Genomic DNA, 111748 nt, shown 5'->3' on the forward strand with positions numbered 1-111748 from the left:
GTCCCGCACCCGCCGGCGCACCCGACGCCGGCGACGGTCGCCGCCGCCCCGGCCGCACCGGTCGCCCCGCCTCTCGACGCGGTCGAGGCCGCCCACGCCGCGACGTTCGGCAGCGTCGACGAGGAGGGCACCGTCTCCGTGCGCGAGGCCGCCGGCGAGCGAGTCGTGGGCCAGTACCCCGGTGCGACCCCGGACGAGGCGCTGGCGCTGTACGTGCGGCGCTTCCTCGACCTGCAGGCCAAGGTCACCCTCTTCGAGGCGCGTCTCACGGCGACCGACCTCTCGGTCAAGGAGATCGACCAGACCCTCGCGCGGCTCACCGACGAGGTGGCCGAGCCGGCCGCCGTCGGCGACCTGGACGGGCTGCGCGCCCGGCTCGAGACGCTCCGGGCCACGGCGGCGGAGCGTCGCGCGGCGGCCGAGGTGGAGCGCGCGGCGGCCCGCGAGGCCGCYGTCGTCGCCCGCACCGAGATCGTCGAGCAGGCCGAGAAGATCGCGGCGACGGACCCCTCCCGGATCCAGTGGCGCCCGGCGGGCGAGCAGCTGCGCACCCTGCTGGACCAGTGGAAGGAGGCGCAGCGCTCCGGGCCGCGCCTCGACCGTCCCACGGAGGAGTCGCTGTGGAAGCGGTTCAGCCACGCCCGCACCACGTTCGACCGCGAGCGTCGGCACTTCTTCGCGGAGCTCGAGACGCGCAACGCCTCGGCCAAGCACGTGAAGGAGGACCTGGTCGCTCAGGCGGAGAAGCTACAGTCGAGCACCGACTGGGGTGCCACCGCGGGCGTGTTCCGCGACCTCATGACGCAGTGGAAGGCGGCGGGGCGTGCCAGCCGCGCCGACGACGACGCCCTGTGGGCCCGGTTCCGCGCCGCGCAGGACGCCTTCTTCGCCGCCCGTGACGCCCAGTCGGCCGCCACGGACGAGGAGTTCCGCGGCAACCTCGAGGTCAAGGAGGCCCTGCTGACCGAGGCGGAGGCCCTCCTGCCCGTCACGGACCTCGCGGCGGCCAAGGCGGCCCTCCACAAGATCCAGGACCGCTGGGAGGCCGCCGGCAAGGTGCCCCGTGGCGACGTCCAGCGCATCGAGGGTCGCCTGCGCGCCGTCGAGACGGCCGTGCGCGACACCGACCAGGCGCAGTGGCGGCGGACGAACCCCGAGACGCGTGCGCGTGCCGAGGGGGCCGCCGCCCAGCTCGAGCAGGCCATCGCCGGGCTCGAGGCGGACCTCGACCGCGCCAAGGCGGCGGGCGACACGCGCCGGATCGCCGACGCCCAGGCGGCGCTCGACGCCCGACGCGCATGGCTCGAGCAGGTCCAGCGCGCCGCGCAGGACGCCCGGGGCTGACCGACCAGCTCGCCTCACGCAGGCCCTCGCCCCGCGGGCGGGGGCCTGCGTCGTCTCGGTCGCGACGACCCGCGGGAGAGACGCGCGCCGCCACGCGCGGCCGTCCACCGAGCGCGACCACACGGCAGGAACACGAGCGCCCGCCGCGACCGGCACCATCCACAGATCGCGGCTACCCGGCCGGTGCCTGGCGCCGGCCGCCATGCTGACTCGGTGAGCACCGGCCTGGACGACTATCGCCCCCGCGACCTGCTGCTCCCTGCGACCGTGCGCCGCGACGACGTCGGCCCGGCCGCGTGGTTCGGGCTGCTGCGCGACGGCGTCGTCCGCATCGTCTGGGGCGAGGTCGCCATCGCCGCGGACCTCGCCGACACCCCGGACCTCCGGGCGGCCGCGCTGGCGCCACTCGTGCCCGCCCGCGGGGTGCTGGGCCGGCGGACGGCGGCCTGGGTGCACACGGGCTGGGCGCCGCCGACGCGCGTCGAGGTGCTGGTCCCGACCGGTGGCCGCCGGACGGATCCCCATCCCGAGCGGATCGCCGCGGAGGCCGTGCTGGCCCCGTCGGACGTGGTCCGCGTGGGCGGCCTGCGCGCGACGTCGGTCCTGCGCACGGGGATCGACGTCGCGAGGATGCTGCCGCGGGACGAGGCGGTCCCGCTGGTGCGGGCGCTGGAGCGGGTGGGGTTCGACGTGCGTAGTGCGCTGGAGCACCTGGCGAACCTCAAGGGCCAGCGCGGGATCCGGCGGGCGCACTCCACGCTGGGCGACCTACGAGGTCAGGCCCGAATGACCGGCTCCTCGGCGGCCTTGGCCCCCGTGATGCGGTAGACGTCGAACACGCCCTCGACCTTGCGGACCGCGGCCAGCACGGACGCGAGGTGGCTCGGCTCGGCCATCTCGAAGACGAACCGCGACAGCGCGACCCGGTCCCGCGACGTCGAGACCGACGCCGAGAGGATGTTGACGTGCGAGTCGGACAGCACGCGCGTGACGTCGGAGAGCAGCCGGCTGCGGTCCAGCGCCTCCACCTGGATCTGGACGAGGAACAGCGAGGAGCTGGTGTGGCTCCAGGCGACGTCGACCATGCGCTCGGGCTCCGCGCGCAGGCTCTGCACGTTGATGCAGTCGCTGCGGTGCACGCTGACGCCGGCGCCGCGGGTCACGAAGCCGACGATGTCGTCGCCCGGGACCGGCGTGCAGCACTTGGCCAGCTTGACCCAGATGTCGTCGACACCCTTGACCACGACGCCCGGGTCCCCCGTGCGCACGCGGCGCTGCGTCTGCCCCGGCCGGGCGACCTCGGCAAGGTCCTCCTCGGCCGCCGTCTCGCCGCCCATGGACTGCACGAGCCGCTGCACCACGGTCGCGGCGGAGACCTGACCCTCGCCGATCGCCGCATACAGCGCGGAGACGTCGGCGTAGCGCATCTCGTTGGCCAGGGCGACCAGCGACTCGTGGCTCAGCAGGCGCTGGATCGGCAGGTTCTGCTTGCGCATCGCCTTGGCGATCGCGTCCTTGCCGTGCTCGATGGCCTCCTCGCGGCGCTCCTTGGAGAACCACTGGCGGATCTTGTTGCGCGCGCGGGGGCTCTTGACGAAGCCGAGCCAGTCGCGCGACGGGCCGGCTGTCTCGGACTTCGACGTGAAGACGTCGACGACGTCGCCGTTCTCGAGCGAGGAGTCCAGGGGGACCAGGCGGCCGTTCACGCGGGCGCCCATGGTCCGGTGCCCCACCTCGGTGTGCACGGCGTACGCGAAGTCGACGGGGGTCGAACCGGACGGGAGGCCGATGACGTCGCCCTTGGGCGTGAACACGTAGACCTCGGAGCCGGCGATCTCGAACCGCAGCGAGTCCAGGAACTCGCTCGGGTCGGCGGTCTCCTTCTGCCAGTCGACCAGCTGCCGGAGCCACTGCATGTCGTTGCCGGCGGTGTCCGGGTCGGCCGAGCTGCCGTTCTTCGCGCTCTCCTTGTACTTCCAGTGCGCCGCGACGCCGTACTCCGCGCGACGGTGCATGTCGTGCGTGCGGATCTGGATCTCGACGGGCTTGCCGCCCGGACCGATCACGGTGGTGTGCAGCGACTGGTAGAGGTTGAACTTGGGCATCGCGATGTAGTCCTTGAACCGGCCCGGGACCGGGTTCCACCGCGCGTGCAGCGCACCGAGCGCCGCGTAGCAGTCCCGCACCGAGTCGACCAGGACGCGCACCCCGACGAGGTCGTAGATGTCCGCGAAGTCGCGGCCGCGCACGATCATCTTCTGGTAGATCGAGTAGTAGTGCTTCGGCCGACCGGTGACGGTCGCCTTGATCTTCGCCTTGCCCAGGTCCGAGCCGACCTGCTCGCGCACGGTCGCCAGGTACTCCTCGCGGGCCGGCGCGCGCTCGGCCACCAGGTGCACGATCTCGTCGTAGACCTTGGGGTAGAGCGTCGCGAACGACAGGTCCTCGAGCTCCCACTTGATCGTGTTCATGCCGAGGCGGTGGGCCAGCGGAGCGTAGATCTCGAGGGTCTCGCGGGCCTTCTTCTCGGCCGACGCCGCGGCGACGAACTTCCAGGTCCGGGCGTTGTGCAGCCGGTCGGCCAGCTTGATCACCAGCACCCGGATGTCGCGCGACATCGCGACGACCATCTTGCGCACGGTCTCGGCCTGCGCCGCGTCGCCGTAGGTGACCTTGTCCAGCTTGGTCACGCCGTCGACCAGCATCGCGATCTCGGGACCGAACTCGCGCCGCAGCTGGTCGAGCGAGTAGTCGGTGTCCTCGACCGTGTCGTGCAGCAGCGCCGCGGCCAGCGTCGACGGCGTCATGCCCAGCTCGGCCAGGATCGTCGCGACCGCCACCGGGTGCGTGATGTACGGGTCACCGCTCTTGCGCAGCTGGCCGCGGTGCGCCTTCTCCGCGACGACGTACGCCTGCTCGACGACCGCGAGGTCGGCCTTGGGGTGGTTGGTGCGCGCGGCCTGCAGCACCGGCTCGATCGCCGGGAACGCGGCACCGCTGCGCGCCCCGAACCGGCCCAGGCGCGAACGCATGCGGCTCGACGGGGAGTCGCTCTGCGCCGCCGGGACACCGGTCTCGGGCGTGCGGACGTCCTCGCTCATCACACCCCCTCCCACGGTCGAGGCGACAGTCTACGACCGCGCGGCGGGTGGGACGGTCACGGGCCACTACGGCCGGCGCGGCCGCGGTCCGGCGCCCGACCTGGTCAGGGCACCGCGACGAGGACGTCGACCGCGTGGCCGGCGAGCAGGTCGCGGCCGCGGAGCGCCTCGAGCTCGACGAGGAACGAGAGCCCGACGATCTCGGCGCCGCACCGCTGCAGCAGCGCCACGGTGGCCGCCGCGGTGCCGCCCGTGGCCAGCACGTCGTCGATCACGAGGACGCGCGCGCCGACCGGGACGGTGGACGGGTGGATCTCGATCGTGGCCGTGCCGTACTCGAGCTCGTAGGACTCCGAGGCGGTCGGGCCGGGCAGCTTGCCCGCCTTGCGCACCGGCAGCACCCCGGCGCCGAGCGCCACCGCGACGGGCGCGGCGAGGAGAAACCCGCGGGCCTCCATGCCGGCGACGAGGTCGACCGGCCCCTCGACGCGCGCGGCGATCTCCGCGATGACGTCGGCGAACGCCGCCGCATCGGCCAGCAGCGGGGTGATGTCCCGGAAGAGCACCCCCGGCTGCGGGTAGTCGGGCACCAGGCGCACCAGCTCGTCGATGCGCCGCAGCACGTCGGCACGCGAGGCGGGGACCCCCGAAGAAGTCCCCGCCGCGCCGAGCTGTTCGGTCACTTCTTGCGCTTCGGCTGCGCCGCGACGCCCTGGTGCGCGCCGGGCTTGAGGGCGCCGACCGTGACGTGCACAGGCCCGACCTGGTCGGCCTCGGCGTCGCCGCCGGCCACGCGCGCCGCCCGGGCCGCCAGCACCTTGCGGGTGTGCTCGCGGATCGGACCCTCCTGCTGGCGCAGCACGACCTCGAACGGGGTGGCCAGGAAGATCGACGAGAACGTGCCGATGAGCATGCCGACGAACAGCGCGAGAGCGATGTCCCGCAGCGTGCCCGGGCCCAGGACGAACGCGCCGACGAAGAGGATGGCGCTCACGGGCAGCAGGGCGACGACGGACGTGTTGATCGACCGCACGAGCGTCTGGTTGACCGCGAGGTTGGCCTTCTCGGCGTAGGTGAACCGCGACTGGTCGAGGGTGTCCGCGGTGTTCTCGCGCACCTTGTCGAACACGACGACCGTGTCGTAGATCGAGTAGCCGAGGATCGTCAGGAAGCCGATCACCGTCGCCGGCGTGACCTCCCAGCCGACCGCCGCGTAGACGCCCACCGTGATGATGAGGTCGTGGAAGAGCGCGAGCAGCGCGGCGACCGCCATCCGCCAGTTGCGGAAGTAGATCGTCATGACGATCGTCACGAAGACGAGGAACACCAGGATGCCGGTGATGGCCTTCTTGGAGATGTCCGCGCCCCACGACGGCCCGATGAACGAGCTGGTGACGTTGGTCGCCTCCGGCACGTCGAACGCCGTGGCGAGCGCCGTCTTGACCTCTTCGACCTGGTCGTTGGTCAGCGTCGAGGTCTGGACGCGGAGACCGTCGGCGCCGATCGTGGTGACCTTCGGCTGCTCGTCGGGCGCGATGTCGAGCACGGTGTCGATGGCGAGCTGCTGGTTCTCGTCGGCCACGCCCGAGACGACGAACTCCGAGCCGCCCCGGAACTCGATGCCCGGGTTGAGGCCGGGCTTGATGAGGAAGATGGCCGACAGGATCACGAGGATGGTCGAGATCGTGAACCAGATCTTGCGCCGACCGACGATGTCGTACGACCGCCGGCCCGTGTACAGGTCGTTGCCCCACTGGGCGAATCCGGCGGCCATCAGTGCTCGTTCCCCTCGGTGCGCCCGGACTCGGGCTCGGACTCGGTGACGGGTGCGTCGACGGGAGCGTCGGTCGCGGCCGCCTTCTGCTGCTCCGCCGCCTTCGCCGCGGCACGCCGCTCCGCGATCGTCAGACCGCTCGTGCCACCGCCGACGGCGACCGGCACGCGGGGCGTGGGCTCCGCGTCGACCGGCGCGTCCTCGACGACCGCGTCCTCGACGGCCGGGCCGTCGGAGGTCCGCGGACCCGTGACGACGCGACCGCGACCGACGTAGCGCGAGCCCTCGACACCGAGGCGCCGCGGGTCGAGGCCGGAGAACCGGTGCCCCTGGCCGAAGAACTTCGTGCGGGCCAGCAGCTGCATCACCGGGTGCGTGAACATGAAGACGACGAGCACGTCGATGAGCGTGGTGAGACCGAGGGTGAACGCGAACCCGCGCACCCCGCCGACCGCCAGCAGGTAGAGCACGATCGCCGCGAGGAAGTTCACGGCGTCGGACGCCAGGATGGTGCGGCGCGCGCGCTCCCAGCCCCGGTCGACCGCGGCGACCAGCGTGCGGCCCTCCCGCAGCTCGTCACGGATGCGCTCGAAGTACACGATGAACGAGTCCGCGGTGATACCGATGGCGACGATCAGACCTGCCACACCGGGCAGCGAGAGCCGGTAGCCCTGCGTCCACGAGAGCAGCGTGATGATGCCGTAGGTGACCGTCGCGGCGATCAGGAGGGACGCGACCGTCACGAACCCGAGGGCCCGGTACTGCAGCATCGAGTACAGGACGACGAGCACGAGACCGATGAGGCCGGCGATCAGGCCCTTCTCGAGCTGCTCGGACCCGAGGGTCGCGGAGATCTGCTCCTCGCTCTGCACCGTGAACGTCAGCGGCAGCGAGCCGAAGTTGAGCTGGTTGGCGAGGTTCGCCGCGCTCTCGCGCGTGAACGTGCCGGAGATCTCCGCCTTGCCGTCGGAGATGATCACGCCGCTGGCCAGGCTGGGCGCCGAGATCACGAGCCCGTCGAGGACCATGGCGAACTGGTTCTGCGGCGGCGTGGCCGACAGGCCCTGGAGACGCGTGGTGACGTCCGTGAACTGCGTCGTGCCCTTGGAGTCGAACGTGATGTTGACGACCCACTCGTTGCTGGTGCCGCCGTTGGGCAGCTGCTTCAGACCCGAGCTCGCGCCCGAGATCCGCGCACCCTCGATCTCGACCGGACCAAGGATGTACTTCGCGCTGCCGTCCTGGCTGCACGTGACGAAGGCCTTGTCCGGGTCACCGTTCACGCCGCCGGTGAGGTTGGCGGAGTCGGTGCAGTCGAGGGCGTCGAAGTCCGCCTGGACCTTCGGCGTGATGTAGTACGCCGCGTCGCTGGGGCTGTCGGGCGACGCCTTGGTGGGCTCGTCCGACGGCTCCGCCGCCGCGCTGGGCGTCGGGGTCGGTGCCGGCGCCGCACCGTCCGTGCCCGCCGCCGAGGCCGTGGGGGTCGGGGTCGCGGTGGAGGTGTCCGTCGGCGTCGGGTTCCCGATGGCCAGCACCGGACGGAACGCCATCTGCGCCGACGTCCGGACCAGCTCGAGTGTCTCCTCGCTCGGGTGCCCGGGCAGGGCCACGACGATGTTGCCGCCGCTCTGGCTCGTGATCTCCGCCTCCGCGACACCCGAGGAGTCCACGCGCTGCCGGATCACGTCGATGGCCTGCGCGATGGTCTCGGAGTCAGGCGTCTTGCCGGTCTCCTCGAGCACCGGCTTCAGGATGATCTGCGTGCCACCCTCGAGGTCGAGCGCCAGGTTCGGGGTCCAGGACGCGGTCGACCACTTGACGCCCGCGGCGATGGCGCCGAAGAGCGCGAGGATGATGATGCCGAGCACGACCAGGGTGCGGACGGGCCTCTGGCGGCGTGTAGGAGGAGCCAACGGAGTTTCTTCTCTCGTGCGCGCACCGGCCGCAGCGGCGGCCGGTGGGGTCCAGGTCCGGGCATCGTCACCCGGGCCAAACGGGTCTACTTGCTGTCCGGCTCCCCGTCCTTGCGGGCGGGCGGCAGCGAGGACAGGTCGTCCGGGACGTCGATCACGTCGTCGTTCGCGCTGCTGATGCGGTCGGCGTCGGACACGGCGTCGTCATACGACTCGTCCTCGACGTCACCGTCGTCCACGTCGTCGACCTCGTCGACGGTGGGCTCGATCTTCTTGGCGATCGCGGCACGGATCCAGCGCGTCTGGCTGCCCGGCCCCGACTCCAGCGTGATGACGTCGTCCTCGACGGCCACAACGGTGCCCAGCAGACCCGACGCCGTCATGACCTCGTCACCGGCGACGAGGTTGTTGCGGAACTCCGCGGCCGTGCGCTGCTGCTTGCGCGTGCGGTTCGACATGAGCCACAGGGCGCCGAGGGCGACGGCAAGGATGACGAGGAAGGAAGGATCCACGGCTGACAGGCTCCGATCGGGTGGTGTGTCCGCCGCAGTCTAGGCGCAGCGGCTCGCCGCTCCAACGCACGGACCCCGAGAAGGGTTCCGGGATCTGCGCCGCGGAGGACCGGCTCAGCCGAACAGTGTGCCCGATCCGTGGGGCATCTCGAGACCGAGGTGGGCCCACGCCGCCGGCAGCGCGACGCGGCCGCGCGCCGTCCGGCCGATCAGCCCCTCGCGGACGAGGAACGGCTCGGCCACGGTCTCGACCGTCTCGGCCTCCTCCGCCACGGCCACCGCGAGCGTCGTCAGCCCGACCGGCCCGCCCCCGAACCGGGTGCAGAGGGCCGTCAGGACCGCACGGTCGAGCCGGTCGAGGCCCAGCTCGTCCACCTCGTAGACCTCGAGCGCCGCGCGCGCGGCGGCCAGGCCCAGGGTCCCGTCGCCGCGCACCTCCGCCCAGTCCCGCACGCGCCTGAGCAGCCGGTTCGCGATGCGCGGCGTACCGCGGGAGCGCGAGGCGATCTCGGCCGCGGCCGTGTGGTCGAGCGGGACGCCGAGCAGCCCGGCGGACCGGACCAGCACGCGCTCGAGCTCGTCGGCCGAGTAGAAGTCGAGGTGGGCCGTGAAGCCGAACCGGTCGCGCAGCGGCGCGGGAAGCAGGCCGGCCCGCGTGGTCGCCCCGACCACGGTGAACGGCGGCAGGGTGAGCGGGATCGCGCTGGCACCCGCGCCCTTGCCGACGATCACGTCGACGCGGAAGTCCTCCATCGCCATGTACAGCAGCTCTTCCGCCGGCCGCGCGAGCCGGTGGATCTCGTCGAGGAACAGCACCTCGCCCTCCTCGAGCGAGGACAGGACGGCGGCGAGATCGCCCGCATGCTGGATGGCCGGTCCACTGGTGACACGCAGGGGCGCGCCCATCTCCGCCGCGATGATCATGGCGAGCGTGGTCTTGCCGAGGCCCGGAGGGCCCGAGAGCAGCACGTGGTCGGGCGCCCGCCCCCGGCCGCGTGCCGCGTCCAGGACGAGCGACAGCTGGTCGCGCACCACGCGCTGCCCGACGAACTCGTCCAGCCGCCGGGGGCGCAGCGCCGCCTCGGCCGCTCGCTCGATGTCGTCGGCACCGGGCTGGACCAGCGACTCGGCAGCGAACCGCTCGGTCACCAGCTCCTCGTAGTCGTCAGCCACGCGGGCCGCCCAGCGTCCGCAACGCCGCGCGCAGCACGCCGGCCACCTCGTCGGCGGCCACCGGACCCTCGGTGCCCTCGAGCACGGTGGTGACCGCATCTCCGGCGGCCCGGGCGTTCCAGCCGAGGCCGACCAGGGCCTCGACCACCTGGTCGCGCCGGTCGCCGCCGAAGACCGCGACGGCGGGCGTGGCCGACGCCGTCGCCGGGACACCGATCCGGTCCTTGAGCTCCAGCACGATCCGCTGGGCACCCTTCAGGCCGATGCCGGGCACGCGCTGGAGTGCCTTGAGGTCCTCGTCGAGCACCGCGCGCCGCAGCCCGTCCGGGGCGTGCACCGCGAGCATGGCGAGCGCGAGCCGCGGACCGACCCCGCTCACGGTCTGCACGATCTCGAACACCTCGCGCTCGTCGGCGTCGGCGAACCCGAACAGCGTGAGCGCGTCCTCCCGGACCAGCAGCGACGTCGCCAGCTGAGCGGTCGACCCGACCCGCAGGCCCGCGAGGGTCGCCGGCGTGGCGTGCACGAGCAGGCCTACTCCCCCGACCTCGACCACCGCCGCGTCGAGCCGGACTGCCTGCACCGTGCCGTGGACGGACGCGATCACCGGCCACCCCCATCAGTCGATCCGAATCTGCTGACGGACACCCTGCCACACGCAGGCGAACAGGTGTACGAAGACACGCGGTCAGCCGCGGCGGCGCGCCGCCTGCTCGGCCGTGGCCCACGCGCGCTGCGCGGCGGTGAGCGACCCGGGCGCGCGCTGGGGTGCGCCGAGCGCGCCCGCGGGGCGCCAGAGGTGGCAGACGGCGAGGGCCAGGGCGTCGGCGGCGTCGGCGGGCCGGGGCAGCTCCTCGAGCCGCAGGAGGCGCTGCACCATCGTCTGGACCTGCGCCTTGTCGGCGCGCCCGTTGCCGGTGACCGCGGCCTTGACCTCGCTCGGGGTGTGCAGCGCGACCGGGATCCGACGACGCGCCGCGGCGACCATCGCGATGCCGGCCACCTGGGCCGTGCCCATGACGGTCCGCAGGTTCTGCTGCGCGAACACGCGCTCCACCGCGACCGCGTCCGGCGCGTGCTCCTCGAGCCACTCCTCGATCTGCCGCTCGATGTGCAGGAGGCGCTGGTCGACGTCCCACAGCGAGTCCGAGGTGGCGACGCCGACCGCGACCATGGCGAGGCGCCGCGACGGGAGGCCGTCGACGACGCCGAGGCCGCACCGGGTCAGGCCGGGGTCGACTCCGAGGACGCGCACGCCGTCATGGTCGCAGCCGGGCAGCGCCGATCCGGGGAGGCCACGCCAGGGACGACGAAGGGGCCCGGCCGCCGCGGCGACCGGGCCCCTCCGGACGGCTCAGTCGTCCTCGAGCTCCGCCATGACCTCGTCGGAGGCGTCGAAGTTGGCGTAGACGTTCTGCACGTCGTCGGAGTCCTCGAGCGCGTCGATCAGGCGCAGGATCTTGCGCGCGCCCTCGGCGTCGACCTCGATCTGGGTGGCGGGCCAGAACACGACGTCCGCCGAGTCGTACTCGATTCCGGCGTTCTGCAGGGCCGTGCGGACCGGCACGAGGTCGGTGGCCTCGGAGAGCACCTCGAAGGCCTCGCCGATGTCGTTGACCTCCTCGCCGCCGGCGTCCAGGACCGCCTCGACCACGGCGTCCTCGTCGGTGCCCTCCTTGGGCACGATGACGACGCCCTTGCGGGAGAACAGGTAGGAGACCGAGCCCGGGTCGGCCATCTGGCCGCCGTTGCGCGTGAACGCGACGCGCACGTCCGACGCCGCGCGGTTGCGGTTGTCCGTGAGGCACTCGACCAGCACCGCGACGCCGCCGGAGCCGTAGCCCTCGTACATGATCGTCGTGTAGTCGGCGCCGCCGGCCTCCTGGCCGGAGCCCCGCTTCACGGCGCGGTTGATGTTGTCGATGGGGACCGAGTTCTTCTTGGCCTTCTGGACCGCGTCGAACAGCGTGGGGTTGCCCGCGAGGTCACCGCCGCCGGTGCGCGCGGCCACCTCGATGTTCTTGATGAGCTTGGCGAAGAGCTTGCTCCGCTTCGCGTCGACCACGGCCTTCTTGTGCTTGGTGGTGGCCCACTTGGAGTGACCCGACATCGCTTCGCTACCCCTTCGTCTCCCGCGCGCCCCTGCGGCCGGCTCCGCCGGTCCTCACAGGGTGTCGCGGACGATCTCTACGAACAGTTGGTGCACCCGGGTGTCTCCGGTGACCTCCGGGTGGAAGGAGGTCACGAGCAACGGCCCCTGGCGCACCGCGACGATCCTACCGGCGGCGGGACCGGTCTCCACCCGGCCCAGCACGGTGGCGGCCGGACCGACCTCCTCGACCCAGGGTGCGCGGATGAACACGGCGTGCACCTGACCCTCGACGCCGGTGATCGCCAGGTCCGTCTCGAACGACTCCACCTGGCGCCCGAACGCGTTGCGCCGCACGGTGACGTCCACCCCGCCGAGCGTCTGCTGGCCCTCGATGCCGCCGAGCACCCGGTCGGCCAGCAGGATCATCCCGGCGCACGACCCGTAGGCCGGCATCCCGGCGCGCAGCCGCTCCTGGATCGGCTCGAACAGGTCGAACGCCCGCAGGAGCTTGTCGATCGTCGTCGACTCCCCGCCGGGGATCACGAGCGCGTCGACCGCGTCCAGCTCGCGCCGGCGGCGGACCGGCACGGCCTGCGCGCCCACGGACGTGAGGGCGTGCACGTGCTCGCGCACGTCTCCCTGCAGGGCGAGGACTCCGACGGTCACGGTCACGACGGGCGAGTCTAGGCGGCGCTCGGGGCTTCGGGGCGACGCTCCCGGCTGTCGGATCCCCACGCGCGAGACGCTCGGAGGGCCGTGAGCCCCGGAGCACCAGGGGGGCGACAGGAGGTCTGCCCGGCGTCGTCGTAGGCTCGCGGCTCGTGACCTTCGACCAGCTCGACGCCCGCGCCGCTGCCCTCGACGCCGCGCACGCCGCCACCGACCTGCGGGACCGGTTCCTGCTGCCCGACGGCATCGTCTACCTCGACGGCAACTCGCTCGGCGCCCTGCCCGTCGGCGTCCCCGAGGCGGTCGAGGCGGCCGTGCGGGAGCAGTGGGGCCACGACCTCATCGCGTCGTGGAACACGCACGGGTGGTGGGACGCCCCGACGCGGGTGGGCGACCAGATCGGGCGGCTGCTCGGTGCGGCGCCCGGGCAGGTCGTGGTCGGCGACTCCACGAGCGTGCGGCTGCACCAGTCGCTGCACGCCGCCGCCGCGCTGCGCCCCGGCCGCTCGGTCGTGCTCACCGAACCGGGGTCCTTCCCCACCGACCAGTACGTCATCGCCGGCGTCGCGGCCCAGGTGGGATGGCGCGTCGAGCACGCCGCACCGGCCGACCTGGTCGGCCGGCTCGGCCCGGACGTCGCGGTCGTCGTCCTGTCCCACGTCGACTACCGCACCGGTGCCCTGCTCGACCTGCCGGGGATCACGGCGGCCGCGCGCGAGGCGGGCGCGCTGGTCGTCTGGGACCTCTGCCACTCGGCGGGCGCGGTCCCCGTCGGGCTCGACGAGCACGGCGTCGACCTCGCGGTCGGCTGCGGCTACAAGTACCTCAACGGCGGACCCGGCGCGCCGGCGTACGGGTACGTCGCCGCGCGCCACCAGGACGCGTTCGTCAACGTCGTCCCGGGCTGGCACGGGCACGCGCGGCCGTTCGCGATGTCCGACGACTACGTCGGCGCGCCCGGCATCGCGCGGGCGCGAATCGGCACGCCGCCCCTGCTCTCGCTGCTGGCACTGGAGGCCGCGCTGCGGGCGTTCGACGGCGTCGGGATCGACGACGTCCGCCGACGCTCCGTGAGCCTCACCCGGTTCCTGCGGGACGCGATCGCGGAGGTCCTGCCGGGTGCGCAGTTCGCCTCGCCGGAGGCCGACGCGCACCGCGGCTCGCAGGTCGCGCTCCGGCACCCGGACGCCTACGGGATCGTCCAGGCGCTGGCCGCCCGCGGCGTGGTCGGGGACTTCCGGATGCCCGACATCGTCCGCCTTGGCGTCGCCGCGCCCTACCTGACCCACGCGGACCTGGTCACGGCCGTGCGCGCGCTGCGCGCCGTGCTGGACCGGGACGAGCACCTCGACCCGGCGTGGACCACGCGCAACGCGGTCACCTGACCTGGTCGCTACTCGCGCGCGAGCCCCAGGTGCCGGGTCACGCCGTCCCAGGCGGGCAGCAGGCCGCGCACCAGGGAGACGAGGGACTCCGGGAAGACCTCGATCTCGACGCGGTCGAGGTCGTCGAGGGACCACCAGCGCAGCTCGTCGATGACGTCGCGCTCGAGCTCGGTCCACCCTGCCTGGTCGACCGCGTCGAACGCCGCGGCGGGGACCCGCGCGAGGAAGAGGACCTCGTCCTGCCGGCAGTGCTCGAAGAAGAAGTCGAAGATCGCCGACCGTGTGAAGACCGGGCCCACCAGCTGGTCGGCCGCGAGCACGATGCCGGTCTCCTCCCGGACCTCGCGGAGCGCCGCGGACAGCGCGTCCTCGCCGTCGTCGATCCCGCCCCCGACCGTGAACCACCAGCTGCGCTCGGGCTGGTCGACGTCGTGCCCGCGGATCAGCAGCACGCGGTCGGACTCGTCGAGCAGGATCACGCGCGCGGCCTCGCGGAACAGCAGCCCGTCGTCGCCGCGCCGCCACTCGGACCCGAGGCCGTGCACCGGTCCCCCGCCGTCGGCGCTGGACCGACCGGAGACGGCGGAGGCCGCGGACGGGTCGTCCGCGGCCTCCGGCGTGGGGTGGTCCTGGGTCACCAGCCGCGCTCGGCCAGGCGGTGGGGCTCCGGCACGTCCTCGACGTTGATGCCGACCATGGCCTCGCCAAGACCGCGCGAGACCTTGGCGATGACGTCCGGGTCGTCGAAGAACGTGGTCGCCTTGACGATCGCGGCGGCGCGCTCGGCCGGGTTGCCCGACTTGAAGATGCCGGAGCCGACGAACACGCCCTCGGCGCCCAGCTGCATCATCATCGCGGCGTCGGCCGGCGTGGCGATGCCGCCCGCGGTGAAGAGCACGACGGGCAGCTTGCCCAGCTGGGCGACCTCCTTGACCAGGTCGTACGGCGCCTGCAGCTCCTTGGCGGCGACGAACAGCTCATCCTCCGGCAGCGAGGTCAGGCGGCGGATCTGGTCGCGCAGCGTGCGCATGTGGGTGGTCGCGTTGGAGACGTCGCCCGTGCCGGCCTCGCCCTTCGAGCGGATCATCGCCGCGCCCTCGGTGATGCGGCGCAGCGCCTCGCCCAGGTTGGTGGCGCCGCAGACGAAGGGAACCGTGAAGCCCCACTTGTCGATGTGGTGCGCGTAGTCGGCGGGCGTCAGCACCTCGGACTCGTCGATGTAGTCGACGCCGAGCGACTGGAGCACCTGCGCCTCGACGAAGTGGCCGATGCGCGCCTTCGCCATGACGGGGATGGAGACGGCCTCGATGATGCCGTCGATGAGGTCGGGGTCGCTCATGCGCGCGACGCCGCCCTGGGCGCGGATGTCGGCGGGGACCCGCTCGAGGGCCATCACGGCGACGGCTCCGGCGTCCTCGGCGATCTTCGCCTGGTCCGCGGTGACGACGTCCATGATGACGCCGCCCTTGAGCATCTCGGCCATCCCCCGCTTCACGCGGGCGGTGCCGATGACGCCGGCGTGCGTCGCGGTGGTGGGCTGGCTGTTCTCGCTGGTCACGTCGAGCCTCACAGATCGTGGTGCGGTCGGGGGTGGGCCACCACGCGGGAAGGCGGCGGCCTGATCGGTCAATCGTAGTCCGTTCGCGTGGTGCTCCCGGGCGCGTCTCAGCGGGGTGGCGGGGTCTCCACGGGACCGCTGCGGGTGCCGGGCCGACCCAGGTTCTCGGGCCAGGCGTCGTCGAGCTCCAGGCTCTGCGGCTCGGGGGCGTGACCGGCGAGCCGCAGCAGCCGCACGAGCGGTCCGCCGCGGGCCCGGCGGGTCTGGACGACGGCCTCGTTGAAGAACCGGCGGGCCAGCTGGACCCGGTACCAGGACGAGGCGAGCAGGTCGATGAGCTCGTCGCCCGCGGGGTCGGCGCGCAGGGAGGCGACCTCGTCGGGGTCGTCGAGCGCCTCCCGCAGGGTCGCCGACAGCTCGCTCTCGATGCCCCCGCGGTCCACGGCGAGCAGCGCGGCGCCGCCCGGAGGGGCGTCGTCGGGACCCACGAGCGCCAGGAGGTCGGCCGGCAGCTCGCTCGTCCCCGTGGACAGCGCAGCCCAGGCGGCCTCGCCGACGAGCACGGAGCTGACCGGGTCGAGCAGCCCCGACGTGGCCAGCTCGGCCGCGACGGTCGCGCGACGGACCAGCTGCGCGTCGAGCACGGCGCGGGACGAGTTGACCTTGCGGTGCAGGCGGTCCAGGCGCGACGCGGCGACCCACAGCCACCACAGGACGAGCGCCAGGACGAGCGTCACGTAGACGGTGATCTCCGACCACCTCATCGGGACTCACCCCGCCCTCGGCGCAGCTCGAGCAGGCGCGCGCCGCGGACCGACGAGGGATCCTCGCCGACGGGGGCGTGCCGACCCTCGACGACCATCTCGTACACCGCGAGCACCTGGTCCGTGACGGTCGACCAGTCGTACTGGCGCACCACGTCGAGCGCGTGCGCGGACACCTCGGCGCGCAGCTCGGGGTCGCGCAGCACCCGCACGAGGGTCTGCGCGAGGTCGTCGCTGTCGCCGGTGCGGAACAGCACGCCCGCAGCCCCGTCGTCGAGCACGCGGGAGAACGCCCCGAGGTCGCTGGCGACGACGGTCGCACCCGCGCTCATGGCCTCGACCAGCACGATCCCGAAGCTCTCGCCGCCCGTCTGCGGACCGCAGTAGACGTCGACGGACGCCAGCAGGCTCGCCTTCTCGTCGTCGGAGATCCCGCCCAGGAACTCGACGGACGCCGCCGCCTCCTCGCCCAGCAGCTCGCGCACCTCGTCCGGGCCCGTCTCGCCGCGACCGGCGACCAGGAAGCGGGCGCCGGGGATCTGCGCGAGGACGGCCGGCACGGCATCGAGCAGCACGGGCAGCCCCTTGCGTGCCTCGTCGAGCCGCCCGAGGAAGGCGATGGTGGGGCGCTCGGGCGTGCCGGTCCACCGCTCGTCGGGCTGGGCCGCCGCGAAGGCGTCGACGTACACGCCGTTCGGGATGACGACGGCGTCGCCACCCATGTGCTCGACCAATGTGCGGCGCGCGTCCTCGGAGACCGCGATCCGCGCGGAGATCTTCTCGAGGGACTGACGGACCAGCGGGTAGGCCATCTGCAGCGGGCGCGACCGGATCAGGGCCGTGTGGAACGTCGCCACGATCGGGCCGTCGGCGATCCACAGCGCGAGCATGCCGAGGCTGGGCGTCACGGGCTCGTGCAGGTGCAGGACGTCGAACTCCCCCGCGGCGAGCCACCGGCGCACCCGGTTGGCGGTGACCGGCCCGAACGTCATGCGCGCGACGGCCCCGTTGTAGCGGACCGGGATCGCCCGGCCGGCGGCCGTCATGTACGGCGGGATCGGCGTGTCGTCGTCGGCGGGCACCAGCACCGAGACCTCGTGCCCACGGGCGATGAGCGCCTCGGCGAGGTCACGGACGTGGAACTGGACCCCGCCCGGCACGTCGTACGAGTACGGGCAGACGATGCCGACGCGCAGGGCGCGTTCCGCGCGGCGCGGGCTCATCCGGCGCTCGCGATCGTCGCCGCGTACCGCACCGGGTCGAGGTCCTCGACGAAGACCTTCTGCAGCATGTGCCAGTCCTGCGGGCGCTGCCGGACGCCGGCGGCGAACTGGTCGACCCAGGCCTGCGTCATGGCGCGCACCTGGTCGGCGCGCGGCACGTCCGGGGGAACCTCGATCGCCTTGTTGAACTGGATGACGATCCCCCACGGAGATCCCGCCGCCCGGCGCTGCGCTCCCCGGAGGCGCTCGTAGTAGATGACGGTGGTCACCAGGGGCGCGCCGGTGGAGATGGACAGCGCGGCGGGGCCGGCGGCGAACCGGGCCCGCTCGCCCAGGAAGTCCACCTCGACACCCTTGGCCGTGAGGTCGCGGTCGGCGAGCAGCGGAAGGAGCCCGGCCCCGGCGCGCGCCGCCCGCACGAGGCCGCGGAACACGTCGCCGTCGCCCGTGAGCGCGAAGATCGTCATCCCGATGCCCTCGCGGAACGCGACGAACTCCTGGAAGAGCTCCTCGGGCTCGAGGCGCTCGGCGACCGTGGTGACCGGGGCGATCGCGCGCGTCGCCCAGGCGCCGGCGAGGTCCCAGTTGCCGGTGTGCCCGAGCGCCAGGACGACCGCCTGGTCGGCGTCGGTGTGCACGCGCAGGTTCTCGACGCCCACGGCGCGCACCCGCGCGTCGACCTGGTCCTGCGGGAGGGTCGCGAGGGCGAACGCCTCGCCGAAGTAGCGCATGTACGACCGCATCCCGGCGCGGCTCAGCCGGCGCAGCGCCCGCGCGTCGAGCTCGGGGCGCACGCGCAGCAGGTTCTTCTCCAGCTGCCGCACGCCGCCGCCGTGCCGCAACCAGGCGAGGTCGGCGGCGGCGTCGCAGAGCGTGCGCAGCACCGGGCCGGGGAGCTTGCCGGCGTTCCTCCACGCCACGGCGTAGGCCCGCGCGACGTCCACCTTCACTCGGACACCTGCATCGCCTGGCGGTGCACCTTGCTCATCCGCTGCACGATCGTGACGGTCGACGCCAGCGCCAGCAGCCCGAGCACGACCGTGAGCACCACCGCGGGGGCGCCGACGCCGACCGCGAAGGTGGCCACGAGCACGAGGGCGAGCCGGTCGGCACGCTCGGCGATACCGCCGGACGCGGTCATCCCGAGCCCTTCGGCGCGGGCGCGGGCGTAGGGCACGATCGATCCCAGCACCAGGCAGGCGAGCGCGAGCACCGCGGACAGCCGGTCGTCGCCGCCGGCCGTGAACCAGAGCACGAGCCCGGCGAAGATCGCGCCGTCGCCGAAGCGGTCCAGCGTGGAGTCGAGGAACGCTCCCCACGGCCCGGACCGCCCGGCCTGCCGCGCCATGACCCCGTCGAGCGAGTCGGTGAGCACGAAGATCGCGATGATCAGGGTGCCGGCCAGGAAGTGACCGGTCGGGAACGCCCAGAGCGCCGTGACGACGACGACGAGCGTGCCGCCGATCGTCACCGCGTCCGGCGAGACGCCCGCGCGCAGGAGCACCCGCGCGACGGGCGTGAAGAAGCGCGTCATGGCACCGCGCAGTCCGTTCAGCACGTGCGGATCATCCCAACGTCTCGGTGGGCCAGGCGGCGGAGAGCCGCGCCCGCGTGTCGCTCAGCAGCTCGGGCAGCGCGCGGCTGCGGCCGACGATGGGCAGGAAGTTCGAGTCCCCGCCCCACCGCGGCACCACGTGCTGGTGCAGGTGTGCCGCGATGCCCGCGCCGGCGACGTCGCCCTGGTTCATGCCGAGGTTAAAGCCCTGCGGCGCCGAGACCTCCCGGACCACCCGCATGGCCGTCCGGGTCAGCGCGGCCACCTCGGCCACCTCCGCGTCGGTCAGGTCCGTGTAGTCGGCGACGTGCCGGTAGGGGCAGACCAGCAGGTGCCCCGAGTTGTACGGGTAGATGTTGAGCACGACGTACGCCACCTCGCCGCGCGCGACGACCAGCCCGACCTCGTCGCTCAGCGTCGGGATGCGGCAGAACGGGCAGCCCTCGCCTGCCTCGCGGTCCACGGGCTTGTCCTGCCCGCCGAGGTACGCCATGCGGTGCGGCGTCCAGAGGCGCTGGAACCCGTCGGGCACCCCGGCGAGGTCGCCGGCGTCCTCGATGCCGCCGATGCCGTCGCCCACCGTCAGACCTGCACGCGGTCGCGCACCGCCGACACGATCCGCTCGATCGCCTCCGCGACCGGCACGCCGTTGTCCTGGCGCCCGTCGCGGTAGCGGAACGACACGGCTCCGGCCTCGGCGTCCTCACCGCCGGCGATGAGCACGAACGGGATCTTCTGCGTGCTGGCGTTGCGGATCTTCTTGCCGAAGCGGTCGTCGGAACGGTCGACCTCGGCCCGGATCCCCTGCGCCCGGAGCTGTCGCACGACGTCGTCGAGGTAGGGCTCGAACGGCTCGGCCACGGGGACGGCGAGCACCTGGACCGGCGCGAGCCAGGCCGGGAACGCGCCGCCGTAGTGCTCGGTCAGCACGGCGAAGAACCGCTCGACCGACCCGAACAGCGCACGGTGGATCATCACGGGCCGCTGGCGGCTGCCGTCGGAGGCGGTGTACTCGAGCTCGAAGCGCTCGGGCAGGTTGAAGTCCAGCTGGATGGTCGACATCTGCCATGTGCGCCCGAGCGCGTCCTTGACCTGCACCGAGATCTTCGGTCCGTAGAACGCCGCGCCGCCCGGGTCGGGCACCAGGTCGAGCCCGGAGGCCTCCGCGACCGCGCGCAGGGTCTCCGTGGCCTCGTCCCAGACCTCGTCCGAACCCACGAACTTCTCGGGGTTCTTGGTCGACAGCTCCAGGTAGTAGTCGTCGAGCCCGTAGTCCTTGAGCAGGTCCAGGACGAACGTCAGCGTCGTGGTGAGCTCGTCCGCCATCTGCTCGCGGGTGCAGTAGATGTGGGCGTCGTCCTGGGTGAAGCCGCGGGCGCGGGTCATGCCGTGCACGACGCCCGACTTCTCGTACCGGTACACGGTGCCGAACTCGAACAGCCGCAGCGGCAGCTCGCGGTAGGACCGGCCGCGGGCCGCGAAGATCAGGTTGTGCATGGGGCAGTTCATCGGCTTGAGGTAGTACTGCTGCCCTGCCTTGCGGACGTGCCCCTCGGCGTCGCGCTCCTCGTCGAGGGTCATCGGGGGGTACATGCCCTCCGCGTACCAGTCGAGGTGCCCCGAGATCTCGTACAGCTTGCTCTTGGTGATGTGCGGGGTGTTCACGAACTCGTACCCGCCCTGGATGTGCCGCAGCCGGCTGTAGTGCTCCATCTCCATACGGACGACGCCGCCCTTGGGGTGGAACACGGCCAGGCCGGAGCCGATCTCGTCCGGGAAGGAGAACAGGTCCAGCTCGGTGCCCAGACGGCGGTGGTCCCGGCGCTCGGCCTCGGCGATGCGCTCGAGGTAGGCGCGCAGCTCGTCCTTGGTGGGCCATGCGGTGCCGTACACGCGCTGCAGCTGCGGGTTCTTCTCGGACCCGCGCCAGTAGGCGGCGGCCGATCGGGTCAGCTGGAAGGCGTTGCCCAGCAGCCGGGTGCTCGGGATGTGCGGCCCCCGGCACAGGTCCTGCCAGACGACCTGCTCGCTCTCCCGGCCGGCCCCGCGCACGTTCTGGTAGATGCTCAGGCCGCCGAGCCCCACCTCGACGGACGCGCCGTCGGCCGCGGTCGGGTCGCCCTTGAGGCCGATGAGCTCGAGCTTGTACGGCTCGTCGCGCATCTCCTTGCGGGCCTCGTCCTCGGTCACGTCCCACCGTCGGAAGGTCTGGCCCTCCTTGACGATCCGGCCCATGACCTTCTCGATCGCCTTGAGGTCCTCCGGGGTGAACGGGGTCTCCACGTCGAAGTCGTAGTAGAACCCGTCGGTGATCGGCGGCCCGATGCCCAGCTTCGCGGTCGGGTTGACCTCCTGCACCGCCTGCGCGAGCACGTGCGCCGCCGAGTGCCGGAGCACGCCGAGGCCGTCGGGCTCGTCGATGGTCACGGCCTCGACGACTGCACCGCCGTCGAGCGGCAGGTGCAGGTCGCGCAGCTCACCGTCCACGCGGGCGACGACGACGTCGCGCCGGGAGGAGTACAGGTCGGTACCCGTCGTCCCCGGCTCCACCGTGGTCGCGATCCCGTCGACGGTGAGGGTGATGAGCTCGGGCACCGGTACAGCCTCCTTCGTGGCCGCTCGCCCTGGCGGCGAGCCCCTCGATGCTACCGGCGGGGCCGCCACCCACCCGACGTCATATACACGTCAGGAGGGGCCGGCCCGCTGGGCCGACCCCTCCTGGTCGAGTGGGCGATACCGGACTCGAACCGATGACCTCCTCGGTGTGAACGAGGCGCTCTACCAACTGAGCCAATCGCCCGTCTACCGCGGTTCCGTCCCTCGCGACACGCCGGGTGCCGCGAATGACGTGCACCCGCGGGTGACATCGAAGAGGATGCTACCCGGCCGGGCACGAGATTCCGAAACCGGCTACCTGCAGGTCATCGCGACGGAGTCAAGGGCTACGCCGTCGCCAAGATGGGTGCTGTCACCTGCCGTCCCCGTTCGGGGGCGCGTCCCTCCGGGTGAACTCGCGGTGCCTACCGGTCCAATCGGGCATGTGGCCTGCCATGATGAGACCTCCAGCCCTTGCGAACAGGAGGACCCGATGACGAGCTCGACTTACGACGTCGTCGAGGTCGTCGCCATGCAGCTCATCGGTTCTGACGCGAGCGTCATCCCCGTGAGCGCCGAGTTCTCCTTCCGGACCACCGACCCTTACACGGTGCGCGCGGTTTTCACCGGCCCGCACACCATGTCGACGTGGCTGATCGGCCGCGAGCTCCTCGCCCTGGGGATGCACGCGACGGCCGACGCGCCCGCCGGGACCGGTGACGTGCAGGTGTGGCGTGACGAAGACCCCGACTACACGCTCGTGTCGCTCAGTGGAGTCGAGGGCAGCGCGCTCCTCGCCGCCCCCACCGAGCCCATCGAGAGGTTCCTCGCCGGGACCGAGGCACTCGTGCCGCTGGGCACCGAGAGCGACCGTATGGAAGGCGAGATCACGGCGCTCATCGCCGCTCTCCTGACCGCCTGACCCATCACTCTCCACGACCGGTTCCGCCTGTGGCGGGGCCGGTCGTCGCGTGTCCGGGCGCTCCGCGTCCTCAGGGATCCAGGTCGTCGGCCAGGCGCGCCTGGAACAGCCGCTGCGCCTCCAGGGAGATCGGTCCGGCCGCCACCGCGGACCCGTCGAGGCTGACCACGGGCGAGACGTTGCGGATGGAGCCGCTCATCATGAGGTGCGTCGTGCCGTCGCCGACCTGGTCGAGGACGTCGTAGCGGAGCTCCCCCACGGCCCCCTCCCGGACCGGCAGTCCCGCGTCGGCGGCCCACTCGAGCAGCAGCTCACGCGTGATGCCGGCGAGGCAGCCGCTGGACAGCGGGGGCGTCACCAGCTCGCCGCCGCGCTCGACGAAGACGTTCGACGCCGTGCCCTCGCAGAGGTCGCCGACCGTGTTCGCGAGCACCGCCTCGTCGGCGCCCAGGCGGTAGGCCTCGGAGACCGCGACCACGTTCTCCGCGTAGGAGGTGGTCTTCAGGCCGGCGACGGACGACCGCTCGTTGCGGACCCACGGCACGCGCACCACGCGGGAGACCTCCGACCGCGCACCCGGTCCGGCCAGCACGAGGACGGTCTGGCGCTGGTCCTCGGGCGCGAAGCGGTTCGAGCCCAGCGGCCCGGGACCGCCGGTCAGCGTGATGCGCAGGCGACCTGTCTCCGGACCAGCCGCCGCCAGCACGGCCGCGACCCCCTCGCGGACGGCGCCCTCGTCGGGCTCCGCCAAGCCGATGCCCAGCGCGGACCGCTTCAGGCGGCGCACGTGACGGGTCAGCGCGAACGCCGTCCCGTCGTAGACCGCGCACGTCTCGAAGACCCCGTCGCCGACGGTCAGCCCGTGGTCGACGCCGGACAGCAGGAGGTCCTCCGGGCCGTAGAGACGACCGTTCGACCAGATCACGACACCCATCGGATCAGTCTGTCATCGGCCCGGCACCGTCGCCGGAGGCGAGGCCGACGAGTCGCGAGGCCTTCAGCTCGGTCTCCGCCCACTCCGCGTCCGGGTCGCTCCCCCACGTGATCCCCGCGCCGGTGCCGAAGCGCAGGACGTCGTCGGCCCACCAGAACGTCCGGATGCCGACCGCCAGCTCGGCCCGCACCGCGCCGTCGGCGCCGACCTCGATCCACCCCACGGCGCCGCAGTAGGGGCCCCGCGGGACGGTCTCGAGAGCGGCGATGATGTCGAGCGCCGACGACTTGGGCGCTCCCGACACCGAGCCCGGCGGGTACGTCGCGTCGAGCAGCCGCGCCCAGAGGTCCTCGGCCCGGGCCACGTCGTCGTCGAGCACGCCCTGCACCGTGCTCACCAGGTGGACCAGGCCGGGGTGACGTTCCTCACCCAGGAGCGTCGTGACCTCGACCGTGCCCGGCGCGCAGACCCGCTGGAGGTCGTTGCGCACGAGGTCGGTGATCATCACGTTCTCGGCGCGGTCCTTGTCGGTCAGCAGGTCCGCCGTCACGGCGGTCCCCTTGATGGGTCCGGACGACACGACGCCGCCCTCGACGCGCAGGAACAGCTCCGGCGACGCCGTCACCACCCACACCTGTCCGGGCACGTGCACGCCGCCCGAGAACGGCGCGGGGTTGCCGGCGTCGAGCACCGCGCCGAGCGCGCGGGCGTCGGGCTCCGCGTGCGGCGGCGCAGGCAGCGGCGCGCTCAGCACCCGGCAGAGATTCGCCTGGTAGACGTCCCCTTCTTGGATGTGCGCGCGCACCGCGCGGACGGCCTCGACGTACTCGGCGCGGTTCAGTGAGGTCGACCAGGCCGCCGCGTCCGGGCCGGACCACGGGCCCTCGTCGTCCTGCGTGGCGCGACGCGTCTGCGCGAACCGCCACGCCCGGACGGAGCCCTCGAAGTCGCCGACGACGGCCCACCAGCCCGGCTCCGTGAGCCGCTCGGGCTGCGCGCGCACGTCCACGACCTCGACCACGCCGCTCGCCTCGACGCCCGCGAACCACGCGACGCCGGGGGGACGGACGATCGGCTCGGGCACCTGCACACGCTACCGACCAGGGGCCGAGCAGCCCGCGATCCGCACGATCACCCGCCTGCCCGGAGCCAGTTGGACTCTCGCGGAGATCGTCAGTTAGAGTTCGGGACGCACACGGAACACCGGTGAAAACCGGGAGGACGTGCTGTGCGGACGTGGCTCAGTGGTAGAGCATCACCTTGCCAAGGTGAGGGTCGCGGGTTCGAATCCCGTCGTCCGCTCGGAGGCAGACACTCCTGATCGGCTGACCGCAGCCGCTGAGGACTGCGGTCTCAGGGTGGAGTGGCCGAGAGGCGAGGCAGCGGCCTGCAAAGCCGTATACGTGGGTTCGAATCCCATCTCCACCTCGTATCACCTGATGAAGTATCCGGATTGATCCCCGGGCGATTGGCGCAGCGGTAGCGCGCTTCCCTGACACGGAAGAGGTCACTGGTTCGATCCCAGTATCGCCCACCAGCATCACTGCAGGGCAGAGGGCCGTTTCTGAATCATCGGAAACGGCCCTCGGTCGCGCGTACGCCAACTGCTTACGCCAACCAGGTCTCCAGTTGGCGTACGGAGGGACCCGATAGACACTGGCGGACACAGCGGGACGCCGCTGGTCATTGGCCCGTTCCCTGGCTCGATCTCCACGATCGGACCTTGCGCCGGAGGCGTCAGAGCCCGCGAGGTGCTCCTCACACCGCTCGGGTCACATCCGGCACGCCATCGTGAGCCGGCGGGTCATTCCTTCGTGGCACCCGCTGTCAGCCCGGTCACGAGGAAGCGCTGTGAGAACAAGAAGACCACCAGAACCGGACCCACGGAGATGAGCGTCGCGAGCGCCAACTGGGGAAGGCTGATCGTCAACGAGGCGACATTGGTCGGGTTGAAGACGGGCGTGTTCGAGATCAGCTCCGTCAAGCCCACCTGTATGGGCATCTTTCGCGACCCGGGCTGCGTGACGAACGGGAGGAAATAGTTGTTCCAGTTGCCGACAAAGTTGAAGAAGCCGACGAGCGCGATCACGGGGGCCGCCAGGGGCACGGCGATCTTTGTGAAGACCCGGAACTCGCCCGCGCCATCGATGCGGGCGGCATCGAGCAGATCGCGCGACATCGTCGTGGAAAAATAGATGTAAGCCAAATAGACCCCGAACGGGAAGAAGGCGAAGGGGAGGATCACGGCGAGCGGCGTACCAACCAGATGAACCCTGGTGAGTTCGAGGAAGATCGGCAACGCAAGTGCCGTGTTCGGGATGAGCATCACCATGAGAGTCGTGATGAGCACGAGCCGACGAAGCTTGAAGGTGGTCATCGCGAGGGCATAGCCCGCGGGAATCGTCACGATGATCGTGACCACCAGGGCGACCCCGGTGTACAGCACCGAATTGCCGAGCCAGGTCCAGATGATGCCGTGCTGGAAGCTGACCAGATTGTTCCAGTTCTCAGCGAGTTGATCGAAAGACCCGAAACTGAACGGCAGCTCGCCGTTGGCACCATTGAGCTGGGCCTGGGACTTCGTCGGCGCAAGCAACAGCCACGCTAGGGGCAGCACGAAGAACACGGTGAAGAACACAAGAACGGCAATGACGAGAACACGCCGGAGCCACCGCGCGGGAGTCTGCGCCGAGGGAACGACCCGGAGATCAGTCGCGGTCAAAGAGTCCTCCTCTGAAGACGAAGATGGCCGCAAGGCCCGCCGCGACGACCAGGAGGAGGATCGAAATCGCCGCCGACCCGTTGTAGTCCGACTGGGTACCGAAAGCGAATTGATAGGCAAGCTGATTGATCGAATAGTCCTTCGGGACAACTCCCCGACTCGCCTGGCTGAGGACCCTGGGCTCGACGAACAACTGGCTTCCGGCCGCGATCGAGACGATGACCATGTAGACGATCCACTTCCGCATGAGCGGGATCTGGATATACCACGCCGTCTTCAGGGGCCCGGCACCGTCGATGCGGGCGGCCTCCATCACATCGGTTGAGATCGTGTTGAGCGCGCCGTACATGATGATGATCCATCCACCGGCACCGACCCAGAATGCGATGATCGTGAAGATCACCGGAAGGTTGGACTGGGCGACCGTTGTGATGAAGCTATCGAATCCGAATTGCTGCAGCAAAACAGCAATAGGGCTCACGCTCGGGTCGAGCAGGAAGAGCCAGAGCAGGACGCTCGCTGACCCTGCCAACGCTCCGGGGATGTAGAACAGGAATCGGGTCGACGAGGACACCCACCTGACGCGCGCGGCGTGGACGATGAGCGCCAGCACGACGACGAGCACAAGGAGGCTCACCAGCCAGATGGCGACGAAGAGCGCAACGTGCTGCACGGCCGGGAAGAATCGGAAATCGCCGAACACTTTGACAAAATTGTCGAATGCGACGAACTGTCCGCGCTTGGTGAAAGCGAGGTACAGCGCGTACAGCATCGGCACGATACCGAAGGCCAGAAGCAGCAGCACGTAGCCACTCGAGAATGCGTAGCCAATGTAGGCCTGGGAGCCGGTTCGGCTCGGCGGGCGCCGGGCGGTCCCCCGCCGCCGCCCCTGTGGAGGGGAGGCAGCGAGAGGCGCTATATCGGTGCTAGAGATGGTTCTTGTCATTCTTTACTTGACCGTGTAGCCGTTGACCTTGGCGTCGTTCTCGTATCGCGTCTTCCACTCGTCTGCGACCGAGTCGATGGTGTTGCCGGCGGCCAGAGCCGGAGCCACGATCTCAGCCCAAGCGGGCTCAGAGCTGAAGGAGAGCGTCGCACCCCATCCGGCCCAGATGTGGCTAGCTGCGCCAGTGACGACGTCCTTGAACGTGTCCGAGTCGGCCCAGTAACCGCTGTCGACCTGTCCGTCCAACCACTCGCTCGCCGTTGACTCGTACGCCGGCAGGCCGGTGATCAACTTGACAGACTGAGGACCGCTCGTCGCGTACTGCAGGAACTTGCCCACTGCTTCGAGGTTTGCCGAGTGGCTCGAGCCGTACCAGAAGCCACCACCCACGTTGCCGGTATTGACGTCTTCGCCAGCCCAGTGCAACGGAGCGCCAGCAGCCCACGTGCCCGGCTCTGCGGCGAGGCTGTCAGGGTTCTGGATGACCGCTCCGATGAACCAGGTCGGTCCGGGGATGCCGAGCGTCGTGTCCTTGTGGTTCGCCGCCCAGTCGGGTGTGAACAGTCCATCGAGCGTCAGAGTGCCGTTCGCGAACATGTGGTCCAGGAGGGCGATCATGCGGGTCGTGTGGTCATCCGAGAAGTCGGCCGTGAAGTTGTTGTCACTGTCGACCGTGTAGATCGGCGCCTGAGCCGCCCACATGTCCGTCAGCACCGCGGTGAACGGGTCACCGATCGAGCCGAGGACGTATCCAGGGTGGTCGGCTGCAAGCTTGTCGCTGAGCGCCTGGTAGTCCTCCCAGGTCTCGGGGACGTCGTAGCCGAACTCGTCGAACAGGGCCTTGTTGTACCAGAACACCACGGGCGCGAGGTTGTCGCGGGCACCGTAGATGTGGCCGTCGACCGTCACCGGGTCCAGCGCGTGCGCGGTGTAGCCGTCGAGCCAGCCGTCCTCGGTGACGCCCGTGTCGAGCGCCGCGGCGAAAGCCTGAACGCCGTTCTGCTCCTTCGCGGCCCAGCTGGCGTCGTTCACCTGCCCCGACCACACGACGTCGGGCCAGCCTTCACCGGCTGCGTCGGCGAGCGCGACCTTGGTCTGGAACGAGTTGGTACCGCCGGAGTTGCCGTCGTACGTCTCGATCTTCACCTTGATGTCGGGGTTGTCCTTCTGGAATGCCTCGGCGATAGCCGAGCGGTCAGCGTCCACCCAGATGGTGATCGGACTGTCCTTGACCTGCTCGGGGGCGGGGAATCCGAAACTGGAGTCGGTACCACCACCTCCGCTGGAGCAACCGGCCGCCATCAGCGCGAGGCTCGCGGCTGCTGCGGTCAGCACCAACAGACGGGGGAATCGGGTGAGGCGGCGTTGCTGTGCTGACATTGTCGCGTCCTCTTCTGGTCGACGTCGTTGACGACTTCACCACCCACTTTGGCGGTGCTTTTGCCATTCGATCATACATGTGACGTATGCGCAATGAGTGCCCCTGGTTGGCGGGCCTCTCCCGTGGCGGACCTGCCACGGGCCGCGACCAGCCTGGCGCTGACCGACCTGACGCTCACCCCAACGTGATGGTGATCGGGGCGCTCTGCCCCGATCAACGCAGTGCCCGCGCGTGGCCGGCGCCGCCTCGTCAGCCGACTCCGGCCGCGACGCCGGAAGGATCTGGTCGTGCTCAGAGGGGGTCCGCTCGTGGAACGCGGCCGGGCACGTCGAGGGAGTACCGGCTCGCTCGCCGCGGATCCGACCTGATGCGGTAGGCGGCTCTGGCCAGTCACGTCTGGAGCCGGCACCACGTTGGAGGTCGCTAGCTCATCGTCCGAGCCAGCCACCGTCGACCGGGATGGTGATCCCGTCGACGTAGTCCGAGGCGGACGACGCGAGAAAGACGACCGCCCCGCACAGGTCGGTGGCTCTGCCCCACCGGCCGGCGGGGATCCGCTCGAGGATCGCCCGGGAGCGCTCGGGGTCGTCCTGCAGGGCCCGGGTGTTGTCGGTCGCGATGTAGCCGGGTGCGATCGCGTTGACGTTGACCCCATGCGATGCCCACTCGTTCGCGAGGGCCTTGGTGAGCCCGGCGACGGCGGACTTCGATGCGGTGTACCCGGGGACGTTGATCCCGCCCTGGTAGCTCAGCAGGCTCGCGGTGAAGACGATCTTCCCTGAGCCGCGCTCCAGCATCGGCCGCGCGACGAGCTGAGTCAGCACGAAGTGGCTCGTGAGGTTGACCTCCAGGACGCGGTCCCACCAGTCGAGGGGGTGCTGCGCGGCCGGCATCCGGGCGATCGTGCCGGCGTTGTTGACGAGGATGTCGGGCGCTCGCTCGGCGAGCTCTCCGCCGAGAGTGGTGACCGCCTCACGATCGCCGAAGTCCACCGCGTAGCTCTGGAACGAGCGCCCGTGCGACTCGACGACCCGCGCCACGGCACTGCCTTCGCGTTCGAGCGTGGCGCTCACGCCGATCACGTCGGCACCCGCGGCGGCGAGCGCCTCGGCGAGGGCGAAGCCGATGCCGCGCTTGGCGCCGGTGACGACGGCGAGCCGCCCGGTCAGGTCGAACGGGTTCACTTCGCACTCTCCGTAGCGGCGACATCGACCAGGATCTTCATGGCGAGTCCCCGCTCGAGGTCGTCGAAAGCGGCTCGCACAGCGGTGAGGGGCACGACCTGTGAGATGAGCAGCTCGCTCGGCACGACACCGTCGGCCAGCAAGGAGCTCGCCGTCTCGAAGTCGGACCGCTCGTAGACGCGGGCACCCAGGACCCGGAGCTCGCGCCAGAAGATCTGCATGAGATCGACCTCCCTGCGGGCTCCGTGGATCGCGACGACGACGATCGTCCCTCGAACCTTGGCCAGCCCGGTGGCGGCAGCGACCGCAGCCGCAGCGCCGGAGACCTCGAAGACCACATCGGCACCTGCACCGTCGGTCCATGCGGCGACCCAGGCGGCCTGATCGGTCGAGCCGGGGTCGACGGCCACGTGACCGAGCTGTTCGATCTGCGCGCGACGGTGGGGATCGGGCTCGACGATCGCGACGATCGCGCCGGCGTGCCGCGCGACGGTCGCGATCAGTACCCCGATCGGCCCGCCCCCGAGCACGACCACATGGTCGCCGGGCGCAACCTCACCGCGGCGGACGTCGTGGACGGCGACGGCAGTGGGCTCGACCAGCGCCGCGACGTCCAAGGCCAGGCCCGCGGGGAGTGCGACGAGAGTGTGGGCCGGCACGTTCCACAGCGTCTGCAGCGCACCCGGGGAGTCGATCCCGATGAACTCCAGGTTCTGGCAGATGTGCTGATGACCGGCCAGGCACGCCGGGCAGGTCCCGTCCCAGGCAAGCGGCATGACCGTCACGGCATCACCCGCCGACCAGCCGGCGACGCCCTCGCCCACCCTCTCGATCGTCCCGCTCATCTCGTGACCGAAGATCAGCGGCGTGGTGACGCGGGCGTCCATGGCCCCGTGGACGACGTGCAGGTCCGTACCGCACAAACCGACGAAGGCCACGCGGACCTGCACGTGACCGCTGGGCGGGGGCACAGGCTCGGACGCGAGGACCTCGACCGTCCCGTTCCCTGTATATGCAGCACTGCGCACAGCGCATCTCCTTCGGTGTCGGCCGGCGACCCTCGTTGGTCACGATCCGGTTTCGGACTGTACCGGAGGATTGAGTACACGTCACATGTATGATCTACTCTGGCGTCGCTCGGCTCACCACGAAGGAGTGAACATGCAGCGATGTGCCTTCGTCGTCGACGTGGTCCCCGAGAAGCGCGACAGGTACGTCCGGCTGCACACCGACGTCTGGCCGGGCGTCGAGGCCCTGCTCTCGGCGCACCACGTGACCAACTACTCGATCCTTCTGATCGAGGACACGCTGTTCGGGTACTACGAGTACATCGGTGACGACCACGACGCGGACCTGGCGGTCCTGGACGCCGATCCCGTCACCCGGGAGTGGCTCGCGCTCACCGGCCCCTGCCAGACACCGTTCGGACATCTCGCCGCACCGACGGACGGATGGCGCCGGCTCGAGGAGCTCTGGCACCTTCCGTGAGGCACCTTCTCGATTCCCACCTGCACATGTGGGAGCGGGCCAAGCACCCGCAACCCTGGCTCGACGCACAGCCGATGTCGGCGATCGATCGTGACTTTCCACCAGACGCGGCCGTCGCGGAGCTGGCACTCCACGGTGTCGACGGCTGCGTGGTGGTGCAGGCCGTCAACGACCTCTCGGAGACGGTCGACCTCCTCGCGGTGGCTCACGCCACGCCGGAGATCCGCGGTGTGGTGGGTTGGCTGGATCTCACGGGGGACGTACCGGAGCAGCTCCGGACGCTTCGCCGGTTGCCGGGCGGCGACCGGCTGGTCGGCGTTCGGCACGTCACCTTTGTCGAAGAGGACCCACACTGGCTCGCCCGGGACGACGTCCGGCGGGGGCTGTCGGATCTCGGCGACGCCGGCTTGGTGTTCGACGTGCTGATCGCCCATCACCAGCTCCCCCTGGCCGCCGACGTCGCCCGCAGCCTCCCTGGAACGTCCTTCGTCCTCGACCACGGGGGCAAGGTCCCGATGCGCAGTACCGAGCTGGCGACGTGGGCCCGGGACCTCGCCGAGCTCGCGGGCTGCCCGAACGTGGCCACGAAGGTCTCCGGACTAGTCACCGAGGACGACTGGCACGGCTGGTCGACCCCGCGGTTGCGCCCGGTGTTCGAGCATGTGCTCGCGACGTTCGGGTCGCAGCGGCTGCTTTTCGGCTCCGACTGGCCGGTCGTCGAGCTCGCCGGCGGGTACGGCCGTTGGCTCAGGGCCTACCTCGAGCTCACGGACGACCTGTCGCAGACCGAGCGCGACGCGATCGACGGTGTCAACGCGACCCGCGTCTACGGGCTGTGATGACGGCCCATCCCGCCCGCCCGCTCGGCGGCACCGGTCTTCACATCTCCGAGATCGGCTTCGGCGCGTCGCCGCTGGGCAACCTGCACCGTCCGATGACCGACGACGACGCCTCCCGCGCAGTCGAGCGTGCGTGGGAACGGGGGGTGCGGTACTTCGACACCGCGCGGGCAGTGCTCGCGTCGACCGGGTAGGTGGCGGAAAGCTGCCTAGGTGTGCTCGAGGATGTCCAACCCCTCACGCTGCTTGACGGTCATCGGGCCGGTCGGCGGAAACCAGGCCAGGTCCAGCCCACGCGGCGCCGAGAATCGGCCGGGTCATCGACCTGGGCGGCGTCCAGCGCGGTTCCGGCGCCGATGAGGAGGCCGCCGTGCCGGGACATGGTCCGCGGGAGGGCGAGCGTGGTCGGCGTGCGACGTGTCAACTCGGCGACGGGAAGGCCGCCCGTCACGAGCGCCTCGGCCAGAGGGGTCGCACACCGTAAGTCGTCCGCGACGACGACGGGACGAGCCAGTGGCCGTGAGAGAGCCAACGACGCCTATCGACCGCTCTGACGACGGTCGTCCGATCGCGACTCTGGCACGAGTCGCAGGCCGGCGCGGTCGGGGCGGACGTGCGGCCCGTCCGTCTGGGCCCACCCGTCCAGCGGCACGGCCCGGGCGATCCGCGTCTCATCGATCGTCGTGCCGTGACCGGGCTTGTCCCCGAGCACGATGCCACCATCGGCGATCTCATAGTCCACCGTCATGCCGAGCGGGGCTCCAAGGTCCTGCAACTCTGCCGAGAGGTGGTTCGGAACGGCCGCGGCGGCATGGAAGACGGGGTTCGCCGTCGACCCGACAGGACTGATGGGCAGGTCGCGGCTGTGCGCGACTGCCGCGACACGCAGGAAGTGGGTGATCCCCCACATGCTGCCGACCTGGACGATGTCGACGGCCCCAGCGTCCAGAAGCGGCTTGAACTGCTCCAGACCGGTGAGGTTCTCGCCGGTGGCGACCCCCGCGCGAACAGCGCGACTGACCATTGCCATGCCGTCGGCGTCCCACCGCCGCAACGGCTCCTCGACCCAGGACAGGTCGACCTTCTCCTCGACGGCGTGGATGTATCGGATCGCCTGCTTGCGGTTCCAGGACTCGTTGGCATCCAGCATGATGCCCGGTCGGGGCGTGTTGGCCGAGAAGATGTCACGCACGCGCGCCAACCGGACGAGGTCGCTGTCCAGGTTCAGGCCGCCCTTCACCTTGACGCTCGTGAACCCGCGCGCCACCCACTCGCCGTACAGGTCGTTGAGCTCGTCGTCGGGGATCGCGATCTCCAGCGCCGAGGCATACGCGGGCACGAACCGGTCGCGCGCCCCAAGGGTGCGCCACAGGGGCTCGTCGGCGATCTTCGCCTTCAAGTCCCAGAGCGCCATGTCCAGTGCGCCGATGCCGCCGAACGTCGCCCCGACGTGTCCGCCCTTGAAGACACGGGCCAGCATGCGGTCGTACAGCGCGACCACCGCGCGCGGGTCCTCGCCCTCGATCGCAGGAAAGACGCGGTCGATGTCCACGTGCGACCCGACGCCGATCCCCTCGACGCCCTCGTCCGTCTCGAGGACGACGATCGGCACCTCGGTGATGCCGTCCCGGACGAAGCCGTTGACATCGCCGACGGGGCGCCCCCAGTCCTGGAGTGTCGTCACGGTCCGGTACGCGGTGATTCTCATTCGCTCACATGTCCTCTTCGGCGCGCGGTCGGCCGCAGTGCCGCCACGAAAAGAACATACATCACACGTCTGCACAGTGCGCACATCCGCATATACTCCCGCCATGACCGTTCCTGACCCGGCCGCAGAGGGCCCGCGCATCCCGTCCATCCAGGATCGGATGCCTGCGCAACGCCTGGGCGTGGCGGTCGTGGAGGCGCTGGTCAACGTGATCGTCACGGGGCAGCTCGCGCCCGGCGACACGCTGCCGCCGGAGGTCCCGCTCGCCAAGCAGTTCGGGGTCAGCCGGACGGTGCTGCGCGAGTCGGTCAAGCGACTGGAGGAGAAGGGGCTGGTGTCGGTCGGTCAGGGTCGTGGGACCACGGTGCAGCCGACCCGGTCGTGGAACATGATGGACCGCGTCGTCCTGACGGCTCTCATCGCGCACGACGAGACGCTCGGAGTCCTCGACGAGCTCAGCGACGTCCGTGCCCGCCTCGAGGCCGCCATGGCCGCCGACACCGCCCGCGTCCGCTCGTCGGAGGAGCTCGAGACGCTGCGACAGGCCCTGGAGTCCATGCGCGCCTCGCTCGACGACCCCAGCGCCTTCGGTGCGTCCGACGTGCGCTTCCACGACATCGTCATGGAGATCTCCGGCAACCGGCTCGCCGAGAGCATCGCCCGGTCGCTGTTCGAGCGTGCGCGCGACAGCGCGCGGTACCACGGCATGACACCGCCGTCGTTCCACGAGCGGACGCTGCGCGAGCACGAAGCCGTGTTCGCGACGATCGAGGCCCGCACCCCCGAGGACGCTGAGCACGCGATGTACTCGCACATCATCGACGCCTGGCAACGCCGCCGGCTGCCGGACCACTCGGGCACCAAGTCGCGCCGCATGTAGGCGCCCCGGGGATCACGTCGACGGAGATGGATCCGGGATCTCGGGTGGCCAGGGTTTCGACACGGTTCGCCGGGCGACGACGTTGGCGCGGCACCCACGCTCAACGCCCGAGGCGTCCGCGGCCGGAGTCAGGTAGACCGAGGCGGTTCACGTGTAGGCGCGATCTCGGAGGCCCGCCCCGGTGCGTGCGTCGAAGCTCTGCGAATCCCGACGCATGCACAGAGCGCGGAAGCGAGCGCTGACCGCATCCGGGAGCTCGGAATACCCCGAGGCGCGCAGGCCACTCTCGATGAGCGCCGTCGACGGCGCCCAGATCGGGCCGCGCCGGTAGCCATCGTCCTCGTCGTGCCGAGAGTCGACCCGTTCGGTCGCCGAGCCGAACTCTGGCAGGTGACCCTCGAGGCGGGAGGCCAGCGCGTCGCGGACGTCGGCGGGCAACCGCTGGCCGAGAACGATTGGCAGGAGGTTGGGCAGGCTGGATGCGGTGCTCGGTCGTCCCGGCAATGACCCGACCGCGACGAACTCCTTGCCGTTCCACAGATCGCGGGAGCGCCTCCAGGACGGTGTCGTGCGCGGATTGCCACCGATCGGCGTTCCGAGCGGGTCGTGGATCACGGTGAACGCGTTGGTCGGCGGCGGCGGTCAGGGTCGTGAACCACCGCTGGCCGTTCTGCGGATGGTCTGGTCGCTGACGGCGGCGAGGATCGCTCGTTCGTGCGCGGCGGCGAGCGTGAGCGATGTCGTCGTCGACGACCGGTTCACGGAGCGTCACTCCCCGGGCGCCCGCCGGAGCGTCGGGCGCCCGGGGTCGACGCTCAGCCGATCGCCCGGGTGACGAGCTCCGTGATGTGCTTCTCCGCCGTGGGGGTCAGCCGGGCGAGGGCGAACTCCGTCGGCCACATCGAGCCGTCGTCGAGGGCCGCTACGTCGCTGAAGCCGAGCGTCGCGTACCGGTTCTTGAACTTGGCCGCCGGCTTGAAGAACAGCAGGACCTTGCCGTCCTTGGCGTACGCCGGCATGCCGTACCAGGTCTTCGGCTCGAGCTCCGGCGCAGCGTCCGTGACGAGGACGTGCAGCCGCTCGGCCATGGCCCGGTCCGCGTCCTCCATCTCGGCGACCTTCTCGAGCAGGTCGTTCAGCCCGTCGGCCTTCTTGCCCTTCGCGCGCACTTCCTGGGCGCGGTCCTTGATGGCGGCGCGCTCGGCGGAGGTGAAGCCTTCGGTGGTCTCGGTCGTGTTGGTCACGGTGGTTCCTTCCCTGGGGAGCTGTCATCGACCTGACGTTCGCCGTCGACGCGGTGTGACAGGGACGGGCTCACGAACCGATGGAGGTCACGAGGCAACCACCGGTGGACGTCGAGCGATCCGACGAGGGCTGCGGGAGGAGGCTGTCGTCGTCGGCGTCGTCGTGACCTCGACGGTCTACCTCGGTGAGTGCCCGCGCGGGCCGGCGTCGGCCAGCACCAGCGCGGCGGGCGGCGTATGCCTCGGCGTGAGGTTTCGCTCAGGCCAGTCGGAGCAACCCGGGCTGCGTTCGGTCGCCCTTCGATCGCCCACGGAACGATTGTCGCGCTGGACCGCCGTGGCTATCGTCGCGAGATGGGCGATCGGGACATCGTTGTCGACGGATTTCGGATCGAACCGCTCAGTCCCGTGACCTGGGACGCGTTCGCAGCCCTGGCGGAACGGCACAACGGCGTGTGGGGCGGCTGCTGGTGCACGTACTTCCACCTCTACCCCGACCCCGTCGAGGAGCGCCGCGCACTCGGCCACCGCGAGTTCAAGCGGCAGCTCGTCGAGGCCGGTCGCGCGCACGCGGCGTTGGTGTTCGACGGCGACGCCGCGGTGGCGTGGGCCCAGTACGGGACGGTCGACGAGCTGCAGAACATCCACCACCGCAAGGAGTGGGAGCAGGGTGTCCCGCGCAGGCCGGACTTCCGGATCACCTGCCTGTTCGTGGACCGCGACTACCGACGCAAGGGGATGGCTTCCGTCGCGGTCCGTGGTGCGCTCGCACTGATCTCCGCGGCAGGGGGTGGCCTGGTGGAGTCGTACCCGCACGACGTGCCGCCCGGCAAGAAGACCTCGGCGTCCTTCCTCTACAACGCGACGCGGACCATGTACGAAGAGCTCGGCTTCAGCTACCAGCGACCCAAGGGCAAGGGCAACTGCGTGATGACCACCCAGGTTCCGGCCGCCGAGCGCGCGTCGTCCTGACCGCCAGCACTGATCGTCGGGTCGAGCCTCGTACGAACGGGGACGGCTAGAACGCCGTGTACCCGCCGTCGGCGACGAGCACGGACCCGGTGATGAACGACGACGCGTCGCTCGCCAGGAAGACGACGGCCGGCGCCAGCTCCTCGACGCTGCCGTAGCGCTGCATCGGCGCGTCGTCGATCCAGTTCTGGCGGTATCTCGGGTCGTCGACCGGGGACATCTCGGTCTTGATGTAGCCGGGCGCCAGGGCGTTGACCCGGACGCCGAACGGCGCCCACTCCGCGGCGAGGCTGCGCGTCAGGTGGTGCACCGCTGCCTTCGACGCGTTGTAGGCGGGCTGCCACTGCGGTCGGTTGACGATCAGGCCGGACATCGAGCCGATGTTGATGATCACGCCCGCGCGCTGGTCGACGAACGTGCGGCCGAAGACCTGCGAGCACGTCCACACGGCGTCGAGGTTCACGGACATGACGTGCCGCCAGTCGTCGGGCGTCACGTCCAGTGCGGGCGCGTGGACGCACGTGCCGGCGTTGTTGACCAGGATGTCGACCCGCCCGAACCGGGCCAGCGTCTCGTCGCGCACCCGCTCGACGTTCGCCCGCTCCGTGATGTCCGCCGCGATGAACAGGCAGTCGACACCGCGTCGCTCGAGGTCGGCGACGACCGTGGCTGCCGCGTCGGCGTCGCGGCCGACGATCGCGATCGAGGCGCCGGCGTCGCCGAGTGCGCCCGCGAACCCCTCGCCCAGCCCGCGCGTCCCTCCGGTGACCACGGCGACGCGCCCCTCGAGGGAGAACTGATCCATGGTGCTCATGGGCTTCTGCTTCCTGTGGTCGGTGTCGTGCCCGCTCGCGCCGACCTGGCGCAGGTCGAGTCTGGTCCTACCGGGTGCCCGGTGGGCACCACAGCCTCATCGGAGCTGGCGAGCAAGCTGTTCTGGGCTCGTCGTGGGCAGCTCGCACACGAACCCCCGGCAGACGTAGGCCGTCGGAGCGCCGCCCACGAGCGGGCGGTCGCGCAGCAGCTCCCGGCCGTCGGGGATCCCGTCGGGCTCGCCGAGCGCAAGGACGAGACCCGGCGCGGTCGACCGCAAGGCGACCTCCCGGAGCACGGCCGTGCGCTGGTCGTCCCGGGGCCCGACGATCGCCACCTCCCGCGGCCCGTCGAGGGCCGCCTCCAGCACGGCGAGCGCCGCGCCTGCCGCCTGCGGGAACCGCGTCGCGAGGGCGAGCCCCGCGCGGCCGGCGCGCTCGGCGGCCTCGCGGTGGCGTAGGGAACCCGTCAGCGCGGCGTAGGTCAGCAACGCGCCCGCGGCGGCCGACTGTCCCGAGGGCGTCGGCCCGTCCGCCGGGTCCTGGGGTCGGCCCAGGCGACCGATCACGGCGTCCGTCTCGTCGTCCGCGGTGTCGTGGAAGCCGCCGTCCACGGCGGCGAAGTGCTTGAGCACGGTGTCGAGCAGACGTCCGGCGACCGCGGCCCCTTCGGCGTTCCCGGTGACTGCGGAGAGCGCCAGCAGGCCCTCGGACAGGTTCGCGTAGTCCTCCAGCACGCCGGGCGCGCGCCCCGGGACGCCGTCACGCGAGGCCCGGACCAGCCGCGTGGAGCCGTCGGGGTCCTCGCGCACGTGCGTCGCGACCACCGCGTCGGCGGCCGCGACGGCCGCCTCGAGCAGGTCCGGGCGGTCGAACAGCGCACCGGCCTCGGCCAGCGCGGCCACCGCCAGGCCGTTCCAGCCCGAGACCACCTTGTCGTCGCGCCCGGGTCGGGGCCGTCGCTCGCGCGCCGCGCGGAGCCGCGCCCGGACGTCGTCGAGGCGATCCGCGTCCTCGGGCTCGCGCCGACGCTGGAGCACCGACGTCCCGTGCTCGAACGTGCCCGCCGGGGTCACGCCGAGCACGTCCGCCGCCCAGCCGCCGTCCTCCGCACCCAGCACCTCGCGCAGCTGAGCCTGGCTCCAGACGTAGAACGCGCCCTCGCGCCCCTCGCTGTCCGCGTCGAGCGAGGAGGCGAGTCCCCCCTCGGGCGTCCGGAGCTCGTCGAGCATCCAGCGCGCCGTCTCGAGGGCGACGCGACGCATGCTCGGTGCCCCCGTCGCGCGCCAGGCGTGCGCGTACACCCGAAGGAGGAGCGCGTTGTCGTAGAGCATCTTCTCGAAGTGGGGCACCGTCCAGCTCGTGTCGACCGAGTACCGGGCGAAGCCGCCCGCGAGCTGGTCATACAGGCCGCCGCGCGCCATCGCGTCGAGCGTGCCCACGGCCATCGCGAGCGCACCCTCGTCGCCTGTCCGCGCGTGGTGGCGGAGCAACCACTCGAGCACGGTCGACGGCGGGAACTTCGGGGCGCCACCGAAGCCGCCGGCACGCGCGTCGTAGGTCGAGGCGATGCGGGCCAGCGCCTCGTCGGCGAGGTCACCGCCGCCCGCCACGCCCGCGGGTCCGGGGAGCCGGTCGGCGAGCGCCTCACTGATCGCGCCGGCGCTCGAGAGCACCTCGGCACGACGCTCCGTCCAGGCGGCGGCCACCGCGGCGAGCACCTCCGAGAAGGACGCGACCTGGTGCACGCGGCGCGGCGGGAAGTAGGTGCCGCAGAAGAACGGCTCCCCCGTCGGCGTCGTGAACACCGTCATCGGCCAGCCGCCCGAGCCTGTCATCGCCTGCGTCGCAGCCATGTAGACCGCATCGACGTCCGGCCGCTCCTCGCGGTCCACCTTGACGCAGACGAAGTGGTCGTTCATGAACGCGGCGACCTCGGCGTCCTCGAACGACTCGTGAGCCATCACGTGGCACCAGTGGCACGCCGCGTAGCCGACGGAGACCAGGACCGGCACGTCGCGAGACGCGGCCTCCTCGAACGCGGCACTCCCCCACTCGCGCCAGTCGACGGGGTTGTCGGCGTGCTGCGCGAGATAGGGACTGGTGGCGTCCGCCAGGCGGTTGGGCATGCCCCAGCGTCCGCCGCGCGGCCCGTGCGCGCGACCGATCGCCCCGGGTGGTCGTGGTGCGCGCCCTACCGGACCTCTCCGTCGCCTGCCGCGACACCCACCCCTTGCCGGTCCGCCCCGAGCGCGAGCTCGAGGTCGCTGGAGCGCGGCACCGACTCGCGGACGGTCTCGCCGAGCAGCTCCAGCTGGCGCTCGAGCACCGGCACGCGGTCCGGGGTGGCGACCTGGGCAAGGTCGCGCAGCGCGGCCGCGAGCCGCCGCGAGACCTGAGGTGAGGCGGCGCCGGCGAGGCGGATCTCGTCGAAGGCCAGGTGGACGTACGCGTCCCAGTCCATCACCGGTTCCTTCAGCCGCACCACACCCGCGCGGTCCCGGTAGAGGCCGTCCGACAGGGGGCGCCGGGCGATCTGCCGCAGGCAGTCGTGCAGCCGGTCGATGGCCTGGACAGCGGTGGTGGGGTCCTGCAGCGGAGAGTCCGCGAGCGAGCGCTGGGCGATGTCGACCAGGAGCCGCAACCCGTACGCCACGTCCTTGTCCAGCGTGCGCTCGAGGCCCAGCACCACGGCCTCGTCGACCTTGCGCTCGTCCAGGGCGACAGGGTCGCCGTGGACCTGGAACAGCGGGGCTCCGGCCGGGACGAACTCGCCGAGCGCCGGCAGCAGCTCGAGGACGCAGTCCGACCGCGTGGCCTCGTCCACGAGGTGCTGGTAGCCGATCACGGTCACCACCCCGGACCGCGGTGCGCGCAGGAGCCGCCGACCGTCCTCCTCGGGTTCGTCGCCGGGGTCGGCGTAGACCTCGTCCAGCAGCTTGCGGGTCTGCTTGCCGACGAGCTCGATGAGGCTGGAGACGCGGAGCGCCTGCCCGATGTGGTGCACGTAGATGATCAGCACCGCGATGCTGACGATGACCAGGACGAAGGCGGTCAGGACCGCGGTTCCCGGAACCTGCCCCGTGCCGTCCCCGTTCGACGTGACCTCGTGCAGCGCGACGATCGCGAACGCGAACGTCGCCACGAACAGCCCGATCGCGCTCTGGCTCGGCTTGTCACGCAGCAGCCGCTGCACGATCCGGGGCGAGAACTGCCCCATCGCGAGCTGGACCACGACCATCGTGATGGTCAGCACGAGCGCGGCCATGCTCACCATGGAGGCGGCGACCGTGGACAGGATGGCGATGGCCGCCTCGGGACCGCCGACGATCGCCGTCGGGATCAGCGAGTAGTCGAACTGCCGGTCGATCGTGATCGTCACCAACGCCAGCGCGACGCCTCCGAGGACGAACAGCACGGGCACGAGCCACAGGCTGTTCCGCACGCTCAGCCACGTCTTGTAGAGCCACATGCCTTTCCCCGCTCCCGAACGCGAGCAGCACGCGCCGATGTCGAGCAGTCTGGCGACGCACCCGATGGTGCGACGCCGCGTGGGCACGGCAGCTCGGGCAGTTCGACGACCGCTCGACCGCGCACCTCGACGTGCGCAGCCCCGCGACCTCGACATGGTCCGCGTCCGCGTGCTGACCACCGCGTCAGCCGGTCGGCGGACGACGCCCTGGCCTCCGGCACGAGCGCCGGGACCACCACTGCCCACGCGACGCTCGCTGCATGACGTCGTGGACCCATGGTGGGCGTCCGGTCGTGACGGCGCACCTCGGACGGGCGGACGCACGACGACGCACCGGACAGAGCCACACCCGCGGCGCCGGTTCCCGGGGGATCGGCGAGTCACCGTCGGGGTGGTCGAGGTCCTCCTCCTGACGGGCCCGCCAGCTCGTCGCGGCGGCGGGCGAGGTACGCCGTCTCGGCGCTGTTGCCGCCCACGGCGATGGCCCGGTCGTAGGCCTCCCGCGCCTCGTCCGTCCGGTCGAGGCGACGCAGCAGGTGGGCGCGCGTGGCGTGGAAGGCGCGGTAGCCGTCCAGGGGCAGCCCGTCGACCTCCGCCAGCGCGAGCTGCGGCCCGTCCACCTCGGCGACGGCGATCGCGCGGTTGAGCCGCACGATCGGCGACGGGTCGACGACGACCAGCTGGTCGTAGAGCGCGACGACCTGCGACCAGTCGGTGTCGCGGACGACACGCGCGTCGGTGTGCACGGCGTTGACCGCGGCGAGGAGCTGGTAGCGACCGGGCGCCTGCCCCGAGGCGAGGCGCGCGCGGACGAGGGCGTGACCCTCGGCGATCAGCTCCCGGTCCCACCCGCTGCGGTCCTGGTCCTCGAGGGTGACGAGGTCGCCGTCCGCCGACACCCGCTCGGCCCGTCGTGCGTCCGTCAGGAGCATGAGCGCCAGGAGCCCGGCGACCTCTCCGTCCGCCGGCATCAGGTCCCGCACCAGCCGGGTCAGCCGGATCGCCTCGGCGGTCAGGTCGGCCCGGACCGCCGGTCCGTCCGGCTCCGAGGACAGGTAGCCCTCGTTGAAGATCAGGAACAGGACCGTGAGCACGCCGGTGACCCGGGCCGGGAGATCCTCGCGGTACGGCACGCCGAAGGGGATCCTCGCCGCCTTGATCTTGGCCTTCGCGCGCGTGATGCGCCGGCTCATGGCCGTCTCCTGGACGAGGAACGCGCGAGCGATCTCGGCGACGGTGAGACCCCCGACCAGGCGCAGGGTCAGCGCGACCCGCGCCTCCATGGCGAGGGCGGGGTGGCAGCAGGTGAACACCAGCCGGAGCCGGTCGTCGTCGATCGCGCCGAGCGGCCCGGGGGTGTCGGACAGCATCGCCGCCTCCTTGTGCCACGACTCGCGCCTGACCTCGCGACGGAACCGGTCGATCGCCTTGCGGTGGGCGGTGGTGGTGAGCCACGCGCCGGGGTTCGGAGGGACGCCGTCGACGGGCCAGCGCTCGACGGCGGTCGCGAACGCCTCCGCGGCCATCTCCTCGGCGATGTCGAGGTCGCCGATGCGCCGCGCGACGGTCGCCACCACCCGGGCCCACTCCTCGCGGTGGACCCGCGTGATCAGCTCGTCGAGCCCGGTCATGCGCCGCCCAGGAACGGCCTGAGCTCGACCCGGCGGTTGCAGGCCGTCGACCCCTCGGCGGCGAGCCGCAGAGCCGCGTCGAGATGGGCCGCGTCGACGACCCAGAGGCCGGCCACATACTCCTTCGACTCGACGTAGGGGCCGTCGGTGAACACCGCCTCCCCGTCGCGACCGTCGACGACCGTGGCGGAGCCGGGGGACGCGAGGCCGCCCGCGAAGACCCAGTGGCCGTCGGCCTGGAGCCGGGCGTTGAAGACGTCGATCGCGGCCATCTCCTCCGCGGTGCCGGAGCCCGTCCGGTCGTCGAGCACGGACATCAGATAGAGCGCCATGGGACCAGTCTCCTGTCGTCGGTCGGCGGCCGCAGCGGGCCTCACCTCTGCTACGAACGGTGCAGTCCCGATCCGACCCCCCGTCCGAGACGATCTTCGTCCACCGAGAGGGTCCGCGCGGACCCTGGACACGGCCGCCCGGCGCGGCCAGGGTGGGGACTGCGGGTCGACGACCCGCCTGGTCAGAGCCGATTGGTGGAGAGGACCCCGTGGTCGAACCGGACGAGGTCGAGCTCGAAGAGGAGTCCGCGGGCAACCCGCGACTGGCCATCCTGCTCGCGATGGCGATGTTCGTGCTCGTCGTCGACACGTCGCTCATGAACGTGTCCATCTCGGCGGTGGTGGACGACCTGGGCACCACGGTCAGCGGGGTCCAGTCCGCCATCGCGCTCGAGGCGCTCGTCTCCGCGGCGTTCATCCTGATCGGCAGCAAGGTGGGCGACCTCTACGGGCGGAAGAGGGCCTACGTCATCGGTCTGCTCGCGTACGCCGTCGGCGCGACCGCGATGGCCCTGGCGCAGAGCCTGACCGCGATCATCGTCTTCTGGGCCGTGATCGGCGGCCTCGGCGCCTCCCTGCTGCTGCCGGCCATGCAGTCCCTGATCCACGGCAACTTCACCGGCCCCGCGCAGCGGAAGGCCTACGCCCTGGTCGGCGCCGCAGCGGCGATCGCGGCCGGCGTCGGCCCCCTCATCGGGGGCTTCATCACCACCTACCTGTCGTGGCGGATCGCGTTCCTGCTCGAGGTCGTCGTCATCGCCGTCGTGCTCTCCGGGATCGGCCTCGTCAAGGACGTGCCCTACACCGGACCCCGCAAGATCGACGGAGTCGGCGCGGTCCTGTCCGTCCTCGGGATGGGCGGCGTCGTGCTCGGCATCCTGGTCTGGCAGGAGGGCGGCGAGGCCGTCCTGGCGATCCTGGCCGTCGGCGTGGTCGCGCTCGGGTCGCTCGTGTACTGGCTCTCCCGGCGCAAGCGCCAGGACAAGCCGACGCTGCTGGACCCGGGCCTGTTCGAGTCCAAGGTCTTCCGGTTCGGCATCACCCAGCAGACCCTGCAGCAGATCGCGCTGGGCGGCACGATGATCGCGCTGCCGATCTACCTGCAGATCGTGCTGGAGTACAACGCCATGCAGGCCGGCCTGTCCCTCGCGCCGCTCTCGCTGAGCATGTTCGCCGTCGCAGTCGTCGCCGGGAAGAAGGCCGGCGCGCGCAACCCCAGCGGCATCATCCGGTGGGGCTTCGCACTGCTGGCCACGGGTGTCGCACTCATCCTGCCCATCGTGCCGCGGGCGGACTCGGGATGGTGGCTGGTGGTCCCCCTCGTCATCGCCGGGTCGGGCCTGGGTCTGCTGGTCTCCCAGCTGAACAACTACACGCTGGCCCCGATCTCGGAGGAACGCGTCAGCGAGGCCGCCGGCGTCAACTCCGCCGCGGGGTCGTTCGGGCTCTCGTTCGGCCTGGCGTTCGCGGGTGCGATCCTGCTCGCCGCGCTGTCCACGTTCTTCACGTCCATGGCGGCGGAGAGCACGGTGCTCGACGCGTCCGAGCAGGCCCAGGTCGCCTCGGTCCTCGAGGAGGACGCCGAGGTGGTCAGCAACACGGCCCTGGACGAGCTCCTTGCCGACGAGCCGCCGGCGACCCAGGCGGAGATCATCCGGATCAACACCGAAGCGCGGCCCCTCGCGCTCCAGGTCGCGCTCCTGATCCCGCTCCTCGCCGCCCTCAGCGGTCTGGTGATCTCGTTCCGCATGGCGCGTCTCCCGCACGCTCCACCGGTCGCCCCCGTCGAGGCGGCGGTGTGGGGCTAGACGTGGACGCGACCTGCTTCGAGCGCGTGCCCGCCGTCCACGCTCGACGGTCCCACGCGCGTCGATCGTGACGGCCGTCCCCGCCGCCGTCCCCTCGTCCGTCGAACGACGCCGGATCGTCGTGCTCGGCCTGAGCCGCGCGTTCGTCGCGACCGGCGTCCTGGTGGCGCTGTACTACCTCGCGCCTCTCGACCGGGCTCCGCGGGTGCCGCTGGCCGTGACGCTGGCGATCGCCCTCGTCGTCCTGCTCGGCGTCACCATCTGGTGGATCCGGGTGGTGATCCGTGCGCCGTACCCGGGGCTGCGCGCGGTCGAGGCCCTGGCCACCACGGTGCCGCTCTTCCTGCTCCTGTTCGCGGCGACGTACTACCTGCTCGGACGGACCGACCCCCAGAGCTTCAACACGGCCTCCCTCACCCGGACCGACACCCTGTACTTCACGATCACGGTCTTCAGCACGGTCGGGTTCGGCGACATCTCCGCGGCCAGCCAGAGCGCCCGCGTGCTTGTCTCGGCGCAGATGATCCTGGACGTGATCATCCTGGGGCTGGGGATCCAGGTCCTCCTGGGCGCGGTGCGCCAGGCCAGGCAGAGCCAAGCGTCCGGTCCGGCGGCGAGGCCGGACCAGGGCCACCCCTGACACCGGGGAGATCATCAGATCGGGATGATGCCGCCGCTCCCACGCTGCGGTGGACTGACGGTCAGACGGAGCACGGCCGGCCCGGCCGACCTGTTCTCGCCACGCTCGGCGCCTGCAGGCCGGAGGGGGCCGCAGGCGCCGAGACGGCGTGGCGGTCAGTCAGGCGTCGGGGACGTCCTCGCCCTCGGCCGGCTCGCTCGCGTGCTCGCGTGCGTCGTTGTCCGGAGCCGCGCCGGCGGGGGCGCCTTCCGCCGGCTCCGTCGCGTGCGCTCGCGTCTCGTCGTCGGGGACCGGCGCGGTGTCGGAACTCATCTGTGCTGCCTCCTTCGCGGGGCCCGCACCGTCGGCGCGCCCGTCCTCCGAACGTACGCCCGGCCGACGGTTCCGACCGGGTGGGGCAGTCTTCGCGTCAGAACACCGGCTTCCCGCCAGTGACGCCGAGGACGGTGCCCGAGACGTAGGAGGCGGTCGAGCTCGCCGCGAGGAAGACGAACGCGGGCGCCACCTCGGCGGGCTGCCCAGCCCGACCGAGCGGCGTGTCGGCGCCGAACTTCTCGACCTTGGCCTCCGGCTGCGTGGCCGGTTGCAGCGGGGTCCAGATGGGCCCCGGAGCGACGGCGTTCACGCGGATGCCGCGCGGACCGAGCTCCCCGGCCAGGTTCACCGTGAAGTTGTTGATCGCCGCCTTCGTCGAGGCGTAGTCGAGGAGGGACTCGGACGGCTGGTAGGCCTGGATCGAGGACACGTTGATGATCGAGCCGCCCTCGCCGAGGTGCTCGAGAGCGGCCTGCGTCACCCAGAACAGGGCGTAGAGGTTGGTCTTGAACGTGCGGTCGAGGTCCTCGGTGGTGATGTCCGCGACCGACTCGCGCCGCGCCCACTGGAACCCGGCGTTGTTCACGAGGATGTCGAGCCCACCCAGCTCCGTGGCGGCGCGCTCGACCGCGCCGCGCGCCTCGTCCTCGTTGCGCAGGTCCGCGGGCACGAGGATGCACCGCCGGCCGGCGCGCTGGACCCACTCGGCCGTCTCGTCGGCGTCGGTCTTCTCCTCCGGCAGGAAGACGATGGCGACGTCGGCGTCCTCGCGGGCGAAGGCGATCGCGACCGCCCGGCCGATGCCGGAGTCGCCGCCCGTGATCAGCGCCTTGAGGCCGCTCAATCGGCTCGAGCCCTGGTAGCTGGACTCACCGTGGTCGGGCGCCGGCGTCATGGGCCGGGTCAGCCCGGGGGGCTCCTGCTGCTGCGCCGGGAACTGCTGGTCCGAGTCGGTCATGGCGGGCTCCTTGCGGTCGGAGAGCTCCGTGGCCGCCGGTTTCTTCAGCGCATCGAGCCTCTCACCGAGCCGCGCGACCCACCAGCCGGGCCCTCAGCGTCGCTGGGCGTCGCGCAGGATGTCCCGCGCCGTCTGCGTCAGGTGCGCGCCGTTCTCCGCCGAGCGCTTCAGCAGCTCGTCGTACGCCGCGGCCATGTCGAGGGCCAGCTGGTACGCCAGGACCCCCTTGGCCTGCTCGACGACGACGCGCCCCTCGAGCGCGTCGGTGACGCGCTGGGCGAGATCGTCGTCGCCGAGCTGCAGCGGCTGGACGATCGCGAGCGTCGCGAAGTCGGCGAAGCTCTGGGCCAGCTGCATCGCGGCGGCGCTGAGATCCTGCTCCGCGGACGTGAAGAGGTTCAGCGCGCCGATGACGTGCTCGCGCCAGTGCATCGGGAAGGCGTGCACCGAGAGGAATCCCTCGTCGACGATCTTGCGCCCGACCTGCTCCCAGCGGGCCTCGATCTGCGCGGCGCCGACCGCGTGCACCGGCCGGCCCGTCCGTGCTGAGTCGACGCACGGTCCGGCCGCCTGCTGGGCCTGGTAGAGCTCCAGCTCGACGGCGCGGTGGGAGGTGGCGCTGAGCAGCTCGAAGTCACCGGTCCGCGTCCGGACGAGCAGGGCGGCCGCGTCCGCGGGAAGCAGCTCGGCGCAGTCCTGGACCAGCCGGGCGAGGAGCCCCGTGGTCTCGTGCTCCCCCACCAGCGCGCTCGCCACGTCCGCGAGGGCCTGGGCCGATGTGCGAGCGGTCATTGGTCACCGTTCCCCGAGCTGTCGTCCAACGCCTGGGTGCGAGAGTCACCGCGGGCCGTGTGTGTGAAGGTGAGCCGGAGGTCGACGACCTCCCTGGCGATCGCGTCCAACGTCGTCGACTCGGCGAACGCGTGGGCGCGCAGGAGGGCGAGCGCGTCATCGGGGCTGATCGCGAGCTGCGCCACGATCATCCCGGTCGCCTGGTGCACGCGCGCCCGGTCCGACCACGCCGCGAAGGGGGCGTCGCCGTTGGTCGAGTGCTCGTCCAGCAGGGCGGCGCCCACCGCGTCGGCAAGGAACTGCGCGTCGTCGAGGCTCTGCTCGAGGTCCCCGCTCGCCCGGTAGAGGGTCACCACGCCGATGGTCGGGCCGCCCGGGTGCATCGGGATCGCCCAGACGGTGAGCGGGCCCGCGATGTCGCCGGCGAGTTCGGTGAACATGGGGAACGGACCGCCGCTGTCTCCGTCGACTCGGGTCACCACGGGCCGGCCCTCCCGGAAGGCGTCCTGGCCCGGCCCCTCGCCGAGGACGTCCTGCAGGTCCTCGATGCGCGCCGACGTGCCGTTGGAGGTGCTCACCGTGAGTCGCTCGGGCCTCGTGGAGGCCAGCGTGATGGCACCGCCGTCGGCACCCAGGATGTCCACGCACGCGCGGCAGAGCCGCACCGGGAAGGGTTGCTCGGGTGGACTGCCCGCGAGGGAGCTGGCGAGGCGCGCGAGCATGGTGCTCCTGCTGCTCACGGGCTCTCAGCTCCCTCGGTCGGCCGCTCCGGTACTCCCGCCATCCTCCTCCTTCCCGACGACGAGCAGGGTCAGGCCCGCCAGCTGGTCGCGGCCGAGCACCGCCGCCCGCCCCGTTCGGATCTACGCTGTCAACGACAGAAGGTCGGCGGCCGGGCGGGACCGCTCTGAGCTCAGCAGGAGCCTCGGCGATCCCCCGGGCATCGACCGTGAGGGGTGACGATGAGCGCATCGACGACCCGCGCTGGTCGATTCCGCTTCACGCCGACCGTCCCGCGGTGGTGGTGGTCGGACGAGCTGTTCCGCATCCACGGCATGGAGCCCGGCGACGTCGTGCCCACGCGGGAGCTCTTCCTGGCCCACGTGCACTGCGACGACCGGCCCTCGGTCGCCGACACGCTCGAGCCGCACGGCGACGTCGAGGCGCGCAGCTGCGAGTACCGGCTCATCGATCTGTCCGGCGCCGAGCGCCTCGTCACGCTCGCCGTCGGCAACGAGGGTCCCGGGGGGGCGGTCGGGACCGCCGGGTTCGTGGTCGACGACACGTGCGCGCGAGACGTCGCCGTTGCGGCCCGCGTGAACGAGCAGCTCGCGGTCGCGCTCGACTCGCACGCCGCGATCGACCAGGCCAAGGGCGTCCTCATGCTCACCTACGGCATCGACGACGCCGCCGCCTTCTCGGTGCTCCGGTCGAGCTCCCAACGGCTGAACGTGCGCCTGCGCACGCTGGCATCCCGGGTGATGACGGCGGTCGAGGGCGGCCTGGACGACGCCGCGAGGCAACGGATCGACGCGGTGCTCTGCGCGCCCTCCGCACCCTCGGCCGAGCAGACGGCGCCGGTGGCCGTTGGCTCGGTGGCACTGCGCACGGAGACCGACGGAGGGGTGCCGACACTGCGGGTCGTGGGGTGCGTCGACCTCTCGACCAGGGACGACCTGGCAGCCGCCGTGGCGCTGCTCCTGCTGCGCGGTCGCTCGACCGGCGAGGTGCTCGTGGACCTCCGCGGCGTGCGCCGCGTCGGGTCCGTGCTCGGGGAGGTGGTGACCACCGCGTTGCGGCGCGGTGCGGACCAGGGAGTCGCGATGACGATCGTCGGCGGACCGCCCGAGCCCGGCGCGCAGGACGGCAGATCGGCAAGGCGGACCCTGGCCGCCGGCGCGTCGTCCTGACGACGACCGCGCCGCCGTGCGGGGCCCGTCGGCCACCCCTACGCTCGAAACGGTCCAGCAGCGGGCGCGTCCGGAGGACGTGGGCGTGCGCGGTCCGACCGTGCGAGGCCCGAGAGTGGGTGAGCACCATGCCGCAGCGTGACCCTGGCCCGAGCGTGAAGGACAAGCACCTCTACGAGGAGCTCCGCGACGAGGGCAACAGCAAGGAGAAGTCCGCGCGCATCGCCAACGCCGCCGCCGGTTCGAGCCGCAAGAAGGTCGCGTCGAAGGGCGGCCGCTCTGGCGCGTACGACGACTGGACGGTCGAGGACCTGCGGAAGCGGGCAGGACAGATCGGCATCGAGGGCAGGTCCTCGATGAACAAGGCGGCGCTCGTGCACGCGCTGCGGACCCACTGAGGGGTCCGCAGACCCACCGCGCCGGCTCTACTCGGGCTTGTACTTGAACGACAGCTGGATCCGCGTGCGGTAGAGCAGCTCTCCCGCCTCTCCGACGACGACGTCCTGCTTCGTCACCTCGGCCACCCGGAGGTCGTGCAACGAGCCGCCGGCCGTGGTGATCGCCTCGGCGGCTGCCGCCTCCCACGACGAGGTGCTCGTCCCGATGACGTCGATCACTCGGTACACGCTCATGGTGATGGCCTCTCCTGACTCGGTACGGACCACCCCATAGTGGACGCCCTCGCGCCCGGCCACCACCGCGGTCGCCGCTACGACCCGTCGTCACCAGGAGCCAGGAGCGCGCGGATCAGCGCGTGCACCGGTCCGGCCAGCTCCGCGGCATCGATCGACGCGAGGGGCTCGAGCGGCGTCCACGACCGCAGCACGGCGATGCCCAGGGCCGCCGAGAGCGCGAGCTGCGCGCGGACCAGGAGCTGCGCTCCCCCGGGCCCGTCGAGCCGGCCGCCGACGGCCTCCGCGAGGCCCCGGGCGTACGACTGGAGCGTGTCCAGCCGGATCTTCTCGGCGCGCTCGTCGCCGGACGTCCGCAGCAGCAGCACGAGCTGGTTGGGGTGCTCGGCGGTGTGGGGGGCCGCCAGCTGCTCGGCCATGGCGCCGGCCACCTCGTCGAGGGAACGCCGGCCGACCGCGCGGCCGAGCTCGGCCGAGACGCGCACCAGGCAGGCCTCGAACAGGCCCTCCTTGGAGTCGAAGTAGCGGTGGATCAGGGCGACGTTGACCCCGGCGTCGTCGGCGATCTCCCGCACGGTCGTCGCCGCGTACCCGTGCGCGGCGAAGCGACGACGGGCCGCGGTGAGCAGCAGCTGCCGCGTCGTCGCGGCGTCGCGGCGCCGTGCGGTGGGCGCTCCGACCGCGGGCACGACCGCGCCGGGAGCTGCTGGCTGCGTGGTGCCGGCGTCCATGGTGTCCTCTCGGTCGACGCCAGCGTAGCGCCGCGCGAGATCACGTAAACGCTTGTTGACTTCAGTTGTGCGAGGCACGCATAATCGCCGTAAACACTTGTGTACAACAACCACCCGAGGACTCCGTGTCGCACACCACCGCACCGACCGCCACCGCCGGCTCCGCCCCGGGCGCGCTCGACGCCCCCCGCCCGACCAGCCGGTTCCTGGTGCTCTACCTGTCCCTGGGCGGCCTCGCGTTCGCCGTCCTGCAGTCCCTCGTGGCCCCTGCCCTGCCGGTCCTCGCGGTCGACCTCGGCGTCTCGACCGCCGACGCGAGCTGGATCCTCACGGCCTACCTGCTGGCCGCGTCCGTGCTCACGCCGATCCTCGGCCGGCTGGGCGACATGGTCGGCAAGCGTCGGGTCCTCATCGGCGTGCTGAGCGCCCTCGCGGTGGGCACCCTGCTCGCGGCCCTGGCTCCGAACCTCGGCGTGCTCATCGTCGCCCGCATCCTGCAGGGCTCCGCCGGCGCGATCCTCCCCCTGTCGATCGGCATGGTGCGGGACGAGCTGCCGCGCGAGAAGGTCAGCGTCACCGTCGGCCTGCTGTCGGCGATCTTCGGTGTCGGCGCGGGGGTCGGGATCGTCGCCGCCGGCCCGATCGTCGACCACCTGTCGTGGCACTGGCTGTTCTGGCTGCCCCTGGTCCTCGTCGTCATCGCGCTGATCGGTGCGATCTTCGGGATGAAGGAGTCGCCGGTCCGGACCCCCGGCAAGCTCGACACGACCGGCGCCGGAATCCTCACCGTGGGCCTGGTGTCGCTGCTGCTCGCCATCAGCAAGGGTCAGGCGTGGGGCTGGTTCGAGACGAGGACCGTGGCGCTCTTCGTGCTCGGGCTGGTCGCGCTGGTCGCCTTCGTGCTGGTCGAGCTGCGGGTGCGCGAGCCCTTGATCGACATGCGGCTCATGGCCAACCGCGGCGTGTGGGCCACCGACCTCGTCGCGCTGACCCTCGGCTTCGCCATGTTCGGCACGTTCCTCCTGGTCCCCACCCTGCTCGAGCTGCCGGCCGCGACCGGTGTCGGGTTCGGCAAGTCCGTCTCCGAGGCCGGGCTCTTCATGCTCCCCACGGTGCTGATGATGGTCGTGTTCGGTCCGATCGCCGGCCTGCTGGACCGCCGGTTCGGGCCCAAGGTGCCCATGTTCGCCGGCACGTTCCTCGTCGTGTGCGCGTTCGCCCTGCCCGGCCTCATGCACGACCACCTCTGGCAGGTGCTCGCCTCGGGGCTGCTGACGGGCGCGGGCATCGGCCTGGCGTTCGCGGCGATGTCGAACGCGATCATCGAGAGCGTCCCGGCCGCGCAGACCGGCGAGGCGAGCAGCGTCAACGTGATCTCCCGGACGATCGGCAGCAGCATCGGCACCGCGGTGGTCGCCGCCGTCATCACGTCCCAGAGCACTCCGGAGGGCATGCCGACCGACGACGCGTTCACCTCCGGCTTCCTGGTGTGCGCGGCCGTCGCCGTCCTCGCCGTGCTCGCCTCGGTCGCGCTGCCCTCGGCTCGCCACCGCCGCGAGGCCGCGCTCGCGGCGGGCATCGACGACCTCCCGCCCGAGCCGGCTGAGCTCCACGTCCCGCACCCGCACCTGCCGGGCCACCACGGGAGCGACCGCACGCAGGCCTGACCCCGACCGCGGCCCGCCCGACCGGAGACCTCCGGTCAGGCGGGTCGCCGGTTGCGGCGGAAGTCGTCGGCGATCTGCTGCGCCTGCGCGCTGATGAGTCCGATGTAGTCGGCCCGCAGCAGCGTCACGCGGTCCTCGGGCGCACCGTCGGAGACAGCCCGCTCCCACAGACGTCGCGCAGCGGCGATGTCCGCGTCGGTCACCTCGACTCGCAGTCCCATGGATCGAGCGTCTCCCGGGATCCGCGACCTGGCCATCCGAGCGGCGCAGGATCACCCAGCGGTTCCCCCGTACGAGGGACGGCACCGCGCCGGTCATTCGTCGCGCAGGTTCTCCTTGCCCCAGAGCGCCGCGCTGGTGCGGTCCGCCACGCCGAGCGGGCGGAACACGTGCCCGACGTGCACCTTCACGGTGCGCTCGCCGATCCCGAGGGCGCGGCCGATCTGCTTGTTCGCCATGCCCTTGCCGAGGAGACGAAGCACCTGCAGCTCACGCGCGCTCAGCCGGTCGGCCGGGGACACGTCGGGCGTCGGCAGCAGCGCCCGGGCGACTGGCCGCTGCGGCGGTGAGCACGAGCACGCGCTTGAGAGAACTCCGGTCGACACGGCCTGCTGGGTTCCTCTCTCCCGTGCCCGAGGTACGCCTACCATCGGACGTTGGTACTAGTACCCCTCGCCCGGCGCGTCGAGGGGCGAGAGACTCGGGGCGTGCCCGAGCGCGACGACGAGCCGCTCGCCGAGTACCGCGCCAAGCGGGACCCGGCGCGCACGCCCGAGCCCGTCCCCGCCGCGGGCCAGGGCTCGGCTCCGGGAGACGGCCGGACCTTCGTCATCCAGGAGCACCACGCGCGCGCCCTGCACTGGGACTTCCGCCTGGAGCGCGACGGCGTCCTGGTGTCGTGGGCCGTGCCCAAGGGGCTGCCGCAGGACCAGAAGACCAACCACCTGGCCGTGCACACCGAGGACCACCCGCTGGAGTACGCGACGTTCGAGGGCCGGATCGGCGACGGCGAGTACGGCGGCGGTCAGGTCACGGTGTGGGACCACGGCACGTACGACCTGGTGAAGTGGTCGGAGCGCGAGGTGCAGGTGGTGCTGCACGGCGAGCGCGTGCAGGGGAAGTACGTCCTGTTCGCCACCCGCCCCAAGGGCCGGCCGGCCGACGCCCCCGACGACGGGAAGAGCTGGATGGTGCACCGGATGGATCCGCCCACGCAGCCCGACTGGGAGTCGCTGCCCGACCTCGTGCCGCCGATGCTCGCCGTCCCCGGAGAGCTTCCGGAGGACGACGACGGGTGGGCCTACGAGATGAAGTGGGACGGGGTCCGCGCCGTCGCCTACGTCGACGGCGGCCGGGTGCGCCTGATGTCCCGCAACGACCTCGACATCACGCGGTCGTACCCCGAGATCGCCGGCATGGGCGAACAGCTCGGGTCGACCCCCGTGGTGCTGGACGGCGAGCTCGTGGCCTTCGACGCCGGCGGCGCTCCCGACTTCGGCCGGCTGCAGCAGCGCATGCACGTCGCGGACCCGGCCGCCGCCCGGCGCCTGGCCCGGACCGTCCCCGTGGTGTACCTGGTGTTCGACGTGCTCCACCTCGACGGTCGGTCGACGCTCGCGCTGCCGTACGACGAGCGCCGCCGCCTGCTCGAGGGCCTCGCCGTGTCCGGGCCGTCCTGGCAGACTCCCCCGTCGTTCGACGGTCCCGGCGCGGACGTCCTGGCGGCGAGTCGCGAGAACCGCCTCGAGGGCGTCCTGGTCAAGCGGCGCTCGGCCCCCTACCGCCCCGGCCGCCGCTCCCCGGACTGGCGCAAGGTCAAGCACGTGCGGATGCAGGAGGTCGTCGTCGCGGGGTGGAGGCCGGGCAAGGGCAACCGCGCCGACACCATCGGGGCGCTCGTGCTGGGTGTGAACGACGGCGGCGTGCTGCGCCCCGCGGGCGGCGTCGGGACGGGCTTCACGCGTCGGATGCTCGACGACCTGCTCACGCGGCTGCGCGCGATCGAGAGCTCGACGTCCCCCTTCGAGGAGCGCCTGCCGGCGGCCGAGACGCGTGACGTCCACTGGGTGCGGCCCGAGCTCGTCGGCGAGGTGGCCTTCACCGAGTGGACGGGCGACGGGCGGCTGCGGCACCCGGCCTGGCGCGGCCTGCGACCGGACAAGGACCCCAGCGACGTGGTGCGCGAGGACTGAACGGGCGCGCCGGGGCGTCGGGGCGTCGGGCTAGAAGCGGTACGTCGTCTGGCCGTGGCCGTCGCCGAACGCCATGACCTTCGCAGGCGCCACCCGGTACACCCACGCGCCGCCGGACCCGCCGCCCGACTCGCTCACCTCGACGAACTCGTCGCCGCGGACCTCGAACCGCCAGTCGTCCCCGTACTTGGCCGACCAAGCAGCGGCCAGCTCCTGCAGGTCGTCGGCCGCCGTGACGCGCACCGCGGTGCCCTCGAGCACCAGGTCCTTCCCGCTGTCCCAGCCGTGCGCCCCGGTGCTGCCCGTCGTGACGGCGACGCGCGGGTTGCCGTCGAGGTTGCGCTGCTTCTGCTCCTCCGGACCGGTGCAGAACGCGAACGTGCCGTGGTGCCACACGCCCACGAGGGGAACCGCGTGCGGGCGCCCGTCCACCCGGACGGTGACGATCCAGTAGAGCTGCGCGTCGGCGAGGAGCTGCTCGATCTGCTCCCACGGCGGCGCGGTCGCGGTCGGGTCGCCGTAGCGGGGGTCGATGACGCCGGTGATCACGACGCTCCGCCCACGGTGAAGGCCGGTCGGGGGCTGGTGTCGACCGTCAGGCGGAAGATGTCCGGCCGGTTGTAGTGCCCGACCGGGTCGAAGAGTCGCCGGGCCGCTCGAACGCTCGCCAGGTCGATGTCCGCCGTGATGATCGCCTCCTCGTTGCGCACGGGCCCGGCCAGCAGCTCGCCGTTCGGCCCCACGATCACGCTGTTGCCGGGCTCGACCCAGCCGCCGTCGCCGTCCTTGACGGTCCAGACCTGGTCGCGGTGGGGGAAGTCGGCCGGGATCTGGTCGATGTGCAAGCAGGGGTTCGCCCCGACGACGTAGCAACGGCCCTCGCGCGCGATGTGCCGCAGGGTCGCCACCCAGCCGTCCCCGGTCGCCAGCGTGGGGGCCGTCCAGATGTCGATCCCCTGCGCGTACAGGTAGAACCGCGCGAGCGGCATGTAGTTCTCCCAGCACGTCAACCCGCCGAGCCGGCCGTACGGGGTGTCGACCACGGGCAAGGTGGACCCGTCGCCCATGCCCCAGACGGTGCGCTCCGAGCCGGTCGGCATGAGCTTGCGGTGCGTGGCCAGCAGGGTCCCGTCGGGGCCGAGGTACAGCGTGGTGTTGTAGATGGTCGCGCCGTGCTGCTCGCGCTCCTCGACGTTGACGACGACGTACGCCTCCGCGGCCGCGGCGGCCGCGCCGAGCGCCTCGGTCACCGGACCGGGGACGACCACGGCCTGGTCCACCAGCAGGGCGAACCAGTCCTCGTCGCCGTCCCAGATGGGCCGCGAGTCCATCCAGAGGGGCGTGCCCGGGATGAAGACCTCGGGAAACACCATCACGCGGGCTCCCTCGGCGGCGGCCTGCTGGATGAGGAGCACCGCCTTCGCGAGGCAGGCCTCCTGGTCCATCAGCACGTGGGCGGCCTGGATGGCGGCGACGCGGGTCAGAGCCATCCTCCACGCTAGCGCTCGCGTCGGCGTCGACGACAGGGCGCGCACGCCGCCGTCGCCGTGCCTACGCTCGAACGCATGGCCGAGTACACCGTCAACGCGCAAGCGGTGGCCCACGTCCGCTCGCTGATCGACGCCCGCCAGTACGTCCTGGACAGCGACTGGGGCGAGGCGCAGCCCGACGCCGACGCGCAGAACGCGTACCTCGAGAAGCACTCCTGGGCCGACTACGCCGCCTGGCACCTCGGGCTCACCAGCGGCGCCACGGACGAGACCAAGGCCCGGTACGCGTTCGTCGCCGGCGACTTCCGCCGCGTGCACCGGACGGCCCTGATCGCGTGCGTGTACCGGGCGTCCGAGTGGCGGCACAAGGACGTCGAGCTCGCCGCGCACGACCTCCTGCAGCACCTGGACGAGGTCAGCGGCTGACCTTCTGCGCTCGCGGGTGACGCCGGCCTCGCCGCGAACACGGTGCACCTCGCCCGCTGCTGGCGCGCGAGGAGTGCCCCGCGAGCTGACGAGATGCGTCGGGCGCCACCCGGACGCACGATGGAGCACGTTGCGGTGGAGGAGCTGCCGTCCCCACGCGCCGATCGTTCGGCGCGTCGACGCAGGAGGCGCTCCCGATGCGCGCAGTTGTCTACCACGGCCCCCATGACGTGTCCGTGACGGAGGTGCCGGACGCGACGATCGAGGAACCGACCGACGTGCTCGTCCGCATCACCACGACGAACATCTGCGGGTCGGACCTGCACATGTACGAGGGCCGGACCTCCGTCGAGGAGGGCACGGTCTTCGGCCACGAGAACATGGGCATCGTCGAGGAGGTCGGCGCCGCGGTGACGCGGATCAAGGTCGGCGACCGCGTGAGCGTGCCGTTCAACATCGCCTGCGGCACCTGCCGGAACTGCGTGTCCGGCTGGACGTCGTTCTGCCTGCGGACCAACCCGACCGAGGGTGTCGACGGCGCCGCCTACGGGTACGCGAACATGGGCCCCTACCGCGGCGGCCAGGCCGAGGCGCTCCGGGTGCCGTTCGGTGACGTGAACCTGCTGACGCTGCCCGAGGGCACCGACCACGAGAACGACTTCACCATGCTCAGCGACATCTTCCCCACCGGCTGGCACGGGACCGTGCTGGCGGGCCTGCAGCCCGGCGACGACGTCGCGGTGTTCGGGGCGGGCCCGGTCGGGCTCATGGCCGCGCACAGCGCGCTGCTGCGGGGGGCGGCGCGGGTGTTCGTCGTCGACAAGGAGCATGACCGCCTCGCGCTCGCGGACAAGATCGGCGCGATCCCCGTGGACTTCTCCGCGGGCGACCCGGTCGAGCAGATCCTCGACGCGACGCAGGGCCGCGGCACCGACTGCGGGGTCGAGGCCGTCGGGTACCAGGCGCACGACCCGTCCGGCGAGGAGCACCCGGAGCTCGTCCTCGACAACCTCGTGCGGGTGGTGCGCTCGACGGGCGGCATCGGCGTGGTCGGGGTCTACGTGCCCGAGGACCCGGGCGCCGCGACCGACCAGGCGAAGGAGGGCCGGATCCCGTTCGAGTACGGCGCGTTCTTCAGCAGGGGTCAGCACATGGGCACCGGGCAGGCTCCCGTGATGCGCTACAACCGCCGGCTGCGCGACCTCATCGTCGCCGGTCGCGCGCGGCCGTCGTTCCTCGTGTCGCACGAGCTCGGCCTCGAGGACGCCCCCGACGCCTACGCCCACTTCGACGCCCGCGACGACGGCTGGACCAAGGTGCTCCTGCGCCCCGGCCACTGAGAAGAGGAGAGCCCACGATGACGATCCCCACCGGCGACACCCCGCCGCTCCCGGAGTCCTCCGACCCGCGCCCCGGCAACGAACCCGACCCGGGCGACGGCCAGGACGTCCCGGCCGAGAAGATCTACCCCGACGACCCGACGGGAGCCACGCCCGAACCGTGACGCCCTGCCGTCGGTGGGACGATGTGGCTTCCCACCGACGGCAGGAGCGAGCACGGACATGCCCACGACGACCACCGCGTTCACCGTCCGGACCGACGACCCGCAGGCAGCCGACGTGCTCGAGCTGCTCGGCGAGCACCTGGCGGACATGTTCGCGACGTCGCCCGCCGAGTCGGTGCACGCGCTCGACCCGACGGCCCTCGCGGCGCCCGGGATCACCTTCTGGACGGCCCGCGACGCCGCCGGCGCGCTGCTCGGCTGCGCAGCCCTCAAGCAGCTCGCCGGCACGGACGGCGAGCTCAAGTCGATGCGGACGACGACCGCGGCGCGCGGTCGCGGCGTGGGCAGTGCGGTGCTCGCGCACGTGCTCGGCGTCGCGACGGAGCGCGGCCTCCGGACGGTCCACCTCGAGACCGGGACCCAGGACTACTTCTCCGCGGCCCGACGCCTGTACGAGCGCGCGGGGTTCGTCGAGTGCCCGCCGTTCGCGGACTACGTGCTCGACCCGCACAGCGTCTTCTACCGGCTGGACCTGCCGGCGTCGAGGGCCTGAGCCGTCAGGCGGTGCGCAGCACGAGGAGGAACTGACCGCCTCCGGGCTCGACGTCGGCGGCCACGCGCAGGTCGGGCGCGAACCGCGAGAGCCGGTCGACAAGCCACGCCGCGGCCTCGTCCCCGTCCGCGCGGGTCGGGCAGCGCGCGACCACCTCACGCCCGTTCTTGCGCGTCAGCCGCTCGACGGTCGCCACGATGGGCGCGGGGTCCACGACGAACAGGGCCGGTGACCAGGCCACGACCGGCTTCACCGCTCCCTTGCGGGTGTTGCAGGCACGGTGCGCGAGGCGCTCGGAGCCCGGCGCCGGCTTCTTGCCCTTCGGCGCCGCACCGGCGTCGATGCTCGGACCGCGGTCGGCGTTGACGGACGCGTCGGGGTCGACGGGCTCGTCGCACAACCAGCATCGCCAGCCGTCGCGGGTGCCGACCTCGTCCAGGGTGCTCATGCCCGGAGGCTACGTCAGCCGGAGGCAGTTCCCAGCTTCTCGTCGAAGAAGTCCAGCACGCGGGTCACCGCGCGCTCGTCGCGGTGCTCCGTCAGCGTGGCGTGCCGGGACCCGGGCAGGTCGACGGCCAGGAAGTTCGGCCCCAGCGCCCGGCTGAGCGTCTCGAACCGCGTCCCGACGGCCCGGTCGTCGACGTACCGGACGCCGAGGACCTGGCACCCGGCCTCGACCTTGTCCCGGACCGCCGCCACGTCGACGGGGCTGAGACCGAGGTCGGCCGACCGGCGGCGGCCGACCGGGAACGGGGACGCGGGCTGGGCGAGCACCGGGGCCGCGATCGGTGCGTCGGCGAGCATCGCGAGCGCGAAGCCGCCCGTGAAGCACATGCCGACGGCTCCGACTCCCGGCCCCCCGAGCTCGTCGTGCAGGTCGCGGGCCAGCGAGCGGAGCCACCCCGCGACCGGGCTCGTCCGGCCGAGCGCGAACGCGTGGAACTCGCGGCTCACGCAGACCCTCGTGAGCGAGCTCAGCACCGCGCGCGCGGACATGGGCTCTCCCGGCGTGCCGAACAGCACCGGCATCACGACCGTGTGGCCGCGCGCCACGATCTCCTCGCCGAATCGGATGCACTCCGGCGTCAGGCCGGGCAGCTCGTGGATCATGACGACCCCCGGCCCGCTGCCCTTCCGGTAGATGGGGTGGGTGACGCCGTCGGCGGTGTGCGCACCCGACGACCCACGTGGAGAGCGTGCTCATGCCGGAGCGCCTTCCCCGGGTGCGCCGGCGCTGCCGACGTAGACCGTGTTCGTCGCCGGCCGGCCCTGAAGCGGGTTGTCGAAGCTCACCACGCGCGCGGCCGGGTCCGTGAAGACCTGCGCCAGCGTGGCCATGAACTCCTCGTCGGGCGGGTCGTTGGACCAGAGCGCGAAGACGCCGCCCGGCCGCAGCCTGCCGCGGACCCGCCGCAGCCCGTCGACCGTGTAGAACGCCGCGTTCTGCGGTGCGAGCACGTGGCGCGGCGAGTGGTCGATGTCCACGAGCACGGCGTCGCAGCGACGGTCCGGACGCTCGGGGTCGAACCCCGCCGCTGCGGCCGCGAGGGCGAAGAAGTCGCCGTGCACGAGGCGGCAGCGCGAGTCCGAGACGATGCCGTGCCCGAGCGGGACGAGGCCCCGGCGGTGCCAGTCGATCACCGGCTGGAGGGCGTCCACCACGACGAGCCCGACCACACCGGGACGGTCGAGGACGGCTCTCGCGGTGTAGCCGAGACCGAGGCCGCCGACGACCACCTCGACGTCCTCGCGACCGGCGAGCCGGTCGAGCCCGAGGTCGGCCAGCGCCACCTCGGCCTCGACGAACATGCTCGACATCAGGAAGTCGTCGTCGATCTTGACCTCGTGCACGTCGCGCCCGGTGGCCGGGTCGGTCCGACGGCGCAGGCTGATCGCGCCGAGCGGCGTCTGCTGCCAGTCGAGCTCCTCGAACCGGCGGCGCGCGCCCGGAGCGGGCACCGCCTCGGGGACGTCGGCCACGCGCACGCTCCGTCGATCGTCGCCGTCGCTGCACGGCTGGACCCCGGCCGGGCGACCGGGGTCCCGCCACTGTAGGCCGCTCGCGTGGGCGCAGGTCAGGACGTCGTCGTGAGCGTCTGCAGCGGTCCGTAGGTGGTGCCGAGCGCGTTGCGGGCGACCACCCGGTACGAGTAGGTCGTCCTCGCGGTCAGGCCGGTCAGCCGGACGGTCGAGCCGCGCTCGTAGGACGCCGCCGCCATCGGCACGTCGGCGCTGCGCCGGGCGAGGTCCGGTCCCCATTCGACCCACGACGTCGTCGCCAGCAGGTGCGGGTGGACGCGGAGCTTGACCGTGGCGGCCGTCCGCGTGAGGTCGATGGCGGGCGCGGCGCGGACGGTCGGCGGCCCGGGCGTGTCGAACGTCCGCGTGACGACGGTCGAGCCTGCGGCGCTCGTCGCCGTCACGCTCCACGTGTACCGGGTGCCCGGAGCGAGGCCGCTTACCGCCTGGGTGAGCTTCTGCGTCGAGGTCTGCGCGCCGACCGGGAGGTCGACCGAGCCGCTCGGGGCCGCCGCGCCCTCCGGCGTCCACGCGATGCGTGCCGTGGCCGACAGGCCCTGCGGACCGACCCAGGTCTGCAGCGTCGCCGAGGTGCTCGTGATGTCGCGCTCCCCCGCGGTGACCGACGGCTTGCCGGCAGCCCGGACCGGCCGGGAGTCCACGGCCGTGGCGCCGGAGGCGTCCGTGACGGTCAGCCGCGGCGTGAAGGTGCCGGCGGCGTAGGTGTGTGCGACCTTGCCGGGCTGCCCGGTCCCGGTCACCAGCGCGCTGCCGTCGCCCGGGTCCAGCTCCCAGCGCACGATCCCCGAGCGGTTCACCGACGACGCGCCAGTGCTGCGTGCCAGGTCGAACGTCACCGTCAGGGGTGCGCCGCCGAGCTTCGTCGACGGGATGAGCCACGCCGACGGACGGCCGTGCGCGGTCGGGTCGGCCGCCGACTTCGCGAAGGCCGTCGTCGCGGGCGCCGACGTGGTGACCGACCACGGGCACGTCCCGGTGCCCTGGTAGTACACGGCAGCCTCGAGCTCGGGCCACGAGCGGAACAGGGCGAACGCGTCGGTCAGCCAGGCGGCCTTGCGGCCGGGGTCGGCGGCGTCCTCGACCGTGCCGAACTCGGCGAGCAGCGGGGTCTTGCCTCGCGCCTGGGCCCAGGCCCGGAACGCCGACGTGATCGTCGCGAGCGAGCGCCAGTCCGTGATCTTGTTCACCGAGCAGGCGTTCCAGTTGTACGCGTTGAGGCCCACCCGGTCGACGACGTCGTCGCCGGGGTAGTACGCGTCGGCGCCGGGCGTGGAGATCAGGCCGTAGCTGCCCGTCGTCGTCACGAACGTCCACAGCGCGTTGGTGGCGCCGGCGGCCCGGGCGACCTCGACGTAGTGCCGCCACGCGGCCCGGAACTCGGTCGGCGTCCCCCAGGAGACCGAGGTGTCCATCTCCTGGTGGAACGCCACGTAGACCGGCACCCCGAGCGACGCGATCCCGGCGGCCTGCGCGCGGATCTGCGCGTCGGCGTCACCACGCGCGATCGCGGCCCAGGTGACGATCGTGTCGTCCTTCTTCTTGGGCCAGATCGACAGCAGCGGCGTCCGACCGCGAGCGACCGCCTGCGCCACGGGCGTGACCGGCTGGACGTCGTCCCAGCGCGAGTACCAGCGCTCGACGTCGAGCCGGCGGTCGAGCGTGCCCTCGAACGCGGTGATCGCCGACTCCGCGTCGGGCTGAGAGCCCGTCGTCACGTGCGCACCGAGCAGGACGCCCCGCGGGTCGGACCGCAGGGTCTGCGCCGGGTCGGGAGCGTCGGCCGATGCCGGCGCGGCCGCGAGCAGGGTCCCGACGAGCACCGCGGCGGCCGCCGCGACCGCGGCGACGGCCCGCCGGGGACGGTTTCGAGCATGGGCGAGCAGGCGTGACGGCATGGATGTGACCCCCTGATGGCCGAGCGCGACGCACCCGGGGCGGGCACGGGTGCGTCAGGGGCGCCGACGGTGGCGCCCGTCCTCACCTATCGGTCGATCGGGACGTCGACATGACATGTGCGGAGGATGTCCTCGAACCGTGCGAGTCGGGCAAGCGCTCCCGCGGCCGGCCGAAAGACAAAGGCTCCTCCCAGGCTGGGGGCCTACCGTGCACCTGACCAGCCGAGTCACCCGGAGGAACCATGGCAACCGAGCCGATCCCCAGCGCCGCCAACGAGCCGACGGCCGCGCCCTCCACCCCGGCGCCCGCGGTCCCAGCCGTCCCCGCCGGCCCGCCCGCACCGCCTCCCGCCACCACGACGTCCGCGCCGGTCGGATGGGTGATCGCCGCGATGCTCCTGTTCTGGCCGACGGGCATCCCGGCACTGCTGGCCTCCCACCGCGCCGCGCGGGCCTTCGGCGCCGCCGACACCGAGGTCGCCCTCCGCGAGACGGCCAACGCCCGCCGGTGGAGCATCATCAGCGTCATCGTCGGGGCGGTGCTGATCGTCCTGTCGGTGCTGGCGTCCATCGCGTGGGTGGTCATCGCCGCGTTCGCCCTGCACAGCGGCTTCGACGACGGCCCGTGGCAGGACGGCCCCGGGCGCTCGCACGAGCTTCCCTTCGACCGGCAGGACATGCCGGGTCTGCCCGACCGGCAGGGCTCGGGGCGCTAGGCCCCTCAGCCCTGCGACTGGCGGCGGACGATCTCGGTGATCCAGACCGGCGCGTACGGCGACGTGCAGCCGGGCGGCGTCGGGTAGTCCTTCAGCACCTCGAGGCGCTCGCCGATGCCGATCGCGCGGGCGCGGAGCTCGGGGTACCGGATGCCGATGGTGGCGAGGCACTCGTTCATGGCCCACTGCAGGCGGTCCGGCGCGTCCTTCATGCCCGCCTCGATGATGTCGAGGAGTCCCGGCAGGTCCAGGTCCTCGGGCGACTTCGCGATGCGGTCGCTGGTCAGCGCCCACCCCGCGCTCGCGACGACCGGGTCGGGGTCGGCGAACCACGCGACCCGCAGCTCCTCGACGTGCGGGTTCTTCTTCACGACGTAGCTGACGAGCCAGTCCTGCACCTTGGGGACGCGCGCGTCCCGCAGCATCGCGTCCAGCTCGGGCGCCGTGTACGCCTTGGGTCGGCAGACGAGGATCGCCACGAGGCGCGCCGCCGTGTCGCCGGTCTCCCAGAGCTGTCCGGCCAGCTCGTGCTGCGTCTTGAGCTCCTTGGCCACGGCGCGCAGCTGCGAGAGGTTGACCCCGTGGTCGTCCCCGTGCCGCTCGTTCACCGCCCGGATCCTCGGATCCTCGAGCTCCGCCAGCCGCGCCCGCACGTCGCCGACCGTGGCCCGGGGCACCGTCACCGTCGCCACATCGGTCTCCTCGCATGTCCGTCGGTCGTCGGTCCCAGCCTAAGGCGATCCCCCGACCACCAGGCGTCCACGATGCGAGAGGCCGACCGGTGGGTCTTGACTGCCATCCCCGTCGGTGCTGATGTGTGCGCTCACGAACGGGCTGCACGTCGCCTCTCCCGTTCGAGCACCTCTCGTGGACCAGGAAGGGAGCGCCCGATGACCACCGCCGTCGTGCGCCCGCGTTCCTGTCCGGCCTGCTGTCAGCAGCACTGACGCTCCCCACCCGGCCCGCGCCGGGACGCAGGCCCGTCCGACCGCGCCGCCTCGTGCCGTGCGCCGTCGGTCCGCAGACGCACCCGAGAGGCACCGCCATGACCGTCGACCTGTCCCACCGCCCGAGCCCCACCGCCCCGACGCCGCTCGGCGTCGACGAGCTGAGCGCGCTGACCCGCTCGATCGCCGCCCAGCCCGGGCTCTGGCGCCCGCTGGTCCGCTTCCAGCAGAGCGGCCGCTGGTGGACCCGCCTCGACGGCCCGCCCGGGGTCGACGTCTGGCTGCTGACCTGGCTGCAGTCGCAGGGCACCGAGCTGCACGACCACGGCCTCTCGTCGGCCGCGTTCACCATCGCCGCCGGGACGCTCACCGAGCTGCGGCCCGACGACCACGGGCGGCTGGTGCCCCGGCAGCTCCACGCCGGCCAGACCCAGACCGTCGAGCCCGGCGACCTGCACGATGTCGTCAACAGCTGGACCGTGCCGGCCGTGAGCATCCACGCCTACTCGGTCCCCCTGACGCGGATGACGTACTGGGCCAGGACCCCCGACGGCACGCTGGTGCCCAGCCGCACCGTCGAGACGGACGAGCCGGAGTCCGAGGCATGAGCGCCCTGCGCCGCCGCACCATCGACGACGTGCTGGCCGACGCGCGCGCCGGCCTGCAGCGGTTGTCGCCGCAGGAGGCCTGGGACGCGCTCGACCGGGGCGCACTGCTGGTCGACATCCGGCCCGCGGCCCAGCGGGCGGCCGAGGGTGAGGTGCCCCAGGCCGTCGTCATCGAGCGGAACGTCCTCGAGTGGCGGCTCGACCCCGCCAGCGACCACCGCATCCCGGCGGCGACCGGCCACGACGTGCAGGTCGTGGTGCTCTGCTCGGAGGGCTACACCTCGAGCCTCGCCGCAGCCGCACTGCAGGACCTCGGGCTGGATCGCGCGACCGACGTGGTGGGCGGGTACCACGCGTGGTCGGCGGCGGGGCTGCCCACGACCGCGCGCGACGGCGTCCTGGTCTAGAGACCGATCGTCGCCAGGACCGGCCGGTGGTCGGAGCCTGGCTTGCCGCGCCGCTGGTTCGGGTCGTCGGTGATCGACGGGACGGGTCCGGCGTCGTTGGTCGAGACCGCCCCGTCGGGCACCAGGCCGACCAGCGCGTGGCTGACCAGGATGTGGTCGATCAGCTCGCGCCTGCCGCGGTACTCGCGGCTGAAGCGCTGCGCCTCGGGGATGCGTGCGGCCAGGTTCCACAGCCGCTGGCGGTCGCCCTTGTCCGGGGCGTCGAACCCGCCGGTGCCGATCTCCGACCCCGTCGGCCCGAGCAGGATCTGGGTGGTCGCCGCCGTCGGCTCGTCGTTCAGGTCACCCAGCACGACGACCGCCGACCCCTCGTCGGCGAGCCGATGGGTCGCGGCGGCCCGCACGGTCACGGCCTCCGCCGCGCGCCGGCTGAGGGCGTAGGCGCCGAAGCGCGCACGCTCGCCCTCGTCGTTGGTCGAGAACCGCTGGCCGGGGAAGGTCAGCAGCTTCGACTTCAGGTGGCAGGTGATCACGTCCACGGCGTGCCCGCCGACATGGACACGCACCTGGAGAGCGGGCCGGCCCATGGCCGACAACGTCCCGCCGTGGTCGTCCACCTGGACCGGTCGCAGCGCCGTCGGGAAGTCGCTCCAGTGCTGGACGTGGGTCAGCGGCAGGCGCGACAGGAACCCCACGCGGATCCCCCGCCCGTCGGGTTCGGCGGACTCGAGGTGCCACGTGCCGCCCACCCGGTCGGCGAGGTCCTCCAACGCACTGACGTCGCCGACCTCCTGCACCCCCAGCACGTCGGGGGCCATCTGCTCGATCACCTGCGCCAGCGTGCTCAGCTTGGCCTGGTACTGGGCGTCGGTCGCGGGGCCCCCGTCCTCGCCCGGCAGGAACAGGTTCTCCAGGTTCCAGGTGCCGATCCGGACCATGGCCACCACACCCCCCACGAGTTCCCTCGTGTCTACTCCTCCGACGAAACCCCGGGCAAGGAAGGGCGTCAGTCCGCCGACAGGGCGGCGCAGCTGTCCGACTCGTCGAACGCCGTCCGGAGCGTGTCGCCCGCGTCGGCCGCGGACGTCTTCACGGTCGTGCCGAACTGCCGGGCGGCCGTCAGGGCGGACGACGTCGCCGTGAGGGCGGCGCCCGCCGAGCCGAGGAACTCCGCGACGGTCGTCGCGTCGGCCGCGCTGGATGCCGCGTCCCTCGCGTCCTGCGTCGCGGTCGTCACGTCGTCGGCACCGAGGCGCAGCGTGTCCCGGAGGTCCTGCGACTCCTCGGTCTCGGGCGCGTCACCGATCGCGGCCGTCAGCTCGTCGAGCGAGTCGCCGGCGGTCGCCACGTTGGCGCGCAGCTGCGTCGTCAGCTGGTCGAGCGCGTCGCCCGAGCCGAGCTCGACGCTCAGGCCCTCGGTGATCGCCGTGATGTCCGTCTCGAGGTCACCCAGCGACGAGCACACCGCGTCGGCCCACGCGGCCGCCGTGAGCCCGGTGGGCGTCGGCGTGGGCGTCGGCGTCGCCTCCGGTTCGGGCGACGAGCACGCGCCCAGCGCCAGGGCAGGCACGAGCAGCAGGGGGAGCACGGCACGACGGGTTCGACCGGTCACCCTCGCAGACTCACCCTCGGGACGGCCCACGTCAACAGGCGTCGGCGCGGTCCCCCCGCGGCCCCGACGGCCCGGCTAGGGTGGCGGCAGGTGAGCAGGGGTGGCGAGGGAGGACCGTGCCGCGGTTGACGAGTGCCGACGTGGCTCGGGAGAGCGGCGTCTCGCGGACGACCGTCAGCTACGTCCTGAACGGCAAGCCCGGTGTGGCGATCCCCGAGGCCACCCGCCAGCGCGTGCGGGACGCCGCGGCGCGGCTCGGCTACACCCCGTCCGCGGCGGCGCGGACCCTGCGTTCCGGCCGCAGCGACCTGGTGCTGTGCGTCCTGCCGAACTGGACCATCGGACCGGTCATCGACACCCTGCTCGACCACCTCACCGGCGAGCTGGCCGACCGCGGTCTCTCCGTCCTGGTCCACCACGACCGCGGCCCGAGGCCCCTCGCCGAGCTGTGGAGGGCCGTGACCCCGCGGGCCGTGCTCGGGCTCGCGCCGTTCGCCGAGGAGGACGAGCGCGCCATGCGCCAGGCCGGCATCAAGGTGGTCGGCAGCGCGCTCGACGAGGACGACCACCCGGGGACGTTCTCGGTCCCGCAGACCCGCATCGGGCAGCTGCAGGTGGAGCACCTGGCCGGGCGCGGCCACCACGTGCTGGGGTACGCCGCGCCGAGCGACGACCGCCTGGTCGCGTTCGCCGACCGCCGACTGGCCGGGGTCACCGCGGAGTGCGAGCGGCTCGGCCTGCCGGCGCCGGTGGTCCAGGCCGTCGACCTCGACGTGGCGTCCGCCGCCGGTGCCGTCCGGGCGTGGCGGGCGGGCGACGCGCCGGTGACCGCCGTGGCCGCATACAACGACGAGGTCGCGCTCGCGGTCCTGTCCGGCCTGCGGGCCGAGGGGCTGCGGGTGCCCGGTGACGTCGCGGTGATCGGCGTCGACGACATTCCGGCGGCGCGCCTCGCCGCCCCCGCGCTGACCACCGTCTGGCAGGCCATCGACGCGCAGGCGACCTACCTCGCGGCCGCCGTGCTCGCGGCGCTGGACGAGTCCATCGAGCCGCCCGCGCTGCCGAGCGACGTCCTGCACGTCGTCGCGCGCGAGTCCACCTGAGGCGCCGCGAGTCCACCGGAGGCGCCGCGGCCCGGTGACCACCGGACCGCGGCGCACCGGCTAGCTGAACGTGAACCAGTTGACGTTGACGAAGTCGGCCGGCTGCCCGGAGTCGAACGTCAGGTACACGGTGTGCGTGCCCGTCGTCGCCTGGATGTTCGCCGGGACCGTCCGCCAGGTCTGCCAGCCACCGGTGTTGCTGATGGCGAAGCTGCCGATGCTCGGACCCGTGAGACTGTCGAGCCGGACGTTGACGAGTCCGCTGACCCCGCCCGCGGCCCCCGAGGCGACCCGGGCGCTGAAGGTCGACCGCGGCGTGCTGCCGAAGCTCACGTTGTCGAAGCGGACGTGGTCGCCGTTCCCGATCCAGGCGATGTCCTGGCCGCCGTCGACGTCCTGCGTCGCCTCACCGACGACGCCGGCCATGCCGCTGTAGGCCTCGGCCTGGATCCGCGAGGTGGCGTCGATGCCGCCCGAGGTCCCCGAGGTGGTGACGGTCACCGCGTTGCTCGCGCCCGAGCGGTTCCCTGCCGCGTCGTACGCCCGCACGGTGAACGTGTAGGCGGTCGACGCCGCCAGGCCGGTCGCCGAGTACGTCCGGGCCGAGGTCGAACCCACGACCGCGCCGTTGCGGAGCACCTCGTAGCCCGTGACGCCCACGTTGTCCGTCGACGCGGCCCACGCGAGGGTGGTCGCCGACGACGTGGTGCCCGAGGCCGCGAGCCCGGTGGGAGCCGACGGCGCCGTCGTGTCGACGGCGCCGGACGACGTGGTGACGGACACCGCGCCGCTGCTCGCGGACCGGTTGCCGGCCGCGTCGAGGGCACGAACCGTGAACGAGTACGTCGTCGAGGCCGCCAGCCCGGAGGCCGCGTAGCTGGTGCCGGACGCGGTGCCGACGACCGTGCCGTTGCGGAGCACCTCGTAGCCGGTGACCCCGACGTTGTCCGTCGACGCCGACCAGGTCAGGGTCGTCGACGTCGAGGTGGTGCCCGACGCGGCGACGTTCGTCGGCACCGACGGCGCCGTGGTGTCCGACGGAGCCGTCGCGCTCGAGCTGGCCACGGACCGGGCCGGCACGGCCAGCGTGACGCCGTTGGAGAACGTGACGGTGATGGCCGACCCGGTCATGTTGGCCGCCTGGTAGGTCCGGACCCCGTTCTTGACGAAGACCGCGTGCAGCGGGGTGTTCGCCGTGACCGACCGGTCGACCGTGCCGAGGACGGAGAGGTTCTTGAGCCAGTAGAAGGTGTGCGCCCGCGACTCCCCTTCCTCCACGGCATACGAGGTCGCCTGGGAACGGAACTGCGCGAGCGCCGTCGGGGCGTCGGCCAGAGCCTGGAACTCCCAGATGATGTCCTTCCACACCGCCGCGGGGCCGCCGTTGTTGCGTTCGAGCTCGGCGATGTTGCGGGTGACGTACGCCGGGTCGTACCCGAGGTACAGGTGCCCCGCGGTGCTGGGCAGCAGGTTGATGCCCTGGATCATCTCCGGCTCCGCGCTGAACCAGGTCGAGTACGCCCCGCCGTCGCCCCACACCATGCCGACGGTGGAGTGCCCGAACGCCGCCGGGAACGCCTCGTCGTCGGTGTCGAACCAGTAGTTCGAGATGGCCGACGCCTGCGTGGTGTACAGGTAGATGCCCAGGTCACGGACGGTCGTGTTGCCGGTCGCCTGCCCCCACTGGATGAGCCCGCTGGCGAAGTTCATGCCCTCCGACGACGACTCCTGGTTGTTGCCGGCGCCGAACGCCCCGTGGCCCGCGGCCCAGTCGTGGCCGGCGTAGATGTCGAAGTCGCGCAGGAACGGGAACCGGGTGTCGGTGCGGTCCCAGTTCGCCGCATCCTTGATCACCGTGTTGACCATGCCGCCGTACGCCGTGGTCGCGGCCCAGGACGGGTCGAACTCCGCCACGGTGGCGGCCCCCACGACGTAGTAGCCGTAGTGGAAGTGGTGGTCGTTGAGGTCGGTGTCCGAGCCGTACGACGCGGGGTAGCCGATGAGCGTGCCCCACGACGGGTTGTACCAGAACGACCTCGTCGTCTCCCCCGGCGACGCCGTGAGCCAGTCCGTCAGTCGCGTCCGCATGGCGCCCACGAGGGAGTCGCGCGCGGTCGCGTTGCCCGTGAGGTTGGCCAGCTGCGCCACCTGCGAGATCCGACCGAACGCCTTGCCGGTCCAGTACGTGTCCTCGCCGAAGCCCGCGAAGGGGTCGCTGGCGGCCACCTGCTGGACGAGCCCGTCGAGCTGGGTCGCGTCGGCCGACCCCGCGGCGAACCCGGAGTTGGCCAGCTGCGGCAGCACGCCGTGGAACGGGGTCACCGTCTGGAACTGCGAGCTCCCGACGACGACGCGCATCGGTCCGCGCGGAGAGACGTACGAGTAGCCGCTGAGGGTGGCGCCGGACAGGTTGTCGCGCTGGTGCGGGTAGACCGCGAAGACCGTGCCGGTGCCCGCGCCCTGGCGGGCCGTCGTCGTGAACGCGTACGTCGCGGTCATGCGGGCCGTGGCTTCGTCGTACGCCCAGGAGACCTTGGTGCCGGTCACGTGGTTGTGGGCGTACGGCGCGTAGGCGTTCAGGGCCGCGACGCGATCGGCGGCGCTGCTGCTCGGCGCGGTGGGCAGCACGGCGACGGAGAAGTAGGTGCCGCCGTTGAGGCTCGAGCTGATCGTGGTGCCGGAGACCGACCAGGTGGACCCCGTCGGGGCGAACGCGGCGTAGTCGTGGCCGTTGATCGTGTACCCGATGGTTGCGCTGCCGTTGCTCCAGACGGTCGGCGCCGCGACGCCGGTGAGGGTGGCGTTGCCCCCGGTCTTCGTCACGTAGACGAAGGGCAGGCCGTGCCCGAACGTGGTGCGCAGGCTGCTGCTGCCGGTGGCCCAGAGCTCGCTGACGGTCCAGTCGGAGTAGCCGTCGACCTTGCCGTCGGCCGACAGGCCCGCGATCCCCAGGCGGAAGTCCTCGGCGTACGGGTAGTGGTACTCGCCGACGCCGGTCGCCGTGCCGGAGATCGTCGCGGTCGTCGGGTAGCTGACGCCGAGCCCGTCCGTGTAGGCGTGGAACGAGAGCGGGTGCGCCATGAGGTTCTCGGAGATCGACGCGCAGTCGAACTTCCGCCACAGCAGCGAGGTCCACCAGTCGTTGGTCGGGATCGCACCCGCCGGGAAGCTCGAGGTCACGTGCGCCCGGGGATTGGTCACCGGGGCGTTGTTGCACTCCGTGGGCACGGCCCCGCCCGTGGGCGTGCCCTCCGCATAGCTGCCGGCGCCGACCGTCACGGCCTGCGCCCGCGCGATCGGCAGCGCGACCACCTGGACGAGGTAGGCGAGCATCGCGCCGACGACGGCGAGCGCCACGATCCGACGGAGGTCCAGGGCGGGTCGTGAGGACCGCGGGCGTGCATGAGCAGACATCGTCGTCTCCGTCTCAGCCGGGGCAGGCGACGCCGGGGGGACGTCGACCTCTGCCGGGCCCGAGGGCACCGGGGCGGCGAGTGACCCTCTTCCTCGAGACATCGTTGACTCGTGTCACCTGTCGCCCGTCCAGGGTCGTAGGAGTCGGCGACAAAGTCAAGGGCAAGCAGTGACTCTCCTGAGACGTTGCGGGTTGACTCGTGTCACTGGTCGCAATAACGTGTGGCGCGCGGCAGCGCCCGATCACCGCGACCGCCTGCGAAGACAACGACGTCCCTGCACACACGCTCCCCGCGGAGCACTCGTGAGAGCGGCTCGAACCCGCCCACCACGCGCCTGCCCTCGACGCCCCGACCTCCCTCGTCGCGCCCGTCGACCGTCGGCGATCCGACGAATCTCAGCCACCCGAGAGGTGCACCGCCATGCCTGCTCGTCCCCCCTCCCCTGCCCGGCAGACTCCCGCCCGCCGCTGGTCGGTCCGCGTCGCGGTCGTCGCGGTCGGGCTCGCCGCCGTCACGCTCACCGGTGCCACCGGCGCCGACGCGGCCGTCCCACCCACGCCGTCCGGCTGGACCCAGCAGTTCGCCGACGACTTCACCGGCGCCGCGAACACCGGCCTCAACACGGGCTCCTGGCTCTACGACCTGGGTCACGGCTACCCCGGCGGCGCCGCGAACTGGGGCACCGGCGAGATCGAGTCGAACACCAGCAGCACCGCGAACGTCTACCAGGACGGCGCCGGTCACCTCGTGATCAAGCCGATCCGCGACGGTGCCGGCAGCTGGACCAGCGGGCGCGTCGAGACGCAGCGCACCGACTTCGCCGCACCCGCCGGCGGGAAGCTCCGGCTCGAGGCCTCGCTGCAGCAGCCCAACGTCAGCGGCGCCGCCGCGGCCGGCTACTGGCCCGCGTTCTGGGCGCTCGGCGCCGCTGCCCGCGGCACCGGGGCCGCCGGCTGGCCGGGCATCGGTGAGATCGACCTGATGGAGGACATCAACGGCCGCAGCTCCGAGTTCGCCACGCTGCACTGCGGTGTCTCCCCCGGCGGCCCGTGCAACGAGACGACCGGGCTCGGCAGCGGCGAGCGTGCGTGCCCGGGCTGCCAGACCGGGTTCCACACCTACGCCATGGAGCTCGACCGCAGCGTGTCGCCGGAGCAGATCCGCTGGTACCTCGACGGCAGCAACTTCTTCACGGTCAACGCCAACCAGGTCGACGCCACCACCTGGAACAGCGCCACGCACCACGGCTTCTTCATGATCCTCAACGTGGCGATCGGCGGCGGCTTCCCCGCGGCCTTCGGGGGCGGGCCGACCGGCGCGACCCAGTCGGGCGTCCCGATGGTCGTCGACTACGTGGCCGCCTATACGTCCGGCGGCGGCACGACGCCACCCCCGGCCGGCGGTGCCCTGACCAACGTGAACGGCCTGTGCCTCGACAACAACGCCCAGAGCACGGCCAACGGCAACAAGATCCAGATCTGGGGCTGCAACGGCACGGTCGCCCAGAAGTGGACCTTCGTGCAGGCCGGCACCACCTTGCACGTGCAGGGCAAGTGCCTCGACATCGCGTCCGGCGGCACGGCCAACGGCACCAAGGTCCAGCTCTGGGACTGCAACGGCACCGGCGCCCAGGTCTGGATCCCCCAGAACGGCGGCTACTACAACCCGGCGTCGAACCGGTGCCTCGACGACCCCGCGTCCTCGACGACCGCCGGCACCCAGGTCCAGATCTGGGACTGCAACGGCACCGGCGCGCAGAAGTGGACCCTGCACAGCTGACCCCGTCCACGGTGCCGGGGAGCTCCACCTCCCCGGCACCACCCCCGCCCCAGAGGAGCAGTCCATGAGGACCAGGTTGTCCGGAGCGCTCGCAGCGCTCGTGATCGGGGTGACGACGGCGATCGCCGTCGCACCCGCAGCGCAGGCGGTCGGCCCCGACCGCCTGCCCGTGACCCTCACCAACTCGAGCGGCCGCGGTGAGGCCGTCTACGTGTACGTGCTCGGCACCAACCTGAGCACGGGCCGACTCGGGTACGTGAACGCGGCCGGCACGTTCACGGCGTGGCCCGCGGGAGCGAACCCGCCGTCGCCCGCGCCCGACGTCTCGATCCCCGGTCCGGGCAACGGCGGCAGCACGACGATCCAGGTCCCCCGAGGCATCTCGGGCCGGATCTACTTCGCCCTCGGCGAGAAGCTCAAGTTCTTCCTCACGCCCGACGGGCTGGTGCAGCCGGCGCCGTGGGCGGTGGGCGACCCGAACCAGAACATCCTGTTCGACTGGAGCGAGTTCACGTACAACGACGCGGGCCTGTGGCTCAACAGCTCGCAGGTCGACATGTTCGCGGTCCCCCACACGGTCACCGTCACGGGCGCGTCGGGCACCAAGCGGTCCGGCGCGCTCGTCGCCGACGGGCGGAACGCCACGATCAACGGGATCGCCGCGCAGGCGGGCTGGGCGAACACCGTGGTGAGGCGGTCGGACGGGACGGTGCTGCGCGTGCTGGCCCCCGGCAAGGCGGCCGGCGCGGGGCTGATGAGCGCGACGTACCTGGATCCCTACATCGCCTCGGCCTGGGGCGCGTACGTGGGCAGGACGCTGACCGTCGTGCCCTTCGCGGACCAGCCGGGCACCAAGTACGTCGGCCGGACCTCGGGCACCGTGATGACCTTCACGAACGCGTCCGGGGCGCAGGTGGCGTCGTTCAACCGGCCCAGCAGCGCGGACGTGTGGGGCTGCGACGGCGCGCTGCACGCCCCGAACGACCTCGTCGTCGGCCCCATCGCCCGCACCCTGTGCGCCGCCCTCAACCGCGGCACGCTCGGCACCGTGGACACGCAGCCGAGCACCGACGCGTCGGCGTTCTACACGAGCAACCCGACCAACCAGTACGCGCGGATCATCCACGCCAACATGGCGGACGGGAAGGCCTACGCGTTCGCGTTCGACGACGTCGGCAACTTCGAGTCCCTGGTCAACGACGCGTCGCCGTCGGCGGCGGGCCTGATCATCCAGCCGTTCAGCGGGGGCGGCGGCACGACGCCACCCCCGGCCGGCGGTGCCCTGACCAACGCGAACGGCCTGTGCCTCGACAACAACGCCCAGAGCACGGCCAACGGCAACAAGATCCAGATCTGGGGCTGCAACGGCACGGTCGCCCAGAAGTGGACCTTCGTGCAGGCCGGCACCACCCTGCGCGTGCAGGGCAAGTGCCTCGACATCACGTCCGGCGGCACGGCCAACGGCACCAAGGTCCAGCTCTGGGACTGCAACGGCACCGGCGCCCAGGTCTGGATCCCCCAGAACGGCGGCTACTACAACCCGCAGGCCAACAAGTGCCTCGACGACCCCGCGTCCTCGACGACCGCCGGCACCCAGGTCCAGATCTGGGACTGCAACGGCACCGGCGCCCAGAAGTGGACGCTGCGCAGCTGACGTGAGGTCGCCCGGCACGGGTTCACCCCGTGCCGGGCGGGCCGGGAGGAGGACGATGGCCGGGATCCCTCCCCCCTCGGCACAGGAGACACCATGACCCGACAGAGCGTGCAGACCGACCACGCACCCGCCGCGCTCGGCCCGTACAGCCAGGCGATCGTCGCCGGCGGGTTCGTCTTCTGCTCCGGGACCGCGGGCATCGACCCGGTGACCGGGCAGATCCCCGAGGGCATCGAGGCGCAGACCGACCTGGCCCTGCGCAACCTCGCGGCGACGCTCGAGGCGGCGGGCTCGTCGATGGACGACCTGGTCAAGACCACGATCTTCTACGCCGACGTGGCGGACTTCGGCGCGCTCAACGGCGTCTACGCCCGGCACATGCCGGACCCGCCGCCGGCGCGCTCGGCGCCGGCCAACGTCGTCCTGCCGCGCGGTCTGCTGGTCTCGATCGAGGCCGTCGCGATCCTCTCCGCCTAGCCCGGCGGCAGGAGCTGCGCGAGCAGCTGCGGCACGTCGACCAGGGCGACCCGGATGGCCGCGTCGCTGCACCCGAACGGCAGGACGAGCGTGTCGCCGTGCAGCAGCGCCCCGCACGAGTAGACGACGTTCGGCACGTACCCGTCGCGCTCGTCGGCGGCCGGGGTCAGCAGCGGCGTGGCCAGGCTGCCGAGCACGCGACGGGGGTCGTCGAGGTCGAGGAGCATGGCGCCGATGCCGTACTGCCGCATGGGTCCGACGCCGTGGGTGAGGACCAGCCACCCGGCCGACGTCTCGATCGGCGAGCCGCAGTTCCCCGCCTGGACGATCTCCCAGGCGTGCACCGGCGTGCTCAGCGTGCCGAGGTCGTCCCAGTGCTGCAGGTCCGTCGACCCCGCCAGCGAGTTGTTCTCGCGGTCCCACCGCGACAGGGCGAGGTATTGGCCGCCCACCCGTCGCGGGAACAGCGCCATCCCCTTGTTCTTCGCCCCCGGGCCGCTGAGCCGGCTCATCCGGAACGAGCCGAAGTCGTCCGTGGCGAGCAGGTGCGGCGCGACCGTCTCCCCGTCGAACGCCGTGTAGGTGCCCAGGTAGGAGCGCCGGCCGTCGGCGTACTCCACCTCGACCAGGCGGAGGTCCTCGATGCCATGACGCTCGGCCGGGCTCCCCGGCAGCAGGACGCGGGAGTCGAGGCTGCTCGCCGCGGGGAACGTGACGCCGTAGGTGCAGGCGACCAGCCACTCCAGCCGCGGGCTCCCGTCGACGGCTGCTGCGGGGAACACCTCCGGGAGGGTCCTCAGCAGCGCCTCGGACTCCTCGCGGTCACCCGCGAGCTCGTCGTCCTGGCGCCGCAGGTCGTCGCGCGAGTGCATCGTCGCGTCGCGGCTCGGCACCGTCGTCGTCGGCCCCGGGGTGTCGAACGTGAGCTCGTCGGCGGCGTCGACGACGCCCGTCCGCAGCTCGATGCAGGACACGTGGCCCTCGCCCACCCCACGGACGCTCATGACGAACCGGGTGCTCCCGGGCGGCAGGCCGCCCTGGTCGGGGTGCGCCACCATCGACGGGTTGAACAGGGCGGCCGACTCGATCGCGTACTCCTGGCTCATGCACGCACCGATGAGCCGACGCCGCTCGAGCGACAGCGCCCCGGCATGGTCGACCTGACCGGCCACCAGCGCGAAGCGCGCGTCGAGCAACCCGACGAGGTCGTCGTGCCGGGCGCTGAACTGCACCAGGACGTCGGTCAGCGCGGCGTCCACCTGAGCGTCGGGCAGCGCCAGGAGTCGCGCGAGCACGGCGGCCCGCCGCGAGACGCCCGCCCCGAAGATCTCCTCGCCGGGCAGGAACGGGGTGCTCACCACGCGCGTCGCGTCCGGGCGCAGCACGTGGGGCGTGCGCCGCACGAGCACGGGGGTCTCGACGAGGGTCACGCGACCGCCTGGACGAGGGCGAGCCGACCGAGCTGCAAGGTCGACAGGGCCGCGAGGGTGGACTCGGCACCCTGGTTCTCGTTGACCCCGTGCGCGTGCAGCCCGTCGAAGCCCCCGCCCGAGACGTCGTCGTAGAGCACCATGCCCGCGTCGTTGTCGCCCAGGAACCAGCCGACGCAGCGGTCGAGGTAGGCGAGCCAGACCTCCTGCCGCGTGGCCCGGAACGCCCGCCAGCACGCCTCGGCCAGGGCCGCGACCTCGATCGGCTGCTGGTCGAAGCCGGGCCGCTCGTCGCCGTCCTGCCGGCCGCCGACCGGGGTCATCGAGAGGTGCCCGTCGTGGGTCTCCTGGTCGACGAGCCAGTGCAGGAGGTCGAGCCCGGCCCGCAGGGTGTCCTCGTCCCCCAGCGCGACGCCGATCGCGACGAGCGCCTCGGGAAGCACCGCGTTGGCGTAGGTGAGGCGCGCGTCGGGCCAGGGCCATGACGGATCGGTCGGTCGCGCGAGCAGCGTGCGGGCATCCGCCAGCAGCCCGTGCGCCGCGCGGTTGCCGGGCTGGATCTCGAGCACCTCGGCCGCCCCGAGCGCCGCGTAGGCCATGGCGTGCCACCAGGGCGAACGCCGCTCCAGGCTCGCGGCGGCACCGTCCAGCGCGGCGCGGCGGACGCGGGGGTCGGTCGTCGACGCGGCCGCGCTGCCGAGGGCCCAGAGCGCGCGGCCCCAGTGGTCCTCGACGGTGGCCGCGTCCGTCCATCGGCCCGCCTGGTCGCGCCGGTTGTGGAACCGGCCGAGGCCGTCCTGGGCGAAGAGGGTGAATCGCAGATACGTCGCCGTCAGAGCCTCCACCTGCGGGGTCGGGTGCGGTTGGCGCACCGTCACGACGAGGCCGCGCGCGACGTCGTCGAGGCAGTAGCCGTGCTCCCGGCGGGGCTCGGTGAGCAGGGCGTGCTCGAACAGGCCGACCGGCGTGCTCAGGTGCGCGAGGTGGTCGAAGACCGGCGCCGGGTACATCAGGCGGCCGACCGCGTGCGCGCTCGCACCAGGTCGGAGGCGAGGACCACGTACTGCTCGGCCACGGCGCCCCAGAGCAGACCGGGCGCCGCGGCACGGGACGCCGCGGCCATCGACGCGGCGAGCCCGGGCTCGGTGAGCACCCGGCGCAGTGCAGCCCCGATCGCCGAGGGATCGCGGCGCGGGACGAGGATCCCCGCGCCACCGGACAGCAGCTCCACGGCGTGCGGGAACGCGGTCGAGACCACCGGCTTGCCGGCCACGACGGCCTCCGTCAGCACCCCCGACGTCACCTGGTCCGGCGAGTCGTACGGCAGCAGCACGACGTCCGCCGAGCGCACGATCCGCTGCAGGGTCGGGACGTCGAGGTAGCGCGCGTCGAACTGCACCATCGACGCGATGCCCAGCCGGTCGACCAACCGCTCGAGCCGCTCGCGGTAGGCCTCGCCGTCGCGCTCGACGACCTTCGGGTGGGTCTCGCCGACGATCCGGTACGTCGGCCGCGGGCGCAGGTCGGCGAGCCCGGCGAGCCCCTCCAGCGCCCACTCGATGCCCTTGCCCTCGCCCAGCAGCCCCCACGTCAGCACCGTCGGCGCCGTGCGCGCCGGCGTGACCGTCTCGTCCGGGCCGCGGTTGTCCCGCGCGCCGTGCGCGATCACGGTCACCGATCCGGGGTCCACGCCCCAGCCCGCGATGAGCCGGCGACGGCCCGCCTCGGTCATGGTCACCACGACCGACGACGCGGCGACGACCTTCGCCAGCACCTCGTGCTGGTGGGGCGTCGGGCTCTCCAGCACCGTGTGCAGCACCGTGATCACGGGAACGTGCACGCGCGCCAGGACGTCGAGCACGTCGGCGCCGTCGGGTCCGCCGAAGATGCCGTACTCGTGCTGCACCAGCGCGACGTCGCAGGCGTCGAGCGCCGCGGCGGCGGCCCGCGCTGCGCCGGGCGCGCCGGTCACCAGCTGGTGCGAGACGAGCGGTACGGGGGGTTGCGGGCTGTCGACGACGCGCACGACGGAGACGTCGGCACCGGCGTCGATCAGGTGCGTGGCGAGCGCCGACGAGAACGTGGCGAGGCCGCACTGCGTGGGAGGGAACGTGCTGAGGACGCCGAACCTGGTGGCCATGGAGGCCCTTCGCGCTGGTCATGCTTCGCAGCGAAGTGCGCTACCGACCTCGGGCGGGGCCTGATCGACATCCCCGGGCGTCCTGGCCCGGGGATCGCTCGCGTCCAGGCCTGGCACCGCGTCGCTAGGCTACCAGTCGCGGTCGGTCCTCCCCTGGGACGTGCGACCGCCTCAGCCGTGGAGGCACCCCGTCAGGATCGCCGTGCTCGCCTCGATCGCCCACCGCACGCCACCCCGTTCGTACGGGCCGTGGGAGCAGGTCGCCTCGACGCTGGCCGAGGGGCTCGTCGCCCGTGGGCACGACGTCACGCTCTTCGCCACCGCCGACTCGCAGACCCGCGCGCACCTGCACGCCGAGGCGCCGACGGGGTACGAGGAGGACCCGACGATCGACGTCAAGGTGTGCGAGTCCCTGCACATCGCGGCCGTCTACGAGCGGGCGGCGCAGTTCGACGTGATCTCGAACCAGTTCGACTTCCTCCCGCTCACATACAGCCGGCTCGTCGCGACGCCCGTGGTGACGACCGTGCACGGCTTCTCCTCCGAGCGCATCGTGCGGGTGTACCGGGCGTACGACGACGTCGCGCAGTACGTCTCGATCAGCGACTCCGACCGGCACCCCGATCTCACCTACGCCGCGACGATCCACCACGGGCTCGACCTGACGCAGTTCACGCCCGGGCCGGGCGACGGCGGATACCTGCTGTTCCTCGGGCGGATCCACCCGGACAAGGGCACCCACCTGGCGATCGAGGTCGCCCGGCGGGCCGGGCTGCCGCTCGTCGTCGCCGGTGTGGTGCACGACGAGCCCTACTTCCGGACGCTCGTCGAGCCGCACCTCGACGGCGTGCGGGTGCGGTTCGTCGGCTCGGTCGGGCCCGACGAGCGGGACCGGCTGCTGGGCGGCGCGGTCGCGCTGCTGCACCTCATCGACTTCGAGGAGCCGTTCGGGCTGTCGGTGGTCGAGGCGCTCGCGGCGGGCACCCCCGTCGTCGCGACACCGCGGGGATCGATGCCCGAGCTCATCCGCGACGGAGCGACCGGGTTCCTGGTGGCCGACGCCGACCAGGCCGTGGCGGCGGTCGGCCGGCTGTCGACGATCGACCGGGGAGCCTGCCGGCGCGACGCCGAGACCCGGTTCGGCGCCGAGCGCATGGTCCACGACTACGAGCTGCTCTTCGAGGACATCACCGCCGGGCGTCGCTAGGGAGCGCGCGCAGCGGCGGCCCGCAGGATGATGGCGAGCGTGGACGTGCACCTCATCACCGACGAGGGCGTCCGCGAGTGCGCCGTCGACGAGCTGCCCGAGCTGCTCACCGGGCGGCACGGGATCGTGTGGGTCGACATCCCGCAGTGGTCGCAGGAGGCGGCGGACGTCCTGACGAACGTGTTCGGGGCGCACCCGCTGGCCGTGCACGACTGCGAGGTCCGCAACCGGCTGCCCAAGCTGCACGCCTACCCCGGCTCGCTCTTCCTCGTCCTGCACGCGCCCGAGCGCGGCGCCGGCGGCCACGTGCACCACGTCGAGCTGGACCGCATCATCGGGCCGCGCTACCTGGTCACGGTGCACGGGCCCGTCAACCCGGCCGTCGCCCCGGACGTCCCGCTCCGGGACACGCGCGAGGTGCTCGAGCGCCTCCGCTCGGGCCGGCTCAAGCCCCGCACCTCGTTCGACGTCTCGCACGCGATCGTGTCGGCGCTGACGCGACGCATGGAGAAGTTCGTCGAGGAGCTGACGGCCGAGGTCTGGGAGCTCGAGCGACGCGTCACCGACGGCGGCTACGGCAACCCCGAGCACTTCCTCGACGAGATGTTCCGGACGCGCCACGGCCTGCTCGCCGTCAAGACCATCGCCGCGCAGACCGCCGAGATCTACCGCCGGCTCGTCGGGCTGCCGCGGGCCGTGCCCGAGGAGAGCCGGCACCTGGTCGGCGACCTGGTCGACCAGTTCGACCGCATCGCCGGCCTGGCCGGCGAGGAGAAGGACTACCTGCAGGGCGTGATCGAGTTCTACCGCACGCGGACCGAGACCAAGATGACGATCGCGGCGGAGCGGCTCGCCGTCATCGCCGTGGTCACGCTGCCGATCACGGCCCTCGCGTCCGTGCTCGGCATGAACATGATCGTGAACAGCCACACGGTGCCGATCCCGCTGAGCATCGCGCTGACCGTGATGGTCGCGATGTCGGGGGGCCTGCTGTGGTGGGCCAAGCGGCAGGGCTGGTGGTGAGCCGGAGTCAACCCGCCCGTCACCCGATGGGGGTGTGCTTGTCACCCGAGAGGGCTACCGTGCCCGGGTGCACCGCAACCCGGTGCACATCCGACAGCACGGGAGGACTCCGGCATGGGAATCAACGTCCTGCAGCGAGGCAGGGTCAGGCACGGCCTGAGAGCGGGCGCGGTGGCGGCGGCCACGGTGCTCGCGGTCGGTCTCGCCTCACCGGCGATGGCCGGCAACGGGCACGGCGGCGGGCACGGGAACGGGGGGTCGAACGACTTCCAGCTCACGGTCATGGGCACCACGGACCTGCACGGCAACGCCCTGAACTGGGACTACTTCAAGAACGCGGAGTACGACGACAGCGCCCACAACGACGTGGGCCTGGCCAAGGTATCGACGCTGGTGAACCAGGTCCGCGCCGACCGCGGGGACCGCAACACCCTCCTGATCGACGCCGGAGACACGATCCAGGGCACCTCGCTGGCGTACTACTACGCCAAGATCCAGCCGATCTCGAAGCGGGTGGAGCACCCGATGGCGGCCGCGATGAACGCGATCGGCTACGACGCCGCCGCCGTGGGCAACCACGAGTTCAACTACGGCATCCCGTACCTGCGCACGTTCGAGAAGCAGCTCGACTTCCCGCTGCTCGCCGCGAACGCGCTCGACGACGGCACCGGGCGCCCCGCGTTCAAGCCGTACGTCATCAAGACCGTCAAGCCCCCGCACGGCAAGCCGATCCAGGTGGGCATCCTCGGCCTGACCAACCCCGGCATCGCCATCTGGGACAAGGCCAACGTCGAGGGCAAGATGCACTTCGACGGGCTCGTCGAGCAAGCCAAGAAGTACGTCCCGGAGATGAAGCGCCAGGGTGCCGACGTCGTCATCGTCGCCGCGCACTCGGGTGCCGACACCTCCTCGTCGTACGGCGACACGCTGCCGTTCCCGGAGAACGCCTCGACCCTCGTGGCCCAGCAGGTGCCCGGCATCGACGCCATCCTCGTCGGGCACGCGCACCAGGAGATCGCCTCGCGCGTGGTCACCAACGAGGCCACCGGCAAGCCGGTGGTCCTGTCCGAGCCGCTGAAGTGGGGTGAGCGGCTGTCGGTCTTCGACATCGACCTGTCGTTCGCGCGCGGACGCTGGTCCGTGCAGTCGGTGGCGGCCCAGGTGCTCAACTCGAACACCGTCCCGGAGGACCCGAAGATCGTCAGCCTGCTCCAGGCGGACCACCAGAAGGTCGTCGACTACGTCAACGGGGTGATCGGCACCGCCACCGAGGCCATGTCGGCCGCCACGGCGCGCTACGAGGACACGGCCGCGCTGGACTTCATCAACTACGTGCAGGCCGGGGCGGTGAAGGCCGAGCTCACGGGTGCCGACGCCGACCTGCCCGTGCTGTCCATCGCGGCGCCCTTCAACAAGGACGCGGCGATCCCCCAGGGTGACGTCTCCGTCCGGGACATCGCCGGCCTGTACATCTACGACAACACGCTCCTGGGCATCAAGCTCACGGGCGCCCAGGTCAAGGCGTACCTGGAGAAGTCGGCGGAGTACTTCAAGGCCGCTCCGACGCCGGGCACGTACGCGTCCGCCGACCTCACCAACGCGGTGACGCCGACGGCCCCGAACGGCACGCCCGACTACAACTACGACGTCATGGGCGGGCTCGACCAGCCGCTGACCTACGACATCGACCTGGCGCAGCCGGTCGGCAGCCGGATCACCGGTCTCGCCTACGGCGGCGTCCCGGTGACCGACACCCAGGAGTTCGTCGTCGCGATCAACAACTACCGGCAGTCGGGCGGTGGCAACTTCCCGGGCGTGGTCGGCGCCCCGGTCGTCTACAACCGGCAGGTGGAGATCCGGCAGCTGCTCATCGACTGGGTGACCGCCAACCAGGTGGTGGACCCGGCGGTGTTCTCGTCGACCAACCCCGACTGGCAGCTGACGTCCGGCGGCACGCCGCTGACCGTCACGCCGTAGCAGCACTCACCACGCACGCGGGCGCCGCGATCCCCACGGATCGCGGCGCCCGCGTCGTGCCTACCGTCAGGCCGCCGCCCGGTTCCGCGAGACCGCCGCGCGCCCGGCCTCCAGCCGCGCGATCGGGACCCGGAACGGTGAGCAGGACACGTAGTCGAGGCCGACGTCGTGGAAGAAGTGGATCGACTCGGGATCGCCCCCGTGCTCGCCGCAGACCCCGAGGTGCAGCCCGGGCTTCGTCGCGCGTCCGCCCTCGACGCCAGCCCTGACCAGGGCGCCGACGCCGTCGGCGTCGAGCGTCTCGAACGGGGAGATCGTGAGCACCCCGTTCTGCAGGTAGTCGGCGAAGAACGCCCGCTCGACGTCGTCGCGCGAGAAGCCCCACGTGGTCTGCGTGAGGTCGTTGGTGCCGAACGAGAAGAAGTCGGCCTCCTCGGCGATGCGGTGCGCCGTCAGGGCTGCGCGCGGCAGCTCGATCATGCAGCCGATGGGCACGTCGAGCGGCACACCGGAGCCGGCCGCGACCTCGGCCAGGACGCGCTCCGCCTCCTCGCGGACCAGCTGCAGCTCACGCACGGACCCGACCAACGGCACCATGATCTCCGGCCGCGGGTCCCGGCCGGCCTGGCGCAGCTGGACCGTGGCCTCGGCGATCGCCCGCACCTGGAGCGCGAAGAGACCCGGCAGGGTCAGCCCGAGGCGGACGCCGCGGAGCCCGAGCATCGGGTTCTGCTCGTGCATCCGCTCCACGGCCGCGAGCAGGGCGACGTCCTGCGGGTCCGGCGCGGGAGCGGTCGCCACCCGGACCGCGAGCTCGGTGAGGTCGGGCAGGAACTCGTGCAGCGGCGGGTCGATCAGGCGGATCGTCGTCGGCAGCCCGTCCATCGCCTCGAGCAGGCCGGCGAAGTCCTCGCGCTGCAGCGGCAGCAGCGCGTCCAGCGCCGCGCGGCGGGCGTCGTCGGTATCCGCCAGGACGAGCCGCTCGATGTACTGCCGGCGCTCGCCGAGGAACTGGTGCTCGGTGCGGCAGAGGCCGACCCCCTCGGCCCCGCGGTCGCGCGCGCGGCGGGCGTCGAGGGCGTTGTCGGCGTTCGTGCGCACGCGCATCCGGCGGACCGAGTCGGCGTGCCGGAGGACCCGGTCGACGGCGGTCACCAGGGCCCTGGCCTCCGGGTCGGTCGCGGCGGCGAGGCCGGCGTCGAGCCCCTCGGACACGTAGACCATGACGGGCGAGTCGACCACCGGCACGGACCCCCGGAACACCTCGCCCGTGGCCCCGTCGATGGCGATCGTGTCGCCGGCGTGCAGCACCTCGGCACCGAAGCGCACCTCGCCACCGACGACGTCCATGCCCTCCGCACCGACCACCGCGCACGTCCCCATGCCCCGCGCCACCACCGCGGCGTGCGACGTCTTGCCACCGCGCGCCGTCAGCACCCCGTCGGCGACGATCATGCCCTGCAGGTCGTCCGGGTTCGTCTCCCGTCGCACCAGGATCACGTGCGCGCCGGCCGACGTGCGCTCGAGCGCCTGCGCGTTGTCCAGCACGATCTCGCCGACGGCGGCGCCGGGCGACGCCGGCATCGCCCGGGTCAGCAGCTGCTGCGCCGTGCTCGCGTCGCTCGTGTCGAACTGGGGGAAGAGCAGCTGGCTGAGCTTCTCGCCGGTGCACCGCGTGATCGCCTCGTCCATCGTGATCAGGCTCTCGTCGACAAGCTCGGTCGCGATCCGGAACGCGGCGGCGGCGGTGCGCTTGCCCACCCGCGTCTGCAGCAGCCACAGCTTGCCGCGCTCGATGGTGAACTCGATGTCGCACAGGTCGCGGTAGTGGGTCTCGAGGCGTCGCATGGCCTGCCGGAGCGCGTCGTACGACGCCGGGTCCAGCAGCTCGAGCTCGGCCAGCGGCAGCGTGTTGCGGATGCCGGCCACGACGTCCTCGCCCTGCGCGTTCGGGAGGTAGTCGCCGTACACCCCGGACTCCCCCGTCGACGGGTCCCGCGTGAAGCACACGCCCGTGCCCGAGGTGTCGCCAAGGTTGCCGAACACCATGCTCACCACGTTGACCGCGGTCCCGAGGTCGTTCGGGATCCGCTCGCGCCGCCGGTAGAGCCGCGCGCGGTCGGTGTTCCACGAGTCGAGGACGGCCTCGATGGCCATGTCGAGCTGCTCGCGCGGGTGCTGGGGGAACTCACGGCCGGTCTGGTCGACGACGATCTCCTTGAACGTCTGCACGAGGATGCGCAGATCCTGCGCGGACAGCTCGACGTCGGTCGCGGCCCCCACCACGGCCTTGCGGTCGTCCAGGGCGGCCGCGAACAGGTCGCCGTCGACGCCCAGGACCGTCTTGCCGAACATCTGGATGAGGCGCCGGTAGGAGTCCCAGGCGAACCTCTCGTCACCCGAGAACTCGGTGAGCCCCTTCACCGACGCGTCGTTGAGCCCGATGTTGAGGACGGTCTCCATCATCCCGGGCATCGAGAACTTCGCCCCGGACCGCACCGAGACCAGCAGCGGCTCGTGGAAGTCGCCCAGGCGCCGGCCGATCGTGTCCTCGATCTCCCGGACGGCGAGCGTCACCTCGACCCGCAGCTCGGGCGGGACGTGCCCGTCGCGCATGTAGGCCCGGCACGCCTCCGTGGTGATGGTGAAGCCTGGCGGGACGGGAAGGTCGAGGTTCGTCATCTCCGCGAGGTTGGCGCCCTTGCCGCCCAGCAGGTCCTTCTGGTCCTTGTCGCCGTCGCAGAACCGGGAGACGTAGCGGGCCATGTGGGGCTCCTGTCGTCGGGAGCGGGGATTTCCCGCCTCCTTCAGCATCCGCCGCCGTGCGCGCTGCTTTCAACGGCCACCGTCCGGCAAGATCTGCACTTCTTGCCCTACTGTCAACGGCATGACGATGAGCTCGCCTCGACCCGTCATCGATCTGCCCGCCGATCCGCGCGGGCCGACGACCGACGGCAGCCAGCTGCTCATGCTCGGCCGGCGCATCCGCCACGCGCGCACGGAGCGCGGGCTCACGCTGGACGAGCTCGGCCGGCAGGTGGGCAGCACGGCGAGCCAGCTGTCCCTCGTCGAGAACGGCCGGCGGGAGCCGCGCCTGAGCCTGCTGCAGTCGCTCGCGGCGGCGCTGGGCACGACGACCACCGACCTGCTCGACGCCACCCCGCCGTCGCGCCGCGCCGCCCTCGAGATCGAGCTCGACCAGGCCCAGGGATCGGGCGCCTACGCCGCGCTCGGGCTGCCGACCGTCCGGCCGGCCAAGAACCTGTCCACGGACGCCCTCGAGGCGCTGGTCGGGCTGCACCGTGAGCTCGCCCGGCGCGACGACGCCGCCATCGCGACCCCGCAGGAGGCCCGGCGCGCGACGACCGCGCTGCGGCTCTGGATGCGCGAGCGCAACAACCACCTGCCCGAGATCGAGGAGGCCGCCGAGGACCTCGTGCGGCGCGCGGGCTACACGACCGGTGCCCTCACGCACAGCGCGGTCGCGCAGATGGCGGCGGACCTCGGCTTCTCGCTGCTGCACGTCGACGACCTGCCGCACTCGACGCGCACGGTCACCGACCTGGCCAACGGCCGCATCTACCTGCCCCCGGCGTCGATTCCCGGCGGCCACGGCCTGCGCTCGCTCGCGCTCCAGGCGATCGCCCACCGGGTCCTGGCGCACTCCACCCCGCGCAGCTACGCCGACTTCCTGCGCCAACGCGTCGAGATCACATACTTCGCGGCCGCGTGCCTCATGCCACGCACTGCCGCGGTGGCCCACCTCACCGCGGCCAAGCGGCGCAAGGAGCTGGCCGTCGAGGACTTCCGCGACGCGTTCGGCGTCACGCACGAGGCGGCCGCGCAGCGGCTCACCAACCTGCTCACGGAGCACCTCGACATCCGGCTGCACTTCCTGCGCGTGGCCGACGACGGGACGTTGTTCAAGGGCTACGAGAACGACGCGGTGCGGTTCCCGACGGACGGCACCGGCGCCATCGAGGGCCAGATCGTGTGCCGCGAATGGGCGGCCCGGTCGGCGTTCACGCGCCAGAACCGCGCGACGGAGTACTACCAGTTCACCGACACGCCGGAGGGCACGTTCTGGTGCACCACCCAGACGGGGTCCACGTCCGCGGGCGGGTTCTCCATCACGGTCGGCGTGCCTTTCACCGCCGCGAAGTGGTTCCGGGGGCGGGACACCTCGACCCGCCGCGCGTCACGGTGCCCCGACCCGTCCTGCTGCCGGCAGGCCGACCCGGCGCTCGCGACCCGGTGGGCACCCCACGCCTGGCCGAGCGCCGCGGTGCACGCCCACGTGCTCTCCCCGCTGCCGACCGGCGCCTTCCCGGGCGTCGAGGACGCCGAGGTCTACGCGTTCCTGGAGCGCCACGCCGGGGGCCACGCGCCCGGCCGATCGGGTGCACAGTGACCTCATGGCCGAGATCCGGGTCTTCGTGCTCGACGACCACGAGGTCGTGCGCCAGGGGCTGCTGCGCCTGATCGACGCGGACCCGCAGCTGACGGTGGTCGGCGAGGCGTCGACCGCGCACGAGGCGCTCGCCCGGATCCCCCACGTCGACGCCGACGTCGCGCTCCTGGACGTGCGGCTGCCCGATGGCAGCGGGGTGGAGGTCTGCCGCGAGCTGGCGGCGTCGGCGCCCCGGGTCCGCTGCCTGATGCTCACCTCGTACGAGGACGACGAGGCGCACCTCGCGGCGATCACCGCGGGTGCCGCGGGATACGTGCTCAAGGAGATCCGCGGGCCGCAGCTGCTCGACTCCATCCGGCTGGTCGCCGCCGGCCGGGACCTGCTCGATCCGGCGACCACGCGCCGGGTCCTCGAACGCCTGCGGGAGTCCCACCGGCAGGACCCCCGGCTCGACCTGCTCACCGCGCAGGAGGGCGCCGTGCTCGACCTCCTCGGTGAGGGGCTGACCAACCGGGAGATCGCGGACCGCATGTTCCTGGCGGAGAAGACCGTGAAGAACTACATCTCGAGCCTGCTGGCCAAGATCGAGGTGCGCGGACGGACGCAGGCGGCGCTGTTCATCGCGGAGCAGCACCGGCTGCACCCGGATCCGACGGGCGTCAGCGAGCCGTCGACCGGAGCGGACCAGGGTCGACCGGACGCACCCCCCTCAGCAGGCCCGTGAGGCCGACGCCCCAGGCCCGCGCCCGGTCGAGCTCGCCCTCGCGCAGCGGGCCCTTGATCCCCAGGACCCAGAAGCTCTCCGCCTCGGCCGCGACCTCGAACCCCGCACGTCGCAGCACCCGCCAGGCGCCAACGGCGGCCGAGCCGGGCACGTGCGGGCTGTGGATCCTCGTGTCGAAGGTCGCCGCGTGGACGGGACGGTCGGGCGTCTCGACCGAGGAGAGCCACTCGCGCACGCCGATCGTGGCATCCGTCGGCGTCGCGCCGGCCTGCACCTGCGCGTCGGCCCGGGTCGACGGCCTGCTCATGCCGAACGCCTGCGTCGGCGCGCCGACCACCAGCAGCTCGAGCTCGGGCGGTAGCCGGCGGGGCGCTGCCCGGACCTCGAGGAGGGCGACGTCCTGCAGCCGGCTGAACATCCCCTCCCAGACCGCCTGCGCCACCTGACCCGTGTTGCCGAACGACGACTCGTACACCACCAGTGCCCGCATCGTCCCCACCTCCTCGTGCGCCTCGTCGCGAACCGGTACGGCTCCAGGATTCGTCGGCGCGAGCGCGCTGCCCAGGGCCGAAGGGCCCGGGTGGCTCCGCGCCCGCGACGGCGCACCTATGCTCCGAGCATGCGGTCGGACGGGAGCGGCACGGAGCACGACGACCGGCTCGAGGAGCTGCTCGGCGCGCTCGTCTCCGTGTCCGAGGAGCTCGAGATCGCCACCGTCCTCGAGCGCCTCGTCGCGGCCGGGTGCCGGCTGACCGGAGCCCGCTACGGCGCCCTCGGGGTGCTCGGCGAGCACGGCGGGCTGCAGGAGTTCGTGCACCGGGGCATCGACGACTCGACCGCCCGGCTGATCGGCCACCTGCCGGAGGGCCGAGGCGTCCTCGGGCACGTCGTGACGAGCCCGCACCCGCTCCGCCTGCACGACCTCGCCGACCATCCCTCGTCGGTCGGGTTCCCCGCGCACCACCCGCCGATGCACACCTTCCTCGGCGTGCCGGTGCGTGCCCGCGGCGCGGTGTTCGGCAACCTCTACCTCACCGACAAGGTGGACGCCGGCGGCGCGCACGTCGACTTCACGGCGCGGGACGAGCAGGTCGCCATCGCACTCGCGGCGACCGCCGGGGTCGCGCTCGGCCACGCGCGCGCCTACCGCCAGGCGCGGGACCACGAGAAGTGGCTCGAGACGGCGGCGACCACCACTGCGGTCCTCACCAGCGGCCGGTCGAAGGAGGAGGCCCTGCCCGCGGTGCTCGCCCTGGTCCGCGAGCGCGCGGCGGCGACGACAGCCACCTTGTTCGGGCCGGACGACGACCTGCCGCTCCCCCTCGCCGCCGACCTGGCCGGCCGGTGGCCGGTCCTGCTCCGGATGGCGGACGGGACCCAGGTCGATCAGGCAGGACCCACCTGGGTGCTCGCCCTCCCCCTGCGCAGCGGCGAGCGCTGGGTCGGCGCCCTGGCGATCTCCTGGTCCGAGGGTGAACCGCCGTCGGAACCGGCGCTCGACCTGCCGAGCCTCGCGGGATTCGGCGAGCAGCTGGCGCTCGCCCTCGACGTGTCGGACGCGCAGGCGGACCGCGCGCGGCTCGCGGTACTGGAGGAGCGCGAGCGGATCGCGCGGGACCTGCACGACATGGTCATCCAGCGGCTCTTCGCGATCGGGCTCGACGTGCAGGGAGCGGCGCAGGACGCCGTGCGCCCCGAGGTCGCGCGACGGCTCGAGGACGCGGTCGACGACCTCGACGAGACCATCAAGGACGTGCGCACGACCATCTTCCGGCTCGGCGCCCGCGGTGGCACCGCCGGCACGGGACTGCGGCACCGGATCGACGCGGAGGTGGTGAACGCGCGGCACGCCCTCGGGTTCCTCCCGCGCCTGCGCACCGATGGCGTCACCGCGACCGTCCCGGACGACGTCGCCGAGGACGCCGTCGCCGTCGTGCGCGAGGCCCTGGCCAACGTCGCGCGGCACGCCCACGCGCACGAGGTGGTCGTCCGCATCGACGTCGGGCTCGACCTCCTGGTCGAGGTGCAGGACGACGGGGTCGGGATCCCGACCGACGTCGCCGCCCGCAGCGGCCTGGCCAACCTCGAACAGCGCGCGACCCGCCGCGGTGGCGCGCTCCGGGTGGTCGCCCTGGACCAGGGCGGCACCCACCTCGAGTGGTCGGTGCCGCTGGTGTGAGCCGGGCGCGCCCGACCGTCGTCAGCCCTGGTCGTGCACCACGAGAACCGGACAGGTGGCTTCCCGTACCACCGCGCTGCTGATCGACCCGAGCAGCATGCCGCGGAATCCCCCGAGGCCACGCGACCCGACGACGAGCAGCGCCGCGCCGCGTCCGAGGCCGACGAGCGCGTCGGCGGGGTGGTCGTCGACGAGGGCCAGCCTGACGTCGAGGCCCGGGTTCTCGTCCCGGAGCGCATCGGCGACCACGTGGGCGGCCTTGTGCGTCGGGTCGTTCTCGTCGGCCGTCGCCAGCGGTGGCACGCTGCCGCTGCCGAACGGGTCGGGGATCGTCGGACGGGCGTGCACCACGACGAGAGGCCGCCCGCGCATCCAGCCCTCGCGCGCGGCGACCCGCGCCGCGGCCAGGGAGGCCGACGACCCGTCGACCCCCACCACGACGGCCGCGTCGGGCTGCAGCGGGTGATCGAGGTCGCTCCGGACGACGGCGACCGCGCAGCGCGCGTGCGCGGCGAGGTGCGAACCCGTGGCGCCCGTGCGGGTGCGGCCGTACCGGGTGCGTGCGCCCACGACGAGCAGCTGGGCGTCCGTGCTCAGCTCCCGCAGGGACGGGACCACCTGGCCGTGGACCACCCGGACCCGGACGGTGAGACCAGGGTGAAGCTCCGCGACGCGCCCGCGCTGCTCCGCGAGGTACTCCTCGACCTCCGCGTCGACGTCGCCGTCGCCGATCACCGGGTACCAGCTCCACGCCATCGTCTGCCAGGCGTCGTCGACCACCCGGACCAGGAGGACGTCGGCCCGCCGCCGCACGGCTTCGGCGACGCCCCACTCCAGGGTGTGTGCGCTGTGCGGTGAGCCGTCGAGGGCGACGACCACCTGTCCGTCGGTACGCATGGGATGCCTCCTCGCTCCCGCGTGGCGGCGTCCGCCGCTCCGCGCACCTCCAGCCTTCACCGGCGACGGGCGGTCGACCCGGGACCTGGGTCCCTGCTCACCCGGCCCCGGACGGGACCTTGGACCCTGGGGAGCGGCGGCCCGGGCGAGAAGCGTGGCGTCCACAGAGCCCGACCACACCCGGTCCCGGTCGCGGGACCTCGCACGGAGGAGAGAATCGCCATGGCCACCATCCATCCCGAGACCACGACATCGATGCACCCGGCCGTGCTGGTCGAGGACGACGTCGTCACGGCCGCGACAGGCCGCCGCTGGCTCGCCGTCACCCGGCTCGCCACGGGCTTCATCTTCCTGTGGGCGTTCCTCGACAAGGCGTTCGGCCTGCACTACAGCACGGGCGCCGCGGTGCCGGAGGGCGACCCGACGCTCGCCTGGATCAACGGGGGCACCCCGAGCCAGGGCTTCATGCAGTTTGGCGCCATCGGCCCGTTCAAGGACACGTTCGCGTCGATGGCGGGCGTCGCCACCGACTGGCTCTTCATGCTCTGCCTGCTGGGCGTCGGCGTCGCGGTGATGCTGGGCATCGGCCTGCGGGTCTCGGCCGTCGCCGGCTCGCTGCTCATGGCACTCATGTGGACGGCGGAGTGGCCGCTGCTGCAGGGGTCCACGAACCCGCTGGTCGACTACCACGTGATCTACGCCCTCGTGCTGATCACCTGTGCCGTCCTCCTCGCCGGAGACACCTGGGGCCTCGGCCGCCGGTGGGCGCGGATCCCCCTGGTGCAGCGGTTCGGCTGGCTGCGCTGACGGACCGGACGGACCATCAGAGCGGCGTCTCGACCTACGGGGCGCCGCTCTGACACGATCCCCCCATGATCGACAGCGACGCCGGGTGGACCGAAGGCATGCTCGAGGTCGACGGCCACGACGTGTTCTACCGGCGCAGCGCCGACGTCCCGGGCGCGCTCCCGATCGTGCACCTGCACGGCTTCGGCATCTCCGGGTCGTACCTCATGCCGACCGCTCGGCTGCTCGCGGCACGGGCCACCAACCTGGTGCCCGACATGCCCGGCTACGGCAAGAGCGAGCGGTGGGGCTACACCCTCGGCATCCCCGCCCTGTCCCTGGCCCTCCTGAAGATGCTCGACGAGTTCGAGCTGGACAGGGTCGTCCTGGTGGGCAACTCGATGGGCTGCCCGGTCGCCCTGGAGGTCGCGCACGCGGCACCCGACCGGGTGGACCGGATCGTGCTGGTCTCGCCCGCGGGCGGCGTGCACAACCAGGGGCTCGGCCGGGCGATCCGGCAGCTGGCGCGGGACGGCGCGCGCGAGAGCCCACGGATGGCCCGGGTCGCCGTGCCGGACTACCTGAAGTTCGGACCGGTCAACACCTTCAACACGTTCGCCGAGCTCACGCGGTTCCCGTCGCTCGAGCGGCTCCTCAAGGCCACGGTCCCCACGCTCGCCGTCATCGGCAGCAAGGACCCGCTCATGCCGCCGCCGGCCCGGGTGCGCGAGGTCAGCCGCCTCGCCGGACCCCAGACCACCGTCGCGTTGATCGAGGGCGCCGCCCATGCGATCAACTTCAGCCATCCCGGCGAGCTGTCGCACGTGATCTCGTCGTGGCTCGACGGCGTGGAGATCGTCGACGACCCCGACTCGCCCGGCTTCACGAGGGTGCTCCAGCTCCCCCGGGACTGAGGAGCCGCTCCAGGAGGAGCGCGTGCAGCTCCGGGTCCGCCAGCGGGCGGAAGTGGCCCGGCGTCGTGAGCACCACGTCGCGCGCCCCGTCGAGGGCGCTCCCGGCCGGGATGTGCGGGTCCCAGTCGCTGTACACCGAGGTGATCCGGCTGTTCACCGACAGCTCGCCGCCGAGCGCCACGATGGTCGCGTCGGTGGGCAGGAAGGCGCGGACCGACGGCACCAGGAAGTAGCGCGCATACGCCGAGCCGGCGAACGGTGTGTTGACGGCGATCATCGAGTCGATCCGGCCGTCCGGGTCGTCGCGCAGCATGGCGAGCTTGCCGACGAGGCCACCCTTGCTGTGGGCCACGAGCACCGCGCCCCGCAGGTCCTGGGCGACGAGGTAGCGCCCGAGCACCGCCGCGGCGTGCTGGACCGGCTTGCGGTTGTTGCGGAGCTCAGGCAGCACGTGGACGCGCAGCCCGTGCTCGTGCAGGAAGCGCGCGAGCGGCAGCAGGAAGTGCCAGGACTCGTAGACACCGGGCAGCAGCACCACGGGTGGCCCGACCGGCCGCTCGGGGTGCCGGAGCTCCTCGGGGTCCACCCGCGCGAGCGCGCCCTCCGCCTGCCAGCGCAGCACCGCGGCGTAGTCGCGGGCGCGCCACCAGGTCTGGCGCAGCAGGCGACCGGGCAGCGGCGTCGCGTCGGGCATGCCGTCATCGTCGCGCACGATCGCCCGCCTGTGTCCGACATGGCCCTATGTTGAGCGGGTGCAGCAGACCGGCCCTGGCTCCCTCACGTGAACATCGTCGTCGGCGCCCTCATCACGATCGGCGTCACGGCGCTCACCATCACCGCGATGCTCCTCGTCCGGCGCCGCGCGCCCGAGGGCAGCTGGTTCCAGGACGGGGACCGCGCCTCGGGGGTGTTCGGGGTGCTGGCCACGGGCTTCTCCGTGCTCCTGGGCTTCATCATCTTCCTGGCGTTCCAGTCGTACGACCAGTCGCGCTCCGGCGCCGAGACCGAGGCGGTCGTCGTCGCCCAGCAGGTGCAGACCGCCCAGTACCTGCCCGCCGACGTGCGGGACCGGCTCACCGGTGAGCTCGTCTGCTACGCCCGGGCGGTCGTGGGGGTCGAGTGGCCGCAGATGCAGTCCGGCACCCTCGGCGACTCCTTCAACCCGTGGGCGGCGGACCTCTTCCGCACGATCCGCGCGGTGGACCCTCAGACCGACGTCGAGCAGTCGGCCTACGACCGGTGGATGGACCAGACGGCGAACCGCGAGCAGGCCCGGGTCGACCGGGTGCACGGCGCCGAGGGCCTCATCCCGCTGCCGCTCTGGCTCGTCCTCTACGTGATCTCCGCCGTGATCTTCGTGTACGTGCTCTTCTTCGCGGACAGCGGCGAGGGCGCGGTGACCCAGGGCGTGCTCATGGGGAGCGTCACCATCGTCATCACGCTGCTCCTGCTCCTGCTCTCCTTCTTCGACCACCCGCACGGCGACCAGGTGGGCAAGGTCGAGCCGGTGGCGATGGAGCGGACCCTGCGCCTCATCGACGCGCAGCTCGACGAGCTGGACCTGCACGTCACGGTGCCGTGCGACGCCGAGGGCCGGGCCGGCTGACGCCGCGGACCGGGGCCGCGTCGAGCGGGTCGTCGGGCCACGCGTGCTTCGGGTACCTGCCGCGCAGCTCGGCGCGGACCTGTGGGTAGCCGGTACGCCAGAACGACTCGAGGTCGGCGGTCACGGCGGCCGGACGTCCGGCCGGGGACAGCAGGTGCAGCAGGACCGGCACGCGACCGTCGGCCAGCCGGGGCGTCGCCCGCCACCCGAACGTCTCCTGCAGCCGGACGGCCAGCACCGGCTGGTCGCCCGCGTAGTCGACCCGCACGCTCGAGCCGCTGGGCACAGTGAGCCGCTCGGGGGCGAGCTCGTCGAGGCGCCCGGCGTCGGGCCACGGCAGGAGCCGCCGCAGCGCCTGGAGCACGTCCACCCGTGCGAGGTCCCGCGGTGCACGCACCCCGGAGAGGTCCAGCCAGGAGTCCTGGTCCGCGAGCAGGGCCTCGTCGGACACGTCGGGCCACGGCGCGCCCAGAGCGGCGTGCAGGAACGCGAGGCGGAGGCGCAGCGCGGTGGCGGCCTCGGACCAGCGCAGCATCGAGAGTCCCTCGCGTGCCAGGCCGTCGTGCACCGCCGCGAGGACGAGCGCGCGAGGCGCGTCCGTGAGCGGCACCGACGAGAGCTCGATCGCGCCCAGCCGCTGCACGCGCCGGGCGACGACCGCGCCCTGTACCCAGGCGACCGTCTCGTCGTCCTGGAGCAGGGCGGGCGCCGCCTCCGTCGCGAGCTCGAGGTCGAGGGGGGCGGCGGACCGGATGATCGCGTCGCGGCGGCCGGCGCCCCGGTCGGCGTCGGCGACCGCGAGCCACGGGAGGCCGACGAGAGCCGACCCGGCGGGCAGCGCGGCGCCCGTCCCGGACGTCATGAGGTAGGTCGACCCACCCGGGCGGAGCCGCGCGATGCGGTCCGGGTGCGCGAGCGCGACGACGAGGCCGACGGCCAGGTCGTCCGTGAGGTCGTGCTCCGCCGGCCGTCCCGGCGGCACCGACGACCTGAGCCGGTCGACCTGCGCGCGCCAGCCCGACGCCTGCGGTCCCCCGCGCCGGGCTGCCCGCAGGGCAGCGACGAGGTCGTTGCCGGGCGCTCGGGTGTCGTCGGAGAGGAGCGCGACGACCTCGGCGGCGCGCCGCGCGCCGACGAGGCCGGCGCCGTCCAGCAACGCCCGCGCGAGCCGCGGGTCGGCGGGGACGGCAGCCACCGCCCGGCCTCGCGCCGTCGGGTGGCCGTCCGGGCCAACCGCACCAAGGTCCGCGAGGATCGCGTGCGCCGCCGCCATGGCCGCCTCGGGCGGCGTGTCCAGGAGCGCCAGCCCGGCACCGTCCGGCCTCCCCCAGCACGCCAGCTCGAGCGCGAACGCGGTGAGGTCCGCGGTGAGGATCTCCGGTTGCGGGTGCGCCCGCAGGCGGGCGTCGTCGGCCGCGGACCAGCACCGGTACACCGCCCCTGGCCCCTCCCGGCCGGCGCGCCCGGCACGCTGCTCCGCGGCCGCCCGGCTCACGCTCACCGTCACCAGGCCGGCGAGGCCCCGGCGATGGTCGGTGCGCGGCTCGCGCGAGAAGCCCGCGTCCACCACCACCCGCACGCCCGGCACGGTCAGCGACGACTCCGCCACCGCCGTCGACACGACGACCCGTCGCCGCGCGCCGGGGGCGAGCGCGAGGTCCTGCTCGCGGGGCGGCAGCCGGCCGTGCAGCGGGCGCACGTCGACGTCGAGGCCGGAGAGTCGTCGCGCGACGCCGTCGACCTCGCCGGCGCCCGGCACGAACACCAGGAGGTCCCCCGTGCGCTCCGCCAGGGCGCGGCGCACGGTCGCACCGACGTGGTCGAGGAACCCGGGCGTCACGCCGCGCTCGTCGGTCCGAGCCACCCGGGGCGGCGGCGGGCTGTGGACGACGTCGACCGGGAAGAGCGCCCCGGCGACGCTCACCACCGGCGCTCCGCCCAGCAGCGCCGCCGTTCTCGACGCCTCGACCGTCGCGGACATCGCGACCACCGCGAGGTCCCCGCGCAGGTGCGACCGCACGTCCACGAGCAGGGCGAGCGCGAGGTCGTCGTCGAGATGGCGCTCGTGGACCTCGTCGAGCACCACCGCGCCGACGCCCGGCAGCTCCGGGTCGCGCTGCAGGCGCCGCACCAGCACGCCCGTGGTGACCACCTCGATGCGCGTCGCGGCGGTCACGACGTGCTCGCCGCGCACCGAGTACCCGACCGTGGCGCCCACCGGCTCGCCCAGCAGGTGGGCGAGCCTGCGCGCCGCGGCCCGCGCGGCGATGCGGCGGGGCTGCGTCACGACCACCCGGCCGGCCACCGCCGACGCGACGGCCGGAGGGACGAGCGTCGTCTTGCCCGTGCCGGGCGGAGCCTGCACCACCACGACACCGCCGGTCCGGAGCGCCGCGACCACGCCGGGCAGGCCGTGCCGCACCGGCAGGTCGGGCGGGTCGGCCAGCAGCCGGCCGATCGGGTCGTCGTCCACGGGTGGAGTCTGCCCCGAGAGTGAAGGATGACGAGCATGACGACGCTGCCGCTGACCCCCGACGAGCTCCTGACCACGACACGCTCCGTCCGCAAGCGGCTCGACCTGACCCGCGACGTCCCGCTCGAGCTGGTCCGCGAGTGCCTCGAGATCGCGCTCCAGGCACCGTCGGGCTCGAACCGGCAGGGCTGGCACTGGATGGTCGTCACCGATCCCGGGCTGCGCCGCGCGGTGGGAGACGTCTACCGGCGGGCCGTGGACGACTACGTCGCCGCGCCCGGGTACGCCGGCCGGCTCTTCCAGGACGACCCCGAGCGCGCGGCCGTGCAGCGGCGGATCGGCGAGAGCGTCGAATACCTCGGGCGGCACCTCGGCGACGCGCCGGTGCTCGTCATCCCGTGCCTGACCGCGCCACGCCTGTCCGGCGGGAGCCAGGCGGGGCTGTGGGGCTCGCTCCTGCCCGCGGCCTGGAGCTACATGCTCGCCGCGCGCGCCCGGGGGCTCGGGACCGCGTGGACCACGCTGCACCTGGCGCACGAGCAGGAGGTCGCGGACCTCCTCGGCATCCCCGCCGGCGTCCGCCAGGGCGCGCTGATCCCGACGGCGTACTGCACCGGCGAGACGTTCCGGCCGGCCCCGCGCCAGCCGCTGGACGAGGTGTGGCACCTCGACGGGTGGTGAGTCAGGACCGGTCCTTGGCCGACTCCACGGGCAGCAGCACCGCGCCCAGCAGGAAGCAGACGGCACCGAGGAACGTCCCGAGGTTCACGAGCGCGACGTTGGCCAGCTCGCCGGTGGAGCGCACGTAGCGCGCGGCGATCGCGGACACACCGAACGCGAGGGACCCGGCCATGTTCAGCGCGGAGATGCGCCAGCCGACCGATCGGTCCGAGCGGGGCAGGATCCCGCGGTTGACCTCGGAGTACGCGAGCCAGCTGGCCACGAGGAAGCAGATCGACCCGAACACGTCCGGCGCCCACACCAGCCGCTTGGCCTGCTCGGTCGTGAGGTCGGTCTGGGTGGCGGCGAAGGTGCTGATGTTGAAGTACACGGTGCCGACCAGCTGGACGAGCACGGCCCAGAAGTCGATCCGCCGCGGCTTCCACCCGACCAGGGACGCCAGGCGCCGCGGCCTCGCGGACTGCGCCAGGACACCGCCGGGCGCCCGCAGCACCTCGTGGAACTGCAGGTACCCGGCGCTGGTGAAGAAGATCGAGCCGACGAAGAACGTGACCGCGACCAGGGCAGGATCGACCGCGTCGAAGTACGCCGGCACCGACCCGAGGGCGAAGCAGATCGAGCCGATCCCGAACAGCGAGCCGATCCACCAGCTCATGGCGCTGGCCCGGCCGCCCTCCGCACGGACGCCCGCCAGCCGCAGACCCAGACCCTTGCGGTGCCGCCGTGACGTCCACTCGACCTCGGTGCCGTCCGGGCGCGCGAGGACGGCGTGCGTGACGAAGCCGGCCGGCCCGCGGGTGCGCAGGACGCGCCAGCCCGCGGGCAGGTCGGGGACGCTCGAGGTCACTGCGCCAGACCGGTGCGCGCCTTGCTCTTCGCGGCGGCGTGGGCGGGCGACGTCCACACGTCGGGCTTGGCCGCGGGCCGCTGGACCGGCTGCTCGGCGACGAGCGCGTCCCACCCGGCGAAGAGGTCGCGCAGGAGCTGCTCGATCATCATGCGGCTCAGGTCCAGGCGCACGACGACGCGGAGCAGGTGCACCTCCTCCGCGTCGGGCGGCAGGCTGTACGCGGGGACGATCCAGCCGTCCTCCCGCAGCCGGGCGGACAGGTGGTAGACGTCGAAGCCCGGGTCGCCCTTGATCGTGAACGTGACGACGGGCTCCGCCAGGCCCGGGTTGAGGATCTCGAACTTGCCGCTGGCCTCCAGGCTCTCGTTGAGGAACCGGGCGTTGGCCAGCATGGTCTCGACGATCGACGTGTACCCGCTGCGCCCGAGCCGCAGGAAGTTGTACATCTGCGCCTGGATCATGGCCGAGCCGCGGGAGAAGTTGAAGGTGTACGTGGGCTGGGCCCCACCGAGGTAGTTGACGCTGAAGACGAGGTCCTCGGGGAGCCTGGAGGCGTCGCGGAAGATCAGCCACCCCACGCCCGGGTAGACCAGGCCGTACTTGTGGCCGGACACGTTGATCGAGGCGACCTGCTCCAGGCGGAAGTCCCAGCGCAGGTCCGGCTCCGCGAACGGGGCGATGAAGGCGCCGCTGGCGCCGTCCACGTGCAGCGGGATGTCCCAGCCCTTGTCGGCCTTGACCCGCAGCAGCAGGTCGTTGATCTCCTCGATCGGGTCCGCCTCGCCGATGTGCGTCGTGCCGAGCACGGCCCCGACCGCGATCGTGTTCTCGTCGATGTGCGCCTCGACGTCGGCCGCGTCCAGCACGAACCGGTCGCGCTTCATCGGGATCTTGCGCATCTCGACGTCGAAGTAGTTGGCGAACTTGTCCCACACCACGTGGGTCTCGGCGCCGAAGACCACGTTCGGCCGGTCGGTCGGCAGCCCGGCGGCTCGTCGGCGGTCGCGCCACGCTCGCTTGTGGGCGAGCAGGCCGAGCATGATCGCCTCCGAGGAGCCGATCGTCGCCACCCCGACGACCTGCGTCGAGTCCGGCGCGTGGAAGAGGTCCCCGAGCATGTGCACGCAGGCCTCCTCGATCAGGGAGGCCGCCGGGTACTCCTCGTGGTCGATGTGGTTCTTGCGGAGGGTGTCGTGGATCAGCCTCTCCGCCTGCGGCTCCATCCAGGTCGTCACGAAGGACGCCAGGTTGAGGGTCTCGCGGCCGTCGAGCATCAGGCCCGTGTGCAGCAGCTCGTAGGCCTCGTCCGGCTCGAGGCCGTGGGCCGGGAACGTCCCGCGGTCGATGTGCTCGCGGAAGCTGGGCCGGCCGTGGATCGGGCCGTAGGGGTCGGGCGTCTCGCTCACGTGCGCTCCTCCAGTTCATCCGTCCGGAGCTGCGGCGGACTGCCGTCTCCGGCGGGTACCTGCGGGATCGAACGTATCGCTGTCGAGATCCCTCTGTCCCGGTATGTCTCATCTTGGCGCCCGGTACTCTCCGAGAGATGGCCTGGTACGACCAGACGTTCGTGCAGACCGGCCGGTCGCCCGCGCTGTGGGCGCTCGTCGGCTTCCTCCTGACGTTCGCCCTCGTCCGTACGATCACCCGCCGGATCCACGCGCGCGAGGCCGCTCGCGACGCCTCCGCCGGGGCGGTCAAGGACGTGTACATCGGCGGTGTCCACGTCCACCACCAGGTGTGGGGCATCCTGCTCGTCCTCGTCTACGGCCTGCTCGTCTTCCGCTTCACGCCGGCGTCCCCGTGGATCGACGTCCTCGCCCTCGTGTTCGGGTCGGGCGCGGCCCTGACCCTCGACGAGTTCGCGCTGTGGTTCCACCTGGACGACGTGTACTGGTCGACGGAGGGCCGCAAGTCGATCGACGCCATCCTGGTCGGGGCAGCCCTGGGCGGCGCGATCCTGCTCGGGGTGTCGCCCATCGGGCAGACGCCCACCCGGGGCACGCCGGCGTGGATCTACACCGCCGTGGTCCTGTCGCACATGGCCTGCGCCCTCGTGTGCATCCTCAAGGGCAAGATCGCCACCGGGATCCTCGGGATCGTGGTGCCGGCCCTCGCCTGGATCGGGGCGGTCCGGCTGGCCAAGCCGGGCTCGTGGTGGGCGCGGCGCCGGTACCGCGGCAGGAAGCTCGAGCGCGCCGAGCACCGGTTCGACGCCGCCTACGCGGCCCGGCACGACCGGCTGCGCGACCTGCTCGGCGGCGCCCCCGCCCCCGGCCCCGCCGGTCCCCCGACGGCCGACGGGTAGGATCGACCGATCCCCGCGCGCCCGGCTCTCGTGCTTCCCTGCCCGTCGGCCACCCCCTGACGACCAGCAAGGACCCCGCACGATGACTGCCCCCACCCTCACCGGCCCCGAGCTGACCGACGGCGTCGACGCCGCCGAGCTCGAGGTCTTCCTCCGCGTCGCCGAGCAGATCAGCGCCCTGCCGTCGGACCACCCGCACCTCGCGCTGGCACGCCGAGCGACGTCCGCCCTGTTCAAGGCGGCGAAGAAGCAGCGGCGCGCCGAGAAGCGCGACGCCATCAGCGCCGCGGACCGCGCGGTCATCCACGCGACGGCCACCGGCAGCCCGGGCCGCATCGACGACGAGACCCAGGGCCTCCCGCTGGTGTCCAGCGTCCAGGGCGCCAGCGCCGGCACCCTGCTCAAGGCCCGGCCCTGCTACATCTGCAAAGAGCCGTACGTCGAGGTCGACGCGTTCTACCACCAGCTCTGCCCGGCCTGCGCGCGGCTCAACCACGCCAAGCGCGACGCCCGCACCGACCTCACGGGCAAGCGCGCCCTGCTCACCGGCGGGCGCGCCAAGATCGGCATGTACATCGCGCTGCGCCTGCTGCGGGACGGCGCGACGACGACGATCACCACGCGGTTCCCCCGCGACGCGGCCCGCCGGTTCGCCGCGATGCCCGACAGCGCCGACTGGCTGGACCGCCTGAGCATCGTCGGCATCGACCTGCGCGACCCGGCCCAGGTGGTCGCGCTCGCCGACTCCGTGGCCGCGCAGGGTCCGCTCGACATCCTCATCAACAACGCCGCTCAGACCGTGCGCCGCTCCCCCGGCGCGTACACGCACCTCGCGGACGCCGAGCTCGAGCCGCTGCCCGACCGCCCGCTGCCGCAGATCACCACCTACGGCCGCACCAGCAGCGCCCACCCCATCGCGCTCGCCGGCTCGGTCACCGAGCTGACCAGCATCGCGGCGGGCGCGGGCGTCGACGCGCTGGCGCTCAGCGCCGAGCACGCCTCGCTCGAGCGGCTGGTGGCCGGCACCGCGATCGACGCGGGTGGCCTCGTGCCCGACACGGCGGAGTCGAACAGCTGGGTGCACACGGTCGACCAGGTGGACCCGATGGAGCTGCTCGAGGTGCAGCTGTGCAACCAGACGGCCCCGTTCATCCTGGTCAGCCGGCTGCGGGGCGCCATGCGTGCGACCGACGCGGGCCGCGCCTACGTGGTCAACGTCTCCGCGATGGAGGGCGTCTTCTCCCGCGGCTACAAGGGCCCCGGCCACCCGCACACCAACATGGCGAAGGCCGCGCTCAACATGCTCACGCGGACCAGCGCGACGGAGCTGGCGACCGACGGCATCCTCATGACGAGCGTCGACACCGGGTGGATCACGGACGAGCGCCCGCACCCGACCAAGGTGCGGCTCGCCGAGGAGGGGTTCCACGCCCCGCTCGACCTCGTCGACGGCGCGGCGCGCGTGTACGACCCGATCGTGCGCGGGGAGGCCGGTGAGGACCTGTACGGCTGCTTCCTCAAGGACTACGTGCGCTCGGCCTGGTGACCCGATTTGTCATCCTTGTCATGAATTGATCCCCGCGAGCATCATCGAGGCGGGGGTCGGCGTCGACCGTGACGCCGCTCCCCCACCAGGGGGCGTGACATGGGGACATCGGTGTGGATGTTCAGCGGGGACCGGACCATCCGGTACGACCGCGGGACCGACGCGGCGGACGCGGGCAGGACCGGCCCGACCGCGGCAGAGTGGCACGGGTTCACCGAGGCGGGCTTCGCAGACAGCGTCGACGCCGCGGTGAACTGGCAGAACGGGCGGATCTACTTCTTCCGCGGCGACCAGTACCTGCGCTACGACCTGGAGCCCGACCGGGTCGCGGACGGGTACCCGCGCCCGATCGCCGGGAACTGGCCGGGTCTGGCCGAGGCGGGGTTCACCACCGTCGACGCGGCCATGAACTGGGGCAACGGCAAGGCGTACTTCTTCCGGGGCGACCAGTACGTGCGGTACGACGTCGCCGGGGACACGGCCGACCCGGGGTACCCGCGACCGATCGCCGGGAACTGGCCCGGCCTTGCCGAGGCAGGCTTCGACGGCGTCGACTCCGCGATCGCGTGGGGCAACGGCAAGGCGTACTTCTTCCGCGGCACGTCGTACGTCCGGTACGACGTCCTCGACGGCAGGGTCGACCTCGGCTACCCGCTCCCGATCGCCCTGCAGTGGGCCGGCCTCGGCGCCGCGGGCTTCGGCGGCCCGCTCAAGGCCGTCGTCGACACCTACCAGACCGGTGAGGTCTGGCTGCCCGGCGCCGAGGTCCGCCCCGCCACGGTCGCCGGTCCCCCGTACGTGCCGATGCCGTGGCGCGGCGTCCTGCACACGACCGAGGGCACCACGCTCGACGGCGCCCTGGGCACGCTGGACGCGAAGCGGTCGTGGCCGACGCTCACCATCGAGCCGCTGACCGGCCGGATCGTGCAGCACTACTCCCTCGCGACGGGCGCACGTGCGCTGCGCAGCGCGACCGCCGACCTGGTCAAGAACGCGGCGCGCGCGGTGCAGATCGAGATCGTCGGCAAGGCGGCCGAGACCCCGGGCTGGACCCCGGCGCAGCTCGACATGATCCGGGGCGTCATGCGCTCCATCGAGGCGCTGGTCCCCATCCCGCAGGCGTCGGGCCGGAGCTTCCTCGACAGTGCGGGCGTCAACCACACGCCGGACAACCGGATGTCGGTGGACGAGTGGAAGCGGTTCTCCGGGTGGTGCGGGCACCAGCACGTCCCCGCGGAGACCCACTGGGACCCCGGCGGCATCGACATCGCCACGCTGCTGACCTAGGTCCCGGGAGGCGCAGACGGCGGCCGTCCTCCACGATGAGCGCGTGCATCGTGATCTCACCGCCCACCTCTCCCTCGACGTCACCTCCCCTGCGACACTCGCCTTCGAGCTCGCGGTCTCGACGCAGCTCGCGGTGCAGGAGAGCCTGCGGGTCACGCTCGACGGACGCCCGGTCGAGCCGAAGGAGGTCCCCGACCACCACGGCACGCGCCTGCACGTCGTCCAGGCGGACGTCGGGCGGCTGGTGCTCGACTACTCCGCCTCGGTCGAGGGGCGCGCCACGCCGGTCAGCTCCGACGAGGCGGACCTGCTGCGCTACCTGCGGCCGAGCCGATACTGCGAGTCGGACACCCTGGGGCCGACCGCCTACGCGGAGTTCGCCGGGCTGCGAGGCTTCGACCTGCTCGCCGCCGTGAGCTCCTGGGTGGGCTCGCGCCTCTCGTACGTGCCGGGGTCCAGCCTGCCCACCGACGGCGCGGTCCAGACGCTCCTGGCCCGCAAGGGCGTCTGCCGGGACTACGCCCATCTCGTCATCGCCCTGCTGCGCGCCCTCGACGTCCCCGCCCGGCTGGTGTCGGTGTACGCGCCGGGCCTCTACCCGATGGACTTCCACGCCGTCGCCGAGGCGAACCTCGACGGCCAGTGGTACGTCGTCGACGCCACGACCCTGGCCCCGCGCAGCACGCTGGTCCGGATCGCCACCGGCCGCGACGCGTCCGACACGGCCTTCCTCAACGTGCACCACGGCTACGCCGACCTCGACGAGCTCGAGGTCAGCGCCGTCGTCGACGTCCTGCCGAACGACGACGTGCGGGACCTGGTCACGCTCGGCTGAGCCGGCCGCTGTTAGCCTCCGCAACGTGACGGAAGAGGACGAGACGGTCCCGCGGCCACGCCGGTCGTTCTTCGCCCGCCGGTTCGGCGAGGACGACTTCGGCATCGTGCTCAGCCTGCTGGTCACCGTGTACGTGCTCTACGCGCTGAGCTCGGCCCTGTGGGTGGAGATCACCGTCCTCGTGCTGTACCTGTTCACGCTGGGCCTTGCCGTGCGGACGTCCCGGCCGATGCCCCACCAGAAGCGGTTCGTCCGCGTCGTGCTCGTGGTCGCGGCGGTGATCGCGGTCGTCGCTCTCGCCATCCTGCCGCGGCAGGCGGCGGAGGGCGTGCTCGACCTGCTCGTCTGCGTGATCCTCATGACCGCGCTCGTCGTCATCCTCGACCGGATCCTGCGGCGGACCGCCGTCACCGTGCAGTCCCTCGCCGGCGCGCTGTCCGCCTACCTCATCATCGGGATGTTCTTCGCGAGCCTGTTCGGCTTCATGGACGCCGTCACGCCCGGGCCGTTCTTCGCCGACGGCCAGCTGGCCAACGCGCGGTCGTTCCAGTACTTCTCGTACACCACGCTGACCACGCTCGGGTACGGCGACTACACGGCGGCGCTGTTCCCGGGCCGCAGCATCGCGACGTTCGAGGCGCTCGTCGGACAGGTCTTCCTCGCCGTGCTGGTGGCCCGCCTGGTCGCCGCCTTCCACGGGCGCGCGGAGGTCCTGCCGCCGAAGGGTGCCGAGGGGCCCGTCACAGGTCCGGCAGCGCCCCCCGGCTGAGGTTGGTCACCGTCGCGGTCATCGCCCGGGCCCGGTCCGACGCCAGGAACGCGACGACGTCGCCGACGGCGTCGAGCGTGAGCTCGTCGGCCAGGAGCGGTCCGGGCACGCCGAGCCCGCTCGCCACGGCCTCCTCGAGTGTCAGACCGCGGGCGCGGGCGCTCCGCTCCCACATCTCCCCCGCGTAGGAGCCGTGCGCGATCGACCCCGGGATCGCGTCGGGCCGCACGCACACCACCCGGACGCCCGACGGACCCACGTCCCCGGCGAGCTGACGGGCGAGCGCCTCGACGGCCGCGCACGCCGGGCCGAACCCGTCGGACGGCAGCACGACGCGCGACGCCGTGCTCGACAGCAGCACGACCACGCCGCTGCCGGCCGCGACCATGTGACGCGCCGCGGCCGTGGCCGTGACGAACTGCGTGGTGGCCATCGCCACGAGCGGCTCGAGGAACTCGGCCAGCGACACGTCCCGCAGGCTCGATCCCTGGACGTGGTCCGCGCCGACGGCGTTGACGGCGACGTCGATCCGGCCACGGCTCGCGACGACGCCGGCGAGGTGCGCGTCGACCGCCTCCGGGTCGGTCGCGTCGACGTGTGCGGCGACCGCCGTCCCACCGGACCCGAGGATGTCGCGCTCGAGCCGCTCGAGCCTCTCGTGCGACCGCGCGGCGAGGTGCACGACCGCCCCGTCGCGGGCGAGCGCCCGCGAGATCGCGCTGCCCAGAGCGCCCGTCGCGCCGTACACCACGGCGATCTTCCCGTTCAGCTCCACGGTTCCTCCCTCGTCGTCGACAACCGGATGACGCACGGACCTGCCCACGATCGACAGCCACGTATCTGTCCCCCGACGTCCGCCCCCTTCCGGTCGGACGGGCGCACGTGCGCCCGCGGTCACGACGACGCAACGGCGGGCGGGTGGTCCTGACGGCCCACTCCCAGGGCAGCGTCATCGCCGCAGCCGCCGTGGGCCGCACGTCCGGCCGCGGCGACGGAGGTCGACGCGATGTGCCTCGAGACGACCCCGCCCACACCACCCGGCGGCGCGCTGCCGGGTGGTGTGGACACCGTGCCGCCGGACCCGCGGACGCCGCTGCCGTACCTGTGACCGGTCCGCTCAGGCGGTGATCCCGCTGGTCGACGCGACGACGTCACCGATCTTGCGGGCGAGGGCCTCGTAGAACATCGACAGCGGGAACTCGTCGTCGAGCACGGCGTCCGTGAAGCCCTTCGGCGGCCCGTCGAGCGGCAGGTCGCCGCGCGCCCACGCGGACGCCGGGTGCGGGGTCAGCGTGCCGGACACCAGCGCGTACGCGGCGAGCCAGTGCGCGGTCTTCGGCCGGTCGATCGAGCGCCAGTACAGCTGCTCGATCTGCTCGGCGAGCCCGATGACGGCGTCGGGCACCTGCGGCCAGTCGATGGTGAGCCGCGAGTCCGTCCAGTGCAGCACGTGGTGCTGGTGCAGCCAGGCGAACAGGAGCTGCCCGCCCAGGCCGTCGTAGTTGCGCACCCGCGAGCCCGTGACCGGGAACCGGAACAGGCGGTCGAACAGGATCGCGTACTGCACGTACCGCGCGTGCGGGACGCCCTCGCCCTCGAGTCGCACCGCGGCCCGGAACGCCGTGAGGTCGCAGCGCAGCTCCTCCAGGGAGTACAGGAAGTACGGCATGCGCTGCTTGATCATGAACGGGTCGAACGGCAGGTCGCCGCGCATGTGCGTGCGGTCATGGACCAGGTCCCAGAGGACGAACGTCTCCTCGGCCAGGTGCTGGTCGGCCAGCAGGCGCGCGGCGTCCGGTGGCAGCGCCAGGCGCGTCGTCTCGGCGGCGGCCCGCACGACCCGGCGGAACCGGGCGGCCTCGCGGTCGGCGAAGATGGCGCCCCAGGTGAAGGTGGGCACCTCGCGCACCGCGACCGTCTCGGGGAAGAGCACCGCGGAGTTCGTGTCGTAGCCCGCGGTGAAGTCGAGGAAGGTCACCGGCACGAACAGCGCGTTGCTGAACTGCTCGGCCTCCAGGCGCGCGACCAGGTCGGGCCAGCGCACCTGCAGCAGCACCGCCTCGACCCGGCGGTCCGTGCTGCCGTTCTGCGTGTACATCGGGAACAGGACGAGGTGCGGCAGGCCGTCGACGCGCTGACGCTCCGGGTGGAACGCCACGAGCGAGTCCAGGAAGTCGGGCACCTCGAACCCGCCGTCCGCCCATCGCGTCAGGTCCTTGCCCACGGCGGTGAGGTAGTCCTCGTCCTGCGGCAGCGCGGGCGCCAGCTCGTCGAGCGCGACCCCGAGGGCGTGCACGAGCTCGCGCGCCCGGCCGTGCTGGGCGGGGTCCGGCACCGAGCCGTCGCGCACCTGCATCGCCTGGAGCTCGGTGACGTCGCGCTTCAGCCGGACCCACGCGGGGTGGGTCACCAGGTCGGAGTGGGCGGAGCCGACCGCGTCCGGCGCGGCCGGGCGCGCGGCCCAGACCGCGGCGTTGAGCAGCACCTCCGCCGAACCCGGGACGTCCGCCGTCGCGTCGATGCCGAGCACGAGCACGCCGCCCCGCGCGTCCCGGCGCCCCGCGGCGACGACGTGGCCCAGCGCCTGGTTGCCGGTCGCGGTCCGCAGGAGCGCGCCGGCCTCGGCGTCGAGCGTCGCGCGCACCGGCAGGGTCAGGTCCGTCGTCCACGCGAGCAGGTCGTCCGCGGTGAGGTCGGCGGGCACGAGGGCGACGGGGTCCTGCGCCGCGGCGGGGCGCACCACGATCCCGTGGGAGGCGAGCAGCTCGACGACTGCCGGATCGTCCGCGCCCGAGGTGAGGACGACCGCGGCGGCACCGCCGACGGGCGCCGCCCCCGGCAGCACGAGCACCACGTCGGGATCGTCGTCGGGCCCCACGAACGTCAGGCCGTGGCGCTCGAGGTGCGCGCGGTGGGTGGCCGGCAGATCACCGGTCGCGTGGACGGTCGGGAAGAGCCTCATGCGTCATCTCACCATTCGGACGGCAGCGTTACTGCACGGTACGTTCCGCGCGCCGCCCGGTCAACGATCCCGCCGGTTCCCCCGCGGGCCGCGACCGTCGGCGGGTGAGGACCACGCCGACCACGGCGAGCAGCCCGCCCGCCACTGCGAGCGGCGCGGGCTGCTCGCCGAGCCACCACCAGGAGATCAGCAGGGCGACCACCGGAACGAGGTACAGGGCCACGGTGCTCACCGCGATCGGTGTCCTCCGAACCGCGACGGACCACGCCACGTAGCCCAGTGCGGTCGGCACCAGCCCGAGGTAGACCGCGGAGACCGTCGCGCCGAGCGGCGCGTTCGGCAGGTCGCGCAGCAGCAGCGGCAGCGCCGGCAGGCTGAAGGCGGCGCCCGCCCAGACGCTCCACAGGGTGGCCGAGAAGGCTCCCAGCTCGACGGCGAGAGGTTTGACCACCACGTGGTAGAGCCCTTGGCACGCCGCGGCAGCCAGGACGAGGAGCGCGGCGGCTCCCCCGCCCAGCCCTAGCGACGCCCCGACGAGCACGGCGCCGGCGCAGGCCACGGCCATCCCGGCGACGCGCCCTCGGGCCGACTCGCCGAGCAGCACGGTGGCCGCCACGACCGAGAAGATCGGCGCGGTCGCGATCAGGATGCTCGCGGTGCCGGCCGGGACGCGGACCTCGCCCGCCATGAGGAGCCACTGGTACGCGGTCTGGCCGACGAGTCCCGCCACGGCCACGCGCAGCCACAGCCGGCGCGGCGGCAGGCTGACCGGGCGCACGACGGCGACGGCCGCGAGGGCGCCGGCCGCGACGAGCAGTCGGGCGAGCCCGAGTGCCCACGGGCTGTAGCCGTCGAGCCCGGTGGTGATCGCCGGGAACGCGGATGCCCACGTGACCACCGTGACAGCGAGGGCGAGTGGTCCGACGGTGCGCGGCGCGATGATCACGAGCCCCAGCCTGCGCCCCTCCAGGTATGACTACCACTACACGTCGGAGCCTGAGGCGTTAGGCTGGCTTCATGCTCGACCCTCGCCGGCTCCAGGTGCTCGCCGCCGCCGTCCAGGAGCAGTCGCTCGCCCGGGCCGCCAGGTCGCTCGGCATCACGCCCTCGGCGGCCAGCCAGGCGATCGCCGCGCTCGAGGCGCAGACCGGTGCCGCACTGCTCGTCCGCGGCGCTCGTGGCGTCCGCCCCACGCCGGCCGGGGAACGGCTCGCGGCGCACGCGCGCGCCGTCTTGGCGCACCTCGAGCTCGCGGAGTCCGAGATCACCGGCGCGGGCGGCACCACCGTGCGGCTCGCCGCATTCCCGACGGCCATGGCCACGCTGGTCCCCGACGCGCTCGCCGCGCTGCGGCCGGACCATGCACAGGTCGAGTGCGAGCTCGTCGAGCTGGAGCCCGACCCGGCCCGGACCGCCCTGCGGGACGGCACGGTCGACCTCGCCCTGGTCTCGCACTCGGCCCTGGCGTTCCCCGACGACCGGCCCGGTTGGCACGTCGAGCACCTCCTCGACGAGCAGATGCTCCTCGCCGTCGCCACCGACCACCGGCTGGCCGCGGCGGGCGGGGCCGACCTGCGCAGCACGGCCCGCGAGGACTGGATCCTGCAGGCGCCGGGCTCGCCGTGCCAGCAGATCATGATGCGCGCCTGCGGCGAGGCGGGCTTCGCGCCCCGCGTGGTGGCGTCCTGCAGCGACTACCGCTCGATGCTGAGGCTCGTCGCGACGGGACAGGGCGTCGCGCTGGTCCCCGAGCTGGCGACGGTGCATATGCCGCTCGACGGCGTCCGCCTGCTCGCGGTCCGTCGACCGGTCCTGCGCCGCGTCAATGCGGTGCTCCGGTCCGACCGACCGCGCTCCCCGGGAGTCAGCGCCGTCGTCGAGTCGCTCCGCGGGGCCGCTCGCCTCCGGGGCTGACCGCTCGCGTCAGTCGGTGTCGACGGGCCGTCGCGCGACCAGCAGGTGGTGCGGGTGCACGCGGCCCGCGTCGAGCCTCCGCAGCTCGACCTCGAGACCGAGCTCGGTGAGCCACCCGGCCATCGTGCGCGGGTCCACGAAGTCGAAGGACGACCCCTCGGTGATCCGCAGGATCTTGACCGACACCGTCTCCTGCAGCGTGTTCCACCGGACCTTCCACGCCGGCTCGGTGCCCATCTCCTTGACCACGATCCGGCCGCCCGGCGCCAGCGCGAGCACGGCCTCGGCGAGCAGCGCGCGCTGCTGCTCGGCGCCGAGAAGGTAGAGGACGTCGACGAACACGACCGCGTCCCACGGACCGTCCGGGACGGCCCCGTCGGGCGCGCTGCGGAACTCGAGGCGGTCCACACCGCCCGCTGCGGCCACCGCGGCGTCGATCTTGTGGGTGTCGATGTCCACGCCGAGCACCTCGCGGCCCGGCCCGGCGAACGCCGCGTAGGCGCTGAACAGCCCGTGCCCGCAGCCGATCTCCAGGACACGCCCGGCCGCGGGCAGCGCCTCGGCGATCGGCGGGAACGGCGCGCTGAACCAGCGGACGTGCACGTGCAGCCGCACGCCCGCGGACGCGGAGCGGTAGAGCCCGAGCGCGCGGCGGCCGGCCGCGTCCGGGCGACGGCGGGCGGGGCGGCGGCGGGCGGGGCTGCTCATGACGCCGCACCGTACTGGTCGAGCGCGCCGAACCCGCCGAGCGTGTAGCCGGCGGTCGCGATCGCGGCGCGCACCTGCGGGTCGACGAGCATCGCGAGCTCGTCGGCCCACTGGTAGTCCCACGTGAAGCGGCGCAGGTCGGGGTCGCCCGGCACCGCGGGGTGACTGTTGATCTCGAGCGTGGGCGCACCCCGGCGCGCCGCGTCGGCAAGGGTCCGCCCGAAGCGGGCGGCGTCCAGGCGGCCGGCCTCGTCGAGCCCCGCGTAGTCCACGGTCGTCGCCCGTCCGGCCGCGCGCAGCGTCACGCGGGTCCGGCGGGCGAGCGCGCGGACCCCCAGCCCGACCGGCCCGTGCGCGTGGCTGCCCGGCAGGCGCACGGCGGGGACGCCCGACGCCCTCGCGAGGTCGGCCACCACGGCCCCGACGGCCGGCCAGAGGTGCGTGTGCTGGTGCGTGTCGACGTGCGTGACCGGCACCCCGACGCCCAGGACGCGCTGCAGCTGGGCGTCGAGCTCGCGGCGCACGTCGTCGGGGTCGATGCGGCCGGCCAGCCCGCGCAGGACGACGGTGCGGTAGCTCAGCGGGAGGGCGCCGGCCTTGTCCACGAGCGTGGGGATCTCGCGCGCGGACAGCAGCGGCGGGTCCTCACCCACCAGGGCGAGGTGGGCCCCCAGCTCGAGCGTCGGCAGCTCGCGGACCATCGCGGCGGCGTCGTCGAACGCCTGCC

At 72.5% G+C, this 111748-nt stretch carries 109 protein-coding genes and 4 tRNA genes (1 of these 113 cut by a window edge); 45 read left to right on the top strand and 68 right to left on the bottom strand.

Translation table 11 applies throughout. From position 1 onward, the window contains the following. Both AC1DT4_RS01475 and AC1DT4_RS01480 read left to right on the top strand, forming a co-directional pair. Positions 1-1344: DUF349 domain-containing protein (locus tag AC1DT4_RS01475; RefSeq protein ID WP_477087995.1), on the top strand; the 1344-nt coding region annotated here is incomplete at its 5' end. 213 nt (positions 1345-1557) lie between these two features. Continuing rightward, on the top strand, positions 1558-2172 hold the full coding sequence (locus AC1DT4_RS01480; RefSeq protein ID WP_477087996.1) for a hypothetical protein: 615 nt from the start codon (positions 1558-1560) through the stop codon (positions 2170-2172). Here AC1DT4_RS01480 and AC1DT4_RS01485 read toward each other — a convergent pair. The 10 genes from AC1DT4_RS01485 to pdxT form a co-directional block, all read right to left on the bottom strand. Further along, entirely contained in the window at positions 2121-4445 is a 2325-nt protein-coding gene (locus tag AC1DT4_RS01485) for a RelA/SpoT family protein (protein ID WP_477087997.1), read from the bottom strand. The two genes, AC1DT4_RS01480 and AC1DT4_RS01485, sit on opposite strands and share 52 nt — an antisense overlap. Positions 4446-4549: 104 nt before the next feature. Continuing rightward, a complete protein-coding gene (locus AC1DT4_RS01490; protein ID WP_477087998.1) occupies positions 4550-5068 on the bottom strand; it encodes an adenine phosphoribosyltransferase in 519 nt (172 codons plus the stop codon). 56 nt (positions 5069-5124) lie between these two features. Further along, positions 5125-6219, bottom strand: a complete 1095-nt coding sequence (gene secF / locus AC1DT4_RS01495) for a protein translocase subunit SecF (protein WP_477087999.1) — start codon at positions 6217-6219, stop codon at positions 5125-5127. Beyond that, the gene (gene secD, locus AC1DT4_RS01500; RefSeq protein WP_477088000.1) at positions 6219-8132 is read right to left on the bottom strand and encodes a protein translocase subunit SecD; all 1914 of its coding nucleotides are present in this window, start codon (positions 8130-8132) and stop codon (positions 6219-6221) included. The genes secF and secD overlap by 1 nt, the downstream gene beginning before the upstream one ends. A gap of 86 nt (positions 8133-8218) precedes the next feature. Beyond that, the gene (yajC, locus tag AC1DT4_RS01505) at positions 8219-8644 is read right to left on the bottom strand and encodes a preprotein translocase subunit YajC (protein ID WP_477088001.1); all 426 of its coding nucleotides are present in this window, start codon (positions 8642-8644) and stop codon (positions 8219-8221) included. Positions 8645-8758: 114 nt separating this feature from the next. Continuing rightward, positions 8759-9817: a Holliday junction branch migration DNA helicase RuvB gene (gene ruvB / locus AC1DT4_RS01510; RefSeq protein ID WP_477088002.1), complete on the bottom strand. Its 1059-nt coding sequence runs from the start codon at positions 9815-9817 to the stop codon at positions 8759-8761. Further along, complete coding sequence (gene ruvA, locus AC1DT4_RS01515; RefSeq protein ID WP_477088003.1) at positions 9810-10424, bottom strand: Holliday junction branch migration protein RuvA; 615 nt, start codon at positions 10422-10424, stop codon at positions 9810-9812. The genes ruvB and ruvA overlap by 8 nt, the downstream gene beginning before the upstream one ends. 81 nt (positions 10425-10505) lie before the next feature. Continuing rightward, on the bottom strand, positions 10506-11072 hold the full coding sequence (gene ruvC / locus AC1DT4_RS01520) for a crossover junction endodeoxyribonuclease RuvC (RefSeq protein ID WP_477088004.1): 567 nt from the start codon (positions 11070-11072) through the stop codon (positions 10506-10508). Positions 11073-11171: 99 nt separating this feature from the next. Next, complete coding sequence (locus AC1DT4_RS01525; RefSeq protein ID WP_477088005.1) at positions 11172-11927, bottom strand: YebC/PmpR family DNA-binding transcriptional regulator; 756 nt, start codon at positions 11925-11927, stop codon at positions 11172-11174. 54 nt (positions 11928-11981) lie between these two features. Then, positions 11982-12581 (bottom strand): pyridoxal 5'-phosphate synthase glutaminase subunit PdxT, encoded by a 600-nt coding sequence (gene pdxT / locus AC1DT4_RS01530; protein WP_477088006.1) that lies wholly within the window; start codon positions 12579-12581, stop codon positions 11982-11984. A 149-nt stretch (positions 12582-12730) separates the two neighbouring features. Here pdxT and kynU point away from each other — a divergent pair, with 149 nt between their 5' ends. Continuing rightward, positions 12731-13963: a kynureninase gene (kynU, locus tag AC1DT4_RS01535; RefSeq protein ID WP_477088007.1), complete on the top strand. Its 1233-nt coding sequence runs from the start codon at positions 12731-12733 to the stop codon at positions 13961-13963. Positions 13964-13971: 8 nt separating this feature from the next. Here kynU and AC1DT4_RS01540 read toward each other — a convergent pair whose 3' ends face one another. The 9 genes from AC1DT4_RS01540 to AC1DT4_RS01580 all read right to left on the bottom strand — a co-directional run bounded on the left by AC1DT4_RS01540 (position 13972) and on the right by AC1DT4_RS01580 (position 21863). Further along, complete coding sequence (locus AC1DT4_RS01540; RefSeq protein ID WP_477088008.1) at positions 13972-14601, bottom strand: NUDIX hydrolase; 630 nt, start codon at positions 14599-14601, stop codon at positions 13972-13974. After that, positions 14598-15521 carry a pyridoxal 5'-phosphate synthase lyase subunit PdxS gene (pdxS, locus tag AC1DT4_RS01545; protein ID WP_370503673.1) on the bottom strand — a complete coding sequence of 308 codons (924 nt, stop codon included), beginning with the start codon at positions 15519-15521 and terminating at the stop codon, positions 14598-14600. The genes AC1DT4_RS01540 and pdxS overlap by 4 nt, the downstream gene beginning before the upstream one ends. Before the next feature lie 107 nt (positions 15522-15628). After that, complete coding sequence (locus tag AC1DT4_RS01550; protein ID WP_477088009.1) at positions 15629-16285, bottom strand: hypothetical protein; 657 nt, start codon at positions 16283-16285, stop codon at positions 15629-15631. Further along, positions 16282-17508 carry a glycosyltransferase family 4 protein gene (locus tag AC1DT4_RS01555; protein WP_477088010.1) on the bottom strand — a complete coding sequence of 409 codons (1227 nt, stop codon included), beginning with the start codon at positions 17506-17508 and terminating at the stop codon, positions 16282-16284. The genes AC1DT4_RS01550 and AC1DT4_RS01555 overlap by 4 nt, the downstream gene beginning before the upstream one ends. Then, a complete protein-coding gene (locus AC1DT4_RS01560; protein WP_477088011.1) occupies positions 17505-18458 on the bottom strand; it encodes a phosphatidylinositol mannoside acyltransferase in 954 nt (317 codons plus the stop codon). Before AC1DT4_RS01560 ends, AC1DT4_RS01555 begins: the two co-directional genes overlap by 4 nt. Beyond that, complete coding sequence (gene pgsA / locus AC1DT4_RS01565) at positions 18455-19066, bottom strand: phosphatidylinositol phosphate synthase (RefSeq protein ID WP_477088012.1); 612 nt, start codon at positions 19064-19066, stop codon at positions 18455-18457. The genes AC1DT4_RS01560 and pgsA overlap by 4 nt, the downstream gene beginning before the upstream one ends. 7 nt (positions 19067-19073) lie before the next feature. Next, a complete protein-coding gene (locus tag AC1DT4_RS01570; RefSeq protein WP_477088200.1) occupies positions 19074-19649 on the bottom strand; it encodes an HIT family protein in 576 nt (191 codons plus the stop codon). Then, positions 19646-21658, bottom strand: coding sequence for a threonine--tRNA ligase (thrS, locus tag AC1DT4_RS01575; protein WP_477088013.1), 2013 nt, complete (start codon positions 21656-21658; stop codon positions 19646-19648). The genes AC1DT4_RS01570 and thrS overlap by 4 nt, the downstream gene beginning before the upstream one ends. Positions 21659-21790: 132 nt before the next feature. Further along, positions 21791-21863: transfer RNA gene (locus AC1DT4_RS01580), tRNA-Val, on the bottom strand. Positions 21864-22151: 288 nt separating this feature from the next. On the opposite strand from AC1DT4_RS01580, the gene AC1DT4_RS01585 reads away from it, so the two are divergent. Then, positions 22152-22580 (top strand): SsgA family sporulation/cell division regulator, encoded by a 429-nt coding sequence (locus AC1DT4_RS01585; RefSeq protein WP_477088014.1) that lies wholly within the window; start codon positions 22152-22154, stop codon positions 22578-22580. Between the two features lie 70 nt (positions 22581-22650). Here AC1DT4_RS01585 and AC1DT4_RS01590 read toward each other — a convergent pair whose 3' ends face one another. Together AC1DT4_RS01590 and AC1DT4_RS01595 are read right to left on the bottom strand one after the other, a co-directional pair. Further along, positions 22651-23514 (bottom strand): aminotransferase class IV, encoded by an 864-nt coding sequence (locus AC1DT4_RS01590; protein WP_477088015.1) that lies wholly within the window; start codon positions 23512-23514, stop codon positions 22651-22653. A 4-nt stretch (positions 23515-23518) separates the two neighbouring features. Continuing rightward, positions 23519-24598 (bottom strand): chorismate-binding protein, encoded by a 1080-nt coding sequence (locus AC1DT4_RS01595; RefSeq protein WP_477088016.1) that lies wholly within the window; start codon positions 24596-24598, stop codon positions 23519-23521. Between the two features lie 146 nt (positions 24599-24744). Here AC1DT4_RS01595 and AC1DT4_RS01600 point away from each other — a divergent pair. The 3 genes from AC1DT4_RS01600 to AC1DT4_RS01610 all read left to right on the top strand — a co-directional run bounded on the left by AC1DT4_RS01600 (position 24745) and on the right by AC1DT4_RS01610 (position 25051). Further along, a tRNA-Gly gene (locus AC1DT4_RS01600) sits at positions 24745-24816 on the top strand. Between the two features lie 55 nt (positions 24817-24871). After that, positions 24872-24942 (top strand) — tRNA-Cys (locus AC1DT4_RS01605). A gap of 34 nt (positions 24943-24976) precedes the next feature. Further along, positions 24977-25051: transfer RNA gene (locus tag AC1DT4_RS01610), tRNA-Val, on the top strand. 267 nt (positions 25052-25318) lie between these two features. Here AC1DT4_RS01610 and AC1DT4_RS01615 read toward each other — a convergent pair. The 5 genes from AC1DT4_RS01615 to AC1DT4_RS01635 form a co-directional block, all read right to left on the bottom strand. Further along, positions 25319-26236, bottom strand: a complete 918-nt coding sequence (locus tag AC1DT4_RS01615; RefSeq protein WP_477088017.1) for a carbohydrate ABC transporter permease — start codon at positions 26234-26236, stop codon at positions 25319-25321. Further along, positions 26223-27041, bottom strand: coding sequence for a carbohydrate ABC transporter permease (locus AC1DT4_RS01620; RefSeq protein WP_477088018.1), 819 nt, complete (start codon positions 27039-27041; stop codon positions 26223-26225). The genes AC1DT4_RS01615 and AC1DT4_RS01620 overlap by 14 nt, the downstream gene beginning before the upstream one ends. 144 nt (positions 27042-27185) lie before the next feature. After that, entirely contained in the window at positions 27186-28517 is a 1332-nt protein-coding gene (locus tag AC1DT4_RS01625) for an ABC transporter substrate-binding protein (RefSeq protein WP_477088019.1), read from the bottom strand. A gap of 474 nt (positions 28518-28991) precedes the next feature. Next, on the bottom strand, positions 28992-29747 hold the full coding sequence (locus AC1DT4_RS01630) for an SDR family oxidoreductase (protein WP_477088020.1): 756 nt from the start codon (positions 29745-29747) through the stop codon (positions 28992-28994). Beyond that, positions 29744-30775, bottom strand: a complete 1032-nt coding sequence (locus AC1DT4_RS01635; protein ID WP_477088021.1) for a zinc-dependent alcohol dehydrogenase — start codon at positions 30773-30775, stop codon at positions 29744-29746. The genes AC1DT4_RS01630 and AC1DT4_RS01635 overlap by 4 nt, the downstream gene beginning before the upstream one ends. Positions 30776-30908: 133 nt before the next feature. On the opposite strand from AC1DT4_RS01635, the gene AC1DT4_RS01640 reads away from it, so the two are divergent. Genes AC1DT4_RS01640 through AC1DT4_RS01650 form a run of 3 tightly spaced genes read left to right on the top strand, consistent with a single transcriptional unit; the run spans position 30909 to position 32268 of the window. Then, positions 30909-31235 (top strand): L-rhamnose mutarotase, encoded by a 327-nt coding sequence (locus AC1DT4_RS01640; protein WP_477088022.1) that lies wholly within the window; start codon positions 30909-30911, stop codon positions 31233-31235. Further along, a complete protein-coding gene (locus AC1DT4_RS01645; protein ID WP_477088023.1) occupies positions 31232-32074 on the top strand; it encodes an amidohydrolase family protein in 843 nt (280 codons plus the stop codon). Before AC1DT4_RS01640 ends, AC1DT4_RS01645 begins: the two co-directional genes overlap by 4 nt. Then, a complete protein-coding gene (locus tag AC1DT4_RS01650) occupies positions 32074-32268 on the top strand; it encodes an aldo/keto reductase (protein ID WP_477088024.1) in 195 nt (64 codons plus the stop codon). The genes AC1DT4_RS01645 and AC1DT4_RS01650 overlap by 1 nt, the downstream gene beginning before the upstream one ends. A 59-nt stretch (positions 32269-32327) precedes the next feature. Here the strand turns inward: AC1DT4_RS01650 and AC1DT4_RS01655 are convergent, their stop codons facing one another. Then, complete coding sequence (locus AC1DT4_RS01655) at positions 32328-32606, bottom strand: hypothetical protein (protein WP_477088025.1); 279 nt, start codon at positions 32604-32606, stop codon at positions 32328-32330. 6 nt (positions 32607-32612) lie between these two features. Then, complete coding sequence (locus AC1DT4_RS01660) at positions 32613-33686, bottom strand: mandelate racemase/muconate lactonizing enzyme family protein (protein ID WP_477088026.1); 1074 nt, start codon at positions 33684-33686, stop codon at positions 32613-32615. A 199-nt stretch (positions 33687-33885) separates the two neighbouring features. Between AC1DT4_RS01660 and AC1DT4_RS01665 the strand changes: the two genes are divergently transcribed. Next, entirely contained in the window at positions 33886-34662 is a 777-nt protein-coding gene (locus AC1DT4_RS01665) for a FadR/GntR family transcriptional regulator (protein ID WP_477088027.1), read from the top strand. 147 nt (positions 34663-34809) lie between these two features. Here AC1DT4_RS01665 and AC1DT4_RS01670 read toward each other — a convergent pair whose 3' ends face one another. Further along, positions 34810-35277 carry an MGH1-like glycoside hydrolase domain-containing protein gene (locus tag AC1DT4_RS01670; protein WP_477088028.1) on the bottom strand — a complete coding sequence of 156 codons (468 nt, stop codon included), beginning with the start codon at positions 35275-35277 and terminating at the stop codon, positions 34810-34812. 200 nt (positions 35278-35477) lie between these two features. Next, positions 35478-35906, bottom strand: a complete 429-nt coding sequence (locus AC1DT4_RS01675) for an iron chaperone (protein WP_477088029.1) — start codon at positions 35904-35906, stop codon at positions 35478-35480. Between the two features lie 354 nt (positions 35907-36260). On the opposite strand from AC1DT4_RS01675, the gene AC1DT4_RS01680 reads away from it, so the two are divergent. Then, complete coding sequence (locus AC1DT4_RS01680) at positions 36261-36878, top strand: GNAT family N-acetyltransferase (RefSeq protein ID WP_477088030.1); 618 nt, start codon at positions 36261-36263, stop codon at positions 36876-36878. Positions 36879-36924: 46 nt separating this feature from the next. On the opposite strand, the gene AC1DT4_RS01685 is transcribed toward AC1DT4_RS01680, so the two are convergent. The 5 genes from AC1DT4_RS01685 to AC1DT4_RS01705 form a co-directional block, all read right to left on the bottom strand. Then, positions 36925-37692, bottom strand: coding sequence for an SDR family NAD(P)-dependent oxidoreductase (locus AC1DT4_RS01685; protein WP_477088031.1), 768 nt, complete (start codon positions 37690-37692; stop codon positions 36925-36927). A 96-nt stretch (positions 37693-37788) separates the two neighbouring features. Beyond that, entirely contained in the window at positions 37789-39819 is a 2031-nt protein-coding gene (locus AC1DT4_RS01690) for a thioredoxin domain-containing protein (protein ID WP_477088032.1), read from the bottom strand. A gap of 65 nt (positions 39820-39884) precedes the next feature. After that, positions 39885-41162, bottom strand: a complete 1278-nt coding sequence (locus AC1DT4_RS01695; protein ID WP_477088033.1) for a DUF2254 domain-containing protein — start codon at positions 41160-41162, stop codon at positions 39885-39887. A gap of 380 nt (positions 41163-41542) precedes the next feature. Beyond that, the gene (locus AC1DT4_RS01700) at positions 41543-42793 is read right to left on the bottom strand and encodes an RNA polymerase sigma factor (RefSeq protein WP_477088034.1); all 1251 of its coding nucleotides are present in this window, start codon (positions 42791-42793) and stop codon (positions 41543-41545) included. Further along, a complete protein-coding gene (locus AC1DT4_RS01705; RefSeq protein ID WP_477088035.1) occupies positions 42790-43125 on the bottom strand; it encodes a YciI family protein in 336 nt (111 codons plus the stop codon). The genes AC1DT4_RS01700 and AC1DT4_RS01705 overlap by 4 nt, the downstream gene beginning before the upstream one ends. 281 nt (positions 43126-43406) lie before the next feature. Between AC1DT4_RS01705 and AC1DT4_RS01710 the strand changes: the two genes are divergently transcribed. Both AC1DT4_RS01710 and AC1DT4_RS01715 read left to right on the top strand, forming a co-directional pair. Further along, entirely contained in the window at positions 43407-44933 is a 1527-nt protein-coding gene (locus AC1DT4_RS01710; RefSeq protein ID WP_477088201.1) for an MFS transporter, read from the top strand. A gap of 67 nt (positions 44934-45000) precedes the next feature. Further along, positions 45001-45573: a potassium channel family protein gene (locus AC1DT4_RS01715; protein ID WP_477088036.1), complete on the top strand. Its 573-nt coding sequence runs from the start codon at positions 45001-45003 to the stop codon at positions 45571-45573. Between the two features lie 159 nt (positions 45574-45732). Here AC1DT4_RS01715 and AC1DT4_RS01720 read toward each other — a convergent pair whose 3' ends face one another. From AC1DT4_RS01720 to AC1DT4_RS01735, 4 genes are all read right to left on the bottom strand, one after another. Further along, positions 45733-45885: a hypothetical protein gene (locus AC1DT4_RS01720; protein WP_477088037.1), complete on the bottom strand. Its 153-nt coding sequence runs from the start codon at positions 45883-45885 to the stop codon at positions 45733-45735. A gap of 97 nt (positions 45886-45982) precedes the next feature. Then, on the bottom strand, positions 45983-46846 hold the full coding sequence (locus AC1DT4_RS01725; RefSeq protein WP_477088038.1) for an SDR family oxidoreductase: 864 nt from the start codon (positions 46844-46846) through the stop codon (positions 45983-45985). A 93-nt stretch (positions 46847-46939) separates the two neighbouring features. Continuing rightward, a complete protein-coding gene (locus tag AC1DT4_RS01730; RefSeq protein ID WP_477088039.1) occupies positions 46940-47638 on the bottom strand; it encodes a GAF and ANTAR domain-containing protein in 699 nt (232 codons plus the stop codon). Continuing rightward, the gene (locus AC1DT4_RS01735; protein ID WP_477088040.1) at positions 47635-48378 is read right to left on the bottom strand and encodes a GAF and ANTAR domain-containing protein; all 744 of its coding nucleotides are present in this window, start codon (positions 48376-48378) and stop codon (positions 47635-47637) included. The genes AC1DT4_RS01730 and AC1DT4_RS01735 overlap by 4 nt, the downstream gene beginning before the upstream one ends. 222 nt (positions 48379-48600) lie before the next feature. On the opposite strand from AC1DT4_RS01735, the gene AC1DT4_RS01740 reads away from it, so the two are divergent. Both AC1DT4_RS01740 and AC1DT4_RS01745 read left to right on the top strand, forming a co-directional pair. Further along, the gene (locus AC1DT4_RS01740) at positions 48601-49548 is read left to right on the top strand and encodes an ANTAR domain-containing protein (protein WP_477088041.1); all 948 of its coding nucleotides are present in this window, start codon (positions 48601-48603) and stop codon (positions 49546-49548) included. Between the two features lie 128 nt (positions 49549-49676). Further along, positions 49677-49946 carry a DUF7218 family protein gene (locus AC1DT4_RS01745; protein WP_477088042.1) on the top strand — a complete coding sequence of 90 codons (270 nt, stop codon included), beginning with the start codon at positions 49677-49679 and terminating at the stop codon, positions 49944-49946. A 27-nt stretch (positions 49947-49973) separates the two neighbouring features. Here AC1DT4_RS01745 and AC1DT4_RS01750 read toward each other — a convergent pair whose 3' ends face one another. Both AC1DT4_RS01750 and AC1DT4_RS01755 read right to left on the bottom strand, forming a co-directional pair. After that, positions 49974-50180: a dodecin domain-containing protein gene (locus AC1DT4_RS01750; RefSeq protein ID WP_477088043.1), complete on the bottom strand. Its 207-nt coding sequence runs from the start codon at positions 50178-50180 to the stop codon at positions 49974-49976. A gap of 77 nt (positions 50181-50257) precedes the next feature. Next, a complete protein-coding gene (locus tag AC1DT4_RS01755) occupies positions 50258-50911 on the bottom strand; it encodes a TetR/AcrR family transcriptional regulator (RefSeq protein WP_477088044.1) in 654 nt (217 codons plus the stop codon). A 125-nt stretch (positions 50912-51036) separates the two neighbouring features. Between AC1DT4_RS01755 and AC1DT4_RS01760 the strand changes: the two genes are divergently transcribed. Continuing rightward, on the top strand, positions 51037-52578 hold the full coding sequence (locus tag AC1DT4_RS01760; RefSeq protein WP_477088045.1) for an MFS transporter: 1542 nt from the start codon (positions 51037-51039) through the stop codon (positions 52576-52578). Between the two features lie 35 nt (positions 52579-52613). On the opposite strand, the gene AC1DT4_RS01765 is transcribed toward AC1DT4_RS01760, so the two are convergent. Then, on the bottom strand, positions 52614-52799 hold the full coding sequence (locus tag AC1DT4_RS01765) for a hypothetical protein (protein WP_477088046.1): 186 nt from the start codon (positions 52797-52799) through the stop codon (positions 52614-52616). A gap of 93 nt (positions 52800-52892) precedes the next feature. Then, positions 52893-53099 carry a helix-turn-helix domain-containing protein gene (locus tag AC1DT4_RS01770; RefSeq protein ID WP_477088047.1) on the bottom strand — a complete coding sequence of 69 codons (207 nt, stop codon included), beginning with the start codon at positions 53097-53099 and terminating at the stop codon, positions 52893-52895. Between the two features lie 186 nt (positions 53100-53285). Here AC1DT4_RS01770 and ligD point away from each other — a divergent pair, with 186 nt between their 5' ends. Then, the gene (gene ligD / locus AC1DT4_RS01775; protein WP_477088048.1) at positions 53286-54770 is read left to right on the top strand and encodes a non-homologous end-joining DNA ligase; all 1485 of its coding nucleotides are present in this window, start codon (positions 53286-53288) and stop codon (positions 54768-54770) included. Positions 54771-54800: 30 nt separating this feature from the next. Here ligD and AC1DT4_RS01780 read toward each other — a convergent pair whose 3' ends face one another. Both AC1DT4_RS01780 and AC1DT4_RS01785 read right to left on the bottom strand, forming a co-directional pair. Further along, on the bottom strand, positions 54801-55319 hold the full coding sequence (locus AC1DT4_RS01780) for a pyridoxamine 5'-phosphate oxidase family protein (RefSeq protein ID WP_477088049.1): 519 nt from the start codon (positions 55317-55319) through the stop codon (positions 54801-54803). Then, positions 55316-56260 carry a carbon-nitrogen hydrolase family protein gene (locus AC1DT4_RS01785; protein WP_477088050.1) on the bottom strand — a complete coding sequence of 315 codons (945 nt, stop codon included), beginning with the start codon at positions 56258-56260 and terminating at the stop codon, positions 55316-55318. The genes AC1DT4_RS01780 and AC1DT4_RS01785 overlap by 4 nt, the downstream gene beginning before the upstream one ends. Positions 56261-56335: 75 nt before the next feature. Here AC1DT4_RS01785 and AC1DT4_RS01790 point away from each other — a divergent pair, with 75 nt between their 5' ends. The 4 genes from AC1DT4_RS01790 (at position 56336) to AC1DT4_RS01805 (ending at position 58743) form a co-directional block, all read left to right on the top strand. After that, positions 56336-56686 (top strand): hypothetical protein, encoded by a 351-nt coding sequence (locus AC1DT4_RS01790; protein WP_477088051.1) that lies wholly within the window; start codon positions 56336-56338, stop codon positions 56684-56686. A gap of 236 nt (positions 56687-56922) precedes the next feature. Continuing rightward, positions 56923-58026: a glutathione-independent formaldehyde dehydrogenase gene (locus AC1DT4_RS01795; RefSeq protein WP_477088052.1), complete on the top strand. Its 1104-nt coding sequence runs from the start codon at positions 56923-56925 to the stop codon at positions 58024-58026. Positions 58027-58043: 17 nt separating this feature from the next. Then, positions 58044-58190 (top strand): hypothetical protein, encoded by a 147-nt coding sequence (locus AC1DT4_RS01800; protein WP_477088053.1) that lies wholly within the window; start codon positions 58044-58046, stop codon positions 58188-58190. A gap of 58 nt (positions 58191-58248) precedes the next feature. Further along, a complete protein-coding gene (locus AC1DT4_RS01805) occupies positions 58249-58743 on the top strand; it encodes a GNAT family N-acetyltransferase (protein ID WP_477088054.1) in 495 nt (164 codons plus the stop codon). Positions 58744-58747: 4 nt separating this feature from the next. Here AC1DT4_RS01805 and AC1DT4_RS01810 read toward each other — a convergent pair whose 3' ends face one another. The 4 genes from AC1DT4_RS01810 to AC1DT4_RS01825 all read right to left on the bottom strand — a co-directional run bounded on the left by AC1DT4_RS01810 (position 58748) and on the right by AC1DT4_RS01825 (position 62678). After that, positions 58748-59191, bottom strand: coding sequence for a hypothetical protein (locus AC1DT4_RS01810; protein WP_477088055.1), 444 nt, complete (start codon positions 59189-59191; stop codon positions 58748-58750). Positions 59192-59205: 14 nt separating this feature from the next. After that, on the bottom strand, positions 59206-59853 hold the full coding sequence (locus AC1DT4_RS01815; RefSeq protein WP_477088056.1) for a dienelactone hydrolase family protein: 648 nt from the start codon (positions 59851-59853) through the stop codon (positions 59206-59208). A gap of 90 nt (positions 59854-59943) precedes the next feature. Next, positions 59944-60723: a spermidine synthase gene (locus AC1DT4_RS01820; protein ID WP_477088057.1), complete on the bottom strand. Its 780-nt coding sequence runs from the start codon at positions 60721-60723 to the stop codon at positions 59944-59946. A gap of 95 nt (positions 60724-60818) precedes the next feature. Further along, complete coding sequence (locus tag AC1DT4_RS01825; RefSeq protein WP_477088058.1) at positions 60819-62678, bottom strand: glycosyl hydrolase; 1860 nt, start codon at positions 62676-62678, stop codon at positions 60819-60821. 242 nt (positions 62679-62920) lie between these two features. Between AC1DT4_RS01825 and AC1DT4_RS01830 the strand changes: the two genes are divergently transcribed. Next, the gene (locus tag AC1DT4_RS01830; RefSeq protein WP_477088059.1) at positions 62921-63394 is read left to right on the top strand and encodes a CD225/dispanin family protein; all 474 of its coding nucleotides are present in this window, start codon (positions 62921-62923) and stop codon (positions 63392-63394) included. 5 nt (positions 63395-63399) lie between these two features. Here AC1DT4_RS01830 and AC1DT4_RS01835 read toward each other — a convergent pair whose 3' ends face one another. After that, a complete protein-coding gene (locus AC1DT4_RS01835) occupies positions 63400-64086 on the bottom strand; it encodes a DNA alkylation repair protein (protein ID WP_477088060.1) in 687 nt (228 codons plus the stop codon). Between the two features lie 353 nt (positions 64087-64439). Between AC1DT4_RS01835 and AC1DT4_RS01840 the strand changes: the two genes are divergently transcribed. Then, a complete protein-coding gene (locus tag AC1DT4_RS01840) occupies positions 64440-64949 on the top strand; it encodes a cysteine dioxygenase (protein WP_477088061.1) in 510 nt (169 codons plus the stop codon). Next, the gene (locus AC1DT4_RS01845; protein WP_477088062.1) at positions 64946-65356 is read left to right on the top strand and encodes a rhodanese-like domain-containing protein; all 411 of its coding nucleotides are present in this window, start codon (positions 64946-64948) and stop codon (positions 65354-65356) included. The genes AC1DT4_RS01840 and AC1DT4_RS01845 overlap by 4 nt, the downstream gene beginning before the upstream one ends. Here the strand turns inward: AC1DT4_RS01845 and AC1DT4_RS01850 are convergent. After that, complete coding sequence (locus AC1DT4_RS01850) at positions 65353-66294, bottom strand: endonuclease/exonuclease/phosphatase family protein (RefSeq protein ID WP_477088063.1); 942 nt, start codon at positions 66292-66294, stop codon at positions 65353-65355. The genes AC1DT4_RS01845 and AC1DT4_RS01850 overlap by 4 nt on opposite strands. A 68-nt stretch (positions 66295-66362) precedes the next feature. Next, positions 66363-66968 (bottom strand): hypothetical protein, encoded by a 606-nt coding sequence (locus AC1DT4_RS01855; RefSeq protein WP_477088064.1) that lies wholly within the window; start codon positions 66966-66968, stop codon positions 66363-66365. Positions 66969-67108: 140 nt separating this feature from the next. Here AC1DT4_RS01855 and AC1DT4_RS01860 point away from each other — a divergent pair, with 140 nt between their 5' ends. Then, positions 67109-68071 (top strand): LacI family DNA-binding transcriptional regulator, encoded by a 963-nt coding sequence (locus AC1DT4_RS01860; RefSeq protein ID WP_477088065.1) that lies wholly within the window; start codon positions 67109-67111, stop codon positions 68069-68071. Positions 68072-68131: 60 nt separating this feature from the next. Here AC1DT4_RS01860 and AC1DT4_RS01865 read toward each other — a convergent pair whose 3' ends face one another. Next, positions 68132-71428, bottom strand: a complete 3297-nt coding sequence (locus AC1DT4_RS01865) for a glycosyl hydrolase (RefSeq protein ID WP_477088066.1) — start codon at positions 71426-71428, stop codon at positions 68132-68134. Positions 71429-71907: 479 nt separating this feature from the next. Here AC1DT4_RS01865 and AC1DT4_RS01870 point away from each other — a divergent pair, with 479 nt between their 5' ends. From AC1DT4_RS01870 to AC1DT4_RS01880, 3 genes are all read left to right on the top strand, one after another. Then, complete coding sequence (locus AC1DT4_RS01870) at positions 71908-73266, top strand: ricin-type beta-trefoil lectin domain protein (RefSeq protein ID WP_477088067.1); 1359 nt, start codon at positions 71908-71910, stop codon at positions 73264-73266. A 64-nt stretch (positions 73267-73330) separates the two neighbouring features. Continuing rightward, complete coding sequence (locus AC1DT4_RS01875) at positions 73331-74920, top strand: beta-1,3-glucanase family protein (RefSeq protein WP_477088068.1); 1590 nt, start codon at positions 73331-73333, stop codon at positions 74918-74920. Between the two features lie 93 nt (positions 74921-75013). Then, the gene (locus AC1DT4_RS01880) at positions 75014-75397 is read left to right on the top strand and encodes a RidA family protein (protein WP_477088069.1); all 384 of its coding nucleotides are present in this window, start codon (positions 75014-75016) and stop codon (positions 75395-75397) included. Here AC1DT4_RS01880 and AC1DT4_RS01885 read toward each other — a convergent pair. From AC1DT4_RS01885 to AC1DT4_RS01895, 3 genes are read right to left on the bottom strand one after another with little or no spacing between them, the layout of a single operon-like run. Further along, positions 75394-76827: a glycoside hydrolase family 130 protein gene (locus tag AC1DT4_RS01885; RefSeq protein WP_477088070.1), complete on the bottom strand. Its 1434-nt coding sequence runs from the start codon at positions 76825-76827 to the stop codon at positions 75394-75396. The two genes, AC1DT4_RS01880 and AC1DT4_RS01885, sit on opposite strands and share 4 nt — an antisense overlap. Further along, a complete protein-coding gene (locus tag AC1DT4_RS01890) occupies positions 76824-77837 on the bottom strand; it encodes a glycosyltransferase (protein ID WP_477088071.1) in 1014 nt (337 codons plus the stop codon). The genes AC1DT4_RS01885 and AC1DT4_RS01890 overlap by 4 nt, the downstream gene beginning before the upstream one ends. After that, positions 77837-78967 carry a glycosyltransferase gene (locus tag AC1DT4_RS01895; RefSeq protein ID WP_477088072.1) on the bottom strand — a complete coding sequence of 377 codons (1131 nt, stop codon included), beginning with the start codon at positions 78965-78967 and terminating at the stop codon, positions 77837-77839. Before AC1DT4_RS01895 ends, AC1DT4_RS01890 begins: the two co-directional genes overlap by 1 nt. Positions 78968-79169: 202 nt before the next feature. Between AC1DT4_RS01895 and AC1DT4_RS01900 the strand changes: the two genes are divergently transcribed. From AC1DT4_RS01900 to AC1DT4_RS01910, 3 genes are all read left to right on the top strand, one after another. Then, positions 79170-80174: a glycosyltransferase family 4 protein gene (locus AC1DT4_RS01900; RefSeq protein ID WP_477088073.1), complete on the top strand. Its 1005-nt coding sequence runs from the start codon at positions 79170-79172 to the stop codon at positions 80172-80174. A 39-nt stretch (positions 80175-80213) separates the two neighbouring features. Beyond that, entirely contained in the window at positions 80214-81197 is a 984-nt protein-coding gene (locus AC1DT4_RS01905) for a magnesium transporter CorA family protein (RefSeq protein ID WP_477088074.1), read from the top strand. 114 nt (positions 81198-81311) lie between these two features. Further along, positions 81312-83174, top strand: a complete 1863-nt coding sequence (locus AC1DT4_RS01910; RefSeq protein WP_477088075.1) for a bifunctional metallophosphatase/5'-nucleotidase — start codon at positions 81312-81314, stop codon at positions 83172-83174. Between the two features lie 66 nt (positions 83175-83240). Here AC1DT4_RS01910 and ppdK read toward each other — a convergent pair whose 3' ends face one another. Next, positions 83241-85940, bottom strand: coding sequence for a pyruvate, phosphate dikinase (gene ppdK, locus AC1DT4_RS01915; RefSeq protein WP_477088076.1), 2700 nt, complete (start codon positions 85938-85940; stop codon positions 83241-83243). 121 nt (positions 85941-86061) lie between these two features. Here ppdK and AC1DT4_RS01920 point away from each other — a divergent pair, with 121 nt between their 5' ends. Both AC1DT4_RS01920 and AC1DT4_RS01925 read left to right on the top strand, forming a co-directional pair. Next, positions 86062-87585 (top strand): helix-turn-helix domain-containing protein, encoded by a 1524-nt coding sequence (locus tag AC1DT4_RS01920; protein ID WP_477088077.1) that lies wholly within the window; start codon positions 86062-86064, stop codon positions 87583-87585. Positions 87586-87589: 4 nt separating this feature from the next. Then, complete coding sequence (locus AC1DT4_RS01925; protein ID WP_477088078.1) at positions 87590-88309, top strand: response regulator; 720 nt, start codon at positions 87590-87592, stop codon at positions 88307-88309. On the opposite strand, the gene AC1DT4_RS01930 is transcribed toward AC1DT4_RS01925, so the two are convergent. Beyond that, a complete protein-coding gene (locus tag AC1DT4_RS01930; RefSeq protein WP_477088079.1) occupies positions 88245-88799 on the bottom strand; it encodes a flavodoxin family protein in 555 nt (184 codons plus the stop codon). The two genes, AC1DT4_RS01925 and AC1DT4_RS01930, sit on opposite strands and share 65 nt — an antisense overlap. 129 nt (positions 88800-88928) lie before the next feature. On the opposite strand from AC1DT4_RS01930, the gene AC1DT4_RS01935 reads away from it, so the two are divergent. Next, entirely contained in the window at positions 88929-90488 is a 1560-nt protein-coding gene (locus AC1DT4_RS01935) for a GAF domain-containing sensor histidine kinase (RefSeq protein ID WP_477088080.1), read from the top strand. 21 nt (positions 90489-90509) lie between these two features. On the opposite strand, the gene AC1DT4_RS01940 is transcribed toward AC1DT4_RS01935, so the two are convergent. Further along, a complete protein-coding gene (locus AC1DT4_RS01940) occupies positions 90510-91385 on the bottom strand; it encodes a universal stress protein (protein WP_477088081.1) in 876 nt (291 codons plus the stop codon). A gap of 222 nt (positions 91386-91607) precedes the next feature. Between AC1DT4_RS01940 and AC1DT4_RS01945 the strand changes: the two genes are divergently transcribed. After that, a complete protein-coding gene (locus AC1DT4_RS01945) occupies positions 91608-92192 on the top strand; it encodes a DoxX family protein (RefSeq protein ID WP_477088082.1) in 585 nt (194 codons plus the stop codon). Between the two features lie 65 nt (positions 92193-92257). Then, on the top strand, positions 92258-93085 hold the full coding sequence (locus AC1DT4_RS01950; protein ID WP_477088083.1) for an alpha/beta fold hydrolase: 828 nt from the start codon (positions 92258-92260) through the stop codon (positions 93083-93085). Here the strand turns inward: AC1DT4_RS01950 and AC1DT4_RS01955 are convergent. Further along, positions 93054-93779: an esterase/lipase family protein gene (locus AC1DT4_RS01955; RefSeq protein ID WP_477088084.1), complete on the bottom strand. Its 726-nt coding sequence runs from the start codon at positions 93777-93779 to the stop codon at positions 93054-93056. The two genes, AC1DT4_RS01950 and AC1DT4_RS01955, sit on opposite strands and share 32 nt — an antisense overlap. 87 nt (positions 93780-93866) lie before the next feature. On the opposite strand from AC1DT4_RS01955, the gene AC1DT4_RS01960 reads away from it, so the two are divergent. Further along, positions 93867-94691 (top strand): bestrophin-like domain, encoded by an 825-nt coding sequence (locus tag AC1DT4_RS01960; protein ID WP_477088085.1) that lies wholly within the window; start codon positions 93867-93869, stop codon positions 94689-94691. On the opposite strand, the gene hrpB is transcribed toward AC1DT4_RS01960, so the two are convergent. After that, the gene (gene hrpB / locus AC1DT4_RS01965) at positions 94654-97164 is read right to left on the bottom strand and encodes an ATP-dependent helicase HrpB (protein WP_477088086.1); all 2511 of its coding nucleotides are present in this window, start codon (positions 97162-97164) and stop codon (positions 94654-94656) included. The two genes, AC1DT4_RS01960 and hrpB, sit on opposite strands and share 38 nt — an antisense overlap. A 36-nt stretch (positions 97165-97200) precedes the next feature. Between hrpB and AC1DT4_RS01970 the strand changes: the two genes are divergently transcribed. After that, complete coding sequence (locus tag AC1DT4_RS01970) at positions 97201-97845, top strand: nitroreductase family protein (RefSeq protein ID WP_477088087.1); 645 nt, start codon at positions 97201-97203, stop codon at positions 97843-97845. A gap of 1 nt (position 97846) precedes the next feature. On the opposite strand, the gene AC1DT4_RS01975 is transcribed toward AC1DT4_RS01970, so the two are convergent. Beyond that, positions 97847-98692 (bottom strand): hypothetical protein, encoded by an 846-nt coding sequence (locus tag AC1DT4_RS01975; protein ID WP_477088088.1) that lies wholly within the window; start codon positions 98690-98692, stop codon positions 97847-97849. Then, a complete protein-coding gene (gad, locus tag AC1DT4_RS01980) occupies positions 98689-100101 on the bottom strand; it encodes a glutamate decarboxylase (RefSeq protein ID WP_477088089.1) in 1413 nt (470 codons plus the stop codon). The genes AC1DT4_RS01975 and gad overlap by 4 nt, the downstream gene beginning before the upstream one ends. A gap of 137 nt (positions 100102-100238) precedes the next feature. Between gad and AC1DT4_RS01985 the strand changes: the two genes are divergently transcribed. From AC1DT4_RS01985 to AC1DT4_RS02005, 5 genes are all read left to right on the top strand, one after another. Then, positions 100239-101000 (top strand): hypothetical protein, encoded by a 762-nt coding sequence (locus AC1DT4_RS01985; protein WP_477088090.1) that lies wholly within the window; start codon positions 100239-100241, stop codon positions 100998-101000. An 82-nt stretch (positions 101001-101082) separates the two neighbouring features. After that, positions 101083-102546, top strand: coding sequence for an SDR family NAD(P)-dependent oxidoreductase (locus AC1DT4_RS01990; protein ID WP_477088091.1), 1464 nt, complete (start codon positions 101083-101085; stop codon positions 102544-102546). 99 nt (positions 102547-102645) lie between these two features. After that, positions 102646-103833 carry a hemopexin repeat-containing protein gene (locus AC1DT4_RS01995; protein WP_477088092.1) on the top strand — a complete coding sequence of 396 codons (1188 nt, stop codon included), beginning with the start codon at positions 102646-102648 and terminating at the stop codon, positions 103831-103833. 43 nt (positions 103834-103876) lie between these two features. Continuing rightward, positions 103877-104668, top strand: coding sequence for a transglutaminase-like domain-containing protein (locus AC1DT4_RS02000; RefSeq protein ID WP_477088093.1), 792 nt, complete (start codon positions 103877-103879; stop codon positions 104666-104668). A 25-nt stretch (positions 104669-104693) separates the two neighbouring features. Beyond that, complete coding sequence (locus AC1DT4_RS02005; RefSeq protein ID WP_477088094.1) at positions 104694-105437, top strand: potassium channel family protein; 744 nt, start codon at positions 104694-104696, stop codon at positions 105435-105437. Here AC1DT4_RS02005 and AC1DT4_RS02010 read toward each other — a convergent pair. The 3 genes from AC1DT4_RS02010 to AC1DT4_RS02020 form a co-directional block, all read right to left on the bottom strand. Then, on the bottom strand, positions 105409-106212 hold the full coding sequence (locus AC1DT4_RS02010) for an SDR family NAD(P)-dependent oxidoreductase (RefSeq protein ID WP_477088095.1): 804 nt from the start codon (positions 106210-106212) through the stop codon (positions 105409-105411). The genes AC1DT4_RS02005 and AC1DT4_RS02010 overlap by 29 nt on opposite strands. Positions 106213-106554: 342 nt before the next feature. Next, positions 106555-107919: a DUF6421 family protein gene (locus AC1DT4_RS02015; RefSeq protein WP_477088202.1), complete on the bottom strand. Its 1365-nt coding sequence runs from the start codon at positions 107917-107919 to the stop codon at positions 106555-106557. A 508-nt stretch (positions 107920-108427) separates the two neighbouring features. Then, a complete protein-coding gene (locus AC1DT4_RS02020) occupies positions 108428-109345 on the bottom strand; it encodes a DMT family transporter (RefSeq protein ID WP_477088096.1) in 918 nt (305 codons plus the stop codon). A 71-nt stretch (positions 109346-109416) separates the two neighbouring features. On the opposite strand from AC1DT4_RS02020, the gene AC1DT4_RS02025 reads away from it, so the two are divergent. After that, the gene (locus tag AC1DT4_RS02025) at positions 109417-110313 is read left to right on the top strand and encodes a LysR family transcriptional regulator (protein WP_477088097.1); all 897 of its coding nucleotides are present in this window, start codon (positions 109417-109419) and stop codon (positions 110311-110313) included. A gap of 9 nt (positions 110314-110322) precedes the next feature. Here the strand turns inward: AC1DT4_RS02025 and AC1DT4_RS02030 are convergent, their stop codons facing one another. Continuing rightward, positions 110323-111021, bottom strand: a complete 699-nt coding sequence (locus AC1DT4_RS02030; RefSeq protein ID WP_477088098.1) for a class I SAM-dependent methyltransferase — start codon at positions 111019-111021, stop codon at positions 110323-110325. Beyond that, on the bottom strand, positions 111018-111748 hold the 3' portion of the coding sequence (locus AC1DT4_RS02035; RefSeq protein ID WP_477088099.1) for a ChbG/HpnK family deacetylase. 118 nt of this gene lie beyond the right edge of the window; only the last 731 of its 849 coding nucleotides appear in the window; its start codon lies beyond the right edge, outside the window — the gene reads right to left on this strand; it ends in the stop codon at positions 111018-111020. Before AC1DT4_RS02035 ends, AC1DT4_RS02030 begins: the two co-directional genes overlap by 4 nt.

Source organism: Cellulomonas sp. P4_D11, from assembly GCF_056401915.1.

What these genes read in the sequence shown, in the direction of transcription:
- AC1DT4_RS01485 (WP_477087997.1), bottom strand. Translation starts at nt 4,445, where the DNA reads ATGAGCGAGGACGTCCGCACGCCCGAGACCGGTGTCCCGGCGGCGCAG.
- secF (WP_477087999.1), bottom strand. Translation starts at nt 6,219, where the DNA reads ATGGCCGCCGGATTCGCCCAGTGGGGCAACGACCTGTACACGGGCCGG.
- AC1DT4_RS01525 (WP_477088005.1), bottom strand. Translation starts at nt 11,927, where the DNA reads ATGTCGGGTCACTCCAAGTGGGCCACCACCAAGCACAAGAAGGCCGTG.
- AC1DT4_RS01550 (WP_477088009.1), bottom strand. Translation starts at nt 16,285, where the DNA reads ATGAGGTGGTCGGAGATCACCGTCTACGTGACGCTCGTCCTGGCGCTC.
- AC1DT4_RS01555 (WP_477088010.1), bottom strand. Translation starts at nt 17,508, where the DNA reads ATGAGCCCGCGCCGCGCGGAACGCGCCCTGCGCGTCGGCATCGTCTGC.
- AC1DT4_RS01585 (WP_477088014.1), top strand. Translation starts at nt 22,152, where the DNA reads ATGACGAGCTCGACTTACGACGTCGTCGAGGTCGTCGCCATGCAGCTC.
- AC1DT4_RS01590 (WP_477088015.1), bottom strand. Translation starts at nt 23,514, where the DNA reads ATGGGTGTCGTGATCTGGTCGAACGGTCGTCTCTACGGCCCGGAGGAC.
- AC1DT4_RS01640 (WP_477088022.1), top strand. Translation starts at nt 30,909, where the DNA reads ATGCAGCGATGTGCCTTCGTCGTCGACGTGGTCCCCGAGAAGCGCGAC.
- AC1DT4_RS01650 (WP_477088024.1), top strand. Translation starts at nt 32,074, where the DNA reads ATGACGGCCCATCCCGCCCGCCCGCTCGGCGGCACCGGTCTTCACATC.
- AC1DT4_RS01665 (WP_477088027.1), top strand. Translation starts at nt 33,886, where the DNA reads ATGACCGTTCCTGACCCGGCCGCAGAGGGCCCGCGCATCCCGTCCATC.
- AC1DT4_RS01680 (WP_477088030.1), top strand. Translation starts at nt 36,261, where the DNA reads ATGGGCGATCGGGACATCGTTGTCGACGGATTTCGGATCGAACCGCTC.
- AC1DT4_RS01685 (WP_477088031.1), bottom strand. Translation starts at nt 37,692, where the DNA reads ATGAGCACCATGGATCAGTTCTCCCTCGAGGGGCGCGTCGCCGTGGTC.
- AC1DT4_RS01690 (WP_477088032.1), bottom strand. Translation starts at nt 39,819, where the DNA reads ATGCCCAACCGCCTGGCGGACGCCACCAGTCCCTATCTCGCGCAGCAC.
- AC1DT4_RS01695 (WP_477088033.1), bottom strand. Translation starts at nt 41,162, where the DNA reads ATGTGGCTCTACAAGACGTGGCTGAGCGTGCGGAACAGCCTGTGGCTC.
- AC1DT4_RS01700 (WP_477088034.1), bottom strand. Translation starts at nt 42,793, where the DNA reads ATGACCGGGCTCGACGAGCTGATCACGCGGGTCCACCGCGAGGAGTGG.
- AC1DT4_RS01705 (WP_477088035.1), bottom strand. Translation starts at nt 43,125, where the DNA reads ATGGCGCTCTATCTGATGTCCGTGCTCGACGACCGGACGGGCTCCGGC.
- AC1DT4_RS01710 (WP_477088201.1), top strand. Translation starts at nt 43,407, where the DNA reads ATGGCGATGTTCGTGCTCGTCGTCGACACGTCGCTCATGAACGTGTCC.
- AC1DT4_RS01720 (WP_477088037.1), bottom strand. Translation starts at nt 45,885, where the DNA reads ATGAGTTCCGACACCGCGCCGGTCCCCGACGACGAGACGCGAGCGCAC.
- AC1DT4_RS01725 (WP_477088038.1), bottom strand. Translation starts at nt 46,846, where the DNA reads ATGACCGACTCGGACCAGCAGTTCCCGGCGCAGCAGCAGGAGCCCCCC.
- AC1DT4_RS01730 (WP_477088039.1), bottom strand. Translation starts at nt 47,638, where the DNA reads ATGACCGCTCGCACATCGGCCCAGGCCCTCGCGGACGTGGCGAGCGCG.
- AC1DT4_RS01740 (WP_477088041.1), top strand. Translation starts at nt 48,601, where the DNA reads ATGAGCGCATCGACGACCCGCGCTGGTCGATTCCGCTTCACGCCGACC.
- AC1DT4_RS01745 (WP_477088042.1), top strand. Translation starts at nt 49,677, where the DNA reads ATGCCGCAGCGTGACCCTGGCCCGAGCGTGAAGGACAAGCACCTCTAC.
- AC1DT4_RS01750 (WP_477088043.1), bottom strand. Translation starts at nt 50,180, where the DNA reads ATGAGCGTGTACCGAGTGATCGACGTCATCGGGACGAGCACCTCGTCG.
- AC1DT4_RS01755 (WP_477088044.1), bottom strand. Translation starts at nt 50,911, where the DNA reads ATGGACGCCGGCACCACGCAGCCAGCAGCTCCCGGCGCGGTCGTGCCC.
- AC1DT4_RS01765 (WP_477088046.1), bottom strand. Translation starts at nt 52,799, where the DNA reads ATGGGACTGCGAGTCGAGGTGACCGACGCGGACATCGCCGCTGCGCGA.
- AC1DT4_RS01785 (WP_477088050.1), bottom strand. Translation starts at nt 56,260, where the DNA reads ATGGCTCTGACCCGCGTCGCCGCCATCCAGGCCGCCCACGTGCTGATG.
- AC1DT4_RS01790 (WP_477088051.1), top strand. Translation starts at nt 56,336, where the DNA reads ATGGCCGAGTACACCGTCAACGCGCAAGCGGTGGCCCACGTCCGCTCG.
- AC1DT4_RS01800 (WP_477088053.1), top strand. Translation starts at nt 58,044, where the DNA reads ATGACGATCCCCACCGGCGACACCCCGCCGCTCCCGGAGTCCTCCGAC.
- AC1DT4_RS01805 (WP_477088054.1), top strand. Translation starts at nt 58,249, where the DNA reads ATGCCCACGACGACCACCGCGTTCACCGTCCGGACCGACGACCCGCAG.
- AC1DT4_RS01810 (WP_477088055.1), bottom strand. Translation starts at nt 59,191, where the DNA reads ATGAGCACCCTGGACGAGGTCGGCACCCGCGACGGCTGGCGATGCTGG.
- AC1DT4_RS01815 (WP_477088056.1), bottom strand. Translation starts at nt 59,853, where the DNA reads ATGATCCACGAGCTGCCCGGCCTGACGCCGGAGTGCATCCGATTCGGC.
- AC1DT4_RS01825 (WP_477088058.1), bottom strand. Translation starts at nt 62,678, where the DNA reads ATGCCGTCACGCCTGCTCGCCCATGCTCGAAACCGTCCCCGGCGGGCC.
- AC1DT4_RS01830 (WP_477088059.1), top strand. Translation starts at nt 62,921, where the DNA reads ATGGCAACCGAGCCGATCCCCAGCGCCGCCAACGAGCCGACGGCCGCG.
- AC1DT4_RS01840 (WP_477088061.1), top strand. Translation starts at nt 64,440, where the DNA reads ATGACCGTCGACCTGTCCCACCGCCCGAGCCCCACCGCCCCGACGCCG.
- AC1DT4_RS01845 (WP_477088062.1), top strand. Translation starts at nt 64,946, where the DNA reads ATGAGCGCCCTGCGCCGCCGCACCATCGACGACGTGCTGGCCGACGCG.
- AC1DT4_RS01850 (WP_477088063.1), bottom strand. Translation starts at nt 66,294, where the DNA reads ATGGTCCGGATCGGCACCTGGAACCTGGAGAACCTGTTCCTGCCGGGC.
- AC1DT4_RS01870 (WP_477088067.1), top strand. Translation starts at nt 71,908, where the DNA reads ATGCCTGCTCGTCCCCCCTCCCCTGCCCGGCAGACTCCCGCCCGCCGC.
- AC1DT4_RS01875 (WP_477088068.1), top strand. Translation starts at nt 73,331, where the DNA reads ATGAGGACCAGGTTGTCCGGAGCGCTCGCAGCGCTCGTGATCGGGGTG.
- AC1DT4_RS01880 (WP_477088069.1), top strand. Translation starts at nt 75,014, where the DNA reads ATGACCCGACAGAGCGTGCAGACCGACCACGCACCCGCCGCGCTCGGC.
- AC1DT4_RS01890 (WP_477088071.1), bottom strand. Translation starts at nt 77,837, where the DNA reads ATGTACCCGGCGCCGGTCTTCGACCACCTCGCGCACCTGAGCACGCCG.
- AC1DT4_RS01895 (WP_477088072.1), bottom strand. Translation starts at nt 78,967, where the DNA reads ATGGCCACCAGGTTCGGCGTCCTCAGCACGTTCCCTCCCACGCAGTGC.
- AC1DT4_RS01910 (WP_477088075.1), top strand. Translation starts at nt 81,312, where the DNA reads ATGGGAATCAACGTCCTGCAGCGAGGCAGGGTCAGGCACGGCCTGAGA.
- ppdK (WP_477088076.1), bottom strand. Translation starts at nt 85,940, where the DNA reads ATGGCCCGCTACGTCTCCCGGTTCTGCGACGGCGACAAGGACCAGAAG.
- AC1DT4_RS01920 (WP_477088077.1), top strand. Translation starts at nt 86,062, where the DNA reads ATGACGATGAGCTCGCCTCGACCCGTCATCGATCTGCCCGCCGATCCG.
- AC1DT4_RS01925 (WP_477088078.1), top strand. Translation starts at nt 87,590, where the DNA reads ATGGCCGAGATCCGGGTCTTCGTGCTCGACGACCACGAGGTCGTGCGC.
- AC1DT4_RS01930 (WP_477088079.1), bottom strand. Translation starts at nt 88,799, where the DNA reads ATGCGGGCACTGGTGGTGTACGAGTCGTCGTTCGGCAACACGGGTCAG.
- AC1DT4_RS01935 (WP_477088080.1), top strand. Translation starts at nt 88,929, where the DNA reads ATGCGGTCGGACGGGAGCGGCACGGAGCACGACGACCGGCTCGAGGAG.
- AC1DT4_RS01940 (WP_477088081.1), bottom strand. Translation starts at nt 91,385, where the DNA reads ATGCGTACCGACGGACAGGTGGTCGTCGCCCTCGACGGCTCACCGCAC.
- AC1DT4_RS01945 (WP_477088082.1), top strand. Translation starts at nt 91,608, where the DNA reads ATGGCCACCATCCATCCCGAGACCACGACATCGATGCACCCGGCCGTG.
- AC1DT4_RS01950 (WP_477088083.1), top strand. Translation starts at nt 92,258, where the DNA reads ATGATCGACAGCGACGCCGGGTGGACCGAAGGCATGCTCGAGGTCGAC.
- AC1DT4_RS01955 (WP_477088084.1), bottom strand. Translation starts at nt 93,779, where the DNA reads ATGCCCGACGCGACGCCGCTGCCCGGTCGCCTGCTGCGCCAGACCTGG.
- AC1DT4_RS01970 (WP_477088087.1), top strand. Translation starts at nt 97,201, where the DNA reads ATGACGACGCTGCCGCTGACCCCCGACGAGCTCCTGACCACGACACGC.
- AC1DT4_RS01985 (WP_477088090.1), top strand. Translation starts at nt 100,239, where the DNA reads ATGGCCTGGTACGACCAGACGTTCGTGCAGACCGGCCGGTCGCCCGCG.
- AC1DT4_RS01990 (WP_477088091.1), top strand. Translation starts at nt 101,083, where the DNA reads ATGACTGCCCCCACCCTCACCGGCCCCGAGCTGACCGACGGCGTCGAC.
- AC1DT4_RS01995 (WP_477088092.1), top strand. Translation starts at nt 102,646, where the DNA reads ATGGGGACATCGGTGTGGATGTTCAGCGGGGACCGGACCATCCGGTAC.
- AC1DT4_RS02025 (WP_477088097.1), top strand. Translation starts at nt 109,417, where the DNA reads ATGCTCGACCCTCGCCGGCTCCAGGTGCTCGCCGCCGCCGTCCAGGAG.
- AC1DT4_RS02030 (WP_477088098.1), bottom strand. Translation starts at nt 111,021, where the DNA reads ATGAGCAGCCCCGCCCGCCGCCGCCCCGCCCGCCGTCGCCCGGACGCG.